The organism is Pseudomonas viridiflava (genome assembly GCF_003702045.1).
Classification (GTDB): domain Bacteria; phylum Pseudomonadota; class Gammaproteobacteria; order Pseudomonadales; family Pseudomonadaceae; genus Aquipseudomonas; species Aquipseudomonas viridiflava_C.
The window spans coordinates 1-115,343 of the sequence record NZ_RBTP01000028.1 but is presented as its reverse complement, the minus strand read 5'-3'; the positions used below and the strand labels follow the sequence as shown (position 1 = coordinate 115,343).

101 protein-coding genes and 2 pseudogenes (1 of these 103 running past the window's edge) are annotated in these 115,343 nt (G+C 59.8%); 51 read left to right on the top strand and 52 right to left on the bottom strand.

The window, feature by feature from the left end:
* The 8 genes in view from arnB to ALP40_RS09455 are tightly spaced (each overlapping or abutting the next) and all read left to right on the top strand, a layout consistent with a single transcriptional unit that may run on beyond the window.
* A protein-coding gene (gene arnB / locus ALP40_RS09490) for a UDP-4-amino-4-deoxy-L-arabinose aminotransferase (RefSeq protein WP_122208038.1) crosses the window boundary here: on the top strand, positions 1 to 481 show its 3' portion. It extends 668 nt beyond the left edge of the window; the window shows 481 of its 1,149 coding nt (coding positions 669-1,149); the start codon falls outside the window, past its left edge; it ends in the stop codon at positions 479 to 481.
* Positions 478 to 1,491 carry an undecaprenyl-phosphate 4-deoxy-4-formamido-L-arabinose transferase gene (arnC, locus tag ALP40_RS09485; RefSeq protein WP_122208025.1) on the top strand — a complete coding sequence of 338 codons (1,014 nt, stop codon included), beginning with the start codon at positions 478 to 480 and terminating at the stop codon, positions 1,489 to 1,491. The genes arnB and arnC overlap by 4 nt, the downstream gene beginning before the upstream one ends.
* A complete protein-coding gene (gene arnA / locus ALP40_RS09480; protein WP_122208024.1) occupies positions 1,488 to 3,479 on the top strand; it encodes a bifunctional UDP-4-amino-4-deoxy-L-arabinose formyltransferase/UDP-glucuronic acid oxidase ArnA in 1,992 nt (663 codons plus the stop codon). Before arnC ends, arnA begins: the two co-directional genes overlap by 4 nt.
* Complete coding sequence (gene arnD / locus ALP40_RS09475) at positions 3,479 to 4,360, top strand: 4-deoxy-4-formamido-L-arabinose-phosphoundecaprenol deformylase (protein ID WP_122208023.1); 882 nt, start codon at positions 3,479 to 3,481, stop codon at positions 4,358 to 4,360. Before arnA ends, arnD begins: the two co-directional genes overlap by 1 nt.
* Positions 4,357 to 6,009, top strand: coding sequence for a lipid IV(A) 4-amino-4-deoxy-L-arabinosyltransferase (gene arnT, locus ALP40_RS09470; protein WP_122208022.1), 1,653 nt, complete (start codon positions 4,357 to 4,359; stop codon positions 6,007 to 6,009). The genes arnD and arnT overlap by 4 nt, the downstream gene beginning before the upstream one ends.
* Positions 6,006 to 6,350: a 4-amino-4-deoxy-L-arabinose-phosphoundecaprenol flippase subunit ArnE gene (gene arnE / locus ALP40_RS09465; protein WP_122208021.1), complete on the top strand. Its 345-nt coding sequence runs from the start codon at positions 6,006 to 6,008 to the stop codon at positions 6,348 to 6,350. Before arnT ends, arnE begins: the two co-directional genes overlap by 4 nt.
* Positions 6,347 to 6,778, top strand: coding sequence for a 4-amino-4-deoxy-L-arabinose-phosphoundecaprenol flippase subunit ArnF (arnF, locus tag ALP40_RS09460; RefSeq protein WP_122208020.1), 432 nt, complete (start codon positions 6,347 to 6,349; stop codon positions 6,776 to 6,778). Before arnE ends, arnF begins: the two co-directional genes overlap by 4 nt.
* Positions 6,756 to 8,150 (top strand): UDP-glucose/GDP-mannose dehydrogenase family protein, encoded by a 1,395-nt coding sequence (locus tag ALP40_RS09455; RefSeq protein ID WP_122208019.1) that lies wholly within the window; start codon positions 6,756 to 6,758, stop codon positions 8,148 to 8,150. Before arnF ends, ALP40_RS09455 begins: the two co-directional genes overlap by 23 nt.
* Positions 8,151 to 8,152: 2 nt before the next feature.
* Here the strand turns inward: ALP40_RS09455 and ALP40_RS09450 are convergent, their stop codons facing one another.
* Positions 8,153 to 9,631: a glycosyltransferase family 39 protein gene (locus ALP40_RS09450; RefSeq protein ID WP_122208018.1), complete on the bottom strand. Its 1,479-nt coding sequence runs from the start codon at positions 9,629 to 9,631 to the stop codon at positions 8,153 to 8,155.
* A 251-nt stretch (positions 9,632 to 9,882) separates the two neighbouring features.
* Here ALP40_RS09450 and ALP40_RS09445 point away from each other — a divergent pair, with 251 nt between their 5' ends.
* The 12 genes and pseudogenes from ALP40_RS09445 (at position 9,883) to ALP40_RS09385 (ending at position 23,249) form a co-directional block, all read left to right on the top strand.
* Positions 9,883 to 11,019 (top strand): Fic family protein, encoded by a 1,137-nt coding sequence (locus ALP40_RS09445; protein WP_122208017.1) that lies wholly within the window; start codon positions 9,883 to 9,885, stop codon positions 11,017 to 11,019.
* A 168-nt stretch (positions 11,020 to 11,187) separates the two neighbouring features.
* Positions 11,188 to 12,255 carry an FUSC family protein gene (locus ALP40_RS09435; RefSeq protein WP_122208016.1) on the top strand — a complete coding sequence of 356 codons (1,068 nt, stop codon included), beginning with the start codon at positions 11,188 to 11,190 and terminating at the stop codon, positions 12,253 to 12,255.
* Between the two features lie 172 nt (positions 12,256 to 12,427).
* Positions 12,428 to 12,889 carry an Lrp/AsnC family transcriptional regulator gene (locus ALP40_RS09430; RefSeq protein ID WP_122208015.1) on the top strand — a complete coding sequence of 154 codons (462 nt, stop codon included), beginning with the start codon at positions 12,428 to 12,430 and terminating at the stop codon, positions 12,887 to 12,889.
* Positions 12,890 to 13,041: 152 nt separating this feature from the next.
* The gene (locus ALP40_RS09425; protein WP_122208014.1) at positions 13,042 to 14,721 is read left to right on the top strand and encodes an NAD(P)/FAD-dependent oxidoreductase; all 1,680 of its coding nucleotides are present in this window, start codon (positions 13,042 to 13,044) and stop codon (positions 14,719 to 14,721) included.
* A gap of 15 nt (positions 14,722 to 14,736) precedes the next feature.
* A complete protein-coding gene (locus ALP40_RS09420; protein ID WP_122208013.1) occupies positions 14,737 to 15,528 on the top strand; it encodes a carbon-nitrogen hydrolase family protein in 792 nt (263 codons plus the stop codon).
* 118 nt (positions 15,529 to 15,646) lie between these two features.
* Positions 15,647 to 18,000 (top strand): annotated as a pseudogene (gene pqqF / locus ALP40_RS09415) (pyrroloquinoline quinone biosynthesis protein PqqF).
* A gap of 136 nt (positions 18,001 to 18,136) precedes the next feature.
* A complete protein-coding gene (gene pqqA / locus ALP40_RS09410) occupies positions 18,137 to 18,211 on the top strand; it encodes a pyrroloquinoline quinone precursor peptide PqqA (protein WP_003422658.1) in 75 nt (24 codons plus the stop codon).
* Between the two features lie 94 nt (positions 18,212 to 18,305).
* A complete protein-coding gene (gene pqqB / locus ALP40_RS09405) occupies positions 18,306 to 19,217 on the top strand; it encodes a pyrroloquinoline quinone biosynthesis protein PqqB (RefSeq protein ID WP_122208011.1) in 912 nt (303 codons plus the stop codon).
* An 8-nt stretch (positions 19,218 to 19,225) separates the two neighbouring features.
* On the top strand, positions 19,226 to 19,981 hold the full coding sequence (gene pqqC, locus ALP40_RS09400) for a pyrroloquinoline-quinone synthase PqqC (RefSeq protein ID WP_004880097.1): 756 nt from the start codon (positions 19,226 to 19,228) through the stop codon (positions 19,979 to 19,981).
* On the top strand, positions 19,978 to 20,292 hold the full coding sequence (pqqD, locus tag ALP40_RS09395; RefSeq protein WP_122208010.1) for a pyrroloquinoline quinone biosynthesis peptide chaperone PqqD: 315 nt from the start codon (positions 19,978 to 19,980) through the stop codon (positions 20,290 to 20,292). Before pqqC ends, pqqD begins: the two co-directional genes overlap by 4 nt.
* On the top strand, positions 20,285 to 21,454 hold the full coding sequence (pqqE, locus tag ALP40_RS09390) for a pyrroloquinoline quinone biosynthesis protein PqqE (protein WP_122208009.1): 1,170 nt from the start codon (positions 20,285 to 20,287) through the stop codon (positions 21,452 to 21,454). Before pqqD ends, pqqE begins: the two co-directional genes overlap by 8 nt.
* Positions 21,417 to 23,249, top strand: coding sequence for a S9 family peptidase (locus tag ALP40_RS09385; protein WP_122208008.1), 1,833 nt, complete (start codon positions 21,417 to 21,419; stop codon positions 23,247 to 23,249). The genes pqqE and ALP40_RS09385 overlap by 38 nt, the downstream gene beginning before the upstream one ends.
* 51 nt (positions 23,250 to 23,300) lie before the next feature.
* On the opposite strand, the gene ALP40_RS09380 is transcribed toward ALP40_RS09385, so the two are convergent.
* The 10 genes from ALP40_RS09380 to bioB form a co-directional block, all read right to left on the bottom strand.
* Positions 23,301 to 23,462, bottom strand: a complete 162-nt coding sequence (locus ALP40_RS09380) for a YqaE/Pmp3 family membrane protein (protein ID WP_004880105.1) — start codon at positions 23,460 to 23,462, stop codon at positions 23,301 to 23,303.
* 454 nt (positions 23,463 to 23,916) lie between these two features.
* Positions 23,917 to 25,695, bottom strand: a complete 1,779-nt coding sequence (locus ALP40_RS09375) for an acyl-CoA dehydrogenase C-terminal domain-containing protein (RefSeq protein ID WP_122208007.1) — start codon at positions 25,693 to 25,695, stop codon at positions 23,917 to 23,919.
* Between the two features lie 168 nt (positions 25,696 to 25,863).
* On the bottom strand, positions 25,864 to 27,162 hold the full coding sequence (locus ALP40_RS09370; RefSeq protein ID WP_122208006.1) for a diguanylate cyclase: 1,299 nt from the start codon (positions 27,160 to 27,162) through the stop codon (positions 25,864 to 25,866).
* 282 nt (positions 27,163 to 27,444) lie between these two features.
* Positions 27,445 to 29,250, bottom strand: a complete 1,806-nt coding sequence (locus ALP40_RS09365; protein WP_122208005.1) for a phenylacyl-CoA dehydrogenase — start codon at positions 29,248 to 29,250, stop codon at positions 27,445 to 27,447.
* 342 nt (positions 29,251 to 29,592) lie between these two features.
* Positions 29,593 to 29,889: a pyrroloquinoline quinone biosynthesis protein PqqE gene (locus ALP40_RS09360; protein ID WP_122208004.1), complete on the bottom strand. Its 297-nt coding sequence runs from the start codon at positions 29,887 to 29,889 to the stop codon at positions 29,593 to 29,595.
* A gap of 150 nt (positions 29,890 to 30,039) precedes the next feature.
* The gene (gene bioD, locus ALP40_RS09355) at positions 30,040 to 30,723 is read right to left on the bottom strand and encodes a dethiobiotin synthase (protein WP_122208003.1); all 684 of its coding nucleotides are present in this window, start codon (positions 30,721 to 30,723) and stop codon (positions 30,040 to 30,042) included.
* Between the two features lie 33 nt (positions 30,724 to 30,756).
* The gene (gene bioC / locus ALP40_RS09350; RefSeq protein ID WP_122208002.1) at positions 30,757 to 31,566 is read right to left on the bottom strand and encodes a malonyl-ACP O-methyltransferase BioC; all 810 of its coding nucleotides are present in this window, start codon (positions 31,564 to 31,566) and stop codon (positions 30,757 to 30,759) included.
* Positions 31,559 to 32,302: an alpha/beta fold hydrolase gene (locus tag ALP40_RS09345; RefSeq protein WP_122208001.1), complete on the bottom strand. Its 744-nt coding sequence runs from the start codon at positions 32,300 to 32,302 to the stop codon at positions 31,559 to 31,561. The genes bioC and ALP40_RS09345 overlap by 8 nt, the downstream gene beginning before the upstream one ends.
* Positions 32,295 to 33,485 carry an 8-amino-7-oxononanoate synthase gene (gene bioF, locus ALP40_RS09340; RefSeq protein ID WP_122208000.1) on the bottom strand — a complete coding sequence of 397 codons (1,191 nt, stop codon included), beginning with the start codon at positions 33,483 to 33,485 and terminating at the stop codon, positions 32,295 to 32,297. Before bioF ends, ALP40_RS09345 begins: the two co-directional genes overlap by 8 nt.
* A 20-nt stretch (positions 33,486 to 33,505) precedes the next feature.
* Positions 33,506 to 34,564, bottom strand: coding sequence for a biotin synthase BioB (bioB, locus tag ALP40_RS09335; protein ID WP_122207999.1), 1,059 nt, complete (start codon positions 34,562 to 34,564; stop codon positions 33,506 to 33,508).
* A 91-nt stretch (positions 34,565 to 34,655) separates the two neighbouring features.
* Here bioB and ALP40_RS09330 point away from each other — a divergent pair, with 91 nt between their 5' ends.
* The 3 genes from ALP40_RS09330 to ALP40_RS09320 all read left to right on the top strand — a co-directional run bounded on the left by ALP40_RS09330 (position 34,656) and on the right by ALP40_RS09320 (position 38,243).
* Positions 34,656 to 35,390 carry a ComF family protein gene (locus ALP40_RS09330; protein ID WP_122207998.1) on the top strand — a complete coding sequence of 245 codons (735 nt, stop codon included), beginning with the start codon at positions 34,656 to 34,658 and terminating at the stop codon, positions 35,388 to 35,390.
* A 106-nt stretch (positions 35,391 to 35,496) separates the two neighbouring features.
* Positions 35,497 to 36,261, top strand: coding sequence for a TOBE domain-containing protein (locus ALP40_RS09325; protein WP_122207997.1), 765 nt, complete (start codon positions 35,497 to 35,499; stop codon positions 36,259 to 36,261).
* Positions 36,262 to 36,341: 80 nt separating this feature from the next.
* Positions 36,342 to 38,243 carry a PhoX family phosphatase gene (locus tag ALP40_RS09320; protein WP_122208036.1) on the top strand — a complete coding sequence of 634 codons (1,902 nt, stop codon included), beginning with the start codon at positions 36,342 to 36,344 and terminating at the stop codon, positions 38,241 to 38,243.
* A 68-nt stretch (positions 38,244 to 38,311) separates the two neighbouring features.
* Here ALP40_RS09320 and ALP40_RS09315 read toward each other — a convergent pair whose 3' ends face one another.
* Genes ALP40_RS09315 through ALP40_RS09290 form a run of 6 tightly spaced genes read right to left on the bottom strand, consistent with a single transcriptional unit; the run spans position 38,312 to position 43,862 of the window.
* Positions 38,312 to 39,145, bottom strand: a complete 834-nt coding sequence (locus ALP40_RS09315; RefSeq protein WP_122207996.1) for a phosphodiesterase — start codon at positions 39,143 to 39,145, stop codon at positions 38,312 to 38,314.
* 24 nt (positions 39,146 to 39,169) lie between these two features.
* Positions 39,170 to 40,201, bottom strand: a complete 1,032-nt coding sequence (locus tag ALP40_RS09310; RefSeq protein WP_122207995.1) for an ABC transporter ATP-binding protein — start codon at positions 40,199 to 40,201, stop codon at positions 39,170 to 39,172.
* The gene (locus ALP40_RS09305) at positions 40,198 to 40,992 is read right to left on the bottom strand and encodes an ABC transporter permease (protein ID WP_122207994.1); all 795 of its coding nucleotides are present in this window, start codon (positions 40,990 to 40,992) and stop codon (positions 40,198 to 40,200) included. Before ALP40_RS09305 ends, ALP40_RS09310 begins: the two co-directional genes overlap by 4 nt.
* Positions 40,989 to 41,858: an iron ABC transporter permease gene (locus ALP40_RS09300; RefSeq protein ID WP_122207993.1), complete on the bottom strand. Its 870-nt coding sequence runs from the start codon at positions 41,856 to 41,858 to the stop codon at positions 40,989 to 40,991. Before ALP40_RS09300 ends, ALP40_RS09305 begins: the two co-directional genes overlap by 4 nt.
* Entirely contained in the window at positions 41,858 to 42,859 is a 1,002-nt protein-coding gene (locus ALP40_RS09295) for an ABC transporter substrate-binding protein (protein WP_122207992.1), read from the bottom strand. Before ALP40_RS09295 ends, ALP40_RS09300 begins: the two co-directional genes overlap by 1 nt.
* Positions 42,843 to 43,862 carry a substrate-binding domain-containing protein gene (locus ALP40_RS09290; protein WP_122207991.1) on the bottom strand — a complete coding sequence of 340 codons (1,020 nt, stop codon included), beginning with the start codon at positions 43,860 to 43,862 and terminating at the stop codon, positions 42,843 to 42,845. The genes ALP40_RS09295 and ALP40_RS09290 overlap by 17 nt, the downstream gene beginning before the upstream one ends.
* Positions 43,863 to 44,058: 196 nt before the next feature.
* Here ALP40_RS09290 and ALP40_RS09285 point away from each other — a divergent pair, with 196 nt between their 5' ends.
* Positions 44,059 to 45,033, top strand: a complete 975-nt coding sequence (locus ALP40_RS09285) for a serine/threonine protein kinase (protein ID WP_122207990.1) — start codon at positions 44,059 to 44,061, stop codon at positions 45,031 to 45,033.
* 158 nt (positions 45,034 to 45,191) lie between these two features.
* Positions 45,192 to 46,079, top strand: a complete 888-nt coding sequence (gene rarD, locus ALP40_RS09280; protein WP_122207989.1) for an EamA family transporter RarD — start codon at positions 45,192 to 45,194, stop codon at positions 46,077 to 46,079.
* 220 nt (positions 46,080 to 46,299) lie between these two features.
* On the opposite strand, the gene ALP40_RS09275 is transcribed toward rarD, so the two are convergent.
* Entirely contained in the window at positions 46,300 to 46,818 is a 519-nt protein-coding gene (locus ALP40_RS09275) for a glycine cleavage system protein R (protein ID WP_122208035.1), read from the bottom strand.
* Positions 46,819 to 47,136: 318 nt separating this feature from the next.
* Here ALP40_RS09275 and ALP40_RS09270 point away from each other — a divergent pair, with 318 nt between their 5' ends.
* Positions 47,137 to 49,314: a malate synthase G gene (locus ALP40_RS09270; RefSeq protein ID WP_122208034.1), complete on the top strand. Its 2,178-nt coding sequence runs from the start codon at positions 47,137 to 47,139 to the stop codon at positions 49,312 to 49,314.
* Positions 49,315 to 49,802: 488 nt separating this feature from the next.
* Here ALP40_RS09270 and ALP40_RS09265 read toward each other — a convergent pair whose 3' ends face one another.
* The gene (locus ALP40_RS09265) at positions 49,803 to 50,246 is read right to left on the bottom strand and encodes a response regulator (RefSeq protein ID WP_122207988.1); all 444 of its coding nucleotides are present in this window, start codon (positions 50,244 to 50,246) and stop codon (positions 49,803 to 49,805) included.
* Positions 50,247 to 50,477: 231 nt separating this feature from the next.
* Between ALP40_RS09265 and ALP40_RS09260 the strand changes: the two genes are divergently transcribed.
* The 7 genes from ALP40_RS09260 (at position 50,478) to ALP40_RS09230 (ending at position 57,121) form a co-directional block, all read left to right on the top strand.
* Positions 50,478 to 52,412, top strand: a complete 1,935-nt coding sequence (locus ALP40_RS09260) for a DUF294 nucleotidyltransferase-like domain-containing protein (protein WP_122208033.1) — start codon at positions 50,478 to 50,480, stop codon at positions 52,410 to 52,412.
* 13 nt (positions 52,413 to 52,425) lie between these two features.
* Entirely contained in the window at positions 52,426 to 53,139 is a 714-nt protein-coding gene (locus ALP40_RS09255) for a PolC-type DNA polymerase III (protein WP_122207987.1), read from the top strand.
* Between the two features lie 234 nt (positions 53,140 to 53,373).
* Complete coding sequence (locus tag ALP40_RS09250) at positions 53,374 to 53,892, top strand: RNA polymerase sigma factor (protein WP_122207986.1); 519 nt, start codon at positions 53,374 to 53,376, stop codon at positions 53,890 to 53,892.
* On the top strand, positions 53,889 to 54,872 hold the full coding sequence (locus ALP40_RS09245; RefSeq protein ID WP_122207985.1) for a FecR domain-containing protein: 984 nt from the start codon (positions 53,889 to 53,891) through the stop codon (positions 54,870 to 54,872). The genes ALP40_RS09250 and ALP40_RS09245 overlap by 4 nt, the downstream gene beginning before the upstream one ends.
* Positions 54,873 to 54,971: 99 nt before the next feature.
* Complete coding sequence (locus tag ALP40_RS09240; protein ID WP_122207984.1) at positions 54,972 to 56,102, top strand: PepSY domain-containing protein; 1,131 nt, start codon at positions 54,972 to 54,974, stop codon at positions 56,100 to 56,102.
* Positions 56,102 to 56,281 carry a hypothetical protein gene (locus ALP40_RS09235; protein ID WP_122207983.1) on the top strand — a complete coding sequence of 60 codons (180 nt, stop codon included), beginning with the start codon at positions 56,102 to 56,104 and terminating at the stop codon, positions 56,279 to 56,281. Before ALP40_RS09240 ends, ALP40_RS09235 begins: the two co-directional genes overlap by 1 nt.
* Positions 56,282 to 56,491: 210 nt before the next feature.
* The gene (locus ALP40_RS09230) at positions 56,492 to 57,121 is read left to right on the top strand and encodes a glutathione S-transferase family protein (RefSeq protein WP_181115019.1); all 630 of its coding nucleotides are present in this window, start codon (positions 56,492 to 56,494) and stop codon (positions 57,119 to 57,121) included.
* A gap of 116 nt (positions 57,122 to 57,237) precedes the next feature.
* On the opposite strand, the gene creD is transcribed toward ALP40_RS09230, so the two are convergent.
* Positions 57,238 to 58,614 (bottom strand): cell envelope integrity protein CreD, encoded by a 1,377-nt coding sequence (gene creD / locus ALP40_RS09225; protein WP_122207982.1) that lies wholly within the window; start codon positions 58,612 to 58,614, stop codon positions 57,238 to 57,240.
* Positions 58,615 to 58,803: 189 nt separating this feature from the next.
* Here creD and ALP40_RS09220 point away from each other — a divergent pair, with 189 nt between their 5' ends.
* Positions 58,804 to 59,886 carry an RHS repeat-associated core domain-containing protein gene (locus ALP40_RS09220; RefSeq protein WP_259640692.1) on the top strand — a complete coding sequence of 361 codons (1,083 nt, stop codon included), beginning with the start codon at positions 58,804 to 58,806 and terminating at the stop codon, positions 59,884 to 59,886.
* Positions 59,887 to 59,952: 66 nt separating this feature from the next.
* On the opposite strand, the gene creC is transcribed toward ALP40_RS09220, so the two are convergent.
* Genes creC through ALP40_RS09205 form a run of 3 tightly spaced genes read right to left on the bottom strand, consistent with a single transcriptional unit; the run spans position 59,953 to position 62,620 of the window.
* Positions 59,953 to 61,377 carry a two-component system sensor histidine kinase CreC gene (gene creC, locus ALP40_RS09215; RefSeq protein ID WP_122207981.1) on the bottom strand — a complete coding sequence of 475 codons (1,425 nt, stop codon included), beginning with the start codon at positions 61,375 to 61,377 and terminating at the stop codon, positions 59,953 to 59,955.
* Positions 61,377 to 62,057, bottom strand: coding sequence for a two-component system response regulator CreB (gene creB, locus ALP40_RS09210; protein WP_122207980.1), 681 nt, complete (start codon positions 62,055 to 62,057; stop codon positions 61,377 to 61,379). Before creB ends, creC begins: the two co-directional genes overlap by 1 nt.
* A gap of 59 nt (positions 62,058 to 62,116) precedes the next feature.
* Positions 62,117 to 62,620, bottom strand: coding sequence for an ATP-dependent zinc protease (locus ALP40_RS09205; RefSeq protein WP_122207979.1), 504 nt, complete (start codon positions 62,618 to 62,620; stop codon positions 62,117 to 62,119).
* 193 nt (positions 62,621 to 62,813) lie between these two features.
* Between ALP40_RS09205 and ALP40_RS09200 the strand changes: the two genes are divergently transcribed.
* Positions 62,814 to 63,707, top strand: a complete 894-nt coding sequence (locus tag ALP40_RS09200; RefSeq protein WP_147478308.1) for an acyltransferase — start codon at positions 62,814 to 62,816, stop codon at positions 63,705 to 63,707.
* Between the two features lie 73 nt (positions 63,708 to 63,780).
* Entirely contained in the window at positions 63,781 to 64,842 is a 1,062-nt protein-coding gene (locus ALP40_RS09195) for an RHS repeat-associated core domain-containing protein (protein ID WP_122207977.1), read from the top strand.
* On the opposite strand, the gene ALP40_RS09190 is transcribed toward ALP40_RS09195, so the two are convergent.
* Positions 64,836 to 65,402 carry a DUF2780 domain-containing protein gene (locus tag ALP40_RS09190; RefSeq protein WP_122207976.1) on the bottom strand — a complete coding sequence of 189 codons (567 nt, stop codon included), beginning with the start codon at positions 65,400 to 65,402 and terminating at the stop codon, positions 64,836 to 64,838. The two genes, ALP40_RS09195 and ALP40_RS09190, sit on opposite strands and share 7 nt — an antisense overlap.
* A 230-nt stretch (positions 65,403 to 65,632) precedes the next feature.
* Here ALP40_RS09190 and ALP40_RS25540 point away from each other — a divergent pair, with 230 nt between their 5' ends.
* Complete coding sequence (locus ALP40_RS25540) at positions 65,633 to 66,766, top strand: RHS repeat-associated core domain-containing protein (RefSeq protein WP_122207975.1); 1,134 nt, start codon at positions 65,633 to 65,635, stop codon at positions 66,764 to 66,766.
* A gap of 96 nt (positions 66,767 to 66,862) precedes the next feature.
* Here ALP40_RS25540 and fdhA read toward each other — a convergent pair whose 3' ends face one another.
* The 9 genes from fdhA to ALP40_RS09135 all read right to left on the bottom strand — a co-directional run bounded on the left by fdhA (position 66,863) and on the right by ALP40_RS09135 (position 78,697).
* Positions 66,863 to 68,062 (bottom strand): formaldehyde dehydrogenase, glutathione-independent, encoded by a 1,200-nt coding sequence (gene fdhA / locus ALP40_RS09180; RefSeq protein ID WP_122207974.1) that lies wholly within the window; start codon positions 68,060 to 68,062, stop codon positions 66,863 to 66,865.
* Positions 68,063 to 68,297: 235 nt separating this feature from the next.
* On the bottom strand, positions 68,298 to 69,155 hold the full coding sequence (locus ALP40_RS09170) for a formyltetrahydrofolate deformylase (protein WP_122207972.1): 858 nt from the start codon (positions 69,153 to 69,155) through the stop codon (positions 68,298 to 68,300).
* Positions 69,156 to 69,269: 114 nt separating this feature from the next.
* Positions 69,270 to 69,902: a sarcosine oxidase subunit gamma gene (locus ALP40_RS09165; protein ID WP_122207971.1), complete on the bottom strand. Its 633-nt coding sequence runs from the start codon at positions 69,900 to 69,902 to the stop codon at positions 69,270 to 69,272.
* Positions 69,903 to 70,010: 108 nt separating this feature from the next.
* The gene (locus ALP40_RS09160; RefSeq protein ID WP_122207970.1) at positions 70,011 to 73,031 is read right to left on the bottom strand and encodes a sarcosine oxidase subunit alpha; all 3,021 of its coding nucleotides are present in this window, start codon (positions 73,029 to 73,031) and stop codon (positions 70,011 to 70,013) included.
* Positions 73,028 to 73,324, bottom strand: a complete 297-nt coding sequence (locus ALP40_RS09155; RefSeq protein ID WP_024685489.1) for a sarcosine oxidase subunit delta — start codon at positions 73,322 to 73,324, stop codon at positions 73,028 to 73,030. Before ALP40_RS09155 ends, ALP40_RS09160 begins: the two co-directional genes overlap by 4 nt.
* A 14-nt stretch (positions 73,325 to 73,338) precedes the next feature.
* Positions 73,339 to 74,589, bottom strand: coding sequence for a sarcosine oxidase subunit beta family protein (locus ALP40_RS09150; RefSeq protein WP_122207969.1), 1,251 nt, complete (start codon positions 74,587 to 74,589; stop codon positions 73,339 to 73,341).
* 17 nt (positions 74,590 to 74,606) lie between these two features.
* Positions 74,607 to 75,860 (bottom strand): serine hydroxymethyltransferase, encoded by a 1,254-nt coding sequence (gene glyA, locus ALP40_RS09145; protein ID WP_122207968.1) that lies wholly within the window; start codon positions 75,858 to 75,860, stop codon positions 74,607 to 74,609.
* A gap of 352 nt (positions 75,861 to 76,212) precedes the next feature.
* A complete protein-coding gene (gene alaC / locus ALP40_RS09140) occupies positions 76,213 to 77,430 on the bottom strand; it encodes an alanine transaminase (protein WP_122208030.1) in 1,218 nt (405 codons plus the stop codon).
* A 520-nt stretch (positions 77,431 to 77,950) separates the two neighbouring features.
* Complete coding sequence (locus ALP40_RS09135) at positions 77,951 to 78,697, bottom strand: TraX family protein (protein ID WP_122207967.1); 747 nt, start codon at positions 78,695 to 78,697, stop codon at positions 77,951 to 77,953.
* 98 nt (positions 78,698 to 78,795) lie between these two features.
* Between ALP40_RS09135 and ALP40_RS09130 the strand changes: the two genes are divergently transcribed.
* On the top strand, positions 78,796 to 79,836 hold the full coding sequence (locus ALP40_RS09130; RefSeq protein WP_122207966.1) for a low specificity L-threonine aldolase: 1,041 nt from the start codon (positions 78,796 to 78,798) through the stop codon (positions 79,834 to 79,836).
* Between the two features lie 33 nt (positions 79,837 to 79,869).
* Here the strand turns inward: ALP40_RS09130 and gbcB are convergent, their stop codons facing one another.
* Positions 79,870 to 80,970 carry a glycine-betaine demethylase subunit GbcB gene (gene gbcB / locus ALP40_RS09125; protein ID WP_122207965.1) on the bottom strand — a complete coding sequence of 367 codons (1,101 nt, stop codon included), beginning with the start codon at positions 80,968 to 80,970 and terminating at the stop codon, positions 79,870 to 79,872.
* A gap of 311 nt (positions 80,971 to 81,281) precedes the next feature.
* On the opposite strand from gbcB, the gene gbcA reads away from it, so the two are divergent.
* Positions 81,282 to 82,580 (top strand): glycine-betaine demethylase subunit GbcA, encoded by a 1,299-nt coding sequence (gene gbcA, locus ALP40_RS09120; protein WP_122207964.1) that lies wholly within the window; start codon positions 81,282 to 81,284, stop codon positions 82,578 to 82,580.
* Positions 82,581 to 83,256: 676 nt separating this feature from the next.
* On the opposite strand, the gene ALP40_RS09115 is transcribed toward gbcA, so the two are convergent.
* The 6 genes from ALP40_RS09115 to ALP40_RS09090 form a co-directional block, all read right to left on the bottom strand.
* Positions 83,257 to 84,063, bottom strand: coding sequence for an electron transfer flavoprotein subunit beta (locus ALP40_RS09115; protein WP_122207963.1), 807 nt, complete (start codon positions 84,061 to 84,063; stop codon positions 83,257 to 83,259).
* Positions 84,053 to 85,273 (bottom strand): electron transfer flavoprotein subunit alpha/FixB family protein, encoded by a 1,221-nt coding sequence (locus ALP40_RS09110; RefSeq protein ID WP_122207962.1) that lies wholly within the window; start codon positions 85,271 to 85,273, stop codon positions 84,053 to 84,055. The genes ALP40_RS09115 and ALP40_RS09110 overlap by 11 nt, the downstream gene beginning before the upstream one ends.
* A complete protein-coding gene (gene dgcB, locus ALP40_RS09105) occupies positions 85,273 to 87,237 on the bottom strand; it encodes a dimethylglycine demethylation protein DgcB (protein ID WP_122207961.1) in 1,965 nt (654 codons plus the stop codon). Before dgcB ends, ALP40_RS09110 begins: the two co-directional genes overlap by 1 nt.
* A gap of 240 nt (positions 87,238 to 87,477) precedes the next feature.
* Positions 87,478 to 89,538, bottom strand: coding sequence for a dimethylglycine demethylation protein DgcA (gene dgcA / locus ALP40_RS09100; protein ID WP_122207960.1), 2,061 nt, complete (start codon positions 89,536 to 89,538; stop codon positions 87,478 to 87,480).
* 15 nt (positions 89,539 to 89,553) lie between these two features.
* Positions 89,554 to 90,084 (bottom strand): DUF5943 domain-containing protein, encoded by a 531-nt coding sequence (locus tag ALP40_RS09095; RefSeq protein ID WP_122207959.1) that lies wholly within the window; start codon positions 90,082 to 90,084, stop codon positions 89,554 to 89,556.
* 84 nt (positions 90,085 to 90,168) lie between these two features.
* Positions 90,169 to 91,146: a dipeptidase gene (locus ALP40_RS09090; protein WP_004880223.1), complete on the bottom strand. Its 978-nt coding sequence runs from the start codon at positions 91,144 to 91,146 to the stop codon at positions 90,169 to 90,171.
* A 226-nt stretch (positions 91,147 to 91,372) separates the two neighbouring features.
* Here ALP40_RS09090 and ALP40_RS09080 point away from each other — a divergent pair, with 226 nt between their 5' ends.
* Entirely contained in the window at positions 91,373 to 91,783 is a 411-nt protein-coding gene (locus ALP40_RS09080; protein ID WP_122207957.1) for a lysozyme inhibitor LprI family protein, read from the top strand.
* 54 nt (positions 91,784 to 91,837) lie between these two features.
* Positions 91,838 to 92,257, top strand: coding sequence for a DUF3010 family protein (locus ALP40_RS09075; RefSeq protein ID WP_122207956.1), 420 nt, complete (start codon positions 91,838 to 91,840; stop codon positions 92,255 to 92,257).
* Between the two features lie 277 nt (positions 92,258 to 92,534).
* Here ALP40_RS09075 and fba read toward each other — a convergent pair whose 3' ends face one another.
* From fba to tkt, 7 genes are all read right to left on the bottom strand, one after another.
* Complete coding sequence (gene fba / locus ALP40_RS09070) at positions 92,535 to 93,599, bottom strand: class II fructose-bisphosphate aldolase (protein WP_004880227.1); 1,065 nt, start codon at positions 93,597 to 93,599, stop codon at positions 92,535 to 92,537.
* A 114-nt stretch (positions 93,600 to 93,713) separates the two neighbouring features.
* The gene (locus tag ALP40_RS09065) at positions 93,714 to 94,040 is read right to left on the bottom strand and encodes an MliC family protein (protein WP_122207955.1); all 327 of its coding nucleotides are present in this window, start codon (positions 94,038 to 94,040) and stop codon (positions 93,714 to 93,716) included.
* Positions 94,041 to 94,093: 53 nt separating this feature from the next.
* Positions 94,094 to 94,291 (bottom strand): hypothetical protein, encoded by a 198-nt coding sequence (locus ALP40_RS09060; protein ID WP_122207954.1) that lies wholly within the window; start codon positions 94,289 to 94,291, stop codon positions 94,094 to 94,096.
* 85 nt (positions 94,292 to 94,376) lie between these two features.
* Entirely contained in the window at positions 94,377 to 94,610 is a 234-nt protein-coding gene (locus ALP40_RS09055) for a hypothetical protein (protein ID WP_122207953.1), read from the bottom strand.
* A gap of 28 nt (positions 94,611 to 94,638) precedes the next feature.
* Positions 94,639 to 95,802, bottom strand: a complete 1,164-nt coding sequence (locus ALP40_RS09050; RefSeq protein WP_122207952.1) for a phosphoglycerate kinase — start codon at positions 95,800 to 95,802, stop codon at positions 94,639 to 94,641.
* Positions 95,803 to 95,818: 16 nt separating this feature from the next.
* On the bottom strand, positions 95,819 to 96,868 hold the full coding sequence (gene epd / locus ALP40_RS09045) for an erythrose-4-phosphate dehydrogenase (protein WP_122207951.1): 1,050 nt from the start codon (positions 96,866 to 96,868) through the stop codon (positions 95,819 to 95,821).
* A 132-nt stretch (positions 96,869 to 97,000) separates the two neighbouring features.
* Positions 97,001 to 98,998 (bottom strand): transketolase, encoded by a 1,998-nt coding sequence (tkt, locus tag ALP40_RS09040; RefSeq protein ID WP_122207950.1) that lies wholly within the window; start codon positions 98,996 to 98,998, stop codon positions 97,001 to 97,003.
* Between the two features lie 258 nt (positions 98,999 to 99,256).
* Between tkt and ALP40_RS09035 the strand changes: the two genes are divergently transcribed.
* Positions 99,257 to 100,252, top strand: coding sequence for a metalloregulator ArsR/SmtB family transcription factor (locus ALP40_RS09035; protein WP_122207949.1), 996 nt, complete (start codon positions 99,257 to 99,259; stop codon positions 100,250 to 100,252).
* Positions 100,253 to 100,272: 20 nt separating this feature from the next.
* Positions 100,273 to 101,463, top strand: a complete 1,191-nt coding sequence (metK, locus tag ALP40_RS09030) for a methionine adenosyltransferase (RefSeq protein WP_122207948.1) — start codon at positions 100,273 to 100,275, stop codon at positions 101,461 to 101,463.
* 74 nt (positions 101,464 to 101,537) lie between these two features.
* On the opposite strand, the gene ALP40_RS09025 is transcribed toward metK, so the two are convergent.
* Positions 101,538 to 101,885 carry a type II toxin-antitoxin system ChpB family toxin gene (locus tag ALP40_RS09025; RefSeq protein ID WP_122207947.1) on the bottom strand — a complete coding sequence of 116 codons (348 nt, stop codon included), beginning with the start codon at positions 101,883 to 101,885 and terminating at the stop codon, positions 101,538 to 101,540.
* Positions 101,882 to 102,136, bottom strand: coding sequence for an AbrB/MazE/SpoVT family DNA-binding domain-containing protein (locus ALP40_RS09020; RefSeq protein WP_122207946.1), 255 nt, complete (start codon positions 102,134 to 102,136; stop codon positions 101,882 to 101,884). Before ALP40_RS09020 ends, ALP40_RS09025 begins: the two co-directional genes overlap by 4 nt.
* 213 nt (positions 102,137 to 102,349) lie before the next feature.
* Here ALP40_RS09020 and ligB point away from each other — a divergent pair, with 213 nt between their 5' ends.
* Both ligB and ALP40_RS09010 read left to right on the top strand, forming a co-directional pair.
* Positions 102,350 to 104,032, top strand: a complete 1,683-nt coding sequence (ligB, locus tag ALP40_RS09015; protein WP_122207945.1) for an NAD-dependent DNA ligase LigB — start codon at positions 102,350 to 102,352, stop codon at positions 104,030 to 104,032.
* Positions 104,033 to 104,086: 54 nt separating this feature from the next.
* Complete coding sequence (locus ALP40_RS09010) at positions 104,087 to 104,494, top strand: DUF1090 domain-containing protein (RefSeq protein ID WP_122207944.1); 408 nt, start codon at positions 104,087 to 104,089, stop codon at positions 104,492 to 104,494.
* A 315-nt stretch (positions 104,495 to 104,809) separates the two neighbouring features.
* On the opposite strand, the gene ALP40_RS09005 is transcribed toward ALP40_RS09010, so the two are convergent.
* From ALP40_RS09005 to ALP40_RS08995, 3 genes are all read right to left on the bottom strand, one after another.
* A complete protein-coding gene (locus tag ALP40_RS09005; RefSeq protein ID WP_122207943.1) occupies positions 104,810 to 105,211 on the bottom strand; it encodes an MAPEG family protein in 402 nt (133 codons plus the stop codon).
* Positions 105,212 to 105,308: 97 nt separating this feature from the next.
* Positions 105,309 to 106,700 carry a heavy metal sensor histidine kinase gene (locus tag ALP40_RS09000; protein WP_122207942.1) on the bottom strand — a complete coding sequence of 464 codons (1,392 nt, stop codon included), beginning with the start codon at positions 106,698 to 106,700 and terminating at the stop codon, positions 105,309 to 105,311.
* Positions 106,697 to 107,371: a heavy metal response regulator transcription factor gene (locus ALP40_RS08995; protein ID WP_122207941.1), complete on the bottom strand. Its 675-nt coding sequence runs from the start codon at positions 107,369 to 107,371 to the stop codon at positions 106,697 to 106,699. The genes ALP40_RS09000 and ALP40_RS08995 overlap by 4 nt, the downstream gene beginning before the upstream one ends.
* 245 nt (positions 107,372 to 107,616) lie before the next feature.
* On the opposite strand from ALP40_RS08995, the gene ALP40_RS08990 reads away from it, so the two are divergent.
* The 6 genes and pseudogenes from ALP40_RS08990 to ALP40_RS25975 all read left to right on the top strand — a co-directional run.
* Entirely contained in the window at positions 107,617 to 108,834 is a 1,218-nt protein-coding gene (locus ALP40_RS08990) for a TolC family protein (RefSeq protein WP_122207940.1), read from the top strand.
* A 69-nt stretch (positions 108,835 to 108,903) separates the two neighbouring features.
* Positions 108,904 to 110,178: an efflux RND transporter periplasmic adaptor subunit gene (locus ALP40_RS08985; protein ID WP_122207939.1), complete on the top strand. Its 1,275-nt coding sequence runs from the start codon at positions 108,904 to 108,906 to the stop codon at positions 110,176 to 110,178.
* A 24-nt stretch (positions 110,179 to 110,202) separates the two neighbouring features.
* On the top strand, positions 110,203 to 113,346 hold the full coding sequence (locus ALP40_RS08980) for a CusA/CzcA family heavy metal efflux RND transporter (RefSeq protein WP_122207938.1): 3,144 nt from the start codon (positions 110,203 to 110,205) through the stop codon (positions 113,344 to 113,346).
* 445 nt (positions 113,347 to 113,791) lie between these two features.
* Positions 113,792 to 114,457, top strand: a complete 666-nt coding sequence (locus ALP40_RS08975) for a DUF6396 domain-containing protein (protein ID WP_221034594.1) — start codon at positions 113,792 to 113,794, stop codon at positions 114,455 to 114,457.
* A gap of 103 nt (positions 114,458 to 114,560) precedes the next feature.
* Positions 114,561 to 114,923: a hypothetical protein gene (locus ALP40_RS08970; RefSeq protein ID WP_122207937.1), complete on the top strand. Its 363-nt coding sequence runs from the start codon at positions 114,561 to 114,563 to the stop codon at positions 114,921 to 114,923.
* 172 nt (positions 114,924 to 115,095) lie between these two features.
* Positions 115,096 to 115,343: pseudogene (locus tag ALP40_RS25975) on the top strand (hypothetical protein); the annotation flags it as partial.

Here is a 115,343-nt window from a genome sequence, read left to right as displayed (position 1 = left end):
CAGAAAGCCACAGGCCGAGGTGATCGAACCAGGGTTCAAGTACAACCTGGCAGACCTCAACGCCAGCATTGCTCTGGTCCAGTTGCAGCGCTTGAATGCGATCAACGCCAAGCGCCAGATGCTCGCCAATCGTTACCTGGAAAGGCTGGCCAGCAGCGCGGTTCTGCCACTGGCACAACCTGACTACGCACAACGCCACGCCTGGCATCTGTTCATTCTGCGCATCGACGCCGAGCGCTGCGGGCTGGACCGCGATGCGTTCATGAAAGCATTGCAGGCCCACCAGATCGGAAGCGGCATTCACTTCATCGCCACCCACCTGCACAGCTATTACCGCCAGCGTTTCCCCGACGTTCACCTGCCAGACACCGAATGGAATTCATCGCGCCTGTGTTCCATCCCGCTGTTTCCCGACATGACCCTGGACGATGTCGAGCGGGTCGTGGACGCCATTGAATCGATTGTGGAAGCCCGCCTTTGAAACCCTACCCTATCCGCTGCGTATCGATCGTCATCCCGGTCTACAACGAACAGCAAAGCCTGCCGGAACTGTTGCGGCGTACCGAAGCGGCCTGCGGGCAACTGCGCCACGATTACGAAATTGTGTTGGTCGACGATGGCAGCCGCGACCGGTCTGCCGAGATCCTGCAGCAGGCAGCCGAACGCGAGGGCAGTCGGGTCGTTGCGGTCATCCTGAACCGCAATTACGGCCAGCACGCCGCAATCATGGCCGGTTTCGAGCAGTGCAAGGGCGATGTGATCGTCACCCTCGATGCCGACCTGCAAAACCCGCCTGAAGAGATTCCGCGCCTCATCGCCCTCGCCGAGCAGGGTTACGACGTGGTCGGCACGGTGCGCAACAACCGCCAGGACTCGGCCTGGCGACGCTGGCCATCGAGGCTCATCAACCTCGCCGTGCAGCGCTCGACGGGCGTGGCCATGAACGACTACGGCTGCATGCTGCGCGCCTACCGACGCACCATCGTCGACGCGATGCTGGCCTGCCGCGAGCGCAGCACGTTCATTCCGATTCTGGCCAACAGCTTCGCCCGCCACACCACCGAAGTGCTGGTCGAGCACGCCGAACGCGAGCACGGCGATTCGAAGTACAGCCCCATGCGGCTAATCAATCTGATGTTCGACCTGATCACCTGCATGACCACCACACCACTGCGGCTGCTCAGCATCGTGGGCTTCAGCATGGCGTTTCTGGGCCTTTTGTTTGCTGTGATGCTGATCGTCTTGCGGCTGATCTTCGGCGCGCCGTGGGCCGAGAACGGCACCTTCGTGCTGTTCGCCGTGCTGTTCGTGTTCACCGGCGGGCAGTTCATCGGCATGGGCCTGCTGGGTGAATACCTGGGCCGCATGTACAGCGATGTGCGGGCCAGGCCCCGCTTCTTTATCGAAAAGGTCGTGCGCAGCTCAACCGAGACGACGACCGACAGTGTGGATTCCTCCGCTTCTCCTTATCTGAACAAGGTTGCGCCATGAGCACTAAAGCTGTCGTTTTCGCTTATCACGATATTGGCTGCGCGGGCCTGCAAGCCGTGCTGGACGCCGGTTACGACATCGAGGCGGTATTCACTCACGCCGATGACCCTGGCGAAAAAACCTTCTTTGGTTCGGTCGCGCAATGGTGCGCGCAACACTCCATCGCGGTACACGCCCCGGAAGACCCAAACCATCCGCTGTGGATCGAGCGGGTCGGCAAGCTGAATCCGGATTTCATCTTTTCGTTCTATTACCGCCAGTTGCTCAGCGAACCCCTGCTGGCATGCGCAACGAAAGGTGCCTTCAATCTGCACGGCTCGCTGCTGCCGCGCTATCGCGGCCGGGCACCGGCCAACTGGGTGCTGGTCAACGGCGAACAGGAAACCGGCGTCACCTTGCACCACATGGTCAAGCGTGCAGACGCAGGCCTTATCGTCGCGCAGCAACGCGTGCCCATCAGCCCCCTGGACACTGCGCTGACGTTGCACGGCAAATTACGCGAGGCCGCTGCCAGCCTGCTTTCCGATGCTCTGCCCTTGCTGGCGCATGGCGGATTGCCCGGCACACCGCAGGATGAATCTCAGGCAACCTGCTTCGGCCGTCGCACGCCGGCAGACGGGCTGATCGACTGGGCACGTCCCGCCGGGCCGTTGAACAACCTCATTCGCGCCGTGACCCAGCCTTACCCCGGCGCGTTCTGCCCGGTGGGCGAGCACAAGCTGATTGTCTGGCATGCGCGCGTGGAAGAAACCGACCACGGCCTGGCACCCGGCACCGTGATCGGCTGCGACCCGCTGCGCATTGCCTGTGGCGAGGGCGTACTGGTGATCGGTGCGGGTCAACGCGGCGATGAGGGTTTGTATTTGAGCGGCGCACAACTGGCCCGCGAGTTCGGGCTGGTCGAAGGGTCACGCCTGCAAGGCGCAGACAAAGGCCGGTCGCCGCGTCGTACTCGCGTACTGATTCTGGGCGTCAACGGCTTTATTGGTAACCACCTGTCAGAGCGCCTGCTGCAGGACGACCGCTACGAGATCTATGGCATGGACATCGGCTCGGACGCCATCGAACGTCTGCGCGCCAAGCCCAACTTTCACTTTATCGAAGGCGACATCAGCATCCACACCGAGTGGATCGAGTACCACATCAAGAAGTGCGACGTGGTTCTGCCGCTTGTGGCGATTGCGACGCCCATCGAATACACCCGCAACCCGCTGCGCGTGTTCGAACTGGATTTCGAAGAAAACCTGAAGATCGTTCGCTACTGCGTGAAGTACAACAAACGGGTGATTTTCCCGTCCACCTCGGAAGTCTATGGCATGTGTCAGGACGCCAGCTTCAGCGAGGACACCTCGAATCTGGTGGTTGGCCCGATCAACAAGCAGCGCTGGATCTACTCGGTGTCCAAGCAGCTGCTGGACCGCGTGATCTGGGCCTACGGCCAGAAGGGTTTGCAGTTCACGCTGTTTCGCCCGTTCAACTGGATGGGCCCACGCCTGGACCGCCTGGATTCGGCGCGCATCGGCAGCTCCCGCGCCATCACCCAGTTGATCCTGCATCTGGTGGAAGGCACGCCGATCCGGCTGGTGGATGGTGGCGCACAGAAGCGCTGCTTTACCGACGTGGTCGATGGCATCGAAGCGCTGGCGCGCATCATCGAAAACCGTGGCGAGCGCTGCGACGGGCAGATCATCAATATCGGCAACCCGGACAACGAAGCCAGCATCCGGCAACTGGGCGAAGAACTTCTGCGCCAGTTCGAAGCGCACCCGCTGCGCGGCAACTTTCCCCCGTTCGCCGGGTTTCGTGAAGTGGAAAGCCAGTCGTTCTACGGTAAGGGCTATCAGGACGTGAGCCATCGCAAACCCTGTGTCGACAATGCCAAACGGCTGCTGGACTGGACGCCCACCATCGAGCTGAGCGAAACCATCGGCAAGACCCTGGACTTCTTTCTGCGCGAAGCGATGGCCGAACAGGCGGATCGGCGCTGATGCAGGCAGGCTTGAGAATCGATGTCGACACCTACCGGGGCACCCGTGAAGGCGTGCCGCGTTTGCTGGACATGCTTGACGAAGCACAGGTCAAGGCCACGTTCTTTTTCAGCGTCGGCCCGGACAACATGGGGCGTCATGTGTGGCGGCTGGTACGGCCGCAGTTTCTGTGGAAGATGCTCCGTTCCCGGGCCGCCAGTCTGTACGGCTGGGACATTCTTCTGGCCGGCACCGCCTGGCCCGGTAAACCCATTGGTCGTGACTTAGGCCCGTTGATGCGACGTGCGCTCGATGCCGGCCATGAAGTCGGCCTGCACGCCTGGGACCACCACGGCTGGCAGGCCAATGTCGGGCACTGGAACGAGACGAGGCTGACTGCGCAGATACGTCGGGGTGTCGATTGTTTGAGCGATATTCTGGGCGGTCCGGTGACCTGCTCGGCAGCGGCGGGCTGGCGCGCCGACCAGCGGGTGGTGCAAGCCAAAGAGCCTTTCGGGTTTCGCTACAACAGCGACTGCCGGGGCCATTCGATCTTTCGCCCGCGCCTGGCTGACGGTGCGCCGGGCACGCCGCAGATTCCGGTGGACCTGCCAACCTTCGACGAGGTGGTCGGCCCGGAACTCGACGCCCGCGCCTTCAACCGTTTCATCCTGGGGCGTTTTGCGGCCGATCGATTGAATGTCTACACCTTGCATGCCGAAGTCGAAGGCATCGTCATGGCCAACGACTTCAAGCAATTGCTGACGCTGGCGAACGCTCAGGGTATCCGCTTCAAGCCGCTCGGCGATCTGTTGCCAGCCAACATCGAGCAACTGCCCCCCGGTCAGGTGACTCGCGGAGCACTCGGCGGACGCGAAGGCTGGCTCGGGGTGCAGCAATGACCGCTAGCCGCCATCGAGACATCGCGCTGCTGTTGCTGGCGTTCGTCGTGGCCTATCTGCTGCCGCTCGGCTCCCACGGCCTGTGGATTCCGGATGAAACACGCTATGCGCAGATCAGCCAAGAAATGCTCCACACCGGGCAGTGGGCCGCGCCGCGCTTTATGGGCGTGCGTTATTTTGAAAAGCCCGCAGTCGGTTACTGGTTTATCGCCGCCGGGCAGGCGCTCTTTGGCGAAAACCTGTTTGGCGTGCGCATTGCCTCGGCGCTGAGCACCGGCCTGAGCGCGTTGCTGGCCTACCTGATCGCCAACCGTATATGGAGCGACCGGCGCAAAAGCTTCACTGCCGCGCTGCTGTTCATGAGCTTCGGTTTCGTTGCCGGACAGGCTGGCTATTGCAACCTCGATCCGCAATTTACCCTGTGGGTCAACCTGTCACTGGTCGCGTTCTGGTGGGCCATTCACAGCGAAGGCCGTGCGCGATTGGCCGCATGGACTGTGCTGGGGCTGGCCTGCGGGCTGGGCTTCATGACCAAGGGATTTCTGGCCTGGGCGCTGCCGGTACTGATCGCGGTGCCCTACATGCTGTGGCAGAAGCGCCTGCTTGAGTTGATCCGTTACGGGCTGCTCGCGATTGTCGTCGCCATTGGCGTGTGCCTGCCCTGGGTGCTGACGGTCCACGCTCAGGAGCCGGACTACTGGCGCTTTTTCTTCTGGCACGAGCACGTGCGTCGCTTCGCCGGTGAGGACGCACAACACGCCCAGCCTGTGTGGTTCTATCTGCCCACGCTGATTGCCGCCAGCCTGCCCTGGGCGCTGTTGCTGCCAGTGACGTTCAAGCAGGCATGGCAGCAAAGGCGTCAACCGGCCATCGGTTTTCTGCTGATGTGGACCGTCCTGCCTCTGATATTTCTGAGCCTGAGCCGGGGCAAGCTGCCGACCTATATCCTGCCCTGCCTGGTGCCCTTGGCCCTGCTGATGGCCGACGCGCTGGTCGAGCGGCTTAGGAGTGGTCAGGTCACGGCGCTGCGCGTCAACGGCTGGTTGAATGCCGCCGTCGCGCTCGTTGGCTTAGGGGCGCTGCTGTACCTGCAATGGAAGAATCCGGTCTACGACCACGAACCGATCCACCTGATGCTGGCTATCGGTGTGCTGACGGTCTGGATTTTGGCCAATGCCCTGCAAGCCCTGCGGCCGCTGTCCTGGTGGGCGATGCCCGCTGCGGGCAGTTTGCTGCTGGTGGCGTTGCTGCCCGCCGCGCTGCCTTACAACTTGGTGTACGACAAGACGCCCGATCAGTTCGTGGCCCGGCACTTTTCGGAGCTGGCGCTCAGCCGGTCACTGCTGAGCAACGACCTGGGTGCCGCCTCGGCGCTGGCATGGCGGCTGAAGCGCTCGGATATCTCATTCTTCAATACGGTGGGCGAGCTGAAATACGGCCTCGGCTATCCGGATGCCAGCCAGCGCGAGGTCAGCCTGAAGGGCATTGATGCCTGGATGGCAGAAGCCCGGCACAAAGGTCAGGTCGGGGTGATCATGCGCGGTGACGGCAGAGAGGAACTGCGCGAGATCGACGCGTTGCCCAAAGACGGCAAGCGCTACGAGGAAGGCGACCTGATCATCGTCATCTATGAAAGGTCAGGACCATGACCGGGTGCTTGCTGCTGGCCGCGTGCCTGCTGACGTGCCTGGGCCAGATCGCCCAAAAATTGGCCGTCGAAGAATGGCGAGGGCACTTTCCCGGTCTGCGCGTCGCTGCGCGCTCGGCGTGGTTGTGGCTGGCGGTGTCTTGCCTGGGTCTTGGGTTGCTGGTCTGGCTGATGGTGTTGCAGCGTCTGGAGGTCGGCGTCGCGTATCCCATGCTGGGTCTGAATTTCGTGCTGATCACCCTGACCGGTCGTTATCTGTTCAATGAGCCGGTCGACCGGCGGCACTGGCTGGGCATAATCCTGATTCTGGCGGGCGTCATTTTGCTGGGACGTCAGGCATGAGCCGCCTCGGCGTCACGCTCGCCCTCGGCAGCGTCGTGCTGGTCAGCGCGGCACAACTGGGCATGCGCTGGAGCATGAGCCGCCTGCCCTCGCCCGAACAACTGTTCCATTTTCCGAACATCAGCGCAATCGACTCAACCGCCGTGGTCGTCATCTGCCTCGCAACAGGTGCCTACGCGCTGTCGATGCTGCTCTGGCTGCTGGCCTTGCGCAACCTGCCCTTGAGCCGCGCTTACTCCTTACTGAGCATCAGCTACGTACTGGTGTACCTGCTGGCCGCCGGCCTGCCGCTTTTCCACGAGACGTTCACGGTTTCGAAAACTGTGGGCGTCATTCTGATTGTGATGGGGGTTCTGACCATCAACCTTCGGCGCATTTCTCGCAGTTCTCTTCAGGGTTCTTTCCATGAAAATCAGCGTTTTCGGTAGCGGATATGTAGGCCTGGTACAAGCGGCGGTGCTTGCCGAGGTGGGTCACGATGTCGTGTGCATGGACATCGATCAGGCCAAGGTCGATCAGTTGCGCCAGGGTCAGGTCCACATTTACGAGCCAGGGCTTGCCAACCTGGTGCGTGAAAACCTGGACCACAACCGCCTGCATTTCACCAGCGATGAGCAGATGGCCGTCGAACATGCCGAGGTTCTGTTCATCGCCGTCGGCACGCCGTCCTGCGAGGACGGCTCGGCGGACATGCGCAGTTTCTTCGCCGTGGGCGAGAGCATTGCGCGGCACCGCAGCGAGCCGTTGATCATCGTGGAAAAGTCCACAGTGCCGGTGGGCAGTGGCGACGCGCTGCGTGCCCACATCGATAAGGCCTTGCGCCAGGCCGGACGTTTGCTGCAGTTCGATATCGTTTCCAACCCCGAATTTCTCAAGGAAGGCTCGGCCGTCAAGGATTGCCGCCGCCCGGACCGGATTGTCATCGGCTGCGAAAGCGAGGCGGTAAGAAAGGTCATGCGCGAGCTGTACGCGCCGTTCAACCGCAACCACGACCGCCTCATGTTCATGGACCTGCGCAGCGCAGAACTCACCAAATACGCGGCCAATTGCATGCTGGCGACCAAGATCAGCTTCATCAACCAGATCGCCGAACTGGCCGAGCATCTGGGCGCGGACGTTGAAGCGGTACGGCTGGGGATCGGTGCCGACTCGCGCATCGGCTACGACTTCATCTATCCCGGCTGCGGCTACGGCGGCTCATGCTTTGGCAAGGACATCCGCGCACTGATCCACAGTGCCCGCGAAGCCCATTGTTCCAACGACCTGCTGTCAGTGGTCGAGGCCATCAATGAGCGGCAGAAGAACAAGCTGTTCGAACGGGTCAACGCGTTCTACAAAGGCGATTTGCGCGGCAAGACCTTCGCCTTGTGGGGCCTTGCGTTCAAGCCCAACACCGATGACATGCGCGATGCGCCGAGCCGAGTGCTGATGGAAGCCTTGTGGGCAGCGGGCGCAACGGTGCGCGCGTTCGACCCTGAAGCCATGCAGGAAACCCAGCGCATTTATGGTTATCGCAAGGACCTGGTGCTGATGGGCACGCCGGAATCGACCCTCGACGACGCCGACGCTCTGATCATCTGCACCGAATGGCAGCAGTTCAAGGCCCCCGATTTCGACCTGATCCAGCAACGGCTCGGTGCCCCGGTGATCTTCGACGGACGCAATCTGTACGACACCGAACGCCTGTCAAAAAGCGGCTTCCATTATTTCCCCATCGGCCGAGGCGAATCGTGCGAGCTGCCGATCCCGCAGAAACAGTGGATGCCTGTGCAGCCGGTCGCCAGTAGCCAGACGCTCTGACCTCAATGGCCAGGCGTTGACGTGTCGTAGCTGACGAAATAGTAGTTACGATTGCCGATCTTGACGCGCTCGATGGCTTTGAGTGGCGGCTCAGGCTCGAGGGTGCGTTCCATGATCGCCACATTGCCCGGGTCGCTCATCAGAAAGCTGTTCACGCTCGCCTCGCTGTCGTAAGCGTCGAGCAGGGCATGCACATAAAACGCGCTCGCGCCCGACAACCGCTCGCTGGGTTGGAACAAGGCCACGTGATGCCCTTGGGCTTGCAGCGCTTGTACAGCGGTGGCAAGCGGCACGAACGAGTACTGTCGATCCTCACGGGGCACCATCCAGACAGCTGCCGCCAGGTAAACCGCCACAATCAGACCAACGCCCGTTGCCATCAAGCCGCGTTGATGGCGTACCGCAAACGCCGCCAGCGATGACGTGCCCGCACGCGCCTGGACTTTGGCACCCAGTACCACCGCGTACTCGGCTGCAATCACGGCAGCCGCCGGTGCCGAAGACATCAGATAGACCATGCGCTTGCTGGACGCCAACGTCAGCAGCAGAAACTGCGCAGCCAGCCACAGACTGAAGAACAGCAGGTACCGATTGGCGAGCAACTGTTTGCGAAAGTGCCACAGCCCCAGGTACACCAGCAGATTCCAGGGCATGAACGCTTCAGGCAGTTTTGCGATGTAGTAGTAGAACGGCTCGTAGTGCCCGGCCTCTTCGAACGAGCCGTTGAAACGCCCGACACTGTTGGTCCAGAGCACATCCTTGAGCGACTGCACACCGCCTTGGCCATACAGGCAATACAGCCAGATCAGCAGCGGTATCAGGCCCAGCAGGGTAAACACCGCCGGACGTAGCCAGTCGGCCAGGATCAGCCGACGCTGCTGCACCGTTTCGCACAGCAGCCAGGCAAAAATGACCACGCCCGGCAGCGCCAGTCCCAGCACGCCCTTGCTGAGCGTCGACACCGCGATACCCAGGGCGAACCACCCCCACGGCCCTGACGCTCGAACGTCAGAAGGCGTGCGGTTAACCGCCTGAGCGTACATCAGCAAAGCGGTGGTCACGCCCAGCGCCAGCAGTACGTCCTCACCAACCTGACGTGAGTTGGCCCAAAAGCTGGCCATCGTCGCCAGCATGAACGCAGCCAGCCAGGCAATCGGCACCGGGCGCCCCATACGCTTGAGCATCGCGTAGAGCAATAACACGCAGAACAACCCGGCAAAAGCCGACGCCAGCCGCACGGCCCAAGGCGTGGCGCCGAACACCCGGATCGCGCTGGCATCGAGCCAGACACTCAACGGCGGCTTCTCCAGAAACGGCTGTCGGCTCAAGGTCGGCGTCACCCAGTTGTCCGTCAGGTGCATCTCCATCGCGATACCTGCCACGCGTGGCTCCGTCGAACTCTGGAGTTGATGATTACCCAGTGCAAAGAAGAACAGTATGGCGCAGAGCACCCACAACCACAGCGTGCGAGAAGCCAGCATTGCAGCGATCCGGTAAGCCAGGAGGACTCGCAGTATAAGCAGCCGAACAGGCACGATTCATGAAACAAAGCGTGTTGTTCAGGTGTGTCGTAATCCCTTGAAACACTCAGGAAAGCGGTCCGCCAAAAAGAAGCGCGATGAACAGGCAGATATGAAGCTGAACTGGACGATGAGCCGAATAGCCCGCACAATCGGCTCACTTTATGAGCCGATTAGACCTTCTATTCGGCTCGGCTCAGAGCACACCGCTCATGTCTGAACATCTCTGGATCTGGCAACAGCCGCAATGGCCTGCATTCACATGGAACGGTGACCGCCTTGCAGCACTGCTGCGCGAATGCACCCAGGCACAAGGCCGTTTGCTGGGCATGAGCCGCGTTGCCAACGACGACACAGCCCTTCAGGACACTCTGGACACGTTGCTGCAAAACATCATCACGTCCTCTGCAATTGAAGGTGAGCAACTGAACGCCGGATCCGTCAGATCATCGCTGGCGCGTCGCCTGGGCCTGGGCCTGGACGATGATGGCAAGCGCAGTCCTCGCAGTGAAGGCCTGGCGGAACTGATGCTGGATGTCACGCAGGCCAACGATCAGCCGCTCACGCGCCAACGCCTGTTCAAATGGCATCGCTGGCTGTTTCCAACTCAGGAAACGCTCGCCTCTCATCAGGTTCAAGCAGGCCAACTGCGCGGTAATGAGCCCATGCAGGTGGTATCCGGTCGCCTTGATCGGCCCACTGTGCATTTTAAAGCCCCGCCACGTTCCCAGCTCGAACCACAGCTGAATGACTTTCTGGACTGGTTTGCCGCCAGCCAGAACGATGCACACCTTGACCCACTGGTTAGGGCAGGCATCGCGCACTTCTGGTTTGTCACGCTGCATCCATTCGACGACGGCAACGGTCGTCTGACCCGTGCGCTCACGGACCTGGCTCTGGCTCAGGGCGAGCAGCAGACGGTGCGGCTGCACGCCATGTCAGCCAGCATTCTCGAAGACCGCTCGGGTTACTACCACATTCTGGAGCGCAGCCAGAAAAGCACGACCGATATCACCGAATGGCTGGAGTGGTTTTTGCGCACCTTTATGCGAAGCGTTGAACATGCGCTGGCACGTATAGAACGAGTCCTGGCAAAAACACGCTTCTGGCAACTGCATCAGGCTGATGCTTTATCCACTGAACAGGTGAAAGTGCTCAATCGCCTGCTCGATGGAGGCGATCGCGGCTTTGAACAGGGCATCAACGCGGCGCAGTATCAAGCCGTAACCAAAGTCTCAAAAGCGACCGCCACTCGCCACCTTAGTGATTTACTGGCAAAGCACTGCATCGTCCGCCTGCCCGGTGGCGGTCGCAGTACGCGTTATCAGATCAACTGGCCTGCTCGTTAAAGAATTACCGCCCGAGCCCGAAAGCCTCTTAGATCACACCGCACAAGTAATGCGCTCAAAACCGTCAATCATCCACAAACCAGCCGCATGCATCATCAAATGTGGCTTACTGGCAGTCATCGCCATCCAATCAGGGATCTCTTCCCTACCCTCGCGGTCTTTTAACGCATGACGAATTCGCGCTCTGCTTACATACCTTCCTGGCTTCGCCCTGTTCTGCGTCCTTTGCTGGATCCGTACCGCCGTTATCGTAATGCGCGGCTGATCCACGCGGCACGTATCGCGGTGGGGTTGCTGGTGACGATTCTGCTGACCTCCGGCCTCAGCATCCCGCACGGCGAATGGGCGTCGGTGACGATGCTGATCGTGATCGGCGGGCTGCAGCATCATGGCAACATTGGCAAGAAATCGGTCGAGCGGGCCTACGGGACGTTGATCGGTGCGGGGCTGGGCCTGATGGTCGTGGTGCAGCAGGGCTATCTGGAAATACCGCTGCTGACCTACGCGATCATGTCGGTGCTGTGCGGCTTCTTCGCCTATCACGCCATCGGCAAAGGCGGTTACACCGCGCTGCTGTCGGCGATCACGCTGTTCATCGTGGCGGGACATGGTTACAACCCGATCAGCGATGGGCTGTGGCGTACGGTGGATATCCTGATTGGTATCGCATTGGCGCTGGCGTTCTCGTTTGCCCTGCCGCTGTATGCCGTCTTTTCGTGGCGCTACAACCTGGCCAGCGGTCTGCGTGATTGCGCCAAGGTCTACGGGCGTATCGTGCAAAACCAGCCGGTGACCGCCGACGAACATTTGAAGCTCACCGCAAGGCTCAACGCCACGATGCTGCAACTGCGCTCACTGCTGCCGTCGGTGTCCAAGGAAGTGAAGATGTCGATGGTCGAGCTGGACGCCATTCAGGGCCATTTCCGCATGTGCCTGAGCACGCTCGAAATCCTCGCCAACATTCGTCCGGCCAATCTGGATCAACTGGCGGGTGAGTCGCTGACGGCGTCGCTGGATGCCGAATACCGGCAGATCCGCCGCCAACTGATTGGTATGGCACGAGCGCTACAGACCGGTGCCACCGAACGCCTGGCGCGCTCCTCGGAAGCCAGTCCCGTGCGGCCCGACGTTCCGGCTGAACTGGTGGGTTATGAACTGATGACCCAACAACTGGCGCACAACCTCGACGGCCTGCAGGCGCGTCTCGCCAAGACTGCCAAGCGCTGGAAGTTTTGAACAACATTGCAGCTTCGAAGCAAACACAGACCGTGGGAGTGAGCTTGCTCACGAAAACTATGTTTCAAACGCTGCATCTCGATCTGAATTGACTGGTGCCTTCGTGAGCAAGCTCACTCCTACCGAAGAAGCGTTACCGCATCAGTAGCCTATGTTTTTGATGGAGAGTCCTGTGTCCGCCTCCCACCCGCCAGCGCTGGATGAAATAGACCGCAAGCTGATCGCCGCCTTGCAGATCAATGCCCGAGAGAGCGTTGCCACACTGGCACGCCAGCTCGGCATCGCACGCACCACGGTCACGTCGCGTCTGGCGCGACTGGAGAGCACCAAGGTCATCACCGGCTACGGCGTGCGTCTCGGCCAACGGGTCGTCGATGGCGGTTTGCAGGCGTATGTCGGCATCACGGTGCAACCGCGTTCAGGCAAAGAAGTGCTGCGTCGGCTGAGTGCGCTGGCTCAGGTGCAGCAGTTGTGCGCGGTCAGTGGCGAGTTCGATTACGTGGCCTGGCTGCGCACCGACTCACCCGAGCAACTGGACGAACTGCTGGACCTCATCGGCAGCGTGGACGGCGTGGAAAAGACCACCACGTCCATCATCCTCAGCAGCAAGATCGACCGGGGCCAACCGGTCTGATCCTGAACAAAACGACATAAGGGCGCGCAAAATAACGTTCAACTTCGTCACTTTGATCAAACAAACTTCATATCGACGACACTTTGCGCCTTAATAACGTGCGCGCGCTTATCTAGACTGTTGTTTTTCGCCGTTGCCCACCAAGGTCAGTCATGAAAAACAACCGTCACCCCGCCAACGGCAAGAAGCCGATCACTATGTTTGGTCCGGATTTTCCGTTTGCTTTTGATGAGTGGATCGAGCACCCGAAAGGTCTGGGCAGCATTCCCAAAGAGCAGCACGGCGCGGAAGTGGCGATCATCGGTGCCGGTATCGCCGGGTTGGTGGCGGCCTACGAGCTGATGAAGATGGGCCTTAAACCGGTGGTTTACGAGGCGTCGAAAATGGGCGGTCGCCTGCGCTCGCAAGAGTTCGAAGGCGCAAAAGGCATCGTTGCCGAGCTGGGCGGCATGCGCTTTCCGGTGTCGTCCACCGCCTTTTTTCATTACGTCGACAAGCTGGGCCTTGAGTCCAAACCCTTCCCCAACCCGCTCACCGCAGCATCGGGCAGCACGGTGATCGATCTGGAAGGCACCACGTATTACGCACAGATGCTGTCGGACTTGCCTGCATTGTTTCAGGAAGTCGCCGACGCCTGGGCCGATGCGCTCGAAAGCGGTTCGCAGTTCGCCGACATCCAGCAAGCCATCCGCGACCGCGATGTGCCACGCCTCAAAGCGCTGTGGAACAAGCTGGTTCCGTTGTGGGACGACCGCACGTTTTATGACTTCGTGGCGACCTCCAAGGCGTTCGCCAAACTGTCGTTCTACCACCGCGAAGTGTTCGGCCAGGTCGGTTTCGGCACTGGCGGATGGGACTCGGATTTCCCCAACTCGATGCTGGAAATCTTTCGCGTGGTCATGACCAACTGCGATGAACATCAGCACCTGATCGTCGGCGGCGTGCAGCAGGTACCGGTCGGTCTGTGGAGCCATGTGCCCGATCACTGCGCGCACTGGCCAAAAGGCACCAGCCTGTCGTCCCTGCATCGCGGTGCGCCACGGCCCGGCGTCAAGCGCATTGCACGCAGCGAAGACGGCAACCTGACGGTCACCGACAACTGGGGCGATACCCGCCAGTACGCCGCTGTGCTGACCACCTGCCAGAGCTGGCTGCTGACCACCCAGATCGAATGCGAGGAAACCCTGTTCTCGCAAAAAATGTGGATGGCGCTGGATCGCACACGTTACATGCAGTCATCGAAAACCTTCGTCATGGTCGACCGCCCGTTCTGGAAAGACAAGGACCCGGAAACCGGCCGCGACCTGATGAGCATGACCCTCACGGATCGCCTGACCCGTGGCACCTACCTGTTCGACAACGGCGACGACAAACCGGGCGTGATCTGCCTGTCGTACTCGTGGATGAGCGACGCGTTGAAAATGCTGCCGCAGCCCATCGACAAACGCGTGAAGCTGGCGCTGGATGCCTTGAAAAAGATCTATCCGAAGGTCGACATCGCGGCGCGGATCATTGGCGACCCGATCACGGTATCGTGGGAAGCCGATCCTCACTTCCTCGGTGCCTTCAAGGGTGCGCTGCCAGGTCATTACCGCTATAACCAGCGCATGTACGCGCACTTCATGCAGCAGGACATGCCCAGCGAACAGCGCGGCATGTTCATCGCCGGTGACGACGTGTCCTGGACGCCCGCTTGGGTGGAAGGCGCGGTGCAGACGTCTCTGAATGCGGTGTGGGGCATCATGAATCACTTTGGCGGCAAGACTCACGCCGAGAACCCGGGCCCCGGCGACGTGTTCCACGACATCGGCCCGATTGCGCTCGCCGACTGACAGAAGGAAATCCTCATGCGTGTCGCGTTGTATCAATGCACGCCCTTGCCGCTGGACGTCAGCGGCAACCTGACTCGGCTGCAACAACAGGCCAAGGCCGCTGCGGCGCAAGGTGCTCAGGTGCTGGTCTGCCCGGAGATGTTTCTGACCGGCTACAACATCGGCGCACACGCCTGCGCCGAGCTGGCGCAAGCGCAGGACGGACCTGCCGCGACGCGCATCGCCGAGATGGCCCGCGAACAGGGGATTGCCATTCTGTATGGCTACCCGGAACGCAGCGCCGAGCAGCAGATTTACAATGCCGTGCAGTTGATCGACAGCCACGGCAATCGATTGAGCAACTACCGTAAGACGCACCTGTTCAGCGATCTGGACAAGTCGATGTTTGCAGCGGGTGAGGCGCTTGGCCCAGTGGTCGAACTGAACGGCTGGCGAGTGGGGATGCTGATCTGTTACGACGTGGAATTCCCCGAGAATACCCGCCGTCTGGCACTCGACGGTGCCGAGCTGATTCTGGTCCCGACCGCGAACATGGCCCCTTTCGATTTCGTCTGCGACGTGACGGTAAGGGCGCGAGCGTTCGAGAACCATTGCTACGTGGTGTACGCCAATTACTGCGGCAGCGAGGGCGAGATTCGTTACTGCGGCCTGAGCAGCGTCTGCGCACCGGATGGCAGCCGTCCTGCCCTGGCAGCGCAGGACGAAGCGTTACTCATCGCTGACCTGGACCGGGCGCAGTTGACGCAGGCCAGAACGGTGAATGACTACTTCAAGGATCGCAGGCCGGGGTTGTACTCGGCGCTGTAAGGCACCCCGATCGTTGCCATGCTCCGTGTTGAGGCCTGCTCATAACCACCAGCACCTCGCGAAACGGCCTGATTTTCCGCTAGCATGACGCTCTGTCTCCCAGCCTTTGCGACTCGCCATGCCCTCCCCGCGCACTTCAGCCGTCGAACGCGTTACCCTGGCCAACGGCCTGAGCGTGGTGCTGTGCCATGAGCCGCGCCTGAAACGCTGTGCAGCCTCGCTGCGGGTGGCGGTGGGCAGTCATGACGTACCTCAGGCATGGCCAGGGCTGGCGCATTTTATGGAGCATCTGTTCTTTCTCGGCACCGAGCGTTTCGCCAAAGAGCAGAATCTGATGACTTTTGTGCAGCACCACGGAGGTCAGATCAACGCCAGCACCCGCGAACGCACCACCGACTTTTTCTTCGAACTGCCACCCGCTGTATTTGCCGAGGGGCTTGAACGTCTGTGCGACATGCTTGCTCATCCGCGCATGGCCGTAGCAGACCAGTTGCGTGAGCGCGAGGTGCTGCACGCCGAGTTCATCGCTTGGCGCGGGGACGCGCAGGCTCGTCAGCAGAATCACTTGTTGGCGTCGGTGAACCCTCAGCATCCACTGCGCGGCTTTCATGCAGGCAATCGCTACAGCCTGTCAGTGCCCAACCCTGCTTTCCAACAGGCCTTGAAAAACTTCTATCAGCGCTTTTATCAGGCCGGGCAGATGACGCTGTGCCTGAGCGGGCCGCAGTCGCTGGCTGAGCTCAACACCTTGGCAACGCGTTACGGGGCATTGTTCGCCACGGGTAAGCGCGTTGAGCAACAAGCGCCCCCCTCACTGACTGAAAATGCGCTACCGATACTGGATAACGACGCCCAACGTCAGCACCTTTTGTTCGCCTGCGACGGTTTACCGAAAAAGGCTGACGAGGCCGTGGCGTTCCTGTGCCACTGGATGAACGCCGCCAAGCCAGGCGGTTTGGTGGCGACATTGGTCGAGCGCGGGTTGATTGACTCGCTGAAGGCCACGCCGCTCTATCAGTTTGGCGGGCAGTTGCTGCTGGATGTCGCGTTTGAAAAAGGCGTTGAGAGCGAGCCCGCTTCGACGGACGCGGCGCGCCTTCTCTTCAGTTGGCTGGCGTTTTTCAGGTTGAACTGGCTTTCGCTGGTAGAAGAATATCGGCGTGTTCAGCAACGTCAGTTGCAGGTCTGCGGCGCACTGGCGCTGGCGAATCATTACTGCCGCGACCTTCCAGCAGCACTCAGTGATCAAGGTGCCGAGACATTGCTCACCTTACTGGATCGGCTCACCCCTGAGACGTTGATCAATCTGCGAACTGTGGATAACTCGACGCCAGAACACATTGTCTGGCGTCTGCCTGCGCCCAATCCGTTTTTGCTGCCAGCGCCAGACACGCCGCCTGTCGCCGAAGAATCGGCCGTGTACCTGCGCTGGCAGTTGCCGCACCCGCAACTCAGGCTTTGGCAGATGCTCAGTGACAGCCTGAAAGATTTGATCGAGGACGCCCGACAGGCCGGGGTCACTGTCGCCTTCAATGCCTATGGCACGTACTGGCAACTGAGACTGAACGGGCTGCCTGAGCCATTCGCTGCCATTCTCGACCACTGCCTGCATCGATTGAGGCACCCGACGGCTGAAACGCTGGCCCGCTATGGACAGCCGGTCAGCGAGCCCGCGCTGATCCCGATTCGCCAGTTACTCAAACAACTGCCTGATCATTTTTTAAACACGCCGTCAGAACCAGAGACCGACGACCTCCACCGTGTCTGGGCTGCCTCCCGCTGGACGAGCTTTGCCACAGGCTTACCGGACAACCACAAAGACCGTGTGGCAGCGGCATTGAGCGGCGCGCCCGGCACTCAAAAAGTACAGTTGCAGCCCTCGCCAGCCCATCAGCCAGGCAAGCGCTGGCAAACCGAAGCCTCATTTTCGTCGGAAAACGCGGTGCTGGTATTTTGCCCTGCCCCCAGTGCATCCGCTCAGGACGAAGCCGCTTGGCGAATGACTGCTCACCTGCTTCAGGCGCCCTTTTATCAGCGACTCCGGGTCGAGCTGCAACTGGGCTACGCCGTATTCAGCAGCATCCGGCAAATCGATGGGACGACCGGGCTGCTGTTCGGGGTGCAATCGCCGGCCTGCAGCGTGGATCAGCTCGTCCTGCACATTGAGGACTTTTTGAGTGCCCTGCCTGAACTGATAGCCAGCACCGATCTGGCAGAACACTGCCGGACTCTGAGTACGCAACTCGACGGGTCAGCACTGCCCTATGAGCAGGCCGCAGAGATGCTGTGGCAGGCACATCTTGCCGGGCAAGCCGAACGGCATGTGCAGTGCGTGCAGAAGGCTCTGTCAAATCTGGATACACACTCGTTGAACGCCGCGTTGGAAGCGCTGATCGGCGCCTGGGCAGGCTGGCTCATCGTGGCCAATCGCCCAGCAGCCCCGGCCTACAAGGATCGTTACCTGAACGGTAAGGGTCTTTCGTAAAGATTTGGGCGCTCTCGAATTGTTAAATTGAGTAACATAGCTTCCTAAGCATCTGAACGTATGGCGTTACACGCGCACTAAGATGTAGTCACCAACCGCTGCATTCTCTGAAGGAGCTTTCCTATGTCGTGGACAAAACCTGCTTACACTGATTTGCGTATCGGTTTCGAAGTCACCATGTACTTCGCAAGCCGTTGATTTCAGCGTGCTGTAAAGCCTCGGTTCGCCGGGGCTTTTTTTATTGTCAGGCTGCTTTTGTTTTTTGTTTCGGGTCATGTGGTAGGGAGCTGTCATGTACATCCAGATTCTAGGTTCCGCTGCCGGTGGTGGTTTTCCCCAGTGGAACTGCAACTGCGTCAACTGCGCAGGCTTTCGCGATGGCAGCCTGCGGGCGCAGGCGCGTACTCAATCTTCCATCGCGCTGTCAGACGATGGTGTGAACTGGGTGCTGTGCAACGCTTCGCCGGATATCCGTGCACAGTTGCAGAATTTTGCGCCAATGCAACCGGGCCGGGCGCTGCGCGATACCGGCATCAGCGCCATCGTGCTGATGGACAGCCAGATCGATCACACCACTGGTTTGTTGAGCCTGCGCGAAGGCTGCCCGCATCAGGTCTGGTGTACCGACATGGTCCATGAAGACCTCAGCACCGGCTTCCCGCTGTTCGAAATGCTCAAGCACTGGAACGGCGGTCTGGACTGGCATCGCATCGAACTGCAAGGCAGCTTCGTGATCCCGGCCTGCCCTAACCTGCGCTTCACGCCGTTCCCGCTGCGCAGCGCCGCACCGCCTTATTCGCCGCACCGTTTCGACCCGCATCCTGGCGACAACATCGGCCTCCTGGTCGAAGACACTCGCACCGGTGGCAAGCTGTTTTACGCGCCGGGCCTGGGCAAGGTCGACGAAGCCCTGGCCGAGAAGATGCGTGATGCCGACTGTCTGTTGGTGGATGGCACGATGTGGGATGACGACGAAATGCAGCGTCGTGGCGTCGGCACGCGTACGGGTCGTGAGATGGGCCATCTGGCTCAGAACGGCCCCGGTGGCATGCTCGAAGTGCTGGAAGGCTTTGCGACCCAGCGCAAGGTGCTTATCCACATCAACAACACCAACCCGATTCTCGACGAAGACTCTCCCGAGCGTGCCGAGCTGGTGCGCCGCAACGTTGAAGTAGCCTTCGATGGCATGAGCATCGAGCTTTAGGAGCCGACATGAGCGAAGCCACTGCGCTGTCCCCCGCCGAATTCGAGCAGGCTCTGCGGGCCAAGGGCGCCTATTACCACATCTATCATCCCTATCACGTGGCGATGTACGAAGGCCGTGCGACCCGCGAGCAGATTCAGGGCTGGGTCGCCAACCGCTTTTACTATCAGGTGAACATTCCCCTCAAGGACGCCGCGATTCTGGCCAACTGCCCGGACCGCGAGATTCGTCGCGAGTGGATTCAGCGTCTGCTGGATCATGACGGCGCCCCCGGTGAAGACGGCGGCATCGAAGCCTGGCTGCGTCTGGGTCAGGCAGTGGGCCTGGACCCAGATCAGTTGCGCTCGCAAGAGCTCGTGCTGCCGGGCGTGCGTTTTGCCGTCGATGCCTACGTGAACTTCGCCCGCCGCGCCAACTGGCAAGAAGCGGCCAGCAGCTCGTTGACCGAGCTGTTCGCGCCGCAGATTCACCAGTCGCGTCTGGACAGCTGGCCGCAACATTACCCGTGGATCGACCCGGCCGGGTACGAGTATTTCCGCACCCGCCTGGGTCAGGCGCGTCGAGATGTAGAACATGGTCTTGCGATCACGTTGCAGCACTACACTACGTACGAAGGCCAGCAGCGCATGCTGGAGATCCTGCAGTTCAAGCTCGATATTCTGTGGAGCATGCTTGATGCGATGTCTATGGCTTACGAATTGAACCGCCCGCCCTACCACAGCGTCACAGACCAGAGGGTCTGGCATAAGGGAATCGCGCTATGAACGTTCATACCCACAAAGACAATTCGAACCCGGAACGCCTGGCATTTCGCAACAAAGTCCCCAAGTGGCGTCAAGGCTACCGCTTCCAGTTCGAACCGGCTCAGAACGGCAACGTGCTGCTCTACCCGGAAGGCATGATCAAGCTCAACGACAGCGCTGGCTGGATCGGCGGCCTGATCGACGGACAGCGAACGGTTGCGGCGATCATCGAAGCGCTGGAACTCAAATTCCCCAACGTTCCTGAACTGGGCATGGACGTCGATGACTTCATGAAAGTCGCTCAGGAAAAACACTGGATCACCCTTGACTGACCTGACGCTTGCAATCCCCAGCCCACTGATACCGCCCAGGCCGGAAACCGGCCTGCCGCTGTGGTTGCTGGCAGAACTGACCTACCGTTGCCCGCTGCAATGCCCGTATTGCTCGAACCCGCTCGACTTCGCGAAACAGGGTCAGGAGCTGACCACCGAGCAGTGGTTCAAGGTGATGCAGCAAGCCAGGCAGATGGGTGCCGCGCAGATCGGCTTTTCTGGCGGCGAACCGCTGGTGCGTCAGGACCTGGCCGAACTCATCGCCGAGGCACGACGGCTGGGTTACTACACCAACCTGATCACCTCCGGGATCGGCCTGACCGAAGAGAAAATCATCGCGTTTAAGGAAGCCGGTCTGGACCATATCCAGATCAGCTTTCAGGCCAGCGACGAGCAGGTGAACAACATGCTCGCCGGCTCGAAGAAAGCCTTCGCGCAGAAGCTGGAAATGGCGCGTGCCGTGAAGAAACACGGCTACCCGATGGTGCTGAACTTCGTCACCCACCGGCACAACATCGATAAGATCGACAAGATCATCGAGCTGTGTCTGGCCCTTGAAGCAGACTTCGTCGAGCTGGCGACCTGTCAGTTCTACGGCTGGGCGCATCTGAACCGTATAGGTCTGTTGCCGACCAAGGATCAACTGGTGCGGGCCGAAGCCGTCACCAACCAGTACCGGGAACGGCTGGAGGCGCAGAATCACCCGTGCAAGCTGATCTTCGTCACCCCCGATTATTACGAAGAACGCCCCAAAGCCTGCATGAATGGCTGGGGCAGTATTTTTTTGACCGTCACGCCGGACGGCACCGCCCTTCCGTGCCACGGTGCGCGTCAGATGCCGATCCAGTTTCCCAATGTGCGCGATCACAGCATGCAGCACATCTGGTATGACTCCTTTGGCTTCAATCGCTTTCGTGGCTACGACTGGATGCCAGAGCCTTGCCGGTCGTGTGACGAAAAGGAAAAAGACTTCGGCGGCTGCCGCTGTCAGGCCTTCATGCTGACCGGCGACGCCGCCAATGCCGACCCGGTGTGCAGCAAGTCCCAGCACCACGGGATGATCACGCAGGCTCGCGACGAATCCGAGACTGCCACCCAAACCATCGAAGAGCTGGCCTTTCGCAATGAACGAAACTCACGACTCATCGCCAAATCGTCCTGAGCGGCTTTCCGCTGCCCAGGCTGTCGCCGCAGGTGTGGATTTCGCTGAACTGGATGTCAGTTCGGCGGGCCTGTTCTGGAACGAATACCGACCCCAGGACGGGGCCAGTCGAATCTGGCACTGGTACGCGAACACAACGCGCTGCCTGACGCCTGACGGTTACAGCGTGCGCAGCCGGGTGTATGAGTACGGCGGCGGGTCGTTCTGTCTGGCCGATGATGACGTGGTGTTCGTCAACGAACGTGACCAGCAGTTGTACCGCCAGCCTCTCGACGGCAGCTCACCTGTACCACTTACTCAGGGCGATAAGCGCTACGGCGGCGTGTTCCACTCCAATGGCCAGATCCTGGCCGTCGAGGAGGATCACAAGACCCATCGGCTGGTGAGCATCGAGTTGGCCGACGGGCAGCGCCAGTTGCTGGCCGAGGGTGCGGATTTCTATGCCTCGCCCGTCGTCAGTGCCGATGGCAAGCGACTGGCCTGGGTGCAATGGCAACGCCCGCACCAACCCTGGACGTCTACCCGCCTGATGGCGGCGACCAGGCAGGATGACGGCAGCTGGGGGCAGGCGCAGTGCATTGCAGGAGACGGCGCAGAAGAATCCTTGCAGCAACCGCGTTTCGACGCGCAAGGCCGCCTGTCGTGCCTGACTGACAGGGCGGGCTTTTGGCAGCCCTGGAGAGAGTCGAATGCCGGGTTTGCACCTCTGAAAGCCGCCACGGCGGATCACTCTCCCGCGCCGTGGCAGCTCGGCGGATGCACGTGGCTGCCGCTCAGTGATGGCTTTCTCGCCAGTTGGTCGCAGGAAGGCTCCGCAATCCTGGGGTTACGCCAGGCCGATGGTTCGGTCATCGACTTCAGCGCCGGTTACAGCCGATTCCGCAGCCTGGCGCTGGATGAGGAATACATCTACTGCATCGCCGCTTCGGCCGTCAGCACATCGGCGGTGCTGGCAATTTCACGCAGCGATCAAAGCGCGCAGGTCCTGGCCGGCGGCGCTTCACCTTTGCCACCCGAGCAGATCAGCCGTCCCGAATCATTGTGCTACCCAAGCGGCGGCGCCGAGGCTTACGGCTATTTCTACCCGGCCATGTCCGGAACGGAGAAACCGCCACTGGTGGTGTTCATCCACGGTGGCCCGACCTCTGCCTGCTATCCGGTGCTGGACCCGCGTATTCAATACTGGACCCACCGGGGCTTTGCGGTGGCAGACCTCAACTACCGGGGCAGCACCGGCTATGGCCGCGCCTATCGTCAAAGCCTGCACCTGGCGTGGGGTGTGGCAGATGTCGAAGACGCCTGCGCAGTGGTTGCTCATCTCGCCGGACGTGGCCTGATCGACCCCGCCAAGGCGTTCATTCGCGGCGGCAGCGCCGGGGGCTACACAACGCTGTGCGCATTGGCGTTTCAGGATGTCTTTCGAGCAGGCGCAAGTCTGTATGGCGTCAGCGACCCGGTTGCACTGGCAAGGGCGACGCACAAGTTCGAAGGCGACTATCTGGACTGGCTGATCGGTAACCCGGTTGAAGACATCGAGCGGTACGAAGCGAGAACGCCGCTGCTACACGCTGATCACATCCGCGTGCCGGTGATCTTCTTTCAAGGTGAACTGGACGCCGTCGTGGTTCCGGAGCAGACCCGTGACATGCTCAAGGCGTTGCAGGACAAAGGCATCAAGGCCGAAGGGCACTTTTATCCGGACGAATATCATGGGTTTCGCAAGGCAGCGAACCTGGCAGATGCGCTGGAAAAGGAATGGCGTTTTTACCGGGATGTACTGGATGGCGCCGTATGACCGTTCCCGCACCGGGAACGATCAACCGCAGCGCTTTTTGGCGATGACTGCCTACTTACGCGAAACGATGATGTAGATCGCGTGGATGATGCCTGGGATGTAGCCGAACAGGGTCAGCAGAATATTCAGCCAGAAAGCGCCGCCCAGGCCGACTTGCATGAACACGCCCACCGGTGGCAGCAGAATGGCGAAGATGATACGAATGATGTCCATGAAAAGCTCCTGATTGATTGGCTCTGATTGGCCATACAGCTAATCGACCCTGAGCATCAACGAGGGTTCCACCCGCTCTGGCACCGCGCCATTAATAAATCGTTGGGTGATCGACGAAAACGCCCACTGTGCATGGGTTGCAGCAAGAGTTGTATAGAACGATGAGCGCAGGAGCATAAGAGCGATCAGCGATCACTGAACGGCGGGGTACAAAACACGCGCACAAAGAAAACCCCGCCGAAGCGAGGTTTTCCAGACTGTTTCCCTGACATCCCTTTCTTCCCACCTTCCTGGCAGGCATCCCTACGTGTCCCTGTTATCTTTGTTTGCGCATCCTGCGCTACGTCCATGAATCTAGATTAACTTTGGATCCGACTTAAAGGAAGAAGCCAATCGGCACTACGTCGTGTAAGCATTTACTTACACGACGCCACAGCTTCGAAACTGATCAGTCTCAAAATTGATCCGCGTCCAGCAGAAACAGCGATTCGCTGCCAGCGCGCACCGATGCATTCAGCGAATGGATGCGTGGCAGCAGGCGTGCGAAATAGAAGCGTGCCGTGCCCAGCTTGCTGACGTAGAAGTCTTCTTGCGCTTCCTTGCCCACTGCGGCCTTGGCCATCATTGCCCACATGTAGGCATAGGCCGTGTAACCGAACAGATGCAGGTACTCAACCGATGCTGCGCCGATTTCATTGGGGTTGTTGCGCGACCGATCCAGCACCCAGTTGGTCAACTCGTCGAGCATGTCCAATGCAGAGGCCAGCGGGCGCGTGAACTCTGCGAGCGAATCGTCCGAGGCGGCGATGAACTCACGCACTTCATCCGAGAACAGTTGATAGAACGCACCACCGGAACCGACGATCTTGCGGCCGACCAGATCCAGCGCCTGGATACCGTTGGTGCCTTCGTAAATCTGGGTGATGCGCACGTCGCGCACCAGTTGTTCCTGGCCCCACTCGCGAATGTAGCCATGACCGCCAAAGATCTGCTGACCATGCACAGTGGTTTCCAGGCCAACATCGCTGAGGAACGCCTTGGCCACCGGAGTCAGCAACGCCACCAGATCATCGGCGCGCTTGCGGTCGGTGTCGTTCTCGCTGAACTTGGCGATGTCGAGTTGCAGCGCCACATAGCTGGAAAACGCACGACCGCCTTCGTTGAACGCCTTCATGGTCAGCAGCATGCGACGCACATCAGGGTGGACGATGATCGGATCAGCGGTCTTGTCCTTGTTCTGCGCACCGGTCGGCGCACGGCTTTGCAGACGGTCCTGAGCATATTCGACCGCGTTCTGGTAGGAACGTACACCCGAGGCCAGGCCCTGAATGCCGACACCCAGGCGCTCGTAGTTCATCATCGTGAACATCGCAGCCAGCCCTTTGTTGGGCTCGCCAATCAGGTAGCCGACCGCATCATCGAAGTTCATCACGCAAGTGGCCGATGCCTGAATGCCCATCTTGTGCTCGATGGAGCCGCAGCTGACGGTGTTGCGCGCGCCGACACTGCCGTCATCGCCGACCATGAATTTAGGGACCAGAAACAGCGAAATACCTTTCGGCCCTGCTGGCGCATCCGGCAGTTTGGCGAGCACCAGGTGGATGATGTTCTCGGTCAGGTCGTGCTCACCGCCGGTGATGAAGATCTTGCTGCCGGTGATCTTGTAAGACCCGTCGGTCTGTGGCTCGGCCTTGGTGCGAATAATGCCAAGGTCGGTGCCGGCATGGGCTTCGGTCAGGCACATCGAACCGCACCAGACACCCGAATACATGTTCGGCAGGTACTTGGCTTTCAGCTCTTCGGTGGCGTGGGTGTTGATCGAAACGCAGGCGCCTGAGGTCAGCATCGGGTAAAGCCCGAACGCAAGGCTGGCGGAGTTGAGCATTTCCTCGACCTGCGCCGACACGACCTTTGGCATGCCCATCCCACCGAAATCAGGATTGCCGCCAACACCGACCCAGCCGCCTTCGGCGTAGGTGCGATAGGCTTCAGGAAACCCTGCGGGCGTGGTCACGACGGTGTCTTTCCAGTGACAGCCCTCTTCGTCACCATTGCGGCTCAGCGGCGCGATAGTCTTACTGGTGACCTTACCCGCTTCTTCAAGAATGGCTTCGACCGTCTCGGCGTCGACCGTTTCAGCCAGCGCCGGCAATTGAGCCCAGAGTTTGGAAACCTCGAACACTTCATTGAGGACGAAGCGCATATCGCGCAGCGGCGCTTTGTAGTCAGCCATAGCAAACCTCGTGAACACGGAGCGAGAGACCTGTGAATACTGATCCATTCCGCTTCGGAACGTGAATCAGCCGTCGATAGTCACGAGTCTACCCGAACAACATTTCAGACACATAGGGTCGTGTCGTGACTGCAAAGTCATGACAGGTCACCGGTCTGAAAGGTGTACTCAGGTCGCCGCTTCAGCGGTCCGCACAGCGCCGCGACGACTGTGCTGCTGGTGGGAGATGACGCAATTACGCCCTGCTCCCTTGGCGGCATACAGCGCCTGGTCGGCTGCTTTCAGCACCTCTTCGGGGGTGCGGTGCTCCGGCTGCCGCTCGGCCACACCAATGCTGACCGTGACCGACACGGTGCCTGTGTGTGCGCCGCCGCGTCGTTGTCGGCCTTGCTGGTCGTCTTGCGGCCGACTGTCCTTGTTGCGCAACTGGATCTCGTAGCTGGCAATGGACTCGCGGATGGCTTCCAGGTGCGGCAGGCATTCATCGAGGGTTTTGGCCGCGAACACGATGGCGAATTCTTCACCGCCGTAGCGATACGCCTTGCCACCACCGTTGGTGATTTTCGACAGCTTGCTGGCCACCAGACGCAGCACCTGATCGCCCACATCGTGGCCGTGGGTGTCGTTGAATTTCTTGAAGTGGTCGACGTCACTCATCGCCAGCACGTAATTGCGCCCCAGACGCTGCAGACGTTCGTTCAGTGCGCGACGTCCGGGCAAGCCGGTCAGTTCGTCGCGGAAGGCCATTTGATAGGCCTCATGGGCAACCGCTGCGGCAATCATCAACATCACCTGGCTACACAGAATATTCAGCGTGAATGGCAGGATGAACGTCTTGGGCAGCGCCCAGAAAAGCCCCAGCAGACCGACGATCTGTGCAGCGTGCAGCGGGCGGGGCTTTTCCACGTATTGCCAGACCAGCACGGCGAAGGAGATCAGGAACATCGCGTACGACAGCTGGATAAGGCTCATCCATGCGCCATGCAGCGCCGGCCAGCGGATGTCCGCAAGCCAGGCTTGCAACTGACCCGGATAGCTCTGCTCAAGCCCGAGCGCCACGCTGCCCACTGCCAGCAGCACCGCAAGCCGTGCGACCAGATCCTGAAACAAGTGGGTGCGCTCTTCCCAGGCGGCATAGAGCCCGTAGAGCACTGGCAGCAACAGACAGACCAGATGGAAGATCACCGCCGCGTCCTCCCGTACCTTGCCGAAGTCGCGGTAATAGTCGGTCTGTGTGTCCAGCAGGTAATAGGCGATGTACACGGTGATCATCAGAAACAGTTCGCGCTGACGCCGGTAAACACCGCAGTAGGCTCCGCCCAATAGCAGCACCAGCGTTGGCAGCACGTTGAACAGCGAGGTAAAGAATACGTTCAGGTCTTTGACATACGCAGCCGCCAGCCCCGCCACCAGCAATGCCAGTGACGGTAAGAAATGACTCAGTCTTGCAGCGGATGCACGTAACAAAAGGGCCTGTCTCCTACCCGGCTTCGAGTAACCACCCGAATAAATGGCATTGTGCCTTCATCCTGAAAACAATGCATTCAGCAGGATTGAACAGTGACAGTCCTGTAACGGCAGGAGAGCAAAAAGGTTTATGGATTGATGGTGAATAGCCATACAACACGGAGTCATTGCAGACAGAAGGTGCCTGATCGTTCCTTACGCTGCGTGTCGGCACGATCAAATCAAAAGCAAAAAAAAACCGCCTGATCAGTGATCAGGCGGTTTGGGTGAATCGAACCGGACTCAGTAAGCCAGGCCGAAATCTTCCTCTTTCATTTCCATCAGGTTGCCAGCGCCCGAAAGCATGGTGGCGACGTGAGTGCGGGTACGCGGAAGGATGCGCTGGAAGTAGAAACGGGCCGTCTGGATCTTGGCGCGGTAGAACGCTTCGTCCGACGTACCGGCTGCCAGCTTCTCGGCGGCAACCCGCGCCATGTCTGCCCAGAAGTAAGCCAGGCAGGCGTAGCCCGAATACATCACGTAGTCCACCGAAGCGGCACCGACTTCTTCACGGTCCTTCATGGCGGCCATGCCCACTTTCATGGTCAGTTCGCCCCACTCTTTGTTCAGCGCGGCCAACGGGGTCACGAACTCCTGAACGGATTCGTTGCCTTCGTTGCTCTGGCAGAACTTGTGCACGATCTTGGTGAAGCCCTTGAGCGCTTCGCCCTGAGTCATCAACACCTTGCGGCCCAGCAGGTCGAGCGCCTGAATACCGGTGGTGCCCTCGTACAGCATGGAAATACGGCTGTCGCGAACGTTCTGCTCCATGCCCCACTCGGCAATGAAGCCGTGACCACCGTAGATCTGCACACCGTGGTTGGCAGCTTCGAAGCCCACTTCAGTCATGAAGGCCTTGGCGATCGGGGTCATGAACGCCAGCAGTGCATCGGCGGCTTTCTTCTGATCGGCGTCTTCGCTGTACTTGACGATATCGACCTGCTTGGCCGTGAAGTACACCATCGCGCGGGTGCCTTCGGCGAACGCTTTCATGGTCAGCAGCATGCGGCGGACATCAGGGTGAACGATGATCGGGTCAGCGGCTTTCTCAGGCGCTTTTGGGCCGGTCAGCGAACGCATCTGCAAACGCTCACGGGCGTATTTCAAGCCACCCTGGAAACCGATCTCGGCGTGGGCCAGACCTTGCAGCGCCGTGCCCAGACGAGCGGTGTTCATAAAGGTGAACATGCAGTTCAGGCCTTTGTTCGCCGGGCCGATCAGGTAGCCGGTCGCACCGTCGAAGTTCATCACGCAGGTGGCGTTGCCGTGAATGCCCATCTTGTGTTCGATGGAGCCGCAGTTCACCGCGTTGCGTTCACCCACGCCGCCGTCGGCAGCCGACAGGAACTTGGGCACGATGAACAGCGAAATGCCTTTGGTGCCAGCCGGCGCATCCGGCAGGCGGGCCAGCACGATGTGGACGATGTTATCGGCCATGTCGTGTTCGCCAGCGGAAATGAAAATCTTGGTGCCGGACACCTTGTAGGTGCCGTCAGCCTGAGGCTCAGCCTTGGTACGCAGCATGCCAAGGTCGGTGCCGCAATGCGGCTCGGTCAGGCACATGGTGCCGGTCCACTCGCCAGACACCAGACGCGTCAGGTACGCCTCTTGTTGCTCAGGCGTGCCGTGCTCGGAAATAGTGTTCATCGCGCCATGCGACAGACCTGGGTACATGCCCCACGACCAGTTCGCCTCGCCGACCATCTCGCTGACAGCCAGACCCAGCGACTCGGGCAAGCCCTGACCGCCGTGCTCGACGTCGTGGGCCAGGCTCGGCCAGCCGCCTTCAACGAACTGCTTGTACGCTTCCTTGAAACCGGTGGGCGTCTTAACGCCGGTTTCGCTCCAGGTGCAGCCTTCGGTATCGCCGACACGGTTCAGCGGAGCCAGTACCTGCTCACAGAACTTGGCGCCCTCTTCGAGGATGGCGTCGACCATGTCAGGAGTCGCGTCCTGGCAGCCCGGCAGGCTCTGGTAATGCGCTTCATAACCGAGCAGCTCATCACGAACGAAACGAATATCACGCAAGGGGGCCTTGTAATCAGGCATAGCGATAAACCTCTGCTGATGAATCCTGGAACGAATGACCGGACGGTGCTGGAAGCATACTCCCAAGACCAGGCAATCTCTTTAGCCTTACGGTCAAACAGGTGTTTGAAACATACGTTTACGCCCAAACCTTGTCAATAGCGGCGCTTGCACCATTCGTCCACGTTGCGCTTTAAAACGCGCAGCCGACGGGACGCAACGCCGGGTAAACGATACCGGGAGTCTAGTCGAGGGACAGAGGGTTAAAGCGCAGATACAGATGCGTGATACAGGAAGATTCAGACAAGAACGCCGTGCGCAGAAGGCACGGCACAGGACAGTGAACGCAGGCGTGAAACGCGTTTAAGCGTAGGTGTCGATCAACGTGCCGAGGGCTTCATTGCTGGCCCTTTGGGCGGCAACGCCAGCTTCGATTTGAAACTTGCCCGCTTCCATCTCAACGATGTTGGCTGGCAAGTCGGAGCGCTGGCTGCGGTCAACCGAACGCAGGTTTTCGAGCTGAAAGTCAGAAGACTGGCTTCTGCCCGACACTTCGATATTGCTACTGGCGATCTGAGTGGCTGCCTGATCCACACGGCTCTGCCCGACCTGCATGGCGCTCAGACCTGGGTAGAGGGTGTTATTCATGGTGATTTGCATAAGCCGATCCTCGGTTCAAATAGCGAACAGGTGTCATTGAACCAGTAAACGTCGGGCAACGCTCGACAAATAGACTAATGGCACTAGGCCTTTTAATAGCCTCAGCCATGAAAAATCAAAACCCTCAAGCGGCTCAAGGAGATAGCGGTGCTAAGCGTCCAGCAACTCCAGATGCAGACATTGCGCCACGTTTTCGGCGCTGGGGTTCTTGAGCCGTGGCACACGCCCAAGGCAGGGCGCGGGCAGGCGCTCGGACAGCGTGGCGAGGTTTTCCTCCAGTCGCGAGGTCTTGCCATCAATGATGTTCGCGACCCAACCCGCCAATTGCAGACCGTCTCTGGAAATGGCTTCGGCGCTCAACAGCGCATGGTTGATGCAACCCAGCCGAACACCGACCACCAGAATGACCGGCAAGCCCAAGGCGATGGCCAGATCGGAAAGATTGCTCTGATCGGCCAGCGGCACACGCCAGCCCCCGGCACCTTCAATAAGGGTGAAGTCCGCCTGTTTGCTCAAAATATGCTGCATGGGGTGCAACAGGGATCGGACGGTCAGCGCCACACCGGCCTCGCGCGCCGCCAGATGTGGCGCAATGGCGGGCTCGAACGCCACCGGATTGACTTCGTCATAGCCCAGCTCGATCGAACACTCTGCCTGCAACGCCAGCGCATCGGAGTTGCGCAGCCCTTGAGGTGTGACGACGCAACCTGATGCCACAGGTTTACCGGCCGCGGTGCTCAACCCGCTCAGCCTCGCGGCATGCAGCAGACCGGCTGCGACGGTTGTCTTGCCAGCATCCGTGTCGGTTCCAGTGATGAAATACGCAACGCTCATCTCGGCGGCCTTCCCTTTCTGAAGTGGACCCGATCAGGGTTTTTCAAGCACCGCGTAGACCACCTGATAAGTGGCCGGCAGCCCTGCGTCCTGACGAAAGCGCTCGTACGCCCGCACCAAGCCTAGAATCCGCTCGCGTCCGGTCAAGCCGCTCGGCCGTCCGGGGTTGAGGTTGTGTGCGCCCAGCGCCTTGAGCTCATGGGTCAGGCTGCGCACGTCCGGGTAATGCAGCACGTGGGGACGTACTTCAAGGCTGCCGATCCGCAAACCGCTGGCCGCACACAGCTGACGATAATCGTCTTCACGCCGAAAACGGTTCACGTGTACCTGACCATCGACCGCCTGCCAGCTCTCGCGCAGCTCATACAAAGTGCCTGTACACAGGCTGGCGAAGGCGAACACTCCGCCCGGCTTCAATACCCGAAAAGCCTCACTGAGCACGGCCTTGAAATCCGCGCACCATTGCACCGCCAGGCTGGAGAACATCAGCTCGCAGCACTGATCAGCCAACGGCATGCGCTCGGCATCGCCTGCCACAAAGTGACGGGCACCGCCCAACGGCTGCGCATGACGCAACATGCCCTCGGCGATATCCAGCGCGATGCCTTCGCTGTCACGGAATGTCTGCGCCAGCACCCGACTGAAATACCCCGTGCCGCTGCCCAGATCCAGCCAGCGGGCGGGATGGCACTCGGCAGGCAACCGGGACATCAGCTCATGCCCCACCGAACGCTGCAGTTCAGCGACGCTGTCATAGCTGCCCGCCGCACGGGAGAAGGAGGCCGCCACCTGACGCTTGTCAGGCAGCCCTGCCGACAATACGGCCTGTGAAAGGTCAGTCATGGTCCGACTCGTGTTCCGATTCATGTAAGAAAGCCTGGATTGCCGCCGCCACACCGTGGGGATTTTCCAGCAGGAAGGCATGGCTGGCCTGCTCGATCACACCCACTTCAACGTCAGGCAACAGGTCCAGCAGATCGCTCGCGGCTTCGGCCGGAACGAATGCATCGAGCCCGGCGAACAGATGAAATTGCGGCCCACGATAGGTTTGCAGGGCGCTGCGGGTATCGAGTTGCTGCAGAATCTTCAGCCCGTCGACCAGCGTGGTCGCCCCTGCGTGCGGAGCCCCCGCCTTGAGCAGTCGTGCCAGGCCGCGAGGATCTTGCGCGCCCTGTGTACACAGCAGGCTGAAACGCTTGAGGGTGGCGTCGGGGTCGGCTGCGCACCCGGCCAGAAAAGCCTCGAAATCCTGCGCAGGCATCGCGTGCGGCCAGGCCCCCTGGGTGACGAAGCAGGCATTGCTGGCCAGCGTGAACAGCCCGCAACAGCTTTCGCCACGTCGCGCCGCCAGTTCAGCCGCCAGCATGCCGCCCAATGACCAGCCGCCCAACCAGGCGTCATCCGGCACATTGGCGTCCAGTTCATCCAGCCAGTCATTAAGGTCGCAACTGCCGATGTCGGGCAACGGCTCGACCTCGACACGCAAATGCTCGTCCAGCCCGCGCAATGCCGCCGCCAACGGTTCGAGAGGTGAAACACCCAGGCCCCAGCCCGGCAGCAGGATCAAACGGTCACGCATGATCGGGCTCCAAGGATTCAACCGCACCCAGCAGTGGAGAACACTGCTCCAGTGCATCCAACAATAGCTGCACTTGAGCCTCGGTGTGGGCCGCCGACAGCGTCACTCGCAAACGAGCGCTGCCCGCCGGCACCGTGGGCGGGCGAATGGCCGTCACCATCACTCCGCGCTCGCGCAGCAAGTGCGACAGGCGCAAGGCGCGACCGGCATCGCCAATCACAATCGGCTGGATCGGTGTGAAGCTGTCCATCAGTTGCAGGCCCAATTGCTCGGCACCCTGTCGGAACTGACGGATCAGGCAGGTGAGATGCTCGCGACGCCACTGTTCGGTGCGCAGCAATTCAAGACTTTTCAGCGTGGCGCAAGCCAGCGCTGGTGGCTGGCTGGTGGTGTAGATGTAGGGCCTGGCGAACTGGATGAGGGTTTCAATCAGTTCTTCACTGCCCGCAACAAACGCCCCGGACGTGCCGAAGGATTTGCCGAGGGTGCCGATCAGCACCGGCACGTCTTCCATGCTCAAGCCGAAATGTTCGACAAGCCCTGCACCGTTATTACCGAGCGGGCCAAAACCGTGGGCGTCATCAACCATCAACCACGCGCCCTTGGCCTTCGCAGCGTGCGCCAGCGCGGGCAGGTTGGCGACATCGCCGTCCATGCTAAACACGCCGTCGGTCACTACCAGCGTATCGCCCACGGCCTTTTCCAGCCGCGATTCAAGGCTTGCGACGTCATTGTGCAAATAGCGGGAAAAGCGTGCGCCGCTGAGCAGTCCGGCGTCCAGCAGAGAAGCGTGATTCAGACGATCCTCCAGCACGGTATCGCCCTGCCCGACCAGCGCGGTGACCGTGCCGAGGTTCGCCATATAGCCGTTGGAAAACAGCAACGCACGCGGACGGCCGGTCAGTTCGGCCAAGGCCTCTTCCAGCTCATGGTGTGGCGTGCTGTGCCCGATCACCAGATGCGACGCCCCGCCCCCCACGCCCCAGCGATCGGCCCCGGCCTGCCAGGCGGCGATGACCTGCGGGTGATTGGCCAGGCCCATGTAGTCGTTGTTGCAGAAGGCGAGCAACGGCTTGCCATCGACCACCACCAGCGGACCTTGAGGGGTCTGCAGCAGGGGTCGCTGGCGGTAGAGGTGTTCGTTGCGGCGAGCCTCAAGTCGGGTACGCAGATCGAAAGACATGCAGGCTGCGCTCCAGAGGGTCAGGCAGACGCGGCGTCGTAGAACATCGCGCTGCTTTGCTGCTCGACCAGCGCCTGCTCAATGGCGGCCTGGTGCACTTCGTCGGGATGCTCTTCGCCCGCTTCCGGTTTGATGCCCAGACGCGAGAACAGCAGCATGTCTTTGTCAGCCTGCGGGTTGGCGGTGGTCAGCAGTTTGTCGCCATAGAAAATCGAGTTGGCACCGGCAAAGAACGCCAGCGCCTGCATTTGCTCGTTCATGGCCTCGCGACCGGCCGACAGACGCACATGGGACTTGGGCATGAGAATCCGCGCCACGGCCAGCATGCGGATGAAGTCGAACGGATCGACATCTTCGGCATTTTCCAGCGGCGTACCGGCAACTTTGACCAGCATGTTGATTGGCACGGACTCCGGGTGCTCCGGCAGGTTGGCCAGTTGAATCAGCAGCCCTGCGCGGTCATCCAGCGATTCGCCCATGCCCAGAATGCCGCCAGAGCAGATTTTCATCCCCGCATCGCGCACGTAGGCCAGGGTTTGCAGGCGCTCGCCGTAAGTGCGGGTGGTGATGATGCTGCCGTAGAACTCCGGCGAGGTGTCCAGGTTGTGGTTGTAGTAATCCAGTCCGGCGGACGCCAGCGCGGCGGTCTGGTCCTGATCCAGACGACCCAGGGTCATGCAGGTTTCCAGACCCATTGCCTTCACGCCCTTGACCATCTCCAGCACGTACGGCATGTCTTTGGCCGACGGATGCTTCCAGGCGGCGCCCATGCAGAAACGGGTCGAACCGATGGCCTTGGCACGGGCAGCTTCCTCAAGCACCTTCTGGACTTCGAGCAGTTTTTCCTTTTCCAGGCCCGTGTTGTAGTGGCCGGACTGAGGGCAATATTTGCAGTCTTCCGGACAGGCACCAGTCTTGATCGACAGCAAGGTCGATACCTGGACGCGGTTGGCGTCGAAGTGAGCGCGATGCACGGTCTGCGCCTGAAACAGCAGGTCATTGAATGGCTGTACGAACAGCGCCTTGACCTCGGCTAAAGTCCAGTCGTGACGCAGAGTGGCGGTGATGCTGGCGCTCATCGGGCGGCTCCTTGGTGTTTCTGGGGGCTGTGCGCCGGGCAATAAAGACCACAGGCGCGACACGGATGTCGGGCATATTTAAGGAAGAGCCATGCGCTGTCAACCGAGCAACAAACATCAGGTTTACATCTGGTTAAAAAACAAACAGCCGTGTTTGTTGTGCGATGAACGCAGCGATGTCCCGGTACCCATTTGCGTCCCCTGCGAAGCCGACCTGCCTTGGCTCGGCGACCAATGCGAGTGCTGCGCCCTGCCCTTACCGATGTTCGGCATGAGCTGCGCGCAATGCATCAGAAAGCCGCCTGGCTTTACTCAGGTGCTGGCGCCCTGGCTGTATGACTTCCCGGTCGACAGCCTGATAGCCCGCTTCAAACACAACGGCAAATGGCCCTTGGGGCGGCTGATGGCCGAGCTGCTCGCGCAATTTTTGCAGCATCGATTTGACGAAGGCCTGTCGCGCCCCGATTACCTCGTGCCTGTGCCGCTGGCCAGCAGGCGCTTTCGCCAGCGAGGCTACAACCAGGCCGCCATGCTCGCCGATTGGCTGGGGAAAGAGCTGCACTTGCCGGTGGATGAACGGCATGTGTTGCGCACCCGAGAAACGCCCAATCAACAAGGCCTGGATGCCAAAGCACGCAAGCGCAACCTGCGCGGGGCGTTCGCTCTGGTTGACACCGATTGGCTGCGTGGCAAACACCTCGCGCTGGTGGATGACGTGCTCACCACAGGCTCCACGGCCGACGTGATTGCTCGTTTATTGACCAGCGCTGGCGCTAGCCGGGTGGACGTCTACTGCCTGGCCAGAACGCCAAAGCCGGGGGATTGAACTGTTTATGATCCAGCCCCGCGCCACGATCAGATGCAGCTTTCGCGGACAAGTCCACTCCCACGCCATACACTTCTGTCCTCCCAGACGATCGCTGCAAGCCACCATGTCCTTACCACCACTGCTCACCCAACACATGGCCCGCCGCCCGCAACGCATTGCGCTGTTGCAGCACATCAGCGAGCAGGGTTCGATCACCCGTGCAGCCAAGAGCGCGGGCTTGAGTTACAAGGCCGCGTGGGACGCCATCGACGAGCTGAACAATCTGGCGCACAAGCCGTTGGTCGAGCGCAGCGTCGGCGGGCGCGGCGGCGGTGGCGCGAAGTTGTCGGCGGAAGGCGAGCGGGTGCTGCGGCTTTATCAACGGGTTCAGGCGCTTCAGGCACAGGTGCTGGAGGCGGCCGAAGAAAGCGGCGATCTGGAACTCCTCAATCGCCTCACGTTGCGTACCAGCGCACGCAACCAGTTATTGGGGCGGATCGTGAGCATTACCCGTCAGGGCCATAATGATACGGTTCGCCTGCAACTGGCCGACGCGTTGTTCATCGACGCGCAAATCACCCACGACAGCAGCCTGCGCATGGAGCTCGATACCGGAACTGAGGTCGTCGCCCTGATCAAAGCCGGATGGCTGGAATTGTTCGCGGCGGACCATTCTGAAACATCGGGAAACAATTGCCTGTTCGGACATATCGAAGACGTTATCGACGCCGAAGACGGCCCTAGCGAAGTGCGCATCTTTTTGCCCAGCGGCCATACGCTGTGCGGCCTGGCAAGCCGTGTAGCCTTGCACGCGCAGCGACTTGAAACCGGCAAACCCGTGCAAGTTCGCTTCGCACCTTCACTGGTTCTGCTGGGTACGCCGCTCTAGCAATTTAGGGCCATTGCCAAGACACAATTTCGTCATACACGCGCTTTAAGGTAGCGACCACATTTGTGGGAGCCGTGATGATGAAACTATTAGAAGAAAATCAGTCCACCGACCTGGAGAACATGGTCGGCCTCACCCGCCGTGGCTTCATCAGCGCAGGCGCCTTATGCGGCGCTGCGATGTTTCTGGGCGGCAACCTGTTGACCCGCAGCGCATTGGCCGAAGGCGTCAGCACGGCTTCCCGCAGGCTGCTGGGCTTTGAAAGCATCCCCGCCGCCACGGCAGACAGCATCAGCCTGCCGCCCGGTTACAACGCCTCCGTACTGATCAGCTGGGGCCAGCCCTTGCAGGCAGGCGGCCCGGCGTTCGACCCGAGCGGCAAAGGTTCAGCCCGTGCACAGGAAGTGCAGTTCGGCGACAACAACGACGGCATGAGCCTATTCCCGATGCGTGGCCGCAAGGACCGGGCATTGATGGCGATTAACAACGAGTACACCAATTATCGCTACCTCTTCGATCACGGCCAGACGCCGCAATCGGCCGAAGACGTGCGCAAGGCACTGGCCGCAGAAGGCGTTTCAGTGATCGAAGTCCAGCAGAAGAACGGCAAATGGCAGTTCGTGCAGGGCTCGCGTTACAACCGCCGCGTTCACGGCAACACGCCCATCAAGGTGAGCGGCCCGGCTGCAGGCCATGACTGGCTCAAGACCGAAGCCGACAGAACCGGCACCCGCGTGCTGGGCACCTTTCAGAACTGCGCCAACGGCAAGACGCCGTGGGGCACCTACCTGACCTGCGAAGAAAACTTCACCGACTGCTTCGGCAGCACCAACCCTGATCAGGTCTTCGATGCAGGCATGAAGCGCTACGGCGTCACGGTCGCCAGCCGGGATAATAACTGGCACCTGTACAACCCGCGCTTCGACGTCGCCAAGAACCCCAACGAGATCAACCGTCACGGCTGGGTGGTCGAGATCGATCCATTCGAACCCGACTCCACACCGGTCAAACGCACCGCGCTGGGCCGTTTCAAGCATGAAAACGCGGCCTTCACCTTGAGCAAGGGCGGCCGTGCCGTGGTGTACATGGGCGATGACGAACGCGGTGAGTTCATTTACAAATTCGTCAGCCGCAACAAGATCGATCGCATCAACCCCAAGAACAATCGCAACATGCTGGACCACGGCACGCTGTACGTGGCGCAGTTCGACGGTGGCGACAACAACCCGGATCACCCCAAAGGCAAGGGCCAGTGGATCGAGTTGACCCACGGCAAGAATGGGCTGGACGCAACCAACGGTTTCAACAATCAGGCCGAAGTGCTGATCCACGCACGCCTGGCGGCCAGCGTCGTGAAAGCGACTCGCATGGACCGCCCGGAATGGATCGTGGTCAGCCCCAAGGATGGCCAGGTCTATTGCACCCTGACCAACAACGCCAAGCGTGGCGAGGACGGTCAGCCGGTCGGCGGCCCCAACCCACGCGCCAAGAACCAATACGGGCAGATCCTGCGCTGGCGTGAAACGAAAGATAATGCATCGTCCATGACGTTCGAGTGGGACCTGTTTGTGGTCGCAGGCAACCCGACCGTACATCCAGGTACACCGCAAGGTGGGTCGAGCAACATCAACCCGCAGAACATGTTCAACAGCCCGGACGGCCTGAGCTTCGACGCGGCCGGTCGCCTGTGGATCCAGACCGATGGCGACTCCAGCAACAAGGGCGACTTCGCGGGAATGGGCAACAACCAGATGCTCTGCGCAGACCCTGCCAGCGGTGAAATTCGCCGCTTTCTGGTCGGGCCGGTGGGCTGCGAAATTACCGGCATCAGCTTCGCCCCAGACTATCGCACGATGTTCATCGGCGTTCAGCACCCCGGCGAAAACGGCGGCTCCACCTTCCCCGAGCACCTGCCCAACGGCAAACCGCGCTCGTCGGTCATGGTGATCACCCGTCAGGACGGCGGTGTCATCGGCGCCTGATGCTCACGTTGATCATTCCCACGCGCCCGCGTGGGAATGCCTTCCAGGACGATCCGATACAGCCAACCTCAGTCAATCAAACCGTTCACGTCATAAAACGGATACGGCCCTTCATACGCCCCGAACACGGCGTTATGGCTGAGCAGCCCTTGCTGCGGATGCCAGCGATGCAACACGTAACCCGCAGGCTCCAGATTGAAATGCGCAGGCGCGGCTTCGTCCAGGTCGAGCACGATCTGGTGTGAAGTACCGGGACAGACGCACGTCAGGCTGCCACCGAAACGACGCTGCATCGGCCGGTGCAAATGCCCGCACAGCAAACGCTCCACCTGGGGATGGCGTGCGATCACTTGCTCAAGCTCTGGCGCATTGATGAACGGCTGGCGGTCCATGTGACCGATCCCTGACAGGAACGGCGGGTGGTGCAGGATGATCACTGTCGGCGCATCGGGACGCCGCGACAACTGAGCGTTAAGCCAGTCGAGCTGGCAGTAATCCAGTTGTCCGCCATGCTCGCCCGGAATGGTCGAATCCAGCCCGATCAAACGCACCGGGTGGTGCTCCACGATCCAGTCCAGCGGGCCATCCGCCGACAACGGCAGGTAGACATGATCGGCAAAGGCCGCAAGCAACTGCTCACGGTCATCGTGGTTACCCGGCACCAGATAGAACGGCATGTGCAGACGTTCGAGTTCCGGCTTGAGCACGGCGTATTCGTCGGCACGGCCAAAATCCACGAGATCCCCGCTGATGACCACGATATCCGGACGCTGTTGGCTGGCATTGATGTGGTCGACAGCACGGCGCAGGGCACCCAGCGTATCGACCACGCCATAGCTGAAACGCCCATCGGCTTTGAGGTGCAGGTCGCTGATCTGGGCAATGAGAAACGGACGGTTCAAAACGATCCCTCGATAGAAAACGGCTTACGAATGCAGGGTGAACAGCCTGTGCGGATCGACGCTCAGGTCAAGATTCGCGCCTGCCGCATGGACCAGGTTGTCGGCGCTGTCGACTAACAGGGGTTGCGCCCCGCCGACATCCACCAGCAGCCGACTCTGCGCCCCCTGGAAAAACTGACCGACCAGACGCCCCTGCAAGTGCCCGCGCTCAGGCGTCAATTGCAGATGCTCCGGGCGGCAATACACCGCCCCTGGCACCTCGGCACTCGGCCACGGCAGCTCTCCGCCATTGACCTTGAGCCCGGAGGGGGTGCGACCGAGTACGCTGAACGCGTTCAGGTTGCCCACAAACCCGGCCACGAATGCATTGGCAGGCTGTTGATAGATTTCCCTCGGCGTTGCCAACTGCGAAACACAGCCTTTTTCCATGACCAGAATCCGGTCACCCAAGGCCATCGCCTCGCCCTGATCGTGGGTGACGAACACCGAGGTGATGCCGAGCCCGCGTAACAGTTGATCCAGTTCACTGCGCAAGCGCTCGCGCAGTTGCGCATCCAGCGCGGCCAGCGGTTCGTCGAGCAACAAGACCCGAGGACGCGGTGCCAACGCACGTGCCAGCGCAACGCGCTGACGCTGACCACCCGACAATTCATGAATACGACGGGTGCCGTGTCCGGTCAGGCCCACCAGCTCCAGCAGCTCATCGCAGCGTTTACTGCGTTCGGCCGGCGACAATCCTCGGATTTTCAGGCCGTAAACGATATTTCCTGCGACATCCAGATTGGGAAACAGCGCGTAGTTCTGGAACACCATGCCGACGTCGCGCCGTTCGATAGGCAGGCGTGTGACGTCCTGATCATCGAACAGCACCTGGCCGACATCGGGACGCTCAAGCCCGGCGATCAGGCGCAGCGTGGTGGTCTTGCCGCAGCCGGACGGGCCGAGAATGGCCAGCGTTTCGCCGGGCTCAATGGTCAGGTGCAAATCCTTTACAGCAACGGTGCCGTCGGCAAATGCCTTGCGGCAGCCCTTCAGGCGAATGGTCGTGCCGCTCATCGGCTGTCTCCTCGGGCAAGACGGGCGCTGATGGCCTGCAACGCAATCAGCAGCGGCACGATCAGCAACAGAAAAAGAAGGGTGTAGGCGCTGGCGACTTCCAGCCGCGCCGAGGCGTAGCTGTCGGCCAGCCCGACCGGCAGGGTCTTGGTCATCGGCGTGTGCAGCATCCAGGTCAGGTTGAACTCGCCCAGCGACAAGGTGACCACCATCAGCACACCGGCCAGAATCCCGGCGCGACAGTTGGGCACCACCACGCTGAAGAACCGTTTGATCGGTCCTGCGCCGAGGCTGGCGGCGGCCTCTTCAAGCACCGGCAATTGCTGGCGCTGCATCACGGCCATCACCGGACGTACCAGAAACGGCAATGTGAACAGCACATGCCCAACCAGAATGAACAGCCAGCTGCCGCGAAAGCGGCCAAATTGCCCGTAGGTCAGCAGCAGCGCCAAGGCACTGGCCAGCCCCGGCATGGCGACCGGCAAAACCATCAGTTCTTCGAAAGCCCGACTGAAGCGGTTGTTCATGCGCACCAGTGCGTAAGCGGCAGGCACGCCGATCAGGCAAACGCACAGCGCGCACGCCACGGCCAGTTGCAGCGACAGCCAGACCGTCGGCGAGTAGGCCTGCCAGACCTGAACCAGCCAGTCGAAGGTCAGCCCGCTCGACAGGCCCTGAAAGTAATTGCGGGTCAACCCGGCCAGCAGCGAGAGCACCACCGGCACCAGCATGAACGCGCAGACCAACAGCGTGAACAGCAGTTGCGCGGCAAACAAGGGAGAGCGTTTCACAGGGCAACCCCTGAGTGTCTGACCAGACGGCGCGCCACCAACAGCACCGCCCAGGTCACCAGCCCCAGAATCACCGACAAGGCAGCGGCGACCGTGAAATTGGCGTAGTTGGTGAACACGTTGTAGATCGCCACGGGCGTGACGTTCAGACGAGTGCCCAAGGTGAACGCCGTGCCGAATGCACCCATCGACGTCGCGAAACAGATTGCCCCGCAGGACACCAGCGCAGGCATCAGGCCCGGCACGATCACGTCGCACACCACGCGCCAGTGCCCGGCACCCAATGAATGCGCGGCCTCTTCCAGGCTGCGGTCCAGGCTTTCGCAGGCCGCCATCACCGTGAGAATCACACGCGGAATCGAGAAGTACAGGTAACCGATAAACAGCCCGGTCAGCGAATAGGCAAAAATCCAGCGCTCACCCGCCAGTTCCAGGCCGAGCGCAGCGAAGATGCCCTGCCGACCGGCCAGCAGAATCACCAAAAATCCGACCACGACGCCGGGGAATGCCAAAGGGAACGTCAGCAGCGCAACCAGCGCCGAGCGTCCGAAGAAGTGATTGCGGGCAAGAAACACGCCGCTGATGCCGCCAACCAATAGGGCTGCCAGCGTCGTTACCGCCGCCAGCACGCACGTCTGCGCCAGACTGCCCATGTACTGGGCACTGCTCAGCACCTGCCAGTAACCGCTGCCATCGACGTCGTTGCCCTGCGCACCGAGCACGATCAGGTGCGTCAGCGGCAGCAGCCAGAAAGCAACCAGCACCGCCATCGCCGGGGCCAGCGCCACAGCAGCGGTCGGGCGCAGGCGCAGCCTGGGCATTGCGCCGGACCGCCGGGTAACGGTTTGCTCCAGCGAGGCCGTCATTACTTCACCTCACGCAGGTAACGGGCCGCGAAGGCTTCCTGCACCGCCGCCATGTGCTGGTAATCCACCACACCGGCACGGGCATAGTCGCTGTCCGGCAGGAACTGCGCGGCCACGTCGGCGGGCATGGTCGAGCGTACCGGCCGCAGATAGGCCTTGGCCCACAGCGCCTGACCTTCGTCGGACAGCACGAAGTCCAGCACCTTCTCAGCATTGGCGCGATGTGGCGCGTTGGCGACCAGACTCATCACGTACGGCACGCCGATGGTGCCTTCCTTGGGAATCACGAACGCAACGTTGGCCTTGTCCTTGTACCGGGCGCGGTAGGCGTTGAAATCGTAGTCCACCAGAATCGGCAGTTCACCGGACAGCACACGGGCATAGGCCGTTTGCTTGGGCACGATGGGTGAGTTTTTCGCAAGTTTCTGGAAGTAGTCGATGGCAGGCGCGAAGTTGTCCAGCGTGCCGCCCATTGCCTGGTTGATCGCAACCGCCGAAACGTAACCGACAAATGCACTGGATGGATCGAGGTAGCCGACCATGCCCTTGTACTCAGGCTTGAGCAGATCCGCCCAGCTCTGGGGCACCGGCAGGCCGCCCAAGGCATCGACATTGACCATGATGCCCAAGGTCCCGGAGTGAATGGCGAACCAATGCCCGGCCGGGTCTTTCAGGCCTGCGGGTATGTCATCCCAGTGCTTGGGCTTGTAGGTGTCGACCACCCTGGCCTTCTGCGCCTGCAAGCCGAACGTCACACCGTAATACACCACGTCGGCGACCGGAGCGGCCTGTTCGGCGACGATCTGTGCCAGCGCCTGTCCGGAATTCTTGTTGTCCAGCGGCACCTGCACGCCCGTGCTGTCGGCAATCGCCTTGAGCTGCGACCCCCAATCCGCCCACTCGGGCGGGCAGTTGTAGCAGATCGCGGTTTCAGCGGCCTGGGCGAGGCTCGCCGCGCCACACAACACCAGCGCCGCGAGGGTTTTACTGAGGCTGAGCATGAAGCGTCTCCTGATAGGACTGGATACTTTCGCCGGGCCGGATATGGCACGGCAGGCAATGGGAAACCGGCGCAGACCCGACGATCTGCGCCAGCAACTGGTCGATTAAGGTGTGCGCCAGCTCGGCAATCGGCTGAACGACCGTGCACAGGGTCGGGTGCATCTGGGTGCCGAGGGCGATGCCATCGAAGCCCATGACGGAAATGCGCCCAGGCACGTCCAGGCCATTACGGCGCAACTCGGCAATCACGCTAATGGCGAGCAGGTCGTTGGAGCAGACCAGTGCAGAAGGTGCTTGCGATGAACTCAGCAGTGGCCCGAACGCTGCGAAGTCGGCCGCGGTATGCGCCGGCATCTCAAGCACCGGCTGCACCTCAAGTGCATGCTCGGTCATCGCGTCGCAATACCCGGCGTAACGCAGGCGGGCGCGGTCGGACTGCATGGCCGGACCTGCCACCATTGCGATGCGTCGGTGCCCCAGTTCGATCAAATGTCGGGTTGCCAGCGCCATGCCTGCCCGGTTGTCCACCGAGACGGCGCTGTACTCAGGGTTGTCGGTCTGGTGGTAAGCGAGCACGAAAGGCGTGTCTTCGTTGATCAGCCCTTCCAGAACCTGATTGTGCTCCGCGTCGGTGACCGTCAGCACCAACCCGTCGACCCGTTGGCGCAACAGCTCTTCCACCACATCGCTTTCGCGCTCGATGGCGTAATTGGTGGTGACCAGCAGCAAGTTGTACCCACGTTGGCGAGCCGCGCTTTCCATCGCCTGAAACTGTTCTGCGAATATCGGATTGTGCAGATTGGGGACGACCACGCCGATCAGGTTGGTGGTTTGCAACCGCAGTTGGCGGCCCAGGCGGTTCGGACGAAAGCCCAGTTCGCGTGCTGCAACGAACACCCTTTCTCGGGTTTCGAACCGCACCACGTCAGGCGTCGCGAAGGCACGTGCAGCCGTAGCCCGGGAAACCCCTGCCAACCGCGCAACCGCTTTCAAATCTGTCATCGTCGCCCTCTTTGAGATCGATCTCATTGGCGGCGACTTTATCGAGTGAACATTGCCGAACGGGGTACGGTCGATGACCGTTCAGTGACAATCAGTGCGTTTAAGCAGATTAAACGGCAGGGGTTTGGCGAACCGGGACCGGTCTGCGTTAACATCAGCGGTCCGACGCGGCAACCTGCTGCGCGCAGGAGTAGTCATGGCTCATCCGTTCGCAACACTTACTCCCGACCTGGTCCTCGACGCCGTCGAAAGCATCGGTTTTCTCAGCGACGCGCGCATTCTGGCGCTCAACAGTTATGAAAACCGGGTGTATCAGGTCGGTATCGAAGACGGCCAGCCGCTGATTGCCAAGTTTTACCGCCCGCACCGCTGGACCAACGAGGCGATCCTCGAAGAACACAGTTTCACCCAAGAGCTGACCACGGTCGAAGTGCCTGTGGTTGCGCCTATGGTGCACAACGGCGAAACCCTGTTCGAACACGCAGGCTTTCGCTTCACGCTGTTTCCCCGCCGCGGCGGGCGCGCGCCAGAGCCAGGCAATCTCGATCAGCTGTACCGTCTGGGTCAGTTGCTGGGGCGCATTCATGCCGTCGGGGCGACCAAGCCGTTTGCGCACCGTGAAGCATTGGGTGTGAAAAACTTCGGCCAGGATTCAGTCAACTATTTGCTGGAAAACGATTGCATCCCGCGCAGCCTGCTGCCGGCGTACGAGTCCGTTGCCCGGGACCTGCTCAAGCGTGTCGAGGATGTCTATGCCGCAACGCCGCACACCAACATCCGCATGCACGGCGACTGCCACCCCGGCAACATGATGTGCCGCGACGAGGTGTTCCACATCGTCGACCTGGATGACTGCCGGATGGGGCCCGCCGTGCAGGACATCTGGATGATGCTGGCCGGCGACCGTCAGGAACGTCTTGGTCAGTTGTCAGAGTTGATGGACGGCTACAACGAATTCCACGATTTCGATCCACGCGAACTGGCGCTGATCGAACCGCTGCGCGCCCTGCGCCTGATGCATTACAGCGCCTGGCTGGCGCGCCGTTGGGATGACCCGGCATTCCCGCACAGCTTCCCCTGGTTTGGCACCGAACGGTACTGGGGCGACCAGATCCTGGCGCTTCGCGAGCAGATGTCGGCGTTGAACGAGGAGCCGTTGAAGCTGTTTTGAGCACCCTATGATCGTTCCCACGCTCCTGCGTGGTAACGCCGCCCAGGACGCTCCGCGTCCGCCCTCGAATATGACGCAGAGCGTCATGGGATGCATGCCTACGCGGAGCGTTAGGCACAATCAGACACTTATAAAAACCTGCTTTTAAGGGACGACCCATGCAAGCTGCCAATCCGCGCCGCGGATACATTCTCGGTCTGAGTGCTTACACCATCTGGGGCCTGTTCCCCCTCTATTTCAAAGCTATCGCAGCCGTACCGGCCATCGAGATCATCATCCATCGGGTGCTGTGGTCGGCGCTGTTCGGCTCGATCGTGCTGATGTTATGGAAGCACCCCGGCTGGTGGCGCGAACTGAGGGACAACCCGAAACGGCTTGCCGTGCTGGCTTTAAGCGGATCGCTGATCGCCGCCAACTGGATCGTGTATGTCTGGGCGGTGAACAACGGGCGCATGGTCGAAGCCAGCCTGGGGTATTACATCAACCCGCTGGTCAACGTGCTGCTCGGCATGGTGCTGCTGGGCGAGCGACTGAGGCGTTTGCAATGGCTGGCGGTGGGGTTTGCGGCCGCCGGGGTGGCGCAGCAGGTCTGGCAGGTCGGCAATCTACCGTGGGTTTCGCTGTTGCTGCCCCTGACCTTCGGCTTCTACGGGCTGATCCGCAAGAAAGCCCCGGTCGCGGCCCTGCCCGGGCTGGTGGTGGAAACCTGGATGCTGGTGCCGCTGGCGCTGATCTGGCTTGCGCTCAACCCCACCGCACTCAGCGCACAGGCTGAGTTCTGGACCACCACCCAAGCCATCTGGCTGGCAGCGGCAGGCCCGGTGACGCTGATTCCGCTGGTGTGCTTCAACGCCGCAGCCCGTCACCTGCCCTACACCACACTGGGTTTTCTCCAGTATCTGGCGCCGACGATCGTCCTGCTGCTGGCCGTGCTGCTTTACGATGAGCACCTGAATGCCAGCACCATCGTCACCTTCGCCTGCATCTGGGCGGGATTGGCGATTTACAGCATCGATGCGTGGCTGAGTTTGCGTCGCCGCAGCTGATCAAAAAACATACAACCCGTTGCAGGCCACATTCTGCGTGGCCTGCAACGGGTTCTCCAACGGTTATCCACAGGCAGGCTCACCTTATTTGTGAACAAGCCGTTGAAACTGTTGGTTTTTTGATCAGCCCGCGCCAAGCCACGCCGGTCATGGCGTGTAGCGTGATTCCCCCAGCTTATCCACAGGCAGGTGCAGGATAAGCGTGGATAAGCCTGGGCGGTCAACGCTCTGACTTGAACACCAACTCCACCATCAAGTCATCGGCCAGCGTTTCCAGCTGCGCCTGCAACTCGTCCAGCGACAGGTTCACGGGAACGCCCAGTAGCGCCTGGGCGTGAAACAGCAGTTCACTGCTCATTGGCGCAGGCGATACATCGGTGATCAGGCGTTCGACGTTAACGCCCTGCCCGGCCAGCAGCCGGGTGATGTCACGCACGATCCCGGCGCGGTCGTTGCCGACCAGCTCCATGCTGATGGGGCGGGTTTCGCCTGCGGTCTCGACCACACTTTCGGCCAGCAGCATGCGAATGCCATGCGCTGAAAGTGCGTTAAGCGCGGCAATCAGGTCGTCGTACTTTTCAGGTTCCACGCCCACCTTCAGAATGCCCGCGAACTGTCCGGCCATGCGTGACATGCGGCTCTCCAGCCAGTTACCACCCTGCTCGGCGATGCATTGGGCGATACGTTCGACCAGTCCAGGCTTGTCAGGGGCAACCAGCGTTACGACGAGATGATCCACGGTCAATTCCTCTTCTTGTTCACAATGCAAGGGTTGGATGAGTATAGGCAGGGTTGCGCAGCGCACCTTACAAGGCAAATCGTGTACCGTTCAGCACGTCCTGTGGAACAATCCGGACTGGATTTTGAGCACAGCCCGATTCAAGCGTGACTGAATAACGGAATCCGGTCGTTTTAATGACATATTCGCCAACATTTTCACAACAAAGCGGCTCATGTAGTATTTTGCAGCGCGCACTACATAAAAACAGAATCAATAACAGAGCGATCCTTGAGTGAGCTCGACCTGGACCCTGCTGAGCAGATTGAGGCAAGTGCAATGACTGAGTACGTTCAAGTCGGTGACCTGCGGGTCGCCAAAGTCCTGTTCGACTTCGTGCAGAACGAAGCCATCCCCGGAACTGGCATTGACGCCACTGCGTTCTGGGCCGGTACGGACCCATTGATCCACGACCTCGCGCCTAAAAACAGGGCTCTGCTCGATAAACGCGACGACTTGCAGGCAAAAATCGATGCATGGCATCAGTCCCATGCCGGACAAGCCCACGACGCCTCGGCTTACAAGGCATTCCTTCGGGAAATCGGTTATCTGCTGCCAGAAGCGGCGGACTTTGAGATCACGACGCAAAACGTCGACGAAGAAATCGCCACGATGGCAGGCCCGCAACTGGTCGTGCCCGTGATGAACGCGCGCTTTGCGCTCAATGCGTCCAATGCCCGCTGGGGCTCGCTGTATGACGCGCTCTACGGCACCGATGCCATCAGCGAAGCGGGCGGTGCCGAGAAAGGCAAGGGCTATAACAAGGTGCGCGGCGACAAGGTCATCGCCTTCGCCCGCGCCTTCCTCGACCAGGCCGCGCCCTTGGCTGCGGGCTCACACGTCGATTCGACCGCTTATAAACTGATCGACGGCAAGCTGGTGATCAGCCTCAAGGGTGGCAGCAACACGGGGCTTCGAAACGACTCTCAACTGATCGGCTTTCAGGGCGATGCCTCGGCACCGATTGCCGTGCTGCTCGAACACAACGGCCTGCATTTCGAAATCCAGATCGATGCATCCAGCCCGGTGGGCCAGACAGACCCCGCAGGTGTCAAAGACATCCTCATGGAAGCCGCGCTGACCACCATCATGGACTGCGAGGATTCCATCGCCGCCGTCGATGCGGACGACAAGGTGGTTGTGTACCGCAACTGGCTGGGCCTGATGAAAGGTGACCTGGCCGAATCGGTCACCAAGGGCGGCGAAACCTTCACTCGCGTCATGAACCCGGACCGGGTCTACACCACACCTGCGGGCGGCGAGGTCACGTTGCACGGTCGGTCGTTGCTGTTCATCCGCAACGTCGGTCACTTGATGACCATCGATGCGATTCTCGACAAGCATGGCAATGAGTTGCCGGAAGGCATTCTCGACGGCCTGCTGACCAGCCTTGCGGCGCTCCACAACCTCAATGGCAACACCACGCGCAGCAACAGCCGTCGTGGCTCGATGTACATCGTCAAACCGAAAATGCACGGCCCGGAAGAAGCGGCGTTCACCCACGAGCTGTTCGGCCGTATCGAGCACGTGCTTGGCCTGCCGCGCAACACCTTGAAAGTCGGGATCATGGACGAGGAACGCCGTACCACGGTGAACCTCAAGGCCTGCATCAAGGCCGCCAGCGAGCGGGTGGTGTTCATCAACACCGGCTTCCTGGACCGCACGGGTGACGAGATTCACACCTCAATGGAAGCCGGTCCGGTGGTGCGCAAGGCGCAGATGAAGGCCGAAAAGTGGATTGCGGCGTACGAGAACTCCAACGTCGATATCGGCCTGAAATGCGGTCTGCAGGGCAAGGCGCAGATCGGCAAGGGCATGTGGGCGATGCCGGATTTGATGGCAGCGATGCTGGAGCAGAAAATCGCTCACCCAATGGCCGGAGCCAACACGGCGTGGGTGCCTTCGCCGACGGCCGCTGCGTTACATGCGCTGCATTATCACAAGGTCGATGTGTTCGCCCGTCAGGCCGAACTGGCTCAGCGCGAGCCAGCGTCGGTCGACGACATCCTGACCATTCCTCTGGCGCCGACTACCGACTGGACGCCAGAAGAGATCCAGAACGAACTGGACAACAACGCACAGGGCATTCTGGGTTACGTGGTGCGCTGGATCGATCAGGGCGTGGGCTGTTCCAAGGTGCCGGATATCAACGACATCGGCTTGATGGAAGACCGTGCGACGCTGCGTATCTCCAGCCAGCACATGGCCAACTGGCTGCGCCACGGCGTGGTCACCGAAGCGCAAGTGCTGGAAAGCCTGAAACGCATGGCCCCGGTGGTGGATCGCCAGAACGCAGATGACCCGCTGTATCGCCCGTTGGCACCGGACTTCGACAGCAACATCGCCTTCCAGGCGGCGGTTGAATTGGTGATCGAGGGCGTACGCCAGCCGAACGGCTACACCGAGCCGGTGTTGCATCGCCGCCGTCGCGAGTTCAAGGCTAAAAACCCTCAGTAACGCCGCAAGCAAAGCGCGCCAGGGCCCAGGCCCTGGCAGCGCACGCACCGACCGTAATTTACTGAGTAGACGTTGTTTTTGTGGGAGGCCCCACCACGTCTTCGACGTAGCGCTGTCGCGCAGCAAACACCGGACCTTGGGAGGCGGTTTGCCGGCGATGCAGTCGACGCGGTATATCAGGAAATTGCGTCATCTTTCATAGCGGGCAAGCCGCCTCCTATCAAACAACCTGTAACTCATTGACGAGACGCGGTTTCGTGGAAGCGGACCGTGCGGCGTTCCGTTTGTCCGCGAAAAGGCCGGTACATTCGACGCAGATGCAGTGGCTGAAACTCTGCATTCGCGGACAAGTCCGCTCCCACAAAAACCGAGTTTCTTCAGTGGGAGGCGGCTTGCCACGCGACAGCGCTGGTTCGAAGATTAGTGGGTCTCCCACCGTTCCGTGTTCGCTGCGAGACAGTGCGGTATCAGAGCCATCGAGGCATCTGTCACATCCCCAGTTCACGCCTGATCAGCTTGACCAACTGCTTGGTATTGAGCGGCTTGAGCAGAAAATCAACGACGCTCAGGTGCATCGCATCAATGGCATCGCGTACGTTCGCATCACCTGAAACGATGATGATGGGCAATTCTGCACGGTCGGATTCGCGAACCTGACGTATCAGGTCCAGGCCATCCGAAGGAGCCATGCGCAGGTCAGTGATCAGCAGGCCAATGGCGTCACGGGTCCGGATCAACTCCATTGCACCTTCGACATCGGACGCAGTGATGCAACTGATGTCGTTAAGGCTCAGAATTTCGGCCAGCAGCTCGCGCGCGTCATTGTCGTCGTCAACGATCAAGACCCGTTGTGGCGCATCGCGGTCGGGCTCCAGCATGACCTCAGTGAGGGCTCTGCGCTCTTCGTCGCTCAATATGTCGTGATCAATCATCGCAATCTCATCATTCCCTGAACTCATCCGACAGCAGACCACGGTCGATCTGCAATGCATTTCGTCGGCTTCCCGGCCAATGATCGTTCGCGCTCCAATGCGTTCGTCAATCACTTCTTTGGCACCAGTGTCGCCTATTGCGTTCAGCACAGTCGTAAGACTTACGTCCAATGGGCACTGTGCCGCAAGCGGCCGACCATGAGCCTCAATAACAAAAACGCGGAACAGCTCATGAGTAAAGCAGACGCTTTCGCCCAGGCAGGCAAGACAGCCGTGCTGCAAAACATCCACGGCACCATGCAGTTCCTGCAACGATTCCCGCCTTTCAACCAGATGGAAAACGCTCATCTGGCGTACCTGGTCGAACAATGCCAACTCAGGTTTTACGCTGCCGATGAGAGCATCATCAAGCCCGGCGATGGGCCAGTAGAACACTTTTATATCGTCAAACAAGGTCGAGTGGTAGGTGAACGCCCTCACTCTGCCAAAGGCGGCAATGAAACGACGTTTGAAATCACCACCGGCGAGTGCTTTCCGTTGGCCGCGTTACTGGGCGAGCGTGCCACCCGCACCGAGCATCTGGCCGCCGAAGATACCTTCTGCCTGCAATTAAACAAGCAGGCGTTCATCAAATTGTTCGCCCTCTCCACCACCTTCCGCGATTTCGCCTTGCGGGGGGTGAGCAGCCTGCTGGATCAGGTCAATCAACAGGTTCAGCAGCGCGCTGCCGAAACCCTGGGCACCCAATATTCCCTGAACACCCGACTGGGTGAACTGGCCATGCGTCATCCTGTGATGTGCGGTCCCGACATGCCCATGCGTGAGGCCGTCAAACTCATGCACGAGCAGCAAGTGGGCAGTATCGTGATCGTTGATGAGCATCAGGCACCGCTGGGGATTTTCACCCTGCGTGACCTGCGCGAGGCGGTCGCGGACGTGAGCACCGATTTTGGCGCCGAGATTCGCCACAGCATGAGCCGCGCGCCGTTTCACCTAAGCCCGGACGCCAGCGCGTTCGATGCGGCAATCGCCATGACCGGGCGACACATTGCCCATGTGTGTCTGGTCAAGGACGGACGGCTGTGCGGCGTGGTGTCCGAGCGGGACCTGTTTTCCCTGCAACGCGTCGACCTGGTGCATTTGGCGCGCACCATCCGTAACGCGCCGCGTATTGAAGCATTGACGGGACTGCGTGGCGATATCGTCCAATTGGTCGACCGCATGCTGGCCCACGGCGCGTCTTCGACCCAGATTACGCAGATCATTACGTTGCTCAACGATCACACCGTCTGCCGAGTGATCGAGCTGACACTGGAAGAAAAAGGCGACCCCGGCGTGCCGTTCAGCTGGCTGTGCTTCGGCAGCGAGGGCCGACGCGAGCAGACGCTGCACACCGATCAGGACAACGGCATTCTGTTCGAAGCCGCCGACGCAGCCGATGCCGAACGCATTCGTGCCCTGCTGCTGCCGATCGCCGAGCGCATCAACCAGAGCCTGGCGCAGTGCGGTTTCACGCTCTGCAAAGGCAACATCATGGCCAGCAACCCGGAATTGTGTCTGTCACGCGGCGAGTGGTCTCGGCGCTTTGCAGCCTTCATTCGCGAGGCCACACCGGAAAACCTGCTGGCCTCCAGCATCTACTTCGACCTGCGCGTGGTCTGGGGCGATGAAAGCGGCTGTGAGCAACTGCGCCGTGGCATTCTCGATCAGGTCGCGGGCAACCGTCTGTTCCAGCGCATGATGGCCGAGAATGCCCTGCGCCAGCGCCCGCCGGTGGGTCGTTTCAAGGATTTCGTACTGGCCCGCAAGGGCAGCGAGAAAGACACGCTGGACCTCAAAACCGAAGGGCTGACGCCGTTCGTGGATGGCGCACGCGTGCTGGCACTGGCCAACGGCATCGGTGCCAATAATACGCTGGAGCGCCTGCGGCAACTGGTCGAACGCGAGGTCATCGATCCGCTGGACGGTGCCGCCTACGAAGAGGGCTATCACTTCATCCAGCAGACGCGCATGCAGCAGCATCAGTTGCAGAGCCGCCAAAACCTTGCGTATTCCAACCGCATCGACCCGGACACCCTCAATCATCTGGACCGGCGCATTCTGCGAGAGTCTTTCCGTCAGGCGCAGCGTCTGCAAACCAGCCTGACATTGCGTTACCAACTGTGAATATTGGCCTCCTATGAACCTGCTCGATTGGCTGCGACCACGGCCTAAAAAAGTACCGCTGCAAAGCCACCAGTTGCAACGACTCGGGGCATTGCAATCCTGCGCAAAGCTGAGCGACAAGCCGTTGCGACAGCAGCGCTGGGTGGTGCTGGACCTGGAAACCAGCGGGCTGAACATGAACCGCGACCAGGTGCTGTCCATCGGTGCGGTGGTGATTGAGGACGGCGCCATCGATCTGGGCCAGCAATTCGAACGCACCTTGCTGCGCGTCGATCACAAGGTCAGTCCGGCGGTGTTGATCCACGGCCTGGCACCCAGTGCCATTGCAGCGGGCTGCGAACCGGTGGAGGCGCTGCTGGATTTCATGGCGTTTCTGGGCGACAGCCCGGTGCTGGGTTTTCATGCGCCGTTCGACCAGCACATGTTGTCCCGCGCCTTGAAAGACAGCCTTGGGTATCGCCTGCTGCATCCCTTTTTCGACATCGCGGAGATAGCGCCGATGCTGTGTGAACAGGCCAACCTGCGCCATGCCGGGCTGGACGACTGGACGCGCTTCTTCGGCCTGCACGCCGAGGAGCGCCACAACGCCAGCGCCGATGCGTTGGTCACCGCCGAACTGGCACTGATCCTCTTCAGCCACGCCCGTCGCCAGCAGATCGACAGCCCGCTCCGTTTGGAGGAATGCCTGGGACAGTGGCGCAGACGCAAGCAATCGCATTCGTTTTGATCATCTGATTGCGTTCGGCGCCCGACCTGAATATCCAGGGAATCAGTGCCATTGGGACGCAGAGCGTCCCGGGCGTGAATCTGAACATCCGAGTCGCATTTCCACACTGGAGCCTGGGGACGATCTGACGTCGGCGTCTGTCCCAGCCGACAGACGCCAATTGCCACTATCCGCACGCCCTGTCACAATCGCGAATGATTCTCTTTAGTTCGATTCTTCTCATCGAGGCCGTTCGTGTCGTCAGTCCCAAGCCCACATAGCGAGATCGTTGGTGCGTTGTATCGCGATCATCGCGGTTGGCTGCTGGCCTGGCTTCGGCGCACTATTTCCTGCCCGCAACGCGCGCAGGACTTGAGTCAGGACACGTTCGTCCGCTTGCTGGGTCGCGACGAATTGCAATCGCCCAGAGAGCCTCGTGCGTTTCTGGCGGCCGTTGCGAAAGGCCTGATGTTCGACCACTTCCGACGTGCCGCGCTGGAACAGGCCTATCTCAGTGAACTGATGCGAATTCCGGAAGCCGACCAGCCCTCGCCTGAAACGCAGTTATTGATTCTGGAAGACCTGAAAGCGATCGATGACATGCTCTGTACATTACCCGGCAAAGCGCGAGCGGCCTTCCTTTACAGCCGCCTGGACGGGCTGGGCCATGCCGAAATAGCCCAGCACCTGGGCGTCTCTGTTTCACGAGTCAGGCAGTATCTGGCCAGGGCCATGCGCCAGTGCTATGTAGCGCTGTACGGCGAACCCACATGAACGCACGTCCAGTCTCGGCCCGTGTGCTGGATGCAGCCATCGAGTGGCAACTGAACCTGGATTCGACAAGCAGCAATGATGCCGAACGTGCCGAGTTCGCCCGCTGGCTGGCAGCCGACGAGGAGCATGCCCGCGCCTGGAGTCAGCTGGGCATGCTCAATCAGCGCTTTGCCCTGCCCACAGGTCCGGCGCGCAAGGCTTTGCAGCAGTCGCCAGGCACCCTGCGGCGCAGCCTGCGCAAGCTCGGTGGCGGTCTGGCCGGTGTGTTTCTGGCCTGCGGTCTGGCGCTGTTCACCGCTGATCGTTATTTGGGACTGGACTACTGGCTCGCCGACCAACGCACCGCAACCGGTGAACAGCGAGAGGTTCGTCTGGCGGACAACACCGTCATTCGCCTCAACACCCACAGCGCCATCGATGTGCGCTTCGACGCCACTCAGCGACGGGTGATTCTGCAGGACGGCGAAATACTGGTGCAGACCGGCGATCATGACGACCCGCGGCCCTTCATCGTGGAAACCCCGGATGGCAGCCTGCGTGCGCTCGGCACGCGTTTTCTGGTCAGGCGTGACGCCGATGGCACGCTGCTCAGCGTGCTGGAATCAGCCGTCGCCGCCCACGCTCGCGAGACCCCACAAGAGCAGGTATTGCGTGCAGGCCAACAGATCCGCCTGAGCCGTGACGGGCTGGGTCCGTTGCTTGCCCTGCCAATGGGCGCAGACGCCTGGACACGCGGCATGCTGGTGGTAGACAACGCTCGCCTGCAAGACATGCTGGCGGAGGTGGGCCGTTATCGGGCGGGCCATCTGGGGGTCGATCCGAAGGTTGCAGACCTGCGCATCACCGGCAGTTTCCCACTGACCGACACCGACCTCGCCCTCAAGGCGCTATTGCCCGCGCTCCCGGTACAGATCGAGGAACACACGCCCTGGTGGGTTACCGTTCTGCCGAAGAACGCCGCCACTGCGGCAAAACGCTGAAACACAGCGGCGAGCCCAAACCGTGCGCGGTACTGACACTTTCCAGGTTTCATACGGCTTAGCGTTAACGAGCCCTGCCCTTTCTTCTGTGGATACTCCATGAAAAGCCAAACCGTGCGTCGCTGGTCTGTCGTCCATACCTGGAGCAGCCTGATCTGCACACTGTTCCTGTTGATGCTGGCCATCACCGGCCTGCCGCTGATCTTTCACCATGAAATCGACCACCTGCTGGGCGATGCGCCGCATTACCGGGAAATGCCTGCCGATACGCCGCACTTGAATCTGGAGCAATTGGCCAAGGCCGCCGAAGCCCATCGTCCCGGCGAAGTGATGCAGTACTTCGGCTGGGACGACGAAGCCCCCAATGGCGTAATGGCGATTACCGCCGCGACGGCAGGGACTGAGCCCAATTCCTCCCATACCTTCGCCCTGGACGCCCGCACCGGCGAAGCGCTGGAAATGCCCTCGGCCAATGGTGGTTTCATGATGGTCATGCTGCGCCTGCATGTGGACATGTATGCCGAACTGCCGGGCAAACTGTTGCTGGCGTTCATGGGATTGCTGTTCGTGGTGGCGATTGTGTCCGGGACGGTTCTGTATTCGCCCTTCATGCGCAAGCTTGAATTCGGGACGATACGGGCGAAGAAATCAACCCGAACCCGCTGGCTGGACCTGCACAACCTGATCGGTATTGTGACGCTGACCTGGGCGCTGGTGGTCGGTGTCACGGGCGTGATCAGTGCTTGCGCCGACCTGCTGATTGCCTCTTGGCGCAACGACGCCCTGGCCACCATGATCGCGCCGTATCGCGACGCTCCGCCGCTGACTCAACGCGCACCGGCCACACGCTTGCTGGACATCGCCGAATCCGCCGCGCCCGGCATGCAGGCTGACTTCATCGCCTTTCCCGGCACGCGGTTCTCCAGCGAGCATCACTACGCCGTATTCCTCAAGGGCAACACGCACCTGAGAGCGCACCTGGCGACACCGGTACTGATCGATGCACAAACCCTGCAGGTCACCGCCGTGGTGGAGCGCCCCTGGTACATGGATGCGCTGGGCATGTCGCAGCCGCTGCACTTTGGTGACTACGGCGGCATGCCGATGAAAATCCTCTGGGCCGCGCTGGATGTGCTGACCATCATCGTGCTCGGTAGCGGCGTTTACCTGTGGTGGGTACGACGACGCGCCGTCCGCACGGTAAACGCCGGTCAGGCGCAGGTGCCGTAATGACAGGCAAACCGTCCCGATTCTGGAAAACCTTCGCCAAACCCGCATGGATCGCGCTGCTGACCGGCACGGGTCTGTTTGCGGCATTGCTGGGCGATGGCTGGTGGGACACGCTGGCGTGGGCAGGCATGGGAATCGCCGCCGGGTTGAGTGTCCGGGGGTTGCTGGCGCGTCACTGACCGTGCCCATTGCTCTGCATGGGCATGCCTCCCGTGACGCTCTGCGTCACATTCGAGAGCGGACGCGGAGCGTCCTGGGCGGGGTTACCACGCAGGACCGTGGGAACGATCATCAGTATCCGCCTGAATGCATAACCTGTGGGAGGCGGCTGGTTGCAGTCGCACCACTCGCTGACTAGTCTATGGACCTGTCTCAGTCGAGGAACACCCATGTCTGCCCCCCAGATGACGTTGTATTTCAACGCAGCCTCTCCTTTCGCCCGCAAGGTGGTGGTGATGCTTCATGAAACCGGTCAGGTTGACCGCGTGCATTTGCATCCCACGGTGCTGACACCGGTCAATCCGTCTGACGAACTCAACGGCGACAACCCGGCAGGCAAGCTTCCGGCCTTGCGCCTGGCCGATGGTAATGTGATCCACGACAGCCGGGTCATCCTCGACTATCTGGACCACCAGCATGTCGGCAACCCGCTGATCCCACGCGAAGGTTCTGCACGCTGGAGACGCCTGACCCTCGCCTCGCTAGCCGATGCCCTGCTCGACGCCGCCATCCTGATCCGCTATGAAACGGCGCTGCGCCCCGCCGAGAAACACTGGGATCTGTGGCTGGACAACCAGCAGGCAAAGATCGAGCGCACGCTCAGCTATCTCGAGCAAGACGCCATCACCGAACTCAGCGCGTCATTCGATGTGGCGTCCATCAGCGTCGCGGCAGCCTTGGGTTATCTGGACTTCCGCCAGCCTGACCTGCGCTGGCGCGGGGCCTATCCGCGTCTGGCCAACTGGTATCTGGAAGTCAGCCAGCGCCCTTCGATGCTGGCGACGCAGCCACCGGCCTGAGGCTGCGTGATTTTTCGCCGGGGCGTACGGTTGAACGTGAGGGCTCCGGCAGCTGGCTGGTGATGATGACGATCAGGCCGCGCGCCAGGGCCTGATCTTCGCGCAAGCCGAGCCACTTACTCATGAGATGGCTGCACAGCGGCGTCGAGTGGCTGGCCAGGGCGACTGATCGCAATGCCATACCAGTCCAGTTTGCGGGTCAGCACCATAAACACGCTCAGCAGGCCGAACAGCAGCAATGCCCCCATCAGCAGCGCGTAATCCTCGGCGCTGAGCAGACCATACAGCATGCCGTACAGCGCACTCAGACCTGCCGCAAAACCTGCTCCGTGGCGCACGCTGCGTAGCACATGGCAGACATAGAATCCGATCAGACAAACGCAGGCGCTGGCCGACAACAGATAAGCCACCGCAAACCCCAAATGCTCGGACAGTGACAACAGCATCAGGTAAAACAGCGCCAGCGCCGCACCTACCAGTGCATATTGAACCGGGTGTACAGCCATGCTTTTCAGCACTTCGAAGAGGAAGAATCCGGCAAACGTCAGCGCAATGAACAGCAACGCATATTTGATCGCCCGATCACTTTTGAGGTACTGATCCACCGGGTCGACGAAGCTCACGCCAAAGCTGCGGCTTTTGAAGTCCTCACAGGTCTGCGCCGTCAGACAGCGGCTGAGCGCATCTTCCAGGTTGGTGGAGAAGAACGAGGCCTGCCACGTGGCGCTGAAACCCTGACCCGTGATCTCGCGACGGCTCGGTAAATAGTTGCCGATGAAGCTTGGATGTGGCCAGTCGGCACTGAGCTGTACATTGCTGGACTTGCCTACCGGCGCAATCTCGAACTGGCCAGTACCTTGCAAGCGCAGATCGAACGCGAAATCCAGCGTGGCCTGTTCACGGCCTTCCAGCATCGGCAGGTTGGCGCTGACACCCTCGCCCAGCCAATCGACCCGCGAACCGGGCAACAGATCCAGCGTCTGTCCGTTCATCTGCAGCTTCGGCGAGCTTTCGATGCCGCGAATGTCGCTGATGCCCAGCGCCAGATAAGGCTTCTCGAATGTGTAGTCGGCAAAGTCCTCGGTCAAACCCAGTTGCTCGGGCAACACGAACTGGCCACTGATGTGGTTATCGGCATGATAAAGCCGCGCCTCGTAGATGCCTCGTGAACGCAGCTCGGTCTGCACCTTGCCATCAAGCTCGAAACGCTCCGGCAGAAAATAAAGCTGCCCGCGCTCGGAAGCGGTTTCAAGGTAACGCTCTTGCGTCTGCGCGTTGGTCTTCCAGATACGAACGTTTTTGCGATACGGCACAACCAGCAGCGGGCCGGTCAGACGCTGACTGAAGCTGGAGCTGCGCGCGATATCCTCAAGGACCCCGTCACGCTGCAACTGCCGATCAGTAATCAGGCTCCCGATCATCAACAGCGGAATCAGCAGCAGCAGAATCAACAACGCAATGGTGCCCAGTTTTACAGCCAGATTTCGATTCATTGGGACTCTCCCTTTTTTGATAGGCAGAGTCTGAAATGGCTATGTGGAGACAGCATGGGGGAGGTGTGGAGATTGTGTGGTGGCTGAGCAAGGTCGAGTAATACTTGGCGGCAAGCGTGACTCGACCTATTGGTTCTACTAGCTGGTTGGCCTGAGCGAACTCATACAGACTCATTCCCGTGATCAGCCATGATGGGAAAAAAGCCAATGTGTGGCAGTGCATCAGTTTTACTCTGCACCTATCGCTACGATGCTCTAGATCGCTTGGCCAGTTGCAACAGGGGTGGGCAGGCCGGTGCGTTTTTATTCTATAAAATGAACCGTTTGGCCAGCCAAATCCAAGGCGCTGTATGGCATTCATTGCTCCAGACAGAGGATCGTGTGCTGGCCCAGCAAAATCAGATTGGCAACCATCTGGATTGCCTGCCGCTTTTAATTGATCAGCAGGGATCGGTCATTGCAGCACCACAGCAGGCTTTTACGTATACAGCCTACGGCGAACGTGATCCATCGAACGACCCGGCCCAACTTCCAGGCTTCAATGGCCAATGGGTTGACCCCGTGACCGGGCATTATGTGTTGGGCGCAGGTTACCGGTCATTCAATACGGTGCTGATGAGGTTCAACAGCCCGGACAGCTTCAGTCCGTTTGGCGAAGGTGGGATTAATGGGTATGCGTATTGCTTGGGTAATCCCGTCAATGTAGAGGATCCAACCGGGCATATTCCTGTTATTTCAGCACTTACAGAAATGTGGTCAACGCTGTCACGAAGGCTGGTTAATGCCACGACAAGATTTCGTCCACCGCCCAAGGAAATGCGTGTGTATAACCATAGAGTGTGGCGCGGGCTCGACCTCAATGACAGAACAAAAAAATCAGATGGCGTGCAATTGGTTATCAGAGGTCATGGCGCTGACGCCTCAAAACTCGGTAGACAGGGAATCGAGATGCAGAACAAGATCGCGTCGCCCACCGAATTTGCCAACGCATTCAACGCAAAGACAGTTGAAGGCTACAAGGATATTAAACTCATTGCCTGCTATTCGGCACAGGGTGAACATAACTCAATGGCGGCAGCGTTATCCAAACACTCAGGCTTACCGGTTAAAGGTTACACAGGAAGCATCATGGTCGATTCCCTGGGTGAGCAAAGGCTGCGCCTGGTTAAAAAAAATCCCTATAAAAAGTCAGACCCTAAATACCCTGACTTCTCTTATGAACCGAAGTGGTTCAGACCCCCTGAAAAACAGTTCAATATCAGGAAATCCTGACGTTGACATCGCACCCATTGTTGTTTGGCGCACGCTTCAGCGCTCCCACCGCACTGAAGTCATTATTCAGATCACAGGCAGCAACAGCTTCACTTCAACCCCACCCTCAACATTCCCGATGCACATGTCGCCTTCATGCAACTGCACGACCTCTTCAACGAAGTTCAGTCCCAACCCGGTGCTTTTCCGGCCACTGACAGGACGCGGCAAGGAGTAGAAACGCTCGCTAAGGCGCGGTAAGGCGTAGTCGGGGATCGGCGTTGCGTCGTTGTAGAGCGTGAGACGGATGCGTTCCCCCTCACGTATGGCTGTCAGCCGCAGCCGTCCGTTGACGGGTGTGAAATCCAGCGCATTATCGATCAGATTGGCCAGCGCCTGACTCAACAGAAAGCGCTCGCCCAGCAGCCGCAGGCCGGGATCAATCTGAAGGTCGACTCGCAGCCCCTGACGTTCGATACGTGTACGTCTAGCCGTTAATAACTCATCGATCAGTTCGGCCAGTGCAATGGCAACCCGCTCTTCGAGACCTTGGCGCTGCTCGACCATTGCCAGATTAAGCAAGCGTTCGATCAGTTGTTGCAACCGCGCACTTTCGTCTTCGATATTGCTGACAAACCGTTTGCGCTGTTCACCGGGCATCTCATCGTGCAACAGCTCGGCAGCGCCACGAATCGCCGCCAGCGGGCTTTTCAGTTCGTGGGTCAATGTGTGTACGTAGCGCTCGACGTAGGCTTTGCCTTCCAACTGCGTGCGCATGTGTTCGACAGCAGAGGATAATTGCTCCAGTTCGCCCCCACGATAATGCGGCAACTCGGCACGACGCCCTTCGCTAACGGCCTGTGCATAGCCGGTGAGACGGCGTAATGCCGAACCCAGCCACCAGGAAAAAAGCCCGCCCAGTAACAGCCCCAGTATCATCAGTCCACCGCCATACCAGAGCAGTCGGCGCTCCGCACGATCGACATACGGTTGCAGTGAGCTGTTGGGCTTGGCGACGGTCACCACACCGATAATCGTGCCGTTATCGCGAATCGGCGCGCCCACGTGCATGACTGAGGAGTTGGGATCGTCGGGATCGCTACGCGTCGAGCGCGCACCGTATTTGCCCCGCAGGCTCAGGTAGACGTCGTTCCAGCGCGAGTAGTCCTGACCCACTGCCTCACCGCTGGAGTCGAGCAAAACGATGCCGTTGGCGTCAGTCACGTAGATGCGGTTGTTGACCTGATTTTTCGGCAAACCCCAGATAGTCGCGGCGGGCTGACGCAACCCATAGGCCTTGAGCGCGTCCGGCAGACGGCTTTGATCCAGCGTGCCGTTCCTGACGTCGTCGTGAATGATTTCGGCCAGCAGATTGGCAGTGTCGACCAAGGTTTCTTCGGTGGACTGACGCACGCCCGGACGGACTTCCTTCATCACAGTGCTGAGCACGAAGTAGCCGGTCAGTGCGATGAACACCGCATACACCAGAAAGATCCGAATGCTTAACGGCATCAGCTGTGGCCTGGGCTGTAACTGTAACCGAGCCCGCGATGAGTCTGGATTGGCTCGGCGTCAGCCGCCACGATACGCAGCTTGGCACGCACGCTCTTGATATGGCTGTCGATGCTGCGCTCGTAACCTGCATCTGCCGCAACCCCCATCGCATCGAGCAACTGCTCTCGGCTGAACACGCGCTCAGGCTGGGCGAGCAAGCACTGCAACAGGCGGAATTCGTGACGGGTCAGGCTCAAGGTGTGATTGCGATAGCTGATCTGGAAACGTTCGAGGTCCACCGTGAATGGCTGGTTTTGCGGAACACTCACAGTGCGCGGCTGCATACGCTTGAGAATTGCCCGGACCCGCGCCGCCACTTCTCGCGGACTGAACGGTTTGACAACGTAGTCGTCAGCACCGATCTCAAGCCCCACGACGCGGTCAATTTCACCATCACGTGCGCTCAGAAACATGACAGGCACTTCGCTGAAGCGCCGCAACTGCTTGCAAGTCTCAAAACCAGTGATGTCCGGCAGACCGATATCCAGAATGATCAGGTCGGCGGGCGCTACGCGCTGCTGCTCGACCGCCTCCTGCCCCAGGCTAAGCCATGAAGTGGTGAAACCTTCGCTCTGCAGCGCATAGATCAGCGTATCGGCAATCGCAGCTTCATCTTCGACAATCAATATGTGCGGCATGGCATCCGAGCGCTTGAAAAGAGGGCGAAACGTTGCGCGATTTCAGCCCTCTGCGTCAATCAGCAATCCGGTTTGTCAGCGGTATAGCGACGTGCCGGATTGACCGCTGCGTCGAACTCGCGCAGCGCCTTGGCGCCGATCAGCAGCGGATAGTTGAAGTGGCTGCGGTCCACCAGGTTCACTTCAACGGTGCGTTTCTGGTTGCCCAGGCATAGCTCCATGTCCACGACCGGGCGCTTGGCAGAGTCGACTGTTTCATCGTCCTCGTCATCCCCTTCCGAGCGGCCCTTGATCTTGCTGATCCGCGACACCTTGTGTTCGTAAACCTTGCTGTCGGCGTCCTTGGTCGCCAGGCGGAAACGCACCCAGTCGTCACCGTCACGCTTGAACAACTCAATGTCCTTGGCCGACAGGGAGGCTGTCAGCGCGCCGGTGTCCATCTTGGCCTTGAAGGTCTGACCGACATCCATCACCTTGATGTTCTCGTAGCGACCATACAGCGTCGGTTCGGCCGCCATGACAGGCAGTGCGAGCAGGGACAACAGCGCCAGAATCGGTTTCACGTGGGTGGTTCCTCACAATGGACAACGCCTGATTGGCGCCCGGTTTTTAGACAGCGAACCTGTGGTTGGTTCGACCGTTCAACAAGGGATTAGCATAATCACCCGCACATGAAACATTTGTAAGTACCTGTGCAATTGGCGTGAAACACGATGATCTTTATCATTGGCGCCCCAGAACGCTCAAGAGTCTTTTATGCGCCGTGCGCTTACCGGCTGTTTAGTCGCCACACTCCTGCTGATCAATACGCTTGTACTGATTGGCCCATTGCTGGTCTTTGCTCTGCTCAAGCTGCTGTTCAGAGGCCGGATGCGGGACCGTTGCTCCCACGCGGTCATGTGGATTGCCGAAACGTGGGCCGAGATCGACAAGATCATCTTCGCGGCCTGTATCCCTACGCAATGGGACATTCGCGGCGATGAAGGTCTGCGCAGCGACACCTCCTATCTGGTCATCAGCAACCACCAGTCCTGGGTCGACATCCCCGCACTGATTCAAGCGCTAAACCGGCGCACGCCGTTCTTCAAGTTCTTCCTGAAAAAGGAACTGATCTGGGTGCCGCTACTGGGGCTGGCGTGGTGGGGGCTGGATTACCCGTTCATGAAGCGCTACACAAAAGCGTTTTTGGCCAAGCACCCTGAACTCAAGGGTAAGGACCTGGAAATCACCAAGGCCGCCTGCGAGCTGTTCAAGCGTCAGCCGGTGACCATCGTCAATTACCTGGAAGGCACCCGCTTTACCCCGGCCAAACACACGGACCAGTCCTCGCCCTATACCCGCCTGCTCAAGCCCAAGGCTGGCGGCGTTGCATTCGTGCTGGCGGCGATGGGTGAACAACTGGACGCCATTCTGGACGTGACCGTGGTTTACCCGGGCTCAAGTATTCCGGGCTTCTGGGACATGCTCTGCGGTCGCGTTCCGAAAGTGATCGTCGATATCAAGACACGGCCGATGGATCCTGCGTTGTGGCAGGGCGATTACGAAAACGATCCGGTGTTTCGCGAGAAAATCCAGGGCTGGGTCAACCAGCTGTGGATCGATAAAGATGCGCGTATCGCTTCGTTGAGGTTGGAAAAAACACAGCAATAACTAGCAGTTTCGACAGGTAGATAACTGTCCGCGAGCGATTGAAACTGTTCCCGAGAGAAAGGAGAACACGATCATGCCGCCGTCCACTCGTACGTTGTTGGGCACCTACCGTTATGATGCACTGGACCGCATCGCGGCTTGCACGCCTGCGCTTCAGGCGAGCGTCAAAAGGTTCTATCAGAAGGATCACCTGTCCACCGAACTTAAAAGACCTGAGCAGTTTGCCTTTATGCGGGCCGAAGGCAGGCTGCTGGGCATAGTGCACACGAATGTAAGCGGACCAGGCAGCGATTTGCTGGCCGTTGATCAATCAGAATCGGTACTGCACAGCATCGGTCTTCAACAGCATCGGGTCTTCGCCTACTTGCCTTATGGAACGTGCGCAAAAGAACGCTCGACGTACCTTCCGGGTTACACCGGTCAAGTGCCCGACCCGATCACAGGCCATTATCTACTGGGCAATGGAAAGCGCGCCTTCAATCCAGTGCTGATGCGTTTCAATCGCTTAGACACGCTAAGCCCGTTCGGTGAAGGCGGCCTCAATGCCTATGCCTACTGCAAGGGCGACCCCATCAATTACACGGACCCCACAGGCCATTATTCAATACCAGGAATGGCAGGCATGGCCAGCGTGCGACTCAGAAGGCGTCACGACACTGGAGCCATCAGGTCAAGCCTGATGACCGAAGACGGCGTTGTTCGGACCGTGGACAGAGCCCTGCGCAGGAATACTTCGCCCCTACCCATGTCTGAATCCAGAAGACACATCGAAGTTACGGTCAAGAATTTCGACCAGAATTTGCCCTTTATCAAGAAACTTGCCTCAGTCAATCGCAACCTTGCCAGCCACGGCGACACCGACCTCAGTTTGCCCCATGCAAAATATTACGCGGACCTGGCGGTGAAAGTGCAAGCCGGACAGCTAAGTAATACCGCAGCACATGTCGAAGCGGCCCTGAAATGGGCCAGCATGGTGCGCGCGCGAGGAGGGAGTTCAACACCGTTAGTTGGCCTGACATTCAACATGCTAGGAGCGTTAGCTTCTGGCACTCTGGATCAACACCTTTATAAAACCGGCAGGGTGTTGCTCCAGAAGAATCAGTCAGTGCGACAAGTTGATCGTCTTCATCAGTGACCGGCACCCCATAGCCCACTCAGGCTTTGCAATGCCGAGCCACTGGCACCTTGTTGACCGAGGTATTGCAGGATCACCGGAACAAACTGGCTGACCATTGTGCTGTCCATGCCCAGCGCTTTGAACGCACTGTTCACATCGCCCATGTCCTGCACATTGCCCAAGGCACTGTTGAGTAGCGAACTGTCGCCCGATTTGTTCCCGCCCAGCAACTTGCCCAGGCCGTTGGCACCTCCCAGGCTGTCCAGAGCGGAAGTGCCAGAGAGTTGCTCAAGACCGGGCACCGACTGAGCCAGTTGAGAATAATCATTGCCAGCCAGCTTGTTCTTGGCTAAACCCAGCAACGCACCTGTCCCGCCAACAGCCTGTTCCGGCGTGACATTGAGCTGAGAACCCAACGCATTGAGCAAGCCGGCAGCTTCTGGCGCAGCCGTGGCTTTCTGGTTGCCGCTGGTCGCGTTGGAAACCGCGTTCGCTGCGTCATTCAGGTTGAAGGCAAACACCGGGCTTGCCGCCAGGCTCATCATTGTTGCCAATGCCATCACGCGTGCAGTCTTCATTCGGTCAACCTCATCAAACCTGAACAGCCCGTAAGTGGGCGGTAAAACAGACGATTTGACTGAATCGACAGGGGCTTGTTCCCGGCGCAGGTCAGAGGATGCAGCTTATTTCCTACTGTGGCGTCAGAGCGAGCCACTCGTGCAGCACCTGCCCTAGCATTTCTGACAGCGGCGCGACGGCAGGGAATGGCGCAGGATCGTAGCTCGATAATCACCAAGCGATGAGCCCGATGATTTCCGCCGCGCGTGCCACACGATGCCTGTATCACTACGACCCGCTGGATCGTCTTGCCCGTAGCACGACGACGGGACGGGCTGGCGTGAAGTGTTTCTATCGCAAAAACCACCTCACCACTCACATTCAAGGCCAGATCACACGCACGCTGCTTCACGCTGATGGGCTTTTGCTGGCCCAGCAACATCATGATGATCAGACCGTCGACTGCGCACTGCTCGCGACCGACCAACAAGGCTCGACTCTCGCCACGCCACAGTCAGGATTCTCCTATACGCCCTACGGCAGCCGCCACCCACAGACCAACGCCATGAACCTGCCAGCCTTTACGGGTCAGCAGGCTGATGAGATGACCGGTCATTATCTGTTAGGCAATGGCTACCGGGCGTTCAATCCGATACTGATGAGGTTCAATAGCCCGGACAGTTTCAGCCCTTTTGGCGAGGGTGGATTGAATGCGTATGCGTATTGCGTGGGGGATCCGGTTAATCGAGTGGACCCGAGCGGGCGCACGGCAGCATTTCTGAAAACGCTCTTAAGAGCCGTTGGCGTGATGAAGAAAGCGACGCCGAACGTTCAGCTACCCAACCTTGTGAGCGAAACCCTCCAGAGCACCAACACTATTAGCACTGCGCTGCTGATACCTCGGGAAATTCCGGTGCAGATAAAAAGTCTGAAACTAGGCCCACGAAAGAGCTTGGCCAATGGCGTTTATATGTTTGATGAATTGAATGATGATGGCACGCTTGGGCTGACCATTAACGCTCATGGCGCTGCGCCTTTGTCCAATCGAGGACCTCGTTTGGTATCAAATGAAAAGCAGTACATCTCCCCAAGAGGGCTTATCGGCCTGCTCGAAAAAAACAACGTAAATATGCGTCAGTACGAGAACATTCACGTTATCGGATGCGGTACGGCGGATGGTGGAGACATCTCATTTGCAGCCAAGTTAGCCGCGATGACCGGAAAGCCTACACAAGGCTATCGAGGATGGGTAACGAACAAAAACATGAGAGCCATCCGCAGTGAAGATAATGCTGGAGCACCACAGATCGCTATAACAAATCCCTTTGAAAGAGGTGACCACCGCTGGAAACAGTTCAACTACGATCCGGTCTGGTTCACCTAAGGGCTTGTTCAAAAAGCTACAGATTTAGATCCTGATGTCAGGTCGTTTCCTGATAATCGGGCGACAGTGACCGCAGCCCTGTCGCCCGATGCAGGTTCAAGCCGCGCTAAACAGCTTATGCGGATCAATCACAAACTTTTTCGGCACACCCGCGTCGAACTCGCCGTAGCCACGCGGCGCGTCATCCAGGCTGATGACTTCGACACCCACCACATCAGCGATCTTGATGCGGTCCCACATGATGGCTTGCATCAGTTGGCGGTTGTACTTCATCACGGGCGTCTGGCCAGTGTGGAAGCTGTGGGATTTGGCCCAGCCCAGGCCGAAGCGAATGCTCAGGCTGCCCATTTTTGCGGCGGCGTCCACCGCACCCGGATCTTCGGTGACGTACAGGCCTGGAATACCGATTTTGCCTGCCACGCGCACCACGCCCATCAACGAGTTGAGCACGGTGGCCGGCGCTTCGGATTGTGCACCTGCATGGCCGTGTCCCCGCGCTTCGAAGCCCACCGCATCGATGGCGCAGTCCACTTCAGGCTCGCCCAGCAAGGCGGCGATCTGTTCGTGCAGCGGCGTGTCCTGGGACAGGTCGGCAATCTCGAAGCCCTGAGCCTTGGCGTGAATCAGGCGGGTCGGGTTGACGTCACCGACGATGACCACCGCAGCGCCCAGCAGGCGCGCTGATGCAGCAGCCGCCAGGCCGACCGGTCCGGCACCTGCCACATACACCGTACTGCCCGGCCCAACGCCCGCGGTTACGGCACCGTGGTAGCCGGTGGGCAGGATGTCGGAAAGGCAGGTCAGGTCGCGGATCTTTTCCATCGCGGCGTCGCGATCCGGCAGCTTGAGCAGGTTGAAGTCCGCGTAAGGCACCAGCACGTATTCCGCCTGGCCGCCCACCCAGTCGCCCATGTCGACATAACCGTAGGCACCGCCTGCGCGGGCGGGGTTGACGGTCAGGCAAACGCCGGTGTGCTGTTCTTTGCAACTGCGGCAGCGACCGCACGCCACGTTGAACGGCACAGACACCAGGTCGCCGACCTTGAGGTGTTCAACGTCGCGACCGGCCTCGAGCACTTCGCCGGTGATTTCATGACCGAGTACCAGACCGGTCTGGGCAGTGGTACGACCGCGAACCATGTGCTGGTCGGAGCCGCAGATGTTGGTGGATACCACGCGCAGAATCACACCGTGTTCAATGCGCTTGCCGCGTGGGTCTTCCATTTTGGGGAAAGGAATGCTTTGCACTTCGACCTTGCCAGCGCCGAGATACACTACACCGCGATTACCAGACATGCTTTCACCTCGCTTTTATTGTGTGTTGTAGCGGAGAAATGCGCTGCTTTGAGTGGTGTTGCGGCAACGCACCGATTGTTCCGGGATGCTTGTGTCGGTGTTCCTGAATATGCCTGCGCTGTGGGAGCGAGCTTGCTCGCGAAAGCGGTGTTTCAAGCGCACCCGCGCGATTGGATGTACCGGCCTTTTCGCGAGCAAGCTCGCTCCCACGGTTCTGTGATTGTGTTGTGAAATCTTACAAAACCACTGTTCTGTTGGCGTTCAGAAACACGCGCCGCTCAATGTGATACCCCACCGCACGCGCCAGTGTCAGGCCTTCAATGTCCCGGCCCTTGGCAATCAGGTCTTCGGGATAGTGACTGTGATCCACTACTTCCACGCCCTGAGCGATGATCGGCCCTTCGTCCAGGTCGTTGTTAATGTAATGCGCCGTTGCGCCCACCAGTTTCACGCCCTTGTTGTAGGCCTGATGGTAAGGCTTGGCGCCTTTGAAACCGGGCAACAACGAGTGATGAATGTTGATTGCCTTGCCATCGAGCTTGCGACACAGGTCCGGCGACAGCACTTGCATGTAACGGGCAAGAATCACCAGTTCTGCACCGGACGCTTCGATGACGTTCCAGACTTTGGCCTCTTGCGCAGGCTTATCGTTGGGGTCGAGGGGGAAATGGTAGTACGCAATCCCGTGCCACGCTGCCAACGGCTCAAGATCAGGGTGATTGGACACCACCGCGACGACGTCCATCGACAACTGGTTGATGCGCTGGCGGTACAGCAGGTCGTTCAGGCAGTGATCTGCCTTGGACACCATGATCACGACCTTGGGCCGATAATTGGGCGCGGTCAGCTCGAAGATCATGCCGAACGCGCTGCCCCGCTCGGCCAGGCCTTTGCGAAACCCTGCCTCGTCGAAACCCTCGGGCTGACGAAATTCGACACGGATGAAAAAGCGTCCCGACAGGCGATCATCGAACGAATGGTGCTCGGTCACGTAGCAACCCTGCTCGAACAGAAAGCGGGTCACGGCATCGACCGTACCCAGCACGCTGGGGCAGTCGGCAGTCAAAATCCATGTATCGGGGGCACGACTCATTAAGCGATTACTCCTGAACCCTTATTGTGTCCGGCAGGTCATCGTCGCCACTGTCCATGCGGACACTGTGGGAGCGAGCTCGCTCGCGAAGACAACCGACCAGACACTCTCACCTCAAGACTGAATACTCAAACCATACTCGGCTGACGCATCCTGCAACCACAGCCACCAGTAATCGGCGAAGCTGCGACGAATCAGCAGCTCCCAGGTTTCTTCGCCTGTACGACGAATAACCAATTGCGACTTGGCGAACACCGTACCGACGGCCTTGCCCACCGGAAAGTTGTCCGGGTGTACGTCGTAGCTGGTGGACTTCATCAGGACCTGACGAACCTTGGGACCGGTCAGTTCCAGAATCGACTGGCCGCCGCTGACGTTGACGATGGCGATATGCAAGCCCGCCAATGCTTCGCGCAGTTGTTGCTCCGCAGCGAGTTCTTCGCCGCTCGGCACGATCAGCAGCCACTCGTCCGGGCCCATCCACTGCAGCGAGCGTTCACCGCTGGTGACCAGCGTCAGCGCGGCGGGCAGCTCCATGCCGAGCGCCTTGTGGACGCCAGCGGCAAATGCCGGGTCGTGGGCATCACCACGAAGGGTCAGGTGGCCCAGCAATTTCTTCTCGCGCAACAACACACCCGGGCTGGCGCGGCCTTTGCCAATGAGGCTTTCCAGACTGGCGTGAAACAACGGCGACTCGGCCTTGACGTCGGAGGTCGGGCGTTGTGGGTAAACATTGACTGTGGTCATGGATCACCTGCTCTGAATTCTGTTTAAGACGCTGCGCACATGAACGAGCCGGACGCAGAGCGTCCTGAGCGGCGTTCCCACGCTGGAGCATGGGACCGAGCAAAAGCGTCACTCCACATTCTGCTGCTCGCCCTTCGGATCGAAGAACACCGACGAAACGATCTCGGCCTCGATCACGGTGCCGTCGGCCAGCGGTGCGAACACACGCTCGCCCATGCGGCTCAAACCGCCCTTGACCACGCCCATCGCAAACGAATAACCCAGCGAATTGTGCGCATAGCTGGAGGTCACGTGGCCTACCATGCTCATCGGAATGGCCTGTTTGGTATCGAATACCAGTTGCGCGCCTTCCGGCAGCCATTGGTTAGGGTCGACCGGCTTGAGGCCGACCAGTTGCTTGCGCTGTTCACGCACGCAATCTTCGCGGTTCATACCGCGCCAGCCGATCCACGAGAACGGCTTGGTACGGCCGACACACCACCCCATGTTCAGGTCGTCCGGGGTCATCGAACCATCGGTGTCCTGACCGACGATGATGAAGCCCTTTTCGGCACGCAGTACGTGCATGGTTTCGGTGCCATAAGGCGTCAGGTTGTAGGGCTTGCCTGCCTCGATAATCTTTTCCAGCACGCCCATCGCGTAGTCGGCCTGGATGTTGACCTCGTAGGACAGCTCGCCCGTAAAGGAGATACGGAACACACGAGCCGGAACACCCGCAACCAACCCTTCTTTCCAGGTCATGAACGGGAACGCTTCACGCCCCAGGTCGATATCGGTGACTTCGCTGAGCAGTTTGCGGCTGTTGGGGCCGGACAGCGTCAGGGTCGCCCAGTGGTCGGTCACGGAGGTGAAATACACCTGCAAGTCCGGCCATTCGGTCTGCTGATAGATTTCCAGCCATTGCAGAACGCGTGCAGCGCCGCCCGTGGTGGTGGTCATCAGGAAATGGTTATCCGCGATGCAGGCCGTGACGCCGTCATCGAAGACCATGCCGTCTTCCTTGCACATCAGGCCATAACGCGCCTTGCCCACGTCCAGTTTGGTCCAGGCGTTGGTGTAGATGCGGTTCAGGAACTCACGGGCATCCGGCCCCTGAATGTCGATCTTGCCCAGCGTCGAGGCGTCCAGCAGACCCACGCTGGCACGCACCGCCTTGCACTCGCGGGCGACAGCGGCGTGCATATCTTCCCCGTTTTTCGGGAAGTACCACGGACGCTTCCACTGACCGACGTCTTCGAACTCGGCACCGTTTCGCACGTGCCAGGCATGCAGCGCGGTGAAACGCACCGGCTCGAACACGTGGCCACAGTGACGACCGGCAATCGCGCCAAACGTCACCGGCGTGTAGTTGGGACGGAACATGGTGGTGCCCATTTCCGGGATCGACACGTTCAACGAGCGCGCCGCGATGGCCAGGCCGTTGACGTTGCCCAGTTTGCCCTGATCGGTGCCGAAGCCCAGCGCGGTGTAGCGCTTGACGTGCTCGACCGACTCGAAGCCTTCGCGGGTCGCCAGTTCGATGGCCGCTGCGGTCACGTCGTTCTGCAGATCGACGAATTGCTTCGGCGCACGTGCAGTGCCTTTTTCGTGCGGCACCTGGAACAACGCCAGGGTCGGTTCTTCAGCGCGGCTGAGGGCTTTGGGCATGACGCCTTCGACCAACTTGAAACCCGCTTCGCTGGCCGCGCGCACGCCGCCTTCGAACCCATCGGCCAGGCTGTCCGCCAGGCTGTAAACACCGTTTACGCCGCCGACGCAGACACGTTTTTGTGGCGCTTCGCCCGGTACGAAACCGAGGATGTCTTCGCGCCAGACCGGCTTGCCGCCCAAGTGCGACGCCAGGTGAACGATCGGGCTGTAGCCGCCGGAGCTGGCCACCAGGTCGCATTCGAGCCATTCGCCCGGACTGGTCACGCTGTGTGATTTGACGTCAATCGCCGCAACCCGCGCAGCCGTTACGCGCTTGGTGCCACGGGCTTCGATCACGGCGCTGCCGGTCAGAATCCGAATGCCTTTGGCACGTGCCTCTTCCACCAGCGGACCGCGTGGGTTGTGACGCGCATCGGCAATCGCTACCACCGGCAGGCTGGCATCCAGCCAATCCAGCGCCACGCGGTAGGCATGGTCATTGTTGGTCGACAGCACGAGCTTCTTGCCCGGCGCCACGCCGTAACGACGCACGTAGGTAGAAACCGCGCCAGCCAGCATATTGCCAGGCACGTCGTTGTTGCCGTAGACCAGTGGGCGTTCGTGGGTGCCGGTCGCCAGTACCACGCGCTTGGCGCGAACGCGGTGCATGCGCTGACGCACCATGCCGATGGGTGCCCGGTCGCCGAGGTGATCGGTGAGGCGCTCATGAATAGTCAGGAAGTTGTGATCGTGATAGCCGTTGACCGTGGCGCGAGGCAGCAGGGTCACGTTGCGCAGGCTTTTGAGCTCGGCAATGACCGTGGCCACCCATTCAATGGCTGGCTTACCGTCCAGGCTTTCGCGGCTGTCGAGCAGGCTGCCGCCAAACTCTTCCTGTTCATCGGCCAGAATCACCCGGGCACCACTGCGCGCCGCTGCCAGCGCTGCGGCAAGACCCGCCGGACCTGCGCCGACAATCAGCACGTCGCAGTGCTGGTTCATCGCGTCGTAGCTGTCCGGATCGTTCTCGGTCGGCGAGCGACCCAGTCCTGCGGCCTTGCGGATGTACTTCTCGTACGTCATCCAGAACGACTGCGGGTACATGAACGTCTTGTAGTAGAAACCCGGCGGCATCAGCTTGCCGCCGACCTTGCCGAGAATGCCCATCATGTCGTTGTTCACGCTCGGCCAGCCGTTGGTGCTGGTTGCAACCAGTCCCGAATACAGGGCTTGCTGAGTGGCCCGCACGTTGGGAATCTGCGTGGCTTCGGTCGCGCCAATCTGCAACACGGCGTTCGGTTCTTCGGAGCCTGCCGCAAAGATGCCGCGTGGACGCGAATACTTGAAGCTGCGGCCGATGATATCGACACCATTGGCCAGCAGCGCGGACGCCAGGGAGTCGCCTTCAAAGCCTTGATAGGTCTGACCGTTGAAGGTGAAGTTCAGCACCTTGCTACGGTTGATCCGGCCGCCGTTGGGCAGTCGATTGCTCTGGCTCATACCTTGTCTCCCTTGTCCGTGAACTGCGGCTTGGCGCCAATCGGATAGGTTTCGAGAATTTCGTAGGTCACGGTGTTGCGCGTGGCATTGAAGTACTGACGGCACCCTGCTGCGTGAATCCACAGCTCGTGGTGCAGGCCGCGCGGGTTATCGCGAAAGAACATGTAATCGCCCCACTGCTCGTCGGTGCAGGCACCCGGATCCAGCGGACGCGGAATATGCGCCTGGCCCGACGCGTGGAATTCCTCTTCGGAGCGCAGTTCGCCACAGTGAGGACAGAAGATATGCAGCATGAGTGTTTCTCCTGTTAGTGGGCGACCGCGGCTGCGCCGTGTTCGTCGATCAAGGCACCGTTGTGGAAACGGTCGATGGAAAAAGGCTTGGCCAGCGGATGCATTTCGCCTTTGGCCAGGCTTGCGGCAAACACGTTGCCCGAGCCGGGTGTCGCCTTGAAGCCGCCCGTGCCCCAACCGCAGTTGAAGAACATATTCGGGACCGGCGTCTTGGAAATGATCGGGCAGGCGTCCGGCGTGGTGTCGACGATGCCGCCCCACTGACGGTTCATGCGCACGCGGGACAACACGGGGAACATCTCGACGATGGCCTGGATGGTGTGTTCGATCACCGGGTACGACCCACGCTGGCCGTAGCCGACCCAACTGTCGATACCGGCACCAATCACCAGATCGCCCTTGTCGGACTGACTGATGTAACCGTGAACCGCGTTGGACATAATCACGCTGTCGATGATGGGCTTGATCGGCTCGGACACCAGCGCTTGCAGCGGGTGGGATTCGATCGGCAGACGGAAGCCTGCGAGTTTGGCCATGTGCCCGGAGTTGCCTGCCGTCACGACGCCGACGCGCTTGGCACCGATGAAACCCTTGTTGGTTTCAACACCGACGCATACACCGTTTTCCTTGCGAAAACCGATCACTTCGGTCTGCTGGATCAAGTCCACGCCCAGCGCATCGGCGGCACGGGCAAAGCCCCAAGCCACGGCATCGTGACGGGCCACGCCGCCACGGCGTTGAACCGTTGCGCCAATAATCGGGTAGCGAGTGTTTTTCGAGCAGTCCAGATACGGAATCTCTTCGGCAACCTGCTTGCCATTGAGCAGTTCACCGTCCACGCCATTTAGCCGGTTGGCACTGACGCGGCGCTCGGAATCACGCATGTCCTGCAGGGTGTGGCACAGGTTGTAGACGCCACGCTGGGAGAACATGACGTTGTAGTTCAGGTCTTGGGACAGGCCTTCCCACAATTTCATCGCGTGCTCGTACAGGTGAGCTGATTCGTCCCACAGATAGTTGGAACGCACGATAGTGGTGTTACGAGCGGTATTGCCACCGCCCAGCCAGCCCTTTTCGACCACGGCCACGTTGGTGATCCCGTGCTCTTTGGCCAGGTAGTAAGCCGTGGCCAGACCATGCCCGCCGCCACCGACGATGACCACGTCGTAGACCTTCTTCGGGGTCGGCGTGCGCCACATGCGCTGCCAGTTCTCATGGTGGCTGAGGGAGTGCTTGAAAAGGCCGAAGCCTGAGTAATGCTGCATGTAGGGCTACTCCTGACTCAGCGATAAACCGGGAAATCGGTGCACAGCGCGGCGACCTGACCTGCAACGTCGGCCTCGACATCGGCGTCGCCAAGGTTGTCGAGGATGTCGCAGATCCAGCCCGCCAGCTCGACGCACTGCGTCACCTTGAAGCCGCGCGTGGTAACGGCCGGGGTGCCGATGCGCAGGCCAGAGGTCACGAACGGCGACTGCGGATCGTTCGGCACTGAGTTTTTGTTGACGGTGATGTGCGCACGACCCAAGGCGGCATCGGCGTCCTTGCCGGTCAGGCCCTGACGAATCAGGCTGACCAAAAACAGGTGGTTGTCGGTGCCGCCGGAAACGACATCGAAACCGCGATTGATGAACACCTGCGCCATCGCCTGGGCGTTATCGATCACTTGTTGTTGGTAGGCTTTGAAGCCTGGCTCCATCGCTTCCTTGAAGCACACCGCCTTGGCGGCAATGACGTGCATCAGCGGGCCGCCTTGGCCACCAGGGAATACGGCGGAGTTGAATTTCTTTTCCAGTTCTTCGTTGGCCTTGGCCAGAATCAGCCCGCCACGCGGACCGCGCAGGGTCTTGTGGGTGGTGGTGGTGACCACGTCGGCGTAAGGCAGCGGGTTGGGGTACAGACCAGCGGCCACCAGACCGGCGACATGGGCCATGTCAACGAACAGGTAGGCGCCCACCTTGTCCGCAATTTCGCGGAAACGCGGGAAATCCAGTGTCTTGGAGTACGCCGAGAAACCGGCAATGATCATCTTCGGCTTGCTTTCCAGGGCGATGCGCTCGACTTCGTCGTAGTCGATCAGGCCGGTGGTCGTGTCGATGCCGTACTGCACGGCGTTGTACAGCTTGCCAGAGAAGCTGACTTTGGCACCGTGGGTCAGGTGACCGCCGTGGGCCAGGCTCATGCCCAGCACGGTATCGCCAGCCTGCAAAAGCGCCAGGTAGACAGCGGCGTTGGCCTGGCTGCCCGAATGCGGCTGTACGTTGGCGTAATCGGCACCGAACAGCTGCCTGGCGCGCTCGATGGCCAGTTGCTCGACCTTGTCGACGTGCTCACACCCGCCGTAATAACGCTTGCCCGGATAGCCTTCGGCGTACTTGTTGGTCAGTCCGCTGCCCTGGGCCTGCATCACGCGCTTGCTGGTGTAGTTCTCCGAGGCGATCAGCTCGATATGGTCTTCCTGACGCTGCTCCTCGGCATTCATCGCCGACAACAGTGCATCGTCATAACCCTGAATCTGGTCTTGCTTGCTGAACATCGCGGTTCTCCCAGCGGCGGCGTGACGCCTGACTTATCGGTAGGGCTTTTGAACAGCCCCTTGCAACCGATGGTAGGGCCGACGCAGACCGCCCAGATGCCTACGGACGCCACGCAAAGGTGCGTTTACGACATCAGGGCTTGAGGTGTCTGTCGTTCCCATACCCCGCGTGAAAATGCCTCAGAAGATGCGCTCCACGTCCACCTCGGTGTGACGCGCCGCGTGGGAATGCCTTACAGGACGCTCCGCGTCCCGACGTACGCACGAAAAGTTGTGTGGGCACGGGCAATTCGCCAGGGCAAAAAAAATCCCCCGAGTTCACTCGAGGGATTTTTGTCCAGCCATGTCGCAATCAGGCCGTCTTGCCCGAAACCTTACCGTCGGCGCGGAACATGCCGCGAATGCCGCGCACCGCCTGGCGAATCCGGTCCTGATTCTCGATCAGCGCGAACCGCACGTGATCGTCGCCGTACTCACCGAAACCAATGCCCGGCGACACACACACTTTGGCTTCAAGCAGCAGTTTCTTGGCGAACTCCAGCGAGCCCAGGTGCGCGTACGCTTCGGGAATCCTGGCCCATACGTACATCGAGGCTTTGGGGTTCTCGACCATCCAGCCCAGTTCGTGCAAGCCTTTGACCAGCACATTACGACGCTGACGATACTGTTCGGCGATGTCGAGCACGCATTGTTGATCGCCTTCCAGTGCGGCGATGGCCGCAACCTGCAGCGGTGTGAAGGTGCCGTAGTCGTGGTAGCTCTTGATGCGCGCCAACGCATTGACCAGTTCGGGATTGCCCACCATGAAGCCAATCCTCCAGCCCGCCATGTTGTAGCTCTTGGACAAGGTGAAGAACTCCACCGCGATGTCCTTGGCACCCGGAACCTGCATGATCGAAGGCGCTTTCCAGCCGTCGTAGACGATGTCAGCGTAAGCCAGGTCGTGGACGACCAGTACGTCATACTGCTTGGCCAGTGCCACTACGCGCTCGAAGAAATCCAGCTCAACACACTGCGCGGTAGGGTTAGACGGAAAGCCCAGGATCATCATCTTCGGCTTGGGAATCGAGCCCCGAATAGCCTTTTCCAGCTCGGCGAAGAAATCCACCCCTGGCACCAGCGGCACCGAGCGCACCTGGGCACCGGCAATCACGGCACCGTAGATGTGGATCGGGTAGCTGGGGTTGGGCACCAGCACCGTGTCGCCCTGATCGAGGGTGGCCAGCATCAGGTGCGCCAGGCCCTCTTTGGAGCCGATGGTGACAATCGCTTCGCTTTCGGGATCGATATCGACCTCGTAGCGCTTCTTGTACCAGTTGGAGATCGCCCGACGCAGACGCGGAATGCCACGCGAAGTCGAGTAGCCGTGAGTGTCTTCACGTTGGGCGACAGTGACCAGTTTTTCGACAATGTGCGGCGGCGTGGCCCCATCGGGGTTGCCCATGCTCAGGTCGATGATGTCTTCACCACGACGACGGGCTGCCATTTTGAGCTCGGCGGTGATGTTGAATACATAAGGAGGGAGTCGATCGATGCGCGCAAAGCGGCGCGGCGAACCTTGGTCAGCCATGAGAATCTCGCAGACGTAAGCGCCCGGAACCGTCCGAGCGACGTTGGCCACATGAGGCGGCCTGCCGCGGAAGATAAATGCAGTGCTGGCGTTTTGTCTATAGCGATACGCGGCTCGTTATACACAAGCCTGCCTCTACATTGATCGTGCCCACCGCTCCGCGTAGGCATGCCCTCTAAACGAATGCGGATAGTGTGGAGGCGCCACCACGTCTTCGACGTAGCGATGTAGCGATGTAGCGCAGCAAACTTGGAGGGAGCGGACTTGTCCGCGAAAAGGCCTGTACATTCGACGAATATTCATCGGCTAAACTACAGCATTTGCGGACAAGTCCGCTCCCACAAAATCCAGTTTCTTCAGTGGGTTACAGGTTGTTTGATAAGAGGCGGCTTGCCGGCGATTGCGTCAGGCCAGTCACTGACGAGTCGACTGAAAACACTTCGCCAACAAGCCGTCTCCCACCGTCCGGTGCCTGCTGCGAGAAAGCGCTGCGCCGGAGACAAGCAGCAATTCCGAACTTTCAAACCACCCGCAACACTTCACGCAACCCCAGCAACGCCAGAAAGTGCAGCGGGTAAATCGCATAAGCCCAGCGCCGCATGGGCATCACGCTGAAGCGCGGCTTGGTGCGCAGCAGCGCAAGGCCCAGCACCGGCGCCAGCAGACAGGCGATCAGCGAGCCGACGGAAATCGGATCACCCCACGCTGCACCGGCAAACATCTCGGGCCAGGCATTAGCCGCCACGCAGAACAGTACAGGAAAAACCGCGTAACCGAGCGATCGGTTAAGCACCAACAGGAACACCAGCGGCAACAACACCCCGGCAATCCCGAACATCAGGTATTTCTGGAACATCGTCCCCAACAGCAACGCCACAAGCGCCATCACCCGCGCTACGGGAGTCCGATGTTGCCAGCCTTGCGCGATAAGCAAGCCGAGTAGCAAGGTCGGCATGACGTTGAGCACCGTTGCGTCGGCCATGAACAGGCGATAGGGAATCTCCGAGAGCGCAGCGAATGCCAGCAACCACAAGAGGTATCGCCACTGCACACGCGGGGCGATTACCGCTGCACTGCGCCGTGACAGATTGACCGCAATGGCCAGACAGAAAAAGGGAAAGGCAAAACGGCCGGGCACATAAAGCTCGTTGACCGACCAGCCTACGTAGCGCAGATGGTCTAGAACCATGCTCAGCATCGCCAGCCACTTCAGCAGGTCCAGCGCCTTGTTGCGTCCCGGCAGAAAAGGCGGGTTGGAAAGGTCCATATCACTCCTGAAGTTATCGGCGTGTCACATCGTCGAGACATGACCGCAACCCCCATTATTCGGTACAGTGCGCACCATAAGCCCACAAGGAATCGGCCATGACAGACCAAAGCCAACAGTTCGCCAGCGACAACTATTCCGGTATCTGCCCTGAAGCATGGGCTGCGATGGAACAGGCGAACAAGGGTCATCAACGTGCCTATGGCGACGATCAATGGACTGCGCGAGCGTCGGATGATTTCCGCCGTCTGTTCGAAACCGACTGCGAGGTGTTTTTCGCGTTCAACGGAACAGCGGCCAACTCAATGGCGCTGTCGTCGCTGTGCCAGAGTTACCACAGTGTCATCTGTTCGGAAACGGCTCACGTCGAAACCGACGAATGCGGCGCGCCGGAGTTTTTCTCCAACGGCTCCAAGCTGCTCACCGCGCGCAGCGCAGGCGGCAAGCTGACCCCTGAATCGATCCGCGAAGTGGCGCTCAAGCGTCAGGACATTCACTACCCCAAGCCTCGGGTCGTGACCCTCACCCAAGCCACGGAGGTGGGAGGTGTCTATCAGCCGGAAGAACTCAAGGCGATCAGCGCCACCTGCAAGGAGTTGGGCCTGCACCTGCATATGGATGGCGCACGATTCTCCAACGCCTGCGCGTTTCTGGACTGCTCTCCGGCCGAACTGACCTGGAAATCGGGCGTTGACGTACTCTGTTTCGGCGGCACCAAGAACGGCATGGCGGTGGGCGAGGCGATTCTGTTCTTCAACCACGACCTGGCCGAAGACTTCGATTACCGCTGCAAGCAGGCCGGACAACTGGCCTCCAAGATGCGTTTCCTGTCGGCGCCCTGGGTCGGCTTGCTTGAAAACGACGCCTGGCTCAAACACGCCCGCCACGCCAACCATTGCGCGCAGATGCTGGCCGACCTGGTTAAGGACATTCCGGGCGTGGAGTTGATGTTCCCCGTTCAGGCCAACGGTGTGTTCTTGCAACTGTCGGAATCCGCCATTGCCGCACTGACGGCCAGAGGCTGGCGTTTCTACACCTTCATCGGCAACGGTGGCGCACGCTTCATGTGCTCGTGGGACACCGAGGAAGATCGCGTGCGCGAGCTGGCGGCCGACATCCGTCTGGTGATGCAGGGCTGACCTGCATCGCCGCCGCCTGGCCGGAAACCGACCTTAATACTCGATCTGCACGTCCCCTTTCGGCACGCTGCAGCAAGACAGGATGTAGCCTTCTGCAACGTCGTCGTCGGTGATGCCGCCGTTGTGCTCCATCTCTACTTCGCCGCTGATTTTCATCACCTTGCAGGTTCCGCAGATCCCCATGCCGCAGGCTTTGGGGATCATCAGGCCCAGCTTGGCGGCGGCAGCGTGGACGGTTTCTCCCGGCCCCACACGAATGCTCTTGCCGGTGTCGGTGAATTCCACCTGATGCAGATCGGCAATATCGATGTCCGGGGCATCGGCGGCGATTTCAGCCTGTTCGACCGCATCGGCGCGGGCTTCCGCTGGCGTCGCACCGAAAGACTCCTCGTGGTACTGCGCCATGTTGAAGCCGTTTTCCTGTAGCAGGCGTTTCACGGCGGTCATGTAAGGCGTCGGTCCGCAGCAAAACACTTCGCGATCCATGAAGTCCGGAGCCATCAGCTCGAGCATTTTCTGGTTCAGGTAACCGCGATAACCGGCCCACGGCTCGCCCAGCCCGTGCTTTTCACAGACCAGATGGAGACTGAAGTTGTCGATCCGCGACGCCATGTGCTCCAGCTCGCGGTGATAGATGATGTCTTTGGGCGAACGGGCACTGTGGACGAACACCATGTCGACGTTGGCGTTGGTGTCGTAGAACCAGCGCGCCATCGACATGACCGGTGTGATACCTACCCCACCGCTGAGGTAAAGAATCTTCGGGTTCGGGAAATCGATGGCGTTGAACAGCCCGACCGGGCCATGCACTGCCAGCTCCTGCCCCTCGTGCAGCGTGTCGTGCAGGTAGTTGGAAACCCTGCCGCCCGGCACGCGCTTGACGGTGATCGAGAAGCTGTAGGGCACCGAGGGCGAACTGGAAATGGTGTAGGAGCGCATGATCGGCACCCCGTCGATTTCCAGCTCCAGGGTCACGAACTGCCCGGGCTTGAAAAAGAACAGGATTGGCTGATCCGCCATGAAGCAGAACGTGCGTACATCCCAGGTTTCCTGGATGACTTTGACGACTCGTACCAGGTGACGCCCGTTGGCCCATGTCTGGGTCGTGACCGGGCTGAGAAAGCTTTGGGACATACAGGATCTCCGTGGCCGACTACCGGCCTCTTGTGCAGCGAATTCTGCTTAACAGAAGGCACCGTCACTTATCCATCAACGACATTCACGTACTTACGGCGACCAGCCCCTGACTACAGGGGCTTGCGCGTCGGAAACGGATGCGGCCATGTCGCCCATAGACAAGGTTCACCGAGCGCCCACCTCCACACTCGCCACAAGGGCAATCAAGCATGGATGACTGATCCGTCGCCCGGCGTGCAACGCGACAACAACCGTATCAGCCACATTCGCAGGCCGCCTTTCAGACGCGGTCATGAGGGACTTTAACGATGGACGTCACCGCAACCTTGAGCCTGGGCGACCCGCTGGAACCTGCACGCAAAGCCACTGCCGAGATGCTGCAGAATCGCGAGCGCACGTATTCGTTGCCGCAGCCTTTCTACAGTGATGAGCGGCTGTTTGAAATCGACATGCAGGAGATTTTCCAGAAGGAATGGCTGATTGCGGGGATGACCTGTGAAATACCCGCCAAGGGCAACTACCTGACGCTGCAGATCGGCAAGAACCCGATCCTGGTCGTGCGTGGAGCGGATGGCGTGGTCAACGCGTTCCACAACGTTTGTCGCCACCGTGGCTCACGCCTGTGTACCGCCGAGAAAGGCAAAGTGGCCAAACTGGTCTGCCACTATCACCAGTGGACCTACGAACTGGATGGCCGGTTGCTATACGCAGGCAGCGAGATGGGCGACGACTTCGACATGAAGCAGTTCGGCCTCAAGCCTGTGAACGTCAAAACCGCTGGCGGTTACATTTTCATCAGCCTGGCGGAGAACCCGCCAGCCATCGACGAGTTCCTGTCTACGCTGCGTCACTACATGGAACCGTACGACATGGAAAACACCAAGGTGGCGGTGCAAACCACCTTGATGGAGAAAGCCAACTGGAAGCTGGTGCTCGAAAACAACCGCGAGTGCTACCACTGCAACGCTTCACACCCGGAACTGCTCAAGACGCTTCTTGAATGGGACGACGTGACCGACCCGCGCGCCGACCAGGCCTTCAAAGACCATGTGGCCTCCTCCGCCGCAGCGTGGGACGCCGAGAAGATTCCTTACGCCCACGCCAGCTTCGGCCTGCGCAATCGCATCGTGCGCATGCCGCTGCTCAAAGGCACCGTGTCGATGACCCTGGACGGCAAGGTGGGCTGCAAAAAGCTGATGGGCCGCATCCAGAACCCGGATTTGGGTTCGATGCGCATCCTGCACCTGCCCCACTCCTGGAACCACTGCATGGGCGATCACATCATCGTGTTCACCGTGTGGCCGATCAGCGCGCAGGAAACGATGGTCACCACCAAGTGGATCGTCCACAAGGATGCCGTCGAAGGCGTGGATTACGACGTAGAACGCATGCGTCAGGTCTGGGATGCCACCAATGATCAGGACCGTCGTCTGGCCGAAGAGAATCAGCGCGGCATCAACTCCACTGCCTATCAGCCAGGCCCGTATTCCAAGACCTACGAGTTTGGCGTGGTCAACTTCGTCGACTGGTACAGCTCGCGAATGCTGGAAAACCTGGGAGCCGAGCCTGCGGCCTATTTGAAGGGCGTGGCGGTGAATCACGAGTAACCCCGCGTCTGCTGCCGGGAGCATTGGGCCAATGCTCCCTCTTTTCATGCGGCCCTGGTATAGACACAGCGGATTTACACCTGTGCACAACTTATCCACAGATCCATACACAAGAGCGGTGTATATCCCCTCCCTGTTTTATCAAAACTTCATTAAAAACCGTGACTTATTCAAAAAGGCATTATCGATGCCTTTCTGTACGTTTTTTGATCAAAATGCTACAGGGCTTATTCCTGCTGGCTCTCAGGGGGTCACGAACACGTTATCCACAGAAGCGCCAACAGAGTTTGGGTACAACTACAGTTGTTTCAGCGAACCGCTGTGGAAAACCGTGTCAATCGCCGCTTTCAAGCACTTATCGCCCTCTCTGAGACGGAATAGTTCGCAACTGATCAATTTTTGTACAAATCCATGAAAGTCCCGTTTTTAAAGGCCTGCAGAGGATCACGAACAACTTGTCCACAGAGACGCCAACAGAGATTGTGGGCAGTTGTGGAAACACGGGAAGGGATAGCAGCCTTTTATCCACACGAAAAAGCCAGTGAAAACCGTCACTTAGGCTGATCACTTTTTAATCAACCCCGTGCAGAGCACGTTCTGCAAGGGGTTCAGCAAGGCTTGAACACGTTATCCACAGGCGAGCGCACAGGGAATGTGAGTAAGTTCGTCTGACAGCTCAACGAATCACACCTTCCTCAACCAGCAGTTTCAAAATGGCCGCTGCGCCATCCTCGGCGCTCAAACCTTTCAGAACTTGCCCACCGCCCCCACTGGCTTTGGCAGTCGCCGCTTTCATACGATCAGCACCACTTTTGGCCTTGATCACTTTCAGACGTTTGGGACGGGGTTTGGCGGGTTGCAGTGCCTGGCCTGCGAGTAACTCGTCGCTGACCACTTCAACCTCTTCCACACCAAGAACACCGCGTTGCGCGGGGCCATAGGCGCTTTGACGCGGTTTTGGCGCAGCGTTATCCACAGTTGCGAGAAACGGCAGGCGCACCTTGAGTCGACGACGCTGGCCGCGCGGCAATGCCTGTAGAACGAGGGCCGTGCCGTCATCCAGCGACTCGATCTCGGCAAGGCCGGTTACCAGTGGCCAGCCAAGCTTTTCAGCCAGCAGGAACGGCAACATGCCTGATCCCTCGCCGGTTTCAGCCTGGCTGCCGGTCAGCACCACCTGAGCGGAGGAGTCGCGGATGTAATCCGTCAGCACGCCCAGCGCATCGGCGCCTTGCGGTTGCTCCAGCACCTGCAACTCGCTCAGCCCCATGCCCAGATAGGCGCGCAGCGCTGGCTCCTGTGGATCACCCGCGTGCAACACCTGCAAGTTACCCCCAACCAGTTGCATCCCCAGTTCGACGGCGCGTGCGTCCTGTTCCGCACGGCGAGCACGGCCCGAGGTCGGGTGAGCGCCAACGGATACCAGACTGATGATCTGCACTTCGGACTTATCCACGGCCACTTTGCGTTGTTCAGGCTGCATCCTGCTTCTCCCCATTACGCCAAGTTTCGACCGCTGCAATCAGCGCCTCAAGAATGGCCGCGCTTTCACCGATCACCGACACATCCGCACGCTTGACCATGTCGCAGCCTGGATCGAGGTTGATCGCCACGACCTTGTCGCAAGCGCCGATCCCCTGAAGATGCTGGATGGCGCCTGAAATACCCACCGCCACGTAGACCCGCGCCGTCACCCAGGTGCCGCTGGCACCGACCTGGCGCTCACGCCCCATGAAGCCGTCGTCCACTGCAACGCGTGAAGCACCTTCGGTCGCTCCCAGGGCCATCGCGGTGCGATGAAAAAGCGCCCAGTCCTTGACCCCATTCCCACCGGACAAAATGAATTCGGCTTCGGCCATTGGAATAACGGCGGGATCAACCGTCACGGCACCCAGGTCTTCAATTCGGGACAAACTGCGTGGCACGCTTGTGGGTAACTCCACGACAGACGCCTCATGCCGGGTTTCGCTCACCGGTTCCGCGCATTCCGCCGCCGCCAGAATCAGCCTCGCCAATGGTCGCATCAGGTCTTCACGCCCAGCCCCAGCTCGGCCAATGCATTGCTCATCCTTGACCTGCCAGACACGAGTCGCCGGACGCTCGCCCAGGCTGGCGGCAAAACGACGCCCAAGTTCTCCACCCCCGGTACGGCTGTCAGGCAGCAACCAATGGCGCGGATTGAACTGGTTATCCACAGCGCGCAATCCTTGCACCCGCTGCTCAGGCGAATAGCCACTGAACTGAGCGCCATCCAGAACCAGCAAACGGTCCACGCCTGCCGTCTCGAATGTGGTTTCCTTGTGCTCGCCGAACACCACGGCCATTACTGCGCCGCCTGGGCCGGCGAGTTGATGGGCCAGACCCAGCAGGTCACGGTCGTGACTGCTCAAGCGGCCGCCGACCATGTCCGGCACAACACAGATGTAAAAGGCTGGATCGATCACCTGATGCACCGGCAATTGCACCTCGGCCGCCGCAGTACGCTTGACCGAGCCGCCCTGCTGCGCGCCACTGCGGTCGATACGCTTGAGGCCGTTAGGGCCAACAAAGCCCACACCATGCACGTTTTTGCGCATCAAACCGTTGGGCCCCATCCAGCTGGCTTGCGCAGGCTGCATCACCGCATGCAGCGGATGCAGCCGGTTACGGGCAATCCACTCGGCACGCGGGTCGCGGCGAATAACGTCGCTCATCAATCCACCTCCGCAGGTTCACGTTTTGCCGGGACGGGCTTGCTGGGGATAACTTCACCTTCCAGCAGTGCATCAGCCACCAGTTCGGCGATGTCCTTGATCAGCGGACGAGGCTCGACCACGCCTTCGAGCATGGCCGTGCACTGTGGACAACCCACCGCCACCAGCTCGGCACCGGTTTCACGAATGTCGTCCATGCGCATGTCCGGGATACGCTGCTTGCCGGGGATATCGGTAATCGGTGCGCCGCCACCACCGCCGCAGCAACGCGAGCGGAAGCCCGAACGCTGCATTTCCTTGATTTCGATACCCAGCGCACGCAGCACTTCGCGGGGCGCTTCGTATTCACCGTTGTAGCGGCCCAGGTAGCACGGGTCGTGATAGGTCACGCTCGTGCCTTTGTGCTGCCCCAATCTCACGGATCCGTTCTGGATCAGTTCGGCCATGTAGGTGCTGTGGTGCTGCACCTGATACTCGCCACCGAATGCGCCGTATTCGTTTTTCAGCACATGAAAGCTGTGCGGATCGCAGGTCACGATGCGCTTGAAGCTGTACTTGGCCAGTGTCTGGATGTTGCGTCGGGCCAACATCTGGAACGTCGCCTCATCCCCCAAACGACGCGCCACGTCGCCACTGTCGCGTTCTTCCAGCCCCAATACGGCGAAATCGACCCCGGCGGCTTTGAGGACTTTGACGAACGCACGCAAGGTGCGCTGATTACGCATATCGAACGCGCCGTCGCCGACCCAGAACAGCACGTCCACGGTTTTCTTTTCGCTCAGCAGATTCAGGTTCAGATCCGCCGCCCAGTTCATCCGCCCGCCCGGCGCCAAGCCGCCCGGGTTGTCGGTGGCGATCAGGTTATCCAGCACTTCGGCGCCCTTGTTCGGTGTCGCGCCCCTCTCCAGCGTCAGATGACGGCGCATGTCGACAATGGCATCGACGTGCTCGATCATCATCGGGCACTCCTCGACGCAGGCACGGCAGGTGGTGCAGGACCACAGCGTCTCGGCATCCACCAGGCCGTTGACAATGGGCTGATGCGGATTGCCGCCATGCTCGCCAATCGGTTTGCCCTTGCCGTCCAGTGACGGATACGGACTGCCCGCGAAGTGCGCATCGGTGCCGCCCGCCAGGCCGACGACCATGTCTTGAATCAACTTCTTGGGATTGAGCGGCTGACCTGCGGCAAACGCCGGGCACGCGGCTTCGCATTTGCCGCACTGCACGCAGGCGTCGAAGCCCAGCAGTTGGTTCCAGGTGAAATCTTCGGGCTTTTCAACACCAAGCGGTGCGTTCGAGTCGCTCAGATCCAGTGGTTTTAGGCCGGTTGAGCGACCACCACCGAACCGCTCGGCACGCCGGTGCCAGGCCAGGTGCAGCGCTCCGGCGAAGGCATGCTTCATCGGGCCGCCCCAGGTCATGCCGAAGAACAGTTCGCTCACACCCCACAGCACGCCCAGTCCCAAAACGGCGACCAGCACCCAGCCACCAAAGTGCTCGGGAAGAATCCCGGCCACTGGCAGGGTCACGATAAAGAAGCTCGCGGCGAACGCCATGAGGCTTTTCGGCAACCGCATCCACGGCCCTTTGGACAGGCGTGCGGGGGGGTTGAGGCGACGGCGATAAACGAAGATCGCGCCGACAAACATCACGGCCGTCATCAACAGCAGCGCGTAGCCAAGCAGCCGGTTATGCAGCCCGAAACCGTGCACCAGAATCGCCAGAATGATCGACGCCACCGCGCCGCCTGCCGTGGCCACATGAGTGTTGGCGATGTATTTGTCACGAGCGACTACATGGTGCAGATCGACCATGTAACGCTTGGGCATGGCCAGCAGACCGCCCAGCCAGTCCACTTTTGACGCCCGACCGTTGCGCCACAGGTTGACCCGCCGCATTGCGCCCACTACCGCAAGTGCAAGCGCAGTGAACAGCAGGATGGGAAGAAGTGTGTTCAGCATGTTGTCTCTGCTCCGATCCGCTTATCAAACAACCTGTAACCCACTGAAGAAACTCAACTCGTGGGAGCGGACTTGTCCGCGAAAAGGCCGGTACATCCGACGCAGATGCAGTGGCCGAAACTCTGCATTCGCGGACAACCGGAGCGTCGCCCGGTCCGCTCCCACCCCGCTCCCACGGAGCTTGCTGCGCGACAGCGCTATGTCGAAGACTTGGTGGGATCTCCCATTGGAAGGGAGCTCTTAAAAGTCCTTACAAAGGCGCAGGCCGTCATAGATCGCTGCATGGGTGTTGCGCTGCGCCACGCAATCGCCGATCCGGAACAGCAGGTAGCCGTCGCCCGGCTCACTCAACGAAGGCTGCGGCTGGATGGCGAACAACGCATCGATGTCGATCTGGCCCTTGTTACGCGAGCCTTCCTTGAGCGCGTAGTAAATCGCCTCGTCGGGACGTACACCGTTCTCCACCACCACCTGATCCACGACCCGCTCTTCCTTGGCCCCGGTGTATTCGTTCTCCAGCACCGCCACCAGCTTGTCGCCTTCGCGATAGACCTTTTCCAGCATCATGTCGCCGGTCATGATCACTTCCTTGGGGTACATGCTGCGGTAGTAGGTCGGAAACGACGTACCGCCAATCGCCACGCCCGGCTTGATGTCATCGGTCACGATCTCGACCTGGCTGCCCTTGTCGGCCAGAAAGTCCGCGACGGACATGCCCGTGAACTCGCAAATCGTGTCGTAGACCAACACGTTCTTGCCCGGCGCAACTTTGCCATCCAGCACGTCCCAACTGCTGACCACCAGCCCTTCGGCTGCGCCCCAATGCTCGTTCTGTTCCAGAAACGGATGACCGCCCACCGCCAGCACCACAATGTCGGGGCGCAGGTCGAGAATAGTGGCTGCATCGGCCGCGGTGCCCAGACGCAGATCGACTTTCAGCCGCGCCAGTTCCAGCTGGAACCAGCGGGTGATACCGGCAATCTGGTCACGCTGCGGCGCTTTCGAGGCCGTGGTGATTTGCCCGCCAATGAACTCCTTTTTCTCGAACAGCGTCACGTCATGTCCACGCTCGGCAGACACACGCGCAGCCTCCATCCCGGCAGGCCCGGCACCCACGATCACCACCTTGCGTTTCGGCCCGCTGGATTTTTCGATGATGTGCGGCACGCCCATGTATTCACGCGACGTGGCAGCGTTCTGGATGCACAGCACGTCCAGCCCTTGATACTGGCGGTCGATGCAGTAGTTGGCGCCCACGCACTGCTTGATCTGGTCGATCTGGCCCATCTTGATCTTGGCGATCAGGTGCGGATCGGCGATGTGCGCGCGCGTCATGCCGACCATGTCGACATAGCCACCTTCCAGAATCCGCGTGGCCTGGTTCGGGTCCTTGATGTTCTGCGCATGCAGCACAGGCGCCTTGACCACTTCCTTGATACCGGCCGCCAAGTGCAGAAACGGCTCCGGCGGATAGCTCATGTTGGGGATCACGTTGGCCAGCGTGTTGTGCGTGTCACACCCCGACCCCACGACACCGATGAAGTCGATCATGCCGGTGTCGTCGTAATACTTGGCGATCTGCTTCATGTCCTCGTGGCTCAGGCCATCGGGGTGAAACTCGTCGCCGCAAAGACGCAGGCCTACACAGAAGTCGGGACCGACCTCCTTGCGCACGGCCTTGATCACTTCCAGACCGAAGCGCATGCGGTTCTCGAAGCTGCCTCCCCACTCGTCCGTACGCTTGTTGACCCGCGGGCTCCAGAACTGATCGATCATGTGCTGATGCACGGCCGACAGCTCCACACCGTCCAGGCCACCCGCCTTGGCGCGTGCGGCGGCGCTGGCGTAGTTGCCGATCACGCGCCAGATTTCTTCCGGCTCGATGGTCTTGCAGGTGGCGCGGTGTACCGGCTCGCGGATACCCGACGGCGACAGCAGGGTTGGCCAGTGATCGCCATCCCAGCGGGAGCGGCGACCCATGTGGGTGATCTGAATCATGATCTTGGCGCCGTGCTTGTGCATGGCGTCGGCCAGATTCTGGAAGTGCGGGATGATCCGGTCAGTGGCAAGGTTGACCGACTTCCACCAGCTTTGCGGGCTGTCGATCGCAACACTGGATGAGCCGCCACAGATCGCCAGACCGATACCGCCCTTGGCTTTCTCTTCGTAATACTTCACGTAGCGGTCAGTGGTCATCCCGCCATCGGTGGCGTAAACCTCGGCATGCGCCGTGCTGAGCACGCGGTTGCGGATGGTGAGCTTGCCGATCTGGATCGGCTGGAACATCGCTTCGAAAGCCATAACGCGATCCTCGACTTACAGCGGCTTGACGATAAAGAGTCCGTCGTCATGACCTTCTTCCGAACCACCGTAGACCTGCTCGGCCACTGTGCGGATGGAGCTTCCGCTGGCTGCCAGCACCTGATCCATCGCACCCGCGAACCAGCCGGTGAACATGTAATCAACCTTGCGACCGACCTTGCCGTAGACATACACGAAGCAGGAGTGCTCAAGCTTGACGCTGGCGGTGCCTTTTTCGAGGTCAATGTCCTGGATCTTGAACAGCCCCCAGCCGCGCTGCGACAGACGATTCATGTAGTGCTCAAACACCGCCACGCCTTCGATGCCGTGGCATTCGGCTTCCTTTTCACACCAGTGCCAGGCCGATTTGTAGCCCGCCTTGTAGAGAATCTCGGCGTAGGCGTCGGCACCCAGCACTTCTTCGATGCCCATGTGGTTGTTAACGAAAAAGTGGCGAGGCACGTAGAGCATCGGCAGTGCGTCGGAGGTCCAGACACCGGTTTCGCTGTCGACTTCGATGGGCAGTTGCGGGGCGATTTTGGCCATGGGGAACAAACTCCAGATGATTCGGGTTACACCCACCGCAACAGGGCGGTGAGCGTGTAAGAGGGCTCAGGTGTGACTGGCGGGTTATTCGCCCCAGACGTCGGCGAGAACGTTCACCCAGTTTTCGCCCATGATCTTGCGCACCACGCGCTCGGGATGGCCGCGTTTGAGCAGGGTTTCGGTCAGGTTGGGAAATTCGCCCACGGTGCGGATGCCCAGCGGGTTGATGATCTTGCCGAAATTGGTCAGGCGGCGGGCATAGCCCTTGTCGTGGGTCAGGTACTCAAAGAAGTCCTGGCCATGACCTTGAGTGAAATCGGTGCCGATGCCGATGGCGTCCTCGCCGACGATGTTCATCACGTATTCGATGGCTTCGGCGTAGTCGTCGATGGTCGACTCGATCCCCTTGGCCAGAAACGGCGCGAACATGGTTACGCCGACAAAGCCGCCATGATCGGCGATGAACTTCAGTTCAGCGTCGGACTTGTTGCGCGGGTGTTCTTTAAGACCGGAAGGCAGGCAGTGGGAATAGCAGACCGGCTTCTTCGATTCCAGAATGACCTCTTCAGAGGTCTTGGAGCCCACGTGGGACAGGTCGCACATCACGCCCACACGGTTCATCTCGGCCACGATCTCGCGACCAAAACCCGACAGACCTCCGTCGCGCTCGTAACAGCCTGTGCCCACCAGATTCTGGGTGTTGTAGCACATCTGCACGATACCCACGCCCAGCTTCTTGAAGATCTCGACGTAGCCAATCTGATCCTCATAGGCATGGGCATTCTGGAAGCCGAACAGGATGCCGGTCTTGCCCAGTTCCTTGGCCTTGCGGATGTCGGCGGTGGTGTGGACGGGCATCACCAGATCGCTGTTTTCGCGCATCAGCTTCTGGCTGGTGCAAATGCTGTTGATGGTGGCCTGAAAGCCTTCCCATACCGACACGGTGCAGTTGGCCATCGTCAGGCCGCCCTTGCGCATGTCTTCAAACAGTTCACGGTTCCATTTGGCGATGATCAGCCCGTCAATAACGATGCTGTCGGCGTGCAGTTCGGCTGGGCTCATCAGGCTGTCCCCTTTTGGTTCTTGCGCACCGAATCGGCTGTCGGCGCTAATGAGGTCAGCATATGCCGGAGGGTCGGGCGAGCCGGGTGCAAAAACGACAAGGGGCTTGCCGAAAGCGTCAAGAAACGACAAAGGGAGACAGCACCTCGTCACGCCGTGTTGTAAACCTGTTCATTGCCACGCGCTTGAGACAGAATTCATGGCATCAATGGATCGGAGCGACTCAATGAAGACGATTTTCCTGACCCTGGCCCTGGCGGCGTCGGTCGCAACAGGCGCACACGCCGCTCAGAACCCGGACAGCACGCCGTGCGACGGTGTGGATGGTGACAATCAAACCCTGGAATGCTCGGCTTACAGCCGCCATACCGCCGAAGAACTGCTTAAGGAAAACTTTCAGAACCTGTTGCAGCGGGTTCAGTCGCAGTTCGTCGCCAACAAGACGCAGTTCAACGATTTCACCAGCAAGCTCAAGACGGCCCAGTCCGCCTGGGAAAAGCTGCGTGATGCCGATTGTGCGGTCGAGGTGTTTCCGTCTGCAGCAGGCAGCAAGGCGTTCACCATCAGTGAAAACGACTGCGTAGCGCGCATGAGTGATGAGCGGTCGGAGTATCTGGAGTCGATTGCACAGGAATAACGCCAGCGATGAGATAACCTGTTTCTTTTATGAATCACTTCATCAGGTTTTCTCATGATTATTTGCGGTGTAGAAATCAAAGGCAGTGAAGCCATCTTTGCTCTGGCCACGCGTCAGCAAGGCGGCATCGCACACTTGCCACTGGCGACCAAGAAGATTGCGCTGGAGGATGACGACGAGTCCGCCAACGTCAAAGCGTTCGCCACCCAGATCGCCAGTTTTGTGCGCGAGAACGGCATCAGCCATGTCGCGATCAAGAAACGCAGCAAGAAAGGCGAATTTGCCGGTGGCCCGACCACGTTCAAGATCGAGACGGTGTTTCAGCTACTGTCCGATTGCGATGTGACGCTCGTTTCCCCGCAAACTATCAACGCCCAGAACAAGAAACACGCTTTCGCCCTGCCCGACACGCTGAACAAATACCAGCATGAGGCTTACAAGACGGCATGTGCGGGGCTGATGAAGTCGGCTTAGGGAACGCGCTGATGCCCCACCTTTGATGACACAGATACAAGCCGCCTCCCACATGAGAATCCCACGTATCACCTACGAAGCGGACGCGGAGCGCCCTGAGAGGCGTTACCACGCAGAGCGTGGGAACGAGCGTCGGTGTATCTTACGCAGATCGTACTCACGCTCCGAGTGGGCATGCAGCCCGTGACCCTCTGCGTCACATTCCACCGGCATCGCAGATTTCTGACAGGCGTAAAAAAACCCGCATCACTGCGGGTTTTCTCAATGCTCAATCAACTCAGTTGATCTTGGCATCCAGCTCGCCACGGGCGTAGCGTTCGAACATGGCGTCCAGCGAGATCGGTTTGATCTTCGAGGCGTTGCCAGCGGTGCCGAAGGCTTCGTAGCGGGCGATGCAGACGTCACGCATGGCCACGACAGTCTTGGCCAGATACTTGCGCGGGTCGAACTCGCTGCGGTTTTTGGCCATGAATTCGCGGATGGCACCCGTGGACGCCAGACGCAGGTCGGTGTCGATATTGACCTTGCGCACGCCGTGCTTGATGCCTTCAACGATTTCTTCGACCGGCACACCGTAAGTCTCTTTGATGTCGCCGCCGTATTCGTTAATGATCTTCAGCCATTCCTGTGGAACGGACGAGGAGCCGTGCATCACCAGGTGAGTGTTCGGAATGCGCTTGTGGATCTCTTTGATGCGCTCGATCGCCAGGATGTCGCCAGTAGGCGGCTTGGTGAACTTGTAAGCGCCGTGGCTGGTGCCGATGGCGATGGCCAGAGCATCGACCTGAGTCTTCTTCACGAAGTCAGCGGCTTCTTCCGGGTCAGTCAGCATTTGGCTGTGATCCAGGATGCCTTCAGCGCCAACGCCGTCTTCTTCGCCAGCCATGCCGGTTTCCAGCGAACCCAGAACGCCCAGCTCGCCTTCCACGGACACGCCACAGGCGTGAGCGAAGGCCACCACGCGACGGGTTACGTCAACGTTGTATTCGTAATCGGCCGGGGACTTGCCGTCTTCTTTCAGCGAGCCGTCCATCATCACCGAACTGAAGCCCAGCTGGATCGAGCGCTGGCAGATGTCGGGGCTGGTGCCGTGGTCCTGGTGCATGACCACCGGGATGTGCGGGAATTCTTCGATTGCTGCGAGGATCAGGTGACGCAGGAACGGGGCACCGGCGTATTTGCGGGCACCGGCCGAGGCCTGAACGATCACCGGGGAGTCGGTCTTGTCGGCCGCTTCCATAATGGCGCGCATTTGTTCCAGGTTGTTTACGTTGAAAGCTGGAACGCCGTAGCCGAACTCGGCTGCGTGGTCCAACATCTGGCGCATGCTGATAAGTGCCATTGTCTGTTTCTCTCCCGGTAGGGTCGTTAATCGTGCAAGCCTGCCGTAGTGGCGGCTGCTATTCAAGTTATACGCAAGGGCCCGAGGCCCTGCGGGTGGTGCATCGGCTACGACTTATCGGGCCTTGCAGCCGCGACCGATCAAATCGTTGGTAGCGTCCCAGTACACCAGGCCTTCGCTGCCTTTGTTGTCGAACGCCAACACATTATTGCTGTAAAGCGTGCCACTGGAAGCGCCCGGTTCGGCTTTAAGCCGGAAAACCTGATCGCTCTGATTCAGACGCGCATCCACTTCTTTTTTAGCTGAATCGATATAGCGCCAGTGAATTTCGGCACCACTGTCACATGTCCAGTGGTTCCAAGGATCATTCTGTTGCGGTGCGCTCATCATTGAGCAACCGCCAAGCCCCGCCAATATTCCGAGGGCAATCAAGCCTTTCATGACTTCTCCTGGCTGCCCTGCGAAACCCGGCGCGTGCCTGTGGTTTCGTTGTATCAAGGGCAATTCTGTTCCTGTTTACGGTCATCGGCCGGTTCACCCGTAACGCGCGCCTCAACCCGTTGATTGTTCTCGGTCGTCGGCACATCCACGGAGGCCGGGCTGAATATTTTGCAGGCACCGGCATGAGAACCGGAACCGGCACAGCCGGCTAACACAACGCAACTCACAAGCGCCAGGGCAGCGATCTTCATGGCAAAACTCCTTCTTCATAAAAGATGTCCACCCATTAATGACCGCTGAAGCCTGCCGAGGTTGCCGTAAAGACTTCAACCCGGCTCACGGACAGCCTGGCAATCCTGTTGCTTTGGGCATGAATTCGTAACGATCCCATACCTCCTGCCCGCCGCGCTTGTAGATCACTGGCACCGTTTCAGCCTGCCATCCCGCCTGGTAGCAACTCAAATGAAGCACATCGGTCGGGGCAGTGCTCTCTGCCTCTTCGGCTTCAGGCTTGCCTGCACAACCGCCCAGCAAACCTGCGATGAGAAACAACGGTAATGCCCTGACCATGTACGACTCCTTGTCCAAAAGCCCGGATTCAGGCCTTGGCGCGTTGTTCAAGCATTTCAACCGCTGGCAGGACCTTGCCTTCCACGAACTCGAGGAACGCGCCGCCGCCTGTGGAAATATAGGAAATCTGTTCGGCCACGCCGTACTTGTCGATGGCGGCCAGTGTGTCGCCACCGCCCGCGATGGAAAACGCAGGGCTTTCGGCAATGGCCTTGGCCAGTGTCTTGGTGCCTTCGCCAAACTGATCGAATTCGAACACGCCCACCGGGCCGTTCCACAGGATAGTCTTCGAAGATTTCAACAAGTCGGCGAAGTGCGCAGCGGTTTGCGGACCGATGTCCAGAATCATGTCGTCATCGGCAACGTCGGCGATCAGCTTGACGGTGGCAGTGGCGCTCTCGGCAAATTCTTTGGCAACCACGACGTCGGTCGGCAAGGGCACGCTGACCTTGCCGGCGATTTCGCGTGCGGTGTCCAAGAGATCCGGCTCGTACAGGGATTTGCCGACTTTGTGACCGGCTGCGGCCAGGAAGGTATTGGCGATGCCGCCGCCGACGATCAACTGATTGCAGATCGCGCTCAGGCTGTTGAGCACGTCCAGCTTGGTGGACACCTTGGAACCGGCAACGATGGCCGCCATTGGCTGGGCCGGAGCGCCGAGCGCCTTGCCCAGTGCATCCAGTTCGGCAGCCAGCAGCGGGCCTGCCGCGGCAACCTTGGCGAATTTGGCCACGCCGTGGGTCGAGCCTTCGGCGCGGTGTGCGGTGCCGAAAGCGTCCATCACGAACACGTCGCACAGCGCGGCGTATTTCTGCGCCAGCTCATCGGCGTTCTTTTTCTCGCCCTTGTTGAAGCGCACGTTTTCGAACAGCACGACATCACCCGGCTTGACGTCAACGCCGTCCAGGTACTCGGCAACCAGCGGAACGTCGCGGCCCAGGGCCTTGCTCAGGTAGTCGGCAACCGGCTTGAGGCTGTTCTCTGCGGAGAACTCGCCTTCGGTCGGGCGACCCAGGTGCGAGCAGACCATCACGGCCGCCCCCTTTTCCAGCGCCAGCTTGATGGTCGGCAGCGAAGCAAGAATACGTGCATCGCTGCTGACAACGCCGTCCTTTACAGGGACGTTGAGGTCTTCACGAATCAGTACACGTTTACCTTGCAGATCGAGGTCGGTCATCTTCAACACGGTCATGAGGCGTTCCTGTTTTTTACTGTTGTTGGTCAGCGACGCGCAGAAAGTGCTCTGCAACGTCGAGCATTCGATTGGCAAAGCCCCACTCGTTGTCGAACCAGGCCAGCAGAGTCACCAGCCTTGGTCCTGAAACGCGGGTCTGACTCGCATCGACAATCGCCGAATGCGGATCATGATTGAAATCACAGCTGGCGTGCGGCAGCTCAGTGTAGGCCAGCAAACCTTTCAACGGACCGCTGGTGGCGGCCTCACGCAGGATTCGGTTGATGTCCTGAGCGTCCGTATCACGAGCCGTCTGCAATGTGATGTCCAGACAGGAGACATTGACGGTCGGTACGCGAACAGCTTTGGCCTGAATTCGCCCGGCAAGTTCCGGAAGCAGCCTTTCGATTCCGCGTGCCAGGCCTGTGGACACCGGAATGATCGACTGAAACGCCGAGCGTGTACGGCGCAGATCTTCGTGGTGATAGGCGTCGATCACCGGCTGGTCGTTCATCGCCGAGTGAATCGTGGTGATGGTGACGTATTCCAGACCGACCGCCTGATCCAGCAACCGTAACAGCGGCACGCTGCAATTGGTCGTGCAGGACGCGGCCGAGACCAACAGCTCACGACCGGTCAGCTTCTGCTGGTTGATGCCGAACACCACCGTGGCATCCACATCGCCTTCGCTGGCCATCGGCTGCGAAAAAAGCACGCGTGGTGCGCCAGCGTCGAGAAAGCGCTGGCCGTCTTCACGGGTGTTGTAGACGCCCGAGCACTCCAGCACCAGATCCACTTCCAGCGCGGCCCAGTCGATGTCTTCAGGTGTGGAACTGCGCAGCACCTTGATCTTGTGATCATTGATGTGCAGGTATTGCCCTTCGACCCTGACCTGACCGGGAAACCGGCCGTGGGTGGAATCGAAGCGCGTGAGGTATTCGAGACTGGCCATGTCGGCCAGATCATTGATGGCAACCACTTCGAACCCGGCTTTCGTCCCTCGCTCACACAGCGCACGCACGACGCAACGACCAATGCGGCCGTAGCCGTTCAGAGCAACTTTATAGGGGCGGGGCTGGGGCATGGGGTTCTCATGGATTTAAGCTGAACCCGAAGGGGCGCGCTTGCTGACGGCCGCGGCTGCCCGGACAACATGGAGACTGTCCGGGCAATCCGTTTGCGGGCAAACGCGTCCCTGCGAGGGGACGCGTCGTACTTAGCCTTCGAGCAGCTCTTCAGCAGTGCTCAGGACGTTTTCCAGCGTGAAGCCAAACTCTTCGAACAGCGCAGGCGCAGGCGCCGACTCGCCGAAGGTGGTCATACCGATCACGCGACCTTCCAGACCGACGTACTTGTACCAGTAGTCGGCATGCGCCGCTTCGATGGCGATGCGCGCGCTGACCTGCAGAGGCAGAACGTCCTGCTTGTACATCGCATCCTGAGCTTCGAACACGCTGGTGCATGGCATGGACACCACACGAACCTTGCGGCCCTGCCCGTTCAGTTTGTCGTAGGCCTGAACGGCCAGACCGATTTCGGAGCCGGTGGCGATCAGGATCAGCTCAGGCTCGCCGACACAGTCGCGCAGCACGTAGCCACCGCGAGCGATGTTAGCCAGCTGGGCTTCGTCACGCGCCTGGTGAGGCAGGTTCTGACGCGAGAAGATCAGTGCCGAAGGGCCGTCGTTACGCTCGATGGCGTATTTCCAGGCCACTGCCGATTCCACGGCATCGGCTGGACGCCAGGTGTCCAGGTTCGGCGTGGTACGCAGGCTGGTCAGCTGCTCGATCGGCTGGTGAGTCGGGCCGTCTTCGCCCAGACCGATGGAGTCATGGGTGAACACGTAGATCACGCGCTTCTTCATCAGCGAGGACATGCGCACCGCGTTCCGGGCGTATTCCATGAAGATCAGGAAGGTCGCGCCGTACGGCACGAAACCGCCGTGCAGGGCGATACCGTTCATCATGGCGCCCATGCCGAACTCACGTACACCGTAGTGCAGGTAGTTGCCGTTAGGGTCTTCGCCAGTGATGCTCTTGCAGCCTTTCCAGATGGTCAGGTTGGAACCGGCCAGGTCAGCCGATCCGCCAAGGATCTCAGGCAGCAACGGGCCCAGCGCGCTCAAGGCATTCTGGCTGGCTTTACGGCTGGCGATGGTTTCGCCCTTAGCGTTGACTTCCGCCACGTAGGCAGCCGATTTCTCGGCGAAGTCAGCCGGCAGTTCGCCGCTCATGCGACGGATGAAATCGTTGGCCAGCTCAGGGTGTGCAGCGGAATAGGCCGCGAAACGCTGGTCCCACTCGGCTTCGGCAGCCAGGCCTTTTTCCTTGCCGTTCCACTCGGCATAGATGTCAGCCGGGATATCGAAAGGACCGTGGTTCCACTTCAAGGCAGCGCGGGTCAGGGCGATTTCGTCAGCGCCCAGTGGAGCGCCGTGGGACTCTTCCTTGCCCTGCTTGTTCGGCGAGCCGAAACCGATGGTGGTCTTGCAGCAGATCAGGGTCGGCTGCTCGCTCTTGCGAGCGGTGTCGATAGCGGTCTTGATCTCGTCGGCGTCATGGCCGTCGACATTGCGGATGACCTGCCAACCGTATGACTCGAAACGCTTCGGCGTGTCGTCGGTGAACCAGCCTTCGACTTCGCCGTCGATGGAGATGCCGTTGTCATCGTAGAAAGCGATCAGCTTGCCCAGTTGCAGAGTGCCGGCCAGCGAGGCGACTTCGTGCGAGATGCCTTCCATCATGCAGCCGTCACCCATGAACACGTACGTGTGGTGATCGACGATGGAATGGCCCGGACGGTTGAACTGCGCAGCCAGTGTCTTTTCGGCAGCGGCGAAACCGACGGCGTTGGCAAAGCCCTGACCCAACGGGCCGGTGGTGGTTTCAATGCCTGGGGTGTAACCGTACTCGGGGTGACCCGGCGTGCGGCTGTGCAACTGACGGAAGTTCTTCAGGTCATCGATGGACAGGTCGTAGCCGGTCAGGTGCAGCAGCGAATAGACCAGCATCGAACCGTGACCATTGGACATGATGAAACGGTCACGGTCGGCGAACGCAGGGTTGGCCGGGTTATGCTTCAGATAATCGCGCCAAAGAACTTCGGCGATATCCGCCATGCCCATAGGGGCGCCCGGATGGCCGCTGTTGGCTTTTTGCACGGCATCCATGCTGAGGGCACGAATAGCGTTGGCACGCTCACGACGGCTTGGCATCGCTGATCTCCTGGGAATAAAGGATTGGGATCTGAAAAAGGCGGCCATTTTCCCTCAGGGACCGGCCGGGGGCAATCACAGATAGTGGACCTTAGGCTTTTTTCCTGTGTTGTGGACATTAATTAGCCTGTTAACACTGGATAACGCCGATACACGACAAGTTCAGCAGGATCGACAGACGCCACTGACCGAGCAATATCAAAACTTTTTGATATTGCTCTTGCGAGGTCCGGAATCGGTCACTAGACTGCGGAGCCTATGAACCTGCGCGTACCTGCAATTCGCCATGATGCCTGCGACGACCTCTCTGCCCTGTGCAAGGCCGGCGGTGATCCTTTGCGGCTCAATGTCTTGCGTGCGCTGACCAACGACTCATTCGGCGTGCTGGAACTGGCGCAGATTTTTGCCATCGGTCAATCCGGCATGAGCCACCATCTCAAGGTGCTGGCCCAGGCCGATCTGGTGGCGACCCGGCGTGAAGGCAATGCGATTTTCTACCGTCGCGCCCTGCCCCACACCGACCTGCCCGGCGGCAAGCTGCACGCCGCGCTGCTCGACGAGGTCGACACCCTTGAGTTGCCGACTGACGTTCAGGGGCGTATTGGTCTGGTGCACCGCCAACGGGCGCTGGCCAGCCAGGATTTCTTTGCTCGTACGGCGGAGAAGTTTCGTGCCCAGCAAGACCTGATCGCAGGCCTTGCGCAGTACAGCGAAAGCCTGCTGACGCTGCTCGACAAACTGAGCTTCGGCAGCGAGGCCACCGCACTGGAAGTAGGCCCCGGCGACGGCGGCTTTCTTCCTGAACTGGCGCGGCGTTTCAAGCACGTCGTGGCGATGGACAGCAGCCCGACCATGCTTGAACTGGCGCGTAACCTGTGCGAGCGCAAAGCACTGTTTAATGTAGAGCTCAAGCTGGCCGATGCACTGACAGACAGTAAAGTGAGCGCCGACTGTGTCGTCTTGAACATGGTGCTCCATCATTTCGCCGCACCGGCCGAAGCGCTGGTGCAACTGGCCGAATGCGTACGACCCGGCGGTAGCTTGCTGGTAACAGAATTGTGTAGTCATGACCAGAGCTGGGCCAGGGAGGCCTGTGGCGATCTCTGGTTAGGTTTCGAGCAGGAAGACCTGGCCCGTTGGGCCATCGCTGCGGGGCTAGTTCCCGGGGAAAGCCTTTACATAGGCTTACGTAATGGTTTCCAGATCCAGGTTCGCCATTTTCAGCGACCGGCTGGCGACACTCACCATCGGTAAAATGAAGGAAACCCGTAGAGATGAGCGAATACTCACTTTTCACCTCCGAGTCCGTGTCCGAAGGGCATCCGGACAAGATCGCCGACCAGATTTCCGATGCGGTTCTGGACGCCATCATCGCTGAAGACAAATACGCCCGTGTGGCGTGCGAAACACTGGTCAAGACCGGTGTGGCGATCATCGCTGGCGAAGTGTCGACGTCGGCCTGGGTCGATCTGGAAGACATCGTGCGTAACGTCATCCTCGACATCGGCTACGACAGCTCCGACGTCGGCTTCGACGGCGCGACGTGCGGCGTGATGAACATCATCGGCAAGCAGTCAGTGGACATCGCCCAAGGCGTTGACCGCAGCAAGCCTGAAGATCAGGGTGCTGGCGACCAAGGCCTGATGTTCGGCTACGCCAGCAACGAAACCGACGTACTGATGCCTGCGCCGATCACCTTCTCGCACCAACTGGTCGAGCGTCAGGCTCAAGCCCGTAAATCCGGCCTGCTGCCTTGGCTGCGCCCGGATGCGAAATCCCAGGTCACCTGCCGCTACGAAAACGGCAAGGTTGTGGGCGTCGACGCCATCGTGCTGTCGACCCAGCACAACCCGGACGTTTCCTACAAAGACCTGCGCGAAGGCGTGATGGAGCTGATCGTCAAGCACGTCATTCCAGCGCACCTGCTGCACAAGGACACTCAGTTTCACATCAACCCGACCGGCAACTTCATCATCGGTGGCCCGGTAGGCGACTGTGGCCTGACCGGCCGCAAGATCATCGTCGACACCTACGGCGGCATGGCCCGTCACGGCGGAGGCGCGTTCTCCGGCAAAGACCCGTCGAAGGTTGACCGTTCGGCGGCCTACGCCGGCCGTTACGTAGCCAAGAACATCGTCGCTGCCGGCTTGGCCGAGCGTTGCGAAATCCAGGTGTCCTACGCCATCGGCGTTGCACAACCGACCTCGATCTCGCTGAACACCTTCGGCACCGGCAAGCTGTCCGATGACAAGATCATCAGCCTGGTTCGCGAGCACTTCGACCTGCGTCCATACGCGATCACCACCATGCTGGATCTGCTGCACCCGATGTACAAGGCCACTGCGGCCTACGGCCACTTCGGTCGTACCCCGGTCGAAATGACCGTTGGCGATGACACCTTCACCGCCTTCACCTGGGAAAAAACCGACCGCGCCGACGCCCTGCGCGCTGCTGCCGGCCTGTAAGTTCCTGCGGTAACCAAAAGCCCCCGGCGACGCGAGTCTCCGGGGGCTTTTTATTGCCTCACGAAGCCTTCACATTACTCAAAAAGAGCCTGGACTCGCGCCAGTACATCGTCGATCACTACGTCGGGAGCTGATTCGACACACTTGGCACCTCGGGCCTCCAGATCAACCGTACGAATCTGGTTACATAACACGACACCTTGCGTCTCGGTGCCCGACCCGCTTAGAGGGACGGCGAACCCGGCATAGCGAGCAAAGTCTCCGCCCTGTGTGATCGGCGCAATGATTGCCAGGCCAGATACGTTATAAGCGGCAGGCGTCAGCACCAGTGCGGGACGAAAGTCACCCTGCTGCTCCCGGCCAGCGGTCGGATTCAAATTGATACGAACGATATCAGACCGGTTGAATCTGGACCGCTTCAAACTTCACGTCCTGTAGGCCGCATTGCGTTCCATTCGGCCAACTCCTCAGGCTCGCTTGCACTCAAATCACACTGGGCCATCAGGTCGGCCAGTCGATAACGCAGCTTCGTCCTTGCAGGCTTCAGCGTCATCACTTCAGTGGAGACATCGAGTACCAGCACATCACCACTGACCAGACTCATCTGTTTGAGCACATTGGCCGGCAAACGTATTGCCGCGCTATTGCCCCATTGCTGGATTTTGACTTCCATAACGCACCCCATGAAAATTGTAGATACATTGTAGAAACGCACAATCTGATACGCAAATGTTTTTTTTGACGAGATCAAGGCACAGCTGCGCCTCAAAACAGGCAGACAGTGTACGGGCGGCCAAGCGTCGCAAAACCCGGAAACCATCCAGATCGACCCTAAAGCGACACTGCATCTAGCCTTTTGCAGCCAATCCCAAGCAAGGACGCTTCGATGCCGTTTGCAATTCGTCTGATCAGTTTTGCCCTTCTGCTTTACTTCTCGACCACCGCACCCGCCAGCCAATGCCCTGAATGGTCCCACGACAAGGCGCAAAGCGAAATTCGCGAACTACACCGCCAGATCGCCGAATGGGACGACAGTTATCACCGCTTGGGCGTCTCGCAAATTGCCGATGAGCTTTATGATCAGTCCCGCCAGAAACTGAACACGTGGCGTGCATGCTTTGCGGTCCCGATGTCGGACGACAATCCGCTGAAGACAGCAAGCGGCCCGGTGCCACACCCGGTTGCGCATACGGGCGTCAACAAGCTGGCCGACGAGAAAGCGGTCAAAACCTGGCTCAAGGGCCGAACCGATCTGTGGATTCAGCCCAAGGTCGATGGCGTGGCGGTCACCCTGGTCTATTCCGCAGGCAAGCTGACACACGTCATCAGCCGAGGCGACGGTGTCAGAGGGCAGGACTGGACGCCTCATGCACAGCTGATCCACGCCATACCCCGGCAATTGCCTTGGCCGGATGACGTTATTCTGCAAGGTGAGTTGTACGAGCGGCTGACAGACCATGTGCAAGCCTCCTCTGGCAGCGTCAATGCGCGCAGTAAGGTTGCGGGGTTGATGGCGCGTAAGACGATAAGCCCCGCGCAAGCCGACACCATCGGCTTGTTCGTCTGGGACTGGCCCAACGGACCCGCTTTGATGTCAGAACGTCTGGCCGGCCTGAAAGCCTTGGGTTTCATCGATAGCGCCGCCTACACGTTGCCACTTGAAAGCCATGCCCAGGCTGCGCAATGGCGTGAACACTGGTATCGCAGCCCCCTGCCGTTCGCCACGGATGGCGTAATCCTGCGTCAGGGCGAGCGCCCCGCTGCCGAGCGTTGGCAGGCCAAAGCGCCGTATTGGATTGCGGCCTGGAAGCACCCCTTCGCGCAGGCGCTGGCGCAGGTACGCAACGTGAGTTTCACGGTGGGGCGCAGCGGCCGGGTCACGCCCATTCTGGAGCTGGTGCCGATTCGTCTGGACGATCGCACCATCAGCCGTATCAGCACAGGTTCGCTGCAACGCTGGCAAACGCTGGATATCCGCCCCGGCGATCAGGTTGCGGTCAGTCTGGCCGGCCTCACCATCCCTCGACTCGACGGCGTGATAACCCGCAGCGTCGAGCGCGCCGAGGTGAACGCTCCACACGCCAGCGATTTTCATGAGCTCAGTTGCTGGCAGCCGACGCCTGGCTGCCATAGCCAGTTCAGGGCCAGGCTGACCTGGCTCAGCGGCAAGAAGGGCTTGGCGTTGAACGGTATAGGCCCGGGAACCTGGGACAAACTGATCGAAAGCGGAAAAATCGGCGGCCTGCTCGATTGGATGCCCCTTGAACAGGCCGAGCTTGCTAACATTCCCGGCCTTGCCGAGCGCAGCAGCGCTAAACTGTTCGCCAGCCTGCAAGACGCCCGGAAAAGGCCGTTCCAGACATGGCTCAAGGCCATTGGGCTGCCCCCGACGGGAAATGCTCCCTTGGGCAACGATTGGGACGATCTTGCCGCACGCAGCGCCGAACAATGGCAGGCTGAACCGGGGATTGGCCCGGGACGCGCTGCGAAACTACACGCTTTTTTTCAGGACGCACACGTGCAGGCACTAAGCCAGCAATTGCGTACTCAAGGTATTTCAGGTTTCTAGAAGCCGGGTTTCATTCTTTATGCCCGGACGTTGTCGTTTTCAAAAGGAGTTCATATGAAGTTTTTGTCGCCGCTGATTCTTTTCGCCAGTTGCACGCTGTTGGCCACACCTCTGCTGGCCGCTGACCAGGCTCCGCCTTCCGAATGCCTGCTCAAGAGTCAGGAAATCAGCAGCAAGATTCAAGATGCCAAAACCGAAGGCAACAAGGCCGAACAGACGGGCCTTGAAAAAGCATTGGCCGAGGTCAATGCCAACTGCACCGAAACGTCATTGCTCAAACAACGTGAACAAAAGGTGCTGGACGCCAAACGCGAAGTCAGCCGCCGTCAGACCGACCTGAACAAGGCGATGGACAAGGGCGACCCGGAGAAGATCAACAAGCGCAAGGACAAGCTCGCCGAATCCCGCAAGGAGTTGCAGGACGCGCAGGCCGAGCTCGAAAAAGTGCAGCCGGACGAGTGAGCGAAAATCAGCAGCAGCTCCTCATACGCGCAATCCATTGCATGAGCGCTATTTGCATCGATCCCTGGGGCGGACCGGGCGGCGTTCCGCTCTTATCCAACAAGAACGCTGAACGACGCTTCTGCCCGCAGGGCGTGGGAGCTTCCGGGGGTTACGACGGCTGCGATGGGCTGCGCAGCGGCCCTTGGCGGCATCTGCCCTAACGCATTTGCAGGTGTTGCTGCCGGTTCCCGGCAGATCGCGGACAAGTGGAATGCCGCCCGATCCGCTCCACCGTCAGGTTTGCTGGCCAACGGCGGTGTCAGAATCCGGCAATCACGCCGCTGCCGGAAAGGCCGACACCCCGAACAACGCAACGATCAAGCCCATTCCGACCAGCCAGGTAATGGAGCGCATCGCCGCCAGGTCTGCCAGATAAAAGATGATGTAAAGCAGACGACTGGTGATGAACAACACCGCCAGCACATCGATGGTGACCAACTGCGCATTGCCCGCGATGTGAGCAATTATCACGGCAGCAGCGAATGCCGGTGTCACTTCGTAGCTGTTCAGTTGCGCCGCATGCGCACGCTTGGGAAAGCCTTCGAGCTTGTCGAGAAAAGCGCGGGGGTCGTGATTATTGCCCCTTTTGAATTTTCCACTGCCGATCTTGGCGGTGGCTGCGCAGGCGATGGGCAAAAGGATCGCCACCAGTACACACCAGAAAGCTACTGTCATAGGTCCATCCTTTATTGTTTCGGCTTCATTGAGAAGCATGCCAGGCAGGAACAGCCTAAAAGCTCAGAGCAGGATGTCGCTCAAAGGTTCTTCCCATTCACACCAGTTTAGGAAATATCAGGCTGAACGTCGTGAACTGCCCGGGCTCGCTTTCGACCTTAACCTGCCCTTCGTGCAGGCTCATAATCGAACGAACGATGGCCAACCCAAGGCCAGTGCCGCCCTGCTGCCGGGCGCGACTGACGTGTACCCGGTAGAACCGGTCGAACAGCCGAGGAAGGTGTTCGGCGCTGATCCCCTCGCCCGCGTTGCGCACGGTCAGCGAGATTTCGTCGACATGCGTGACAATCGTTATCGTGATGGTGCTGCCGCTAACGCCGTGGCGAATGGCATTGGACAACAGGTTGGAGATCGCCCGCTGAATCATCAGCCGATCCCCCATCGCCCGGCCCTTGCCTTCAATATGAAGGGTGATGTCCCGGTCTTCGGCCGATGCCGAAAACAGCTCGCCTACCTTCTCCGCCTCTTCCCTCAGATCGATGGCTTCCAGCGCCAGCGGGGCCGAAGGCTGGCTCACGCTGGCCAGAAACAGCATTTGAGCGATCATGCGCGACATGCGCTCCAACTCTTCGGTGCAGGATTCAAGGGCCTGCCTGTATTCCTCTGGCGGACGCGGCCGCGACAGGGTGACCTGCGCCTTGCCCATCAGGTTATTCATGGGCGAACGCATCTCGTGCGCCAAGTCATCCGAAAACTGCGACAGTTGCTGAACATCGCCATCCAGCCGGTGCAGCATGAAATTCACGGCATGCGCCAGGTCGCGCAACTCGTCTGGTAGTCCGGTCACTTTCATGCGGTGGGAAAGGTCGCGCGCCGAGATCAGCGCCGTCACTTTCCTGAAAGCCCCCAACGGCTTCAAACCGCGGCGCACCACCCACCAGGCTCCAAGGCCGACCAGCAGCAGAATCACAGGCAGAATCATGAACGTGGACATCATGTACGCGTGCAACAGCGAGGTGTCGTTTTTCCTGTCCAGCGTCAGCATGACCAGAATGTTTTCGTCGGTTCTCAGGCGAATACTCTTGTAGCCCACCAACAGCTTGTGCCCTTCGCTGGAATCCAACTCATGAAAGCCTTCAGCCTGACCGTCGGCAGCAGGAGGCGGCAAATCGCGGCCCTCCTTGTTGCCGATGTTCATCAACGGCTGCCTGGGCATGCTCGAATCGAAGATGCTCAGTGCAAAACTGTCATGACCGACAATCTGATCGCGCAGCGTGTGGGGGTACTGAACGATATCCCCGACGGACAGAAAGCCCTCGCTCAACCCATGTTCGATTTGCGCAAACTTCTCTCGCAGGCTGTCTTGGGCACGCAGATCGAGTTGGTGGGAGATGGCCGCATAAGCGAACAACTCCATGATCAGCACCAAAAACGCGCTCAACGCGGTGACCGTCAGGCCCAACCGGGTTGAAAGGCGCGTTGGCTTCATTCTCGGACTTCCAGCACATACCCCACGCCACGCAGCGTATGGATCAGTTTGGTTTCGAACGGATCATCGATCTTGGCACGCAAGCGGCGAATGGACACCTCGACCACATTGGTGTCGCAATCGAAGTTCATGTCCCACACCAGCGAGATGATCTGGGTACGCGACATCACCTCTCCGGTATGGCGCATCAACAGGTGCAGCAGGGCGAACTCCTTGGTGGTCAGGTCGATACGCTGCTTGCCACGAAACGCCCGATGACGCCCTTGATCCAGCTCAAGGTCCCCGACCTGCAACACTTGAGGCGCGGTCGGCTGCTCACAGCGGCGCATCAAGGTGCGCACTCTGGCCAGCAGTTCCGGAAACTCGAAAGGCTTGACCAGGTAATCGTCAGCCCCCATTTCCAGGCCTTTGACCTTCTCTTCCAGACGTCCCCGTGCGGTGACCATCATGATGCGGGTATTGACGGTTTTTCTGAGCCGGGCCAAGACCTCCCATCCATCCATTTCAGGCAGGTTTACATCCAGAATGACGATGTCATAGGCCTGATGCTGCGCGAGATAAAGGCCGTCGAGTCCGGTGACGGCGATATCGACAACATAGCCACTTTCGGTCAGCCCCTGATGCATGTATTCGGCAGTTTTCGGCTCGTCCTCTACTACAAGGATTCGCATGGATAAGTGTCCTGTCTGATGAGCGATTGAGAAGCAGTGTACGGGCAATCAGCCAGCCTCCACAGCACATAACGGAATTGTAATTTTCCGGCAATCCCGCTGATACCTCCGGTTACATAAAGTCCTCCCATCCAGATTCAACCGGCCCCGTGGCGCCGTTGTTCTTTCTTTTTGATGAGGGTGATGTATGCGACTGGAGAGCCAAGAACGTGCTCGGGTCTAGGCGGGTGTCGGGACTGACACGCATGAGAGCGGGTGCGCTGTGCATGCTGTTGATAGCGCCCGTGTGGGCAACGGCTCAAGGCTTGAGTCTGCCGCAGGCTATCGATGCCGCGTTCAAGCAAAACCCGGATCTGGCGGCGGCCCGATGGGAAATCGGCGTGGCTGAAGGCGAGCGCCAACAGGCGGGCCTGATTCCCAACCCGGTGGTGTCCTGGGAAGCGGAGGATACCCGCAGCGAAACCCGCACGACCACGGTCATGCTCAGCCAGGCGCTGGAACTGGGCGGCAAGCGAGGCGCACGTATCGAGGCCGCCAGTCGAGGCCAGGACGCCGCCCGGATAGAGCTGGAACGACGCGGCAATGAATTGCGTGCCGAGGTCGTTCAGGCGTTCTACGCCGCAGCCCGTGCCCAGGCAGGCCTTGACCTGGCCCGACAATCCCGGTCACTGGCCGAGCGCGGTTTGCATGTGGCTGAAGGACGCGTCAAGGCGGGTAAGACCTCGCCAGTCGAGGCCACCCGCGCTCAGGTGCAACTGGCCGAAACCGACCTGCTGGTGCGCCGCGCCGAAACACTGAAAATCAATAGCTACCGGGAATTGGCTCGAGCCACCGGATCGGCCAGCACCTCGTTTGACCGCCTGGATTACACCCACCTCTCCCCCGGCCAGTCACCTCCGTCCTCGACACTCCTGAGCCTGATCAACCAGACCGCTGAGCTGCGTCTCGCCCAGGCACAGATCGATCAACAGGAAGCCACACTGGGTTCGGAACGCGCCAAGCGCACCCCGGACCTGACCGTTAGCGTCGGCAGCCAGTACAGCCGTGAAGACCGTGAACGCATCAATGTGGTCGGCCTGTCGATGCCGATCCCCCTGTTCGACCGTAATCAGGGCAACGTCCTTTCCGCTGCGCGCCGAACCGATCAGGCACGCGACCTGCGCAACGCCGTGGAGCTGAAGCTGCGCACGCAGGTCCAGTCAGCCCTTGATCAGTGGTCCACCGCCGCCCGCGAGGTGGAGTCGTTCAACCGAATCATTTTGCCCGCCGCACAGCGCGCCGTGGACACCGCGACACGCGGTTTCGAGATGGGAAAATTCGGCTTTCTCGACGTGCTGGATGCACAGCGCACGCTGATCTCAGCCCGTAGCCAGTACCTGGAATCGTTGGCCATAGCCACCGACGCCAGCGTCACCGTCGAGCGCATCTACGGCGACCTCGACCGGTTCAGCCCCAAACCCTGACCTCTATTTTTCGCCATCACAGAGCGCACCGCAGCGTGCGCAGCATCGACATGAATGCCGGGAGCATCTATGGACAACAAACGAAGCATTGGCATCGCCCTGGCGGTGGTGGTCATCATTGGCCTGGGCAGCCTGACCGTTAACCCTGAGTTGCTGCCCTTCAGCGCCCAGGCCGAATCGGACACCCACCCCAACGAATCGGCAGACGCCCACGCGGGGGAAGAAGCCCACGCCGATAAAGAGCATGGCGAGAAAGGTCACGGCCATGAGCCCGAACAGCATGGCGCCGCCTCGGAACCGGCCCATGAGGAAGAGGAAGGCCACTTGGAACTCAGCGCCGAACAGATCAAGGCCGCCGGTATCGAACTGGCCACTGCCGGCCCCAGACCGATGAGCACGTCGGTCACCTTCCCCGGCGAGATTCGCTTCGATGAAGACCGGACCGCACATGTGGTGCCCCGCGTCGGCGGTGTCGTGGAGGCGGTCAAGGTCGAGCTGGGCCAGAGCGTCAAGAAAGGTCAGGTGCTGGCGATCATTGCCAGCCAGCAGATCTCCGACCAGCGCAGCGAGTTGAGCGCCGCCCAGCGCCGTCAGGAACTGGCGCGGCTGACCCTGCAACGCGAGAAAAAGCTCTGGGAAGACCAGATCTCGGCCGAGCAGGATTACCAGCAGGCCCGACAGGCGTTTCAGGAGGCCGACATCAGCCTGTCCAACGCCCGGCAGAAACTCAGCGCCATCGGTGCCAGCGTCAGCCCCACCGCGGGCAACCGCTATGAACTGATCGCACCGTTCGACGCGATGGTCGTTGAAAAACACCTGGCCATCGGCGAGGTGGTCAGCGAGGCGAGCAATGCCTTTACGCTCTCTGATCTGTCCCGTGTCTGGGCCACCTTCGGCGTCGCGCCCAAGGACCTGGACAAAGTGATCGTCGGCCGCCCGGTCACCGTCAGCGCCCCCGACCTGAATGCTCGCGTCGAAGGCCGCATCGGTTATGTCGGCAGCCTGTTGGGTGAGCAGACACGCGCCGCCACCGTTCGCGTCACCCTCGCCAACCCCAATGGCGCCTGGCGACCGGGGCTGTTCGTCTCGGTCGACGTGGCCGCAGAGCAGAATCAGGTCGCGGTCAGCCTGCCCGAATCGGCCATCCAGAGCGTCGAAGACAAGCCCTCGGTGTTCGTGCGCAACGACGAGGACTTTCAGTTGACGCCGGTCACGCTCGGTCGCAGCGATGACGGCTATGTGGAAATCCTCAAAGGCCTGGCCGCAGGCACTCAAGTGGCCGCCGCCGGCAGCTTCATTCTCAAGTCGGAGCTGGGCAAAGGCTCCGCCGAGCACGCCCATTGACCTGCGTCGTACGAGTACTCCCCCATGTTTGAACGGTTGATCAAATTCGCGATTGAACAGCGCATCGTGGTGATGCTCGCGGTCGTGCTGATGGCAGGGCTGGGCATCGCCAGTTATCAGAAACTGCCCATCGATGCCGTGCCCGACATCACCAACGTGCAGGTGCAGATCAACACTTCGGCGCCCGGCTTTTCGCCGCTGGAAACCGAGCAACGCATCACCTTCGCCATCGAAACCAACATGGCAGGTTTGCCGGGCCTGCAACAGACGCGCTCACTGTCGCGCTCGGGCCTGTCGCAGGTGACGGTGATTTTCGAGGACGGCACCGACCTGTTCTTTGCTCGCCAACAGGTGAACGAACGCCTGCAGATCGCCAAGGACCAGTTGCCCGAAGGCGTCGACACCATGATGGGACCTGTCTCCACCGGGCTGGGCGAGATTTTCCTGTGGACGGTCGAGGCCCGGGAAGGCGCGCGGAAGGAAGATGGCACGCCGTACACACCAACCGATTTGCGAGTGATTCAGGACTGGATCATCAAGCCGCAATTGCGCAACGTACCGGGCGTGGCTGAAATCAACACCATCGGCGGCTTTGCCAAGCAATATGAAATCGCCCCGGATCCCAAGAAACTCGCTGCCTACAAGCTGACCCTGAACGATCTGGTCGCCGCACTGGAACGCAACAACGCCAACGTTGGCGCGGGCTATATCGAGCGCGGCGGCGAGCAACTGCTGATCCGCGCACCGGGCCAGCTGGAAAACATCGACGACATTGCCAACATCGTCATCGCCAACGTGCAGGGCACGCCGATCCGGGTGAGCAGCGTGGCTGAAGTCGGCATCGGCAAGGAAATGCGCTCAGGCGCCGCCACTGAAAACGGTCGCGAGGTGGTCCTCGGCACCGTGTTCATGCTGATTGGCGAAAACAGCCGCACGGTTTCCCAAGCGGTGGCCGCCAAACTGGCCGACATCAACCGCACGCTGCCTGAGGGCGTCGAAGCGGTCACTGTTTACGACCGCACACATCTGGTCGAAAAAGCCATCGCGACGGTCAAGAAGAACCTGGTCGAAGGCGCGATTCTGGTCATCGCGATCCTGTTTCTGTTTCTGGGCAACATCCGTGCAGCGCTGATCACGGCGATGGTGATTCCGCTGGCAATGCTGTTCACCTTGACCGGCATGTTCACCAACAAGGTCAGCGCCAACCTCATGAGCCTTGGCGCGCTGGACTTTGGCATCATCGTCGATGGCGCGGTGGTGATCGTCGAGAACTCGATTCGCAGGCTTGCCCATGCGCAGCAGAAACACGGCCGGATGCTGACCCGCGCTGAACGCTTCCATGAGGTTTTTGCGGCTGCAAAAGAAGCCCGACGGCCGCTGATCTTCGGCCAGTTGATCATCATGGTGGTGTACCTGCCGATCTTCGCCCTCACCGGCGTGGAAGGCAAAATGTTCCACCCGATGGCGTTCACCGTGGTGATCGCCCTGCTCGGTGCCATGATCCTGTCGGTCACCTTCGTGCCTGCGGCCATCGCGATGTTCGTGACTGGCAAGGTCAAGGAAGAAGAAGGCTTCGTGATGCGCACCGCTCGCCAGCGCTATGCACCGGTGCTGGGCTGGGTGCTGGGGCACCGCTGGATTGCCTTCACCCTGGCGTTCGTGGTGATGGTGCTGTCAGGGTTTACGGCCAGCCGCATGGGCAGTGAATTCATCCCGAGCCTGAGTGAAGGCGATTTCGCGCTGCAAGCCTTGCGCGTACCGGGCACCAGCCTGGCGCAATCGGTGGACATGCAGCAGCGCCTCGAAAAAGCCGTGATCGAACAAATGCCCGAAGTCGAGCGAATGTTCGCCCGCACCGGCACCGCCGAAATCGCCGCCGACCCGATGCCGCCGAACATCTCTGACAGCTACGTGATGCTCAAACCGCAAAGCGAGTGGCCTGACCCGGACAAGTCGCGGGAAACCCTGATCGCCGAGCTGCAAAAGGCCGCTGCCAGCGTGCCGGGCAGCAATTATGAGTTGTCCCAGCCGATTCAGTTGCGCTTCAACGAGTTGGTATCGGGGGTGCGCAGCGACGTAGCCGTCAAAGTGTTTGGCGATGACATGGCCGTGCTTAACCAGACCGCCGCCAAAATCGCGGCCGCCATGCAAAAGGTGCCGGGCGCGTCAGAGGTGAAGGTGGAACAAACCACCGGCCTGCCGGTACTGACCATCAATATCGACCGCGACAAAGCCGCACGTTTCGGCCTCAACGTGGCTGATGTGCAGGACGCCATCGCCACGGCATTGGGCGGACGTCAGGCCGGCACACTGTATGAGGGAGATCGCCGCTTCGACATGGTGGTGCGCCTGTCCGAACAACTGCGCACCGACGTGGCCGGGCTGTCCAGCCTGCTGATTCCGGTGCCGGCCAGCGCAGGCAGCATTAACCAGCAGATCAGCTTCATCTCGCTGGCTCAGGTCGCCAGCCTTGATCTGGTGCTGGGTCCGAACCAGATCAGCCGCGAGAACGGCAAGCGGCTGGTGATCGTCAGCGCCAACGTGCGAGGCCGAGACCTGGGCTCGTTCGTCGAGGACGCGGGCCAGACCCTCGACCGCGACGTGCAGATTCCGGCAGGTTACTGGACCAACTGGGGCGGTCAGTTCGAACAGCTGCAATCGGCTGCCAAACGCTTGCAGATCGTTGTACCCGTCGCATTGCTGCTGGTGCTGGCGCTGCTGTTCCTGATGTTCAACAACCTCAAGGACGGCCTGCTGGTCTTCACCGGCATCCCGTTCGCCCTGACCGGTGGCGTCATGGCCCTGTGGCTGCGCGACATACCGCTGTCCATCTCCGCAGGCGTGGGCTTCATCGCATTGTCAGGTGTGGCGGTGCTCAACGGGCTGGTGATGATCGCGTTCATCCGTAACCTGCGCGAAGAAGGCCGCTCCCTGCACGACGCCATCACTGAAGGCGCCCTCACCCGCCTGCGTCCGGTACTCATGACCGCGCTGGTCGCGTCGCTGGGCTTCATCCCGATGGCGCTGGCAACAGGCACTGGTGCAGAAGTGCAGAGGCCGCTGGCGACGGTGGTGATTGGCGGGATTCTGTCGTCTACGGCACTGACGTTACTGGTATTGCCAGCGTTGTATCAGTGGGCGCATCGACGGGAGGACGTCGAAACGTAAGAATAAAAACGGCCATTTGAGTGCGTCGGTTCAGGCGATCCAGCGTTGCCTGAATCGACGCAATCGACCTCGGCTGTAGCCTTATTCATACGTACATATCAGAACGGCAGGACGACTCTGGCCGACTTGTACGATGGTGATCGTAGTCCTGACGGGCGATAGTAGCGCTGCTTCGATTTTGAGGGGATCGGAGGCGCAAACCACCTTTGCCCTCTTGGTCTGCAGATAACGGTCCAATTAGTTGAGCGCCATAACTGATCAAATGTTACTTTTTGCGGTCAAAGCAGCAGTTTTATTCAGGCGTGTCTGCTTCTCTCAATCGCGTAAGGAAACGCATCATGTTTGAAGATGGAAAGTTTCGTTGCGTGTGTAAACCAGAGGGCGGGAGCCGAGAGCCCCGACACGTTTCGTCATTCTGGGGTTTACGTCAGCTAGGAGCAACATCATGGACCTGACCTTCGGAACCTCCCTTAACCAGAGCGTCGCACGCCTGGGCCGTGTGCAGCGCTATACCCTCGACGTGCTGGTGCAGGACACCGAATACGATCCCGAGCAGCTCATCGGTCAGCCCGTCAGCCTGGCCATACTGCTAGGCCGAGATGCAGGAGGTCAGGCTGTAATGGAGCAGATGCAGCGCTGCGCTGAACCTCAAAGGTATGCAGGCGCTGCTCGTGATCTGGCAGGTTATTTTTGTGTGTCCGGTGAATATGCAGAAGCTGTCAAATTTTATCAGCAAGGCGTAAGGCTAGGTGACCTAGCACCAGCCAGAAGGTTAGCAGAAGCGCTCAAAGGGCCATCGTCTCCGGAAGATCTCTATTACCTGAACTTAAAGCCCGACCCGGACCGTTCAAGTAGGTGTACAGCTATTGCCAAACTTCCTAGAAGCAACGAAACATTGAATTCTAAAACCAAGGAACCAGACTCAATTGTGCCACTTCCCTCAGCCAACGTTCCGGCTTGGGACAATACGTTGCAATGGGAAAATGACCTCACTATAAAAGCATCTCCCAAAAAGCCAGAAGACAATTTAATACAGCACTTAAGCAAGAAGAAACTTAGACACCCTCGCAAGCCCAACCTTATTATCAACTTAAGCCACACCACACATTAGAAGCTGTTAACAGGCACAAGAAAAACAACAATGACTGCCTATATTTTTTTGAACATTGTCCCACATAACACAACCCAAAATTTAACCTGATCGGAATAACAAAATGATTACACTGATCCTCTTCGCAAGCGCTTTTTGGGGAATATTCTACATAGGCCTAGTGGTATACCGCGCCGTCACTGCGGACACCAGAGGCGGAATTTCAGGCGTGCTGAGTTCCGGCGTATTATTCAAGATGGCACTTGCATTTTTAGCACTAGGCGTGACGTTAGGAGCTATTTATCTGGGTGGCACCGCTAGCGGCATTAGCGGTTCTGGAGGAGACTCTGAAAGTCGTCATATTCTTGAGGTGGCCGCTGCTATCAGCCAGTTTTGTTTATTCGCAAGCTTAGCCTTATCTGCAGCAGCGGTAATAAGTTACCTATACAAAAAAGCGTTAGCTAACACAGCAAAGAGACTGGATTAAAATGTTTGATTTGAAACCCAGCCCTTGCTTGATTATATGGAAATGTCTTAATCGACGGGGCACCGCACCTTGAAAGGCCTCATCCAGCAATTGATGCCGTACCAAGTTAGGCTACGTCTTGCATGTCAATAATCGCACCGTGTTTGTACCGCCAGTAAACGGAGACTTTCTCATGGACCTGACCTTCGGAACCGCCCTCAGCCAGAGTGGCCGCCTCCTGCAACTCACCACGCCCCTGGGCGAGCATCAGCTGCAGGCCCTGCGCGTCCAAGGCGTCGAGCGCCTTGGCCGTGTGCCGCGCTACACCCTCGACGTGCTGGTGCAGGACACCGAATACGATCCCGAGCAGCTCATCGGTCAGCCCGTCAGCCTCGCCGTACTCTGCGATGACGGCAGTTCCGCCCAGCGCCACGGTCTGGT

Bases quoted from the DNA above. Each gene is read 5' to 3' on its own strand.
- ALP40_RS09170 (WP_122207972.1), bottom strand. From the start codon at position 69,155: ATGAGTCGTGCCCCCGATACATGGATTTTGACTGCCGACTGCCCCAGC.
- pqqD (WP_122208010.1), top strand. From the start codon at position 19,978: ATGAACGTTCATACCCACAAAGACAATTCGAACCCGGAACGCCTGGCA.
- ALP40_RS09445 (WP_122208017.1), top strand. From the start codon at position 9,883: ATGTCTGAACATCTCTGGATCTGGCAACAGCCGCAATGGCCTGCATTC.
- ALP40_RS08985 (WP_122207939.1), top strand. From the start codon at position 108,904: ATGGACAACAAACGAAGCATTGGCATCGCCCTGGCGGTGGTGGTCATC.
- epd (WP_122207951.1), bottom strand. From the start codon at position 96,868: ATGCCCCAGCCCCGCCCCTATAAAGTTGCTCTGAACGGCTACGGCCGC.
- ALP40_RS09110 (WP_122207962.1), bottom strand. From the start codon at position 85,273: ATGAGCGACGTTATTCGCCGCGACCCGCGTGCCGAGTGGATTGCCCGT.
- glyA (WP_122207968.1), bottom strand. From the start codon at position 75,860: ATGTTCAGCAAGCAAGACCAGATTCAGGGTTATGACGATGCACTGTTG.
- dgcB (WP_122207961.1), bottom strand. From the start codon at position 87,237: ATGCTGAACACACTTCTTCCCATCCTGCTGTTCACTGCGCTTGCACTT.
- gbcA (WP_122207964.1), top strand. From the start codon at position 81,282: ATGGACGTCACCGCAACCTTGAGCCTGGGCGACCCGCTGGAACCTGCA.
- ALP40_RS09360 (WP_122208004.1), bottom strand. From the start codon at position 29,889: ATGCAAATCACCATGAATAACACCCTCTACCCAGGTCTGAGCGCCATG.
- tkt (WP_122207950.1), bottom strand. From the start codon at position 98,998: ATGCCAAGCCGTCGTGAGCGTGCCAACGCTATTCGTGCCCTCAGCATG.
- ALP40_RS09165 (WP_122207971.1), bottom strand. From the start codon at position 69,902: ATGACCACAGTCAATGTTTACCCACAACGCCCGACCTCCGACGTCAAG.
- arnF (WP_122208020.1), top strand. From the start codon at position 6,347: ATGAGCCGCCTCGGCGTCACGCTCGCCCTCGGCAGCGTCGTGCTGGTC.
- fdhA (WP_122207974.1), bottom strand. From the start codon at position 68,062: ATGTCTGGTAATCGCGGTGTAGTGTATCTCGGCGCTGGCAAGGTCGAA.
- ALP40_RS09190 (WP_122207976.1), bottom strand. From the start codon at position 65,402: ATGAAGACTGCACGCGTGATGGCATTGGCAACAATGATGAGCCTGGCG.
- ALP40_RS09080 (WP_122207957.1), top strand. From the start codon at position 91,373: ATGAAGACGATTTTCCTGACCCTGGCCCTGGCGGCGTCGGTCGCAACA.
- ALP40_RS09050 (WP_122207952.1), bottom strand. From the start codon at position 95,802: ATGACCGTGTTGAAGATGACCGACCTCGATCTGCAAGGTAAACGTGTA.
- ALP40_RS09005 (WP_122207943.1), bottom strand. From the start codon at position 105,211: ATGACAGTAGCTTTCTGGTGTGTACTGGTGGCGATCCTTTTGCCCATC.
- ALP40_RS09325 (WP_122207997.1), top strand. From the start codon at position 35,497: ATGTCCTTACCACCACTGCTCACCCAACACATGGCCCGCCGCCCGCAA.
- ALP40_RS25540 (WP_122207975.1), top strand. From the start codon at position 65,633: ATGATTTCCGCCGCGCGTGCCACACGATGCCTGTATCACTACGACCCG.
- ALP40_RS09230 (WP_181115019.1), top strand. From the start codon at position 56,492: ATGTCTGCCCCCCAGATGACGTTGTATTTCAACGCAGCCTCTCCTTTC.
- ALP40_RS09160 (WP_122207970.1), bottom strand. From the start codon at position 73,031: ATGAGCCAGAGCAATCGACTGCCCAACGGCGGCCGGATCAACCGTAGC.
- ALP40_RS09055 (WP_122207953.1), bottom strand. From the start codon at position 94,610: ATGGTCAGGGCATTACCGTTGTTTCTCATCGCAGGTTTGCTGGGCGGT.
- pqqB (WP_122208011.1), top strand. From the start codon at position 18,306: ATGTACATCCAGATTCTAGGTTCCGCTGCCGGTGGTGGTTTTCCCCAG.
- ALP40_RS09295 (WP_122207992.1), bottom strand. From the start codon at position 42,859: ATGCTCAGCCTCAGTAAAACCCTCGCGGCGCTGGTGTTGTGTGGCGCG.
- ALP40_RS09310 (WP_122207995.1), bottom strand. From the start codon at position 40,201: ATGAGCGGCACGACCATTCGCCTGAAGGGCTGCCGCAAGGCATTTGCC.
- bioC (WP_122208002.1), bottom strand. From the start codon at position 31,566: ATGACTGACCTTTCACAGGCCGTATTGTCGGCAGGGCTGCCTGACAAG.
- ALP40_RS09060 (WP_122207954.1), bottom strand. From the start codon at position 94,291: ATGAAGATCGCTGCCCTGGCGCTTGTGAGTTGCGTTGTGTTAGCCGGC.
- ALP40_RS08975 (WP_221034594.1), top strand. From the start codon at position 113,792: ATGGACCTGACCTTCGGAACCTCCCTTAACCAGAGCGTCGCACGCCTG.
- ALP40_RS09285 (WP_122207990.1), top strand. From the start codon at position 44,059: ATGGCTCATCCGTTCGCAACACTTACTCCCGACCTGGTCCTCGACGCC.
- ALP40_RS09300 (WP_122207993.1), bottom strand. From the start codon at position 41,858: ATGACGGCCTCGCTGGAGCAAACCGTTACCCGGCGGTCCGGCGCAATG.
- rarD (WP_122207989.1), top strand. From the start codon at position 45,192: ATGCAAGCTGCCAATCCGCGCCGCGGATACATTCTCGGTCTGAGTGCT.
- gbcB (WP_122207965.1), bottom strand. From the start codon at position 80,970: ATGTCCCAAAGCTTTCTCAGCCCGGTCACGACCCAGACATGGGCCAAC.
- bioF (WP_122208000.1), bottom strand. From the start codon at position 33,485: ATGTCTTTCGATCTGCGTACCCGACTTGAGGCTCGCCGCAACGAACAC.
- ALP40_RS09330 (WP_122207998.1), top strand. From the start codon at position 34,656: ATGCGCTGTCAACCGAGCAACAAACATCAGGTTTACATCTGGTTAAAA.
- alaC (WP_122208030.1), bottom strand. From the start codon at position 77,430: ATGGCTGACCAAGGTTCGCCGCGCCGCTTTGCGCGCATCGATCGACTC.
- ALP40_RS08970 (WP_122207937.1), top strand. From the start codon at position 114,561: ATGATTACACTGATCCTCTTCGCAAGCGCTTTTTGGGGAATATTCTAC.
- creB (WP_122207980.1), bottom strand. From the start codon at position 62,057: ATGCCGCACATATTGATTGTCGAAGATGAAGCTGCGATTGCCGATACG.
- metK (WP_122207948.1), top strand. From the start codon at position 100,273: ATGAGCGAATACTCACTTTTCACCTCCGAGTCCGTGTCCGAAGGGCAT.
- ALP40_RS09220 (WP_259640692.1), top strand. From the start codon at position 58,804: ATGATGGGAAAAAAGCCAATGTGTGGCAGTGCATCAGTTTTACTCTGC.
- ALP40_RS09435 (WP_122208016.1), top strand. From the start codon at position 11,188: ATGACGAATTCGCGCTCTGCTTACATACCTTCCTGGCTTCGCCCTGTT.
- ALP40_RS09130 (WP_122207966.1), top strand. From the start codon at position 78,796: ATGACAGACCAAAGCCAACAGTTCGCCAGCGACAACTATTCCGGTATC.
- ALP40_RS09455 (WP_122208019.1), top strand. From the start codon at position 6,756: ATGAAAATCAGCGTTTTCGGTAGCGGATATGTAGGCCTGGTACAAGCG.
- ALP40_RS09095 (WP_122207959.1), bottom strand. From the start codon at position 90,084: ATGGCCAAAATCGCCCCGCAACTGCCCATCGAAGTCGACAGCGAAACC.
- ALP40_RS09375 (WP_122208007.1), bottom strand. From the start codon at position 25,695: ATGGCTGACTACAAAGCGCCGCTGCGCGATATGCGCTTCGTCCTCAAT.
- ALP40_RS08990 (WP_122207940.1), top strand. From the start codon at position 107,617: ATGAGAGCGGGTGCGCTGTGCATGCTGTTGATAGCGCCCGTGTGGGCA.
- creC (WP_122207981.1), bottom strand. From the start codon at position 61,377: ATGCCGTTAAGCATTCGGATCTTTCTGGTGTATGCGGTGTTCATCGCA.
- ALP40_RS09345 (WP_122208001.1), bottom strand. From the start codon at position 32,302: ATGCGTGACCGTTTGATCCTGCTGCCGGGCTGGGGCCTGGGTGTTTCA.
- ALP40_RS09090 (WP_004880223.1), bottom strand. From the start codon at position 91,146: ATGAGCCCAGCCGAACTGCACGCCGACAGCATCGTTATTGACGGGCTG.
- ALP40_RS09385 (WP_122208008.1), top strand. From the start codon at position 21,417: ATGAACGAAACTCACGACTCATCGCCAAATCGTCCTGAGCGGCTTTCC.
- pqqC (WP_004880097.1), top strand. From the start codon at position 19,226: ATGAGCGAAGCCACTGCGCTGTCCCCCGCCGAATTCGAGCAGGCTCTG.
- ALP40_RS09270 (WP_122208034.1), top strand. From the start codon at position 47,137: ATGACTGAGTACGTTCAAGTCGGTGACCTGCGGGTCGCCAAAGTCCTG.
- arnE (WP_122208021.1), top strand. From the start codon at position 6,006: ATGACCGGGTGCTTGCTGCTGGCCGCGTGCCTGCTGACGTGCCTGGGC.
- ALP40_RS09000 (WP_122207942.1), bottom strand. From the start codon at position 106,700: ATGAAGCCAACGCGCCTTTCAACCCGGTTGGGCCTGACGGTCACCGCG.
- ALP40_RS09260 (WP_122208033.1), top strand. From the start codon at position 50,478: ATGAGTAAAGCAGACGCTTTCGCCCAGGCAGGCAAGACAGCCGTGCTG.
- ALP40_RS09265 (WP_122207988.1), bottom strand. From the start codon at position 50,246: ATGATTGATCACGACATATTGAGCGACGAAGAGCGCAGAGCCCTCACT.
- ALP40_RS09200 (WP_147478308.1), top strand. From the start codon at position 62,814: ATGCGCCGTGCGCTTACCGGCTGTTTAGTCGCCACACTCCTGCTGATC.
- ALP40_RS09020 (WP_122207946.1), bottom strand. From the start codon at position 102,136: ATGGAAGTCAAAATCCAGCAATGGGGCAATAGCGCGGCAATACGTTTG.
- ALP40_RS09065 (WP_122207955.1), bottom strand. From the start codon at position 94,040: ATGAAAGGCTTGATTGCCCTCGGAATATTGGCGGGGCTTGGCGGTTGC.
- ALP40_RS09135 (WP_122207967.1), bottom strand. From the start codon at position 78,697: ATGGACCTTTCCAACCCGCCTTTTCTGCCGGGACGCAACAAGGCGCTG.
- fba (WP_004880227.1), bottom strand. From the start codon at position 93,599: ATGGCACTTATCAGCATGCGCCAGATGTTGGACCACGCAGCCGAGTTC.
- ALP40_RS09245 (WP_122207985.1), top strand. From the start codon at position 53,889: ATGAACGCACGTCCAGTCTCGGCCCGTGTGCTGGATGCAGCCATCGAG.
- ALP40_RS09235 (WP_122207983.1), top strand. From the start codon at position 56,102: ATGACAGGCAAACCGTCCCGATTCTGGAAAACCTTCGCCAAACCCGCA.
- ligB (WP_122207945.1), top strand. From the start codon at position 102,350: ATGCCGTTTGCAATTCGTCTGATCAGTTTTGCCCTTCTGCTTTACTTC.
- dgcA (WP_122207960.1), bottom strand. From the start codon at position 89,538: ATGGCTTTCGAAGCGATGTTCCAGCCGATCCAGATCGGCAAGCTCACC.
- ALP40_RS09115 (WP_122207963.1), bottom strand. From the start codon at position 84,063: ATGCAGCCTGAACAACGCAAAGTGGCCGTGGATAAGTCCGAAGTGCAG.
- ALP40_RS09420 (WP_122208013.1), top strand. From the start codon at position 14,737: ATGCGTGTCGCGTTGTATCAATGCACGCCCTTGCCGCTGGACGTCAGC.
- ALP40_RS09150 (WP_122207969.1), bottom strand. From the start codon at position 74,589: ATGCAGCATTACTCAGGCTTCGGCCTTTTCAAGCACTCCCTCAGCCAC.
- ALP40_RS08980 (WP_122207938.1), top strand. From the start codon at position 110,203: ATGTTTGAACGGTTGATCAAATTCGCGATTGAACAGCGCATCGTGGTG.
- arnA (WP_122208024.1), top strand. From the start codon at position 1,488: ATGAGCACTAAAGCTGTCGTTTTCGCTTATCACGATATTGGCTGCGCG.
- bioB (WP_122207999.1), bottom strand. From the start codon at position 34,564: ATGAGCGCCAGCATCACCGCCACTCTGCGTCACGACTGGACTTTAGCC.
- ALP40_RS09195 (WP_122207977.1), top strand. From the start codon at position 63,781: ATGCCGCCGTCCACTCGTACGTTGTTGGGCACCTACCGTTATGATGCA.
- ALP40_RS08995 (WP_122207941.1), bottom strand. From the start codon at position 107,371: ATGCGAATCCTTGTAGTAGAGGACGAGCCGAAAACTGCCGAATACATG.
- bioD (WP_122208003.1), bottom strand. From the start codon at position 30,723: ATGAGCGTTGCGTATTTCATCACTGGAACCGACACGGATGCTGGCAAG.
- ALP40_RS09035 (WP_122207949.1), top strand. From the start codon at position 99,257: ATGAACCTGCGCGTACCTGCAATTCGCCATGATGCCTGCGACGACCTC.
- ALP40_RS09365 (WP_122208005.1), bottom strand. From the start codon at position 29,250: ATGCCTGATTACAAGGCCCCCTTGCGTGATATTCGTTTCGTTCGTGAT.
- ALP40_RS09380 (WP_004880105.1), bottom strand. From the start codon at position 23,462: ATGGACATCATTCGTATCATCTTCGCCATTCTGCTGCCACCGGTGGGC.
- ALP40_RS09450 (WP_122208018.1), bottom strand. From the start codon at position 9,631: ATGCTGGCTTCTCGCACGCTGTGGTTGTGGGTGCTCTGCGCCATACTG.
- ALP40_RS09255 (WP_122207987.1), top strand. From the start codon at position 52,426: ATGAACCTGCTCGATTGGCTGCGACCACGGCCTAAAAAAGTACCGCTG.
- ALP40_RS09290 (WP_122207991.1), bottom strand. From the start codon at position 43,862: ATGACAGATTTGAAAGCGGTTGCGCGGTTGGCAGGGGTTTCCCGGGCT.
- ALP40_RS09320 (WP_122208036.1), top strand. From the start codon at position 36,342: ATGAAACTATTAGAAGAAAATCAGTCCACCGACCTGGAGAACATGGTC.
- arnD (WP_122208023.1), top strand. From the start codon at position 3,479: ATGCAGGCAGGCTTGAGAATCGATGTCGACACCTACCGGGGCACCCGT.
- ALP40_RS09240 (WP_122207984.1), top strand. From the start codon at position 54,972: ATGAAAAGCCAAACCGTGCGTCGCTGGTCTGTCGTCCATACCTGGAGC.
- ALP40_RS09075 (WP_122207956.1), top strand. From the start codon at position 91,838: ATGATTATTTGCGGTGTAGAAATCAAAGGCAGTGAAGCCATCTTTGCT.
- arnT (WP_122208022.1), top strand. From the start codon at position 4,357: ATGACCGCTAGCCGCCATCGAGACATCGCGCTGCTGTTGCTGGCGTTC.
- ALP40_RS09425 (WP_122208014.1), top strand. From the start codon at position 13,042: ATGAAAAACAACCGTCACCCCGCCAACGGCAAGAAGCCGATCACTATG.
- creD (WP_122207982.1), bottom strand. From the start codon at position 58,614: ATGAATCGAAATCTGGCTGTAAAACTGGGCACCATTGCGTTGTTGATT.
- ALP40_RS09010 (WP_122207944.1), top strand. From the start codon at position 104,087: ATGAAGTTTTTGTCGCCGCTGATTCTTTTCGCCAGTTGCACGCTGTTG.
- ALP40_RS09155 (WP_024685489.1), bottom strand. From the start codon at position 73,324: ATGCTGCATATCTTCTGTCCTCACTGTGGCGAACTGCGCTCCGAAGAG.